The sequence below is a fragment of the Crenothrix sp. genome (genome assembly GCF_043729335.1).
Lineage (GTDB): Bacteria > Pseudomonadota > Gammaproteobacteria > Methylococcales > Methylomonadaceae > Crenothrix.
In genome coordinates, this window is sequence record NZ_JAYTLQ010000054.1 from 1 (window position 1) to 115,343 (window position 115,343).

The following is a 115,343-nucleotide window of genomic DNA, read 5'->3' on the forward strand; positions in this document are numbered from 1 at the left end:
ACGCTCGCCTTCTTTTTTAGCGACATCTTTTGATTCTTCAATCAGTTCATTAGCACGTTTCTGAGCCAGGGTAACAATCTCTGAAGATTGTTCTTTAGCTTCTTTCAAAACACCCTTGGCTCTTTTCTCAGCCAAAAGAATTTCTTCCTGACCTTTTTCAGCGGCAGCTAAACCATCGGCAATTTTCTTTTTACGTTCTTCTAAAGAGTCAAATAAAGGAGGCCAAATGTACTTCATGGTAAACCATACCAGAAGTGCAAAGGTAATCATTTGCCCAATCAGGGTAGCATTGATACTCACGACGCGTTCCTTTTGTTGCTATTAAAGATAAACAGCTCTTAGCCTGCTGTTGCAGCGGTGACAGCTGACAAGAACGGGTTTGCAAAGGTGAAGAACAACGCCAAACCCACACCGATCATGGTGACCGCGTCTAACAGACCTGCAACAACGAACATTTTGACTTGCAACATAGGCACCATTTCAGGTTGACGCGCCGCGCCTTCCAAAAACTTGCCACCTAACAGACCGAAACCGATAGCGGTTCCTAAAGCGCCCATACCCAAAATCAAACCGACTGCGATAGCGGTCATACCTTGCACATCAGCGATTAAAGCTGCGATTTCCATGATACCTCCAAAGGTACTCTAAATTAAAAAAAAGTTGTGTTAATGATGCTCGTGCGCCATGCTCAGGTAAACAACTGTCAATACCATAAAGATGAACGCTTGCAGCGTAATAATCAAAATATGAAAAATTGCCCAGGGGAAACTCAGCAACGGCTGAAGATAACTTGGCAATAAGGCGATCAAAATAAAAATCAATTCGCCCGCATACAGGTTACCAAATAACCGCAATGCCAGTGAAATAGGTTTGGCAATTTCTTCAACCAATTTTAACAGCAGGTTGAAAGGCATAAACCACGGGCCAAAAGGCTGTAACAGCAACTCTTTAGCAAAACCGATAGGGCCTTTTATTTTGATACTGTAGAAAATAATTAACGCAAATACCGAGATAGACATGGCGAAAGTCGCGTTCAAATCGGTGCTGGGTACAGAGCGTAAATACGGAATACCCATGACGGCGCCAATACTCGGCAAAATATCCACAGGGAACAAATCCATAAAATTCCACAGGAATACCCAGCAAAATATGGTCAAGGCCAGCGGTGCAATTAACTTGCTGGTACCATGAAAACTGTCTTTTACCTGAGTGTCGACGAATTCAATCATCATTTCGACAAAATTTTGTGCCAAGCCTGGTACACCAGCGGTGGCCTTATCGGCGGCTGACTTAAAAAACCAGATGAACAATCCACCTAATAACGCTGAAAAAAACAGGGTATCCAGATGTAAAGTCCAAAAACCACTACCTACGCTGAGCGGCGTTAAATGGTGAATTATATAACCGGTTGCCCCTTCTGCGGCATGAGCTTCGGTAGCCATCGTTCCTCTCAAAAAAATAATTACTGTGTTAGCGCATTAATAGCGCAAACCAAAAAACTGACAAAGCTGCTGCATAAGCTGCAAACAGCGGTAAAAGTTGTATGTCTGGAATCTGAAAAATCATTGCAAAAAGTGCGCCGGTCAATAACAGCTTGCCGGACTCCCCTGCATAAAAAGATCTGACGATTTTTCTTGCCTCTTGCCCTGCCGATTTGTAAATACGCAGCGCAAAATATAAGTTTGGGATTATTGCTGCAAGGCCTCCACATAAGGGAGATAACGCCTTTTGCCACCCACCTGCAACGGCAAACCCAAGAGTGATTATTAGTGTTATCAAAACCTGATAACTTAATATTTTAACGACAGTAGAGAATTTTCTATCTGTCACAAACTACTCCAAACACAATAGCTGGCAAATTATAACGAGCAAGCACTATTAAATCAAGGCTGATTACAGAGGAATGCGCCTTGAAATATTGAGCACTAGTCAAGTCACCTTGATATTTCGTGTTTTTAGACGCTAAGTATAAAATAGTTAATTATCCAATATAATACATTACGGCAATTTTTTCACTTCTGCTACCTTGTTAAAGTCCACCCCCACACTGACGATCAGGCTGGTAACTTCTTCAATATTCATTGCCGATTTCACCACTTTTTCTTTATCGACAATCACAGTAAAACCAGAAGTTGGATTGGGCGATGTCGGAATAAACAGCACGTATTTATCTTCAAAACGATTAGTCACGTAAGCGGCCATCCAAACGCCATCTTTTGGATATTCAACGTAAACAATATCTTTAGCAATCTCTTGGTCGCGGGAAGAAAACATGGCGATAACTTTTTTAAGCACACGGTAAATGGTGTTTAAAAATGGAATTCTGTCGATGATATGATCGAATATTGTAATAATCCAAGGCTTGCCTTTTTCAACAATCGTTCGGCCAATAGACACCAAAATAAAAAAACTAACCGTAAAAAACAGCATGGTATAAAGATAGCTGTCCGCATAGCCGTAAACCACACTAAATAAATCAGAGACCATACCTTTTATAAAAATAATAATCTTTAGGATAATAACGATTGGAATAACCGCAAAAATGCCAATCAAAAAATAATTCAGCAGCCTTTTGGTGAATGCGTTCATCTTTTCCTCATATTTTTATTAAAATTTTCATGTATCTGACACAAAATATTGTCGGGCAATTTACATTACTTTACAACCTATTACTTTGTAACTAAACAACTTAAAAACTTATATTTTTATCACTTGCAAAATTTTCAAATGAATAAATTTAAGGCTTTATTAAACCTTAAAATACGTTCAATTTATAGGCAGGATGCTGGCTAACAAAGCTCATAAGTTAACTTGAAGCCGTTTAAACAACGCCTTTTTCACTCTGAACTTAGCGCAGTTGGAACTTATTCAAATTCATTTATATGATTGCAATTTAAATTAACACCATATTGTCGCGATGTATAAGCTCCCTATCATCTAAATAACCCAAAATGCTTTCAAATTCCGAGCTATTTTTACCCGCTATCAACTGAGCCTCTACTTTACTGTAGTTAATTAATCCACGAGCAATTTCTACCCCGGCCTCATCTACACAAGCCACCAATTCGCCGCGTTCAAATTGTCCTAATACGACTTTAACACCTACGGACAACAAACTTTTACCTTCGTTTTTAAGTGCTCGCGCAGCACCACTATCCAGTGTTAATTGGCCTTTAAGTTGTAATTGCCCTGCAAGCCAGCGTTTTCTGGAGACTAAAGGCTCTGCATCCGGTAAAAAATGTGTGCCTAGATTTTCACCAGCGAGCACTTTTTTGATAACATCATCGACAATACCGGCCGCAACAATGGTCGCTGCGCCTGATCGAGAAGCGAGACGCGCCGCCCGCACCTTGGTGTACATGCCGCCACGCCCAAGTCCGCTACGACTTTCTCCTGCCATACTTTCTAAACGGGTATCGTTAACACTAATTTCAGAAATTAAAGTAGCATCGGGGTTTACACTGGGATCACTGGTAAATAAGCCTTTTTGGTCGGTCAGGATAATCAGTAAATCCGCTTCAATTAAATTGGCGACCAACGCTGCGAGGGTATCATTATCACCGAAACGAATTTCTTCGGTAGCAACCGTATCATTTTCATTAATAATTGGTACTGCACCAAAATTAATCAGTGTTAACAAGGTACTGCGGGCGTTTAAATAACGTTTCCGGTTGGATAAGTCATCGTGGGTAAGCAAAATTTGCGCGGCGTGCAGATCATGTTGCTGAAAATTATCATCAAAAACCCGCACCAAACCCATTTGACCAATAGCAGCGGCAGCTTGCAATTCGTGGAGAGTTTTGGGCCTGACTTTTAAGTTTAATCGGCACATGCCTTCTGCCACTGCACCCGACGACACCAAAACCACATCAATGCCTTGCAGTTTTAACCCAGCCATTTGCTTAACCCAAGCGGCGATAGCAATTTTGTCCAGCCCTTGACCCCCACAAGTAAGTAAGGAGCTGCCTATTTTTATGACGACACGTTTAGTGTTTACAAATTCAGACCGGCTCATGGACTTTTTGTCGTTGTTGCTCTAAAAACTCCATAATGGCATAGCTTAATTCTTTGGTGCCTTCACCGTTGATAGCAGAAATTCTAAATACCGGCTGTTGCCAATTCAACGCGTCGATAATTTCTTGGCATTGCTCATCGGCTTCGTCTTCCAAAAGCTGATCTATTTTGTTGAGCACCAACCAGCGTGGCTTGGTGGCCAGATCAACACTCCATTTTTCCACTTCGCAAATGATTTTTTGCGCAGCTTGCACCGGCGTTACATCGCTGCCATACGGCGCAATGTCGATAACATGCAGCAACAAGCCGGTGCGTGCCAGATGCTTAAGGAACTGCAAGCCAAGGCCAGCACCTTCTGCAGCGCCTTCTATGACCCCTGGAATGTCGGCAATCACAAAGCTGCGCATATCGTCGACACGTACCACCCCTAAATTAGGATACAAGGTAGTAAACGGGTAGTCGGCAACTTTGGGGGTAGCTGAGGACACCGCTCTAATCAAGCTGGATTTGCCTGCATTAGGCATACCCAGCAGACCGACATCGGCAATCAAGGTCAGCTCGAGATTAAGCATCCGATGTTCGCCAGGTGAGCCTTTGCTGGCCTGCTGTGGCGCACGGTTGATGCTGCTTTTAAAACGGGTGTTGCCAAGGCCATGAAAACCGCCTTGCGCAACCAATAAAGTCTGGCCTGTTTCGGTCAAATCACCAATAATTTCCTGGGTTTCGGCATCGGAAACTTGTGTGCCCAAAGGGACGGGAACAAAGCAATCATCGCCTTTTCTGCCGGTGCAATTGCGCCCCATGCCTTTTTGCCCAGGTTGGGCGCGGTGTACGGTATGGTAACGAAAATCGACCAAGGTATTGATATTTTCAACAGCAATCAAATAAACACTGCCGCCGTCCCCACCATCACCACCGTCCGGACCACCCATAGGGATATATTTTTCGCGCCGAAAACCTACTGCGCCATTGCCGCCATTGCCGGCTTCGACGCGTACTTCTGTTTCGTCAACAAATTTCATAGTTTACACGCTGAGTTAATACGAGATAAGACTGGATCGATAATAACAAAAAAGCCCCGCCGTTTACAACAAGGCGAGGCTTTTGGATGCGGCTAGCTTTGCGCTGTAGGCAAAGCCAAGCCAGTTGCTTTAGGCTGCGGCAACTATACTGACATACTTACGACTATTGGGGCCTTTAACTTCAAAGACCACTTTGCCATGCGCTGTTGCAAACAAAGTATGATCCTTGCCGATACCTACGTTAGTGCCGGGGTGAAAATGCGTACCACGTTGGCGAACAATAATGTTGCCCGCAATGACATTTTCACCGCCAAAACGCTTAACACCCAATCGCTTAGCATTGGAGTCGCGCCCGTTACGGGTACTACCACCAGCTTTTTTATGAGCCATCTGTCACTCCTAATTGGTTAAGCAGAAATGCCAGTAATCTGGATTTCTGTGTAAGATTGACGATGCCCCATTTGTTTCATGTGGTGCTTACGCCGTCTAAATTTAATAATTTTGATTTTCTTATGTCTGCCTTGCGAAAGCACGGTAGCTGTTACCTTGCCGCCCTCAAGAAAAGGCATGCCGATTTTGACTGCGTCGTCTGTTTGAATCATCAGCACTTTGTCAAATTCAACGCTAGCGCCCTCTTCGAGCTCCAGCTTTTCTATTTTTAAATAAGTACCTTCTTCGACGCGGTACTGTTTACCACCTGTTTGAATTACCGCATACATCCGAGCAAGCTCCATCAAGCATTAATCTGTGAAATAACTGAACAGACGATTATATTTTTAAAGACCGCACAAGTCAAACATAAGTTTTGTTCCATTTAAAAGGCTGGATTGTAATAATAAAAACGCACTACTCACACTACCCATAGATTAGCGAATAGCATCACCGATTAAGCCTCTGTTCAGGTATAATAGCGTAGTCACTTTATATTTCATAGATTATTATCATGAAAACAACACAAATTCACTTACTTAGCCTCAAATGATGGTATCGCAACTACATTCCACATCCGTATCTATCATCAATTTTGATTCTATAAAGAACCTAACAAGCATTGAAACCAAAGCAGTCGATCAGCTGATTATTGATGAATTAAGTTCAGATGTCGTACTCATTAACCAGATGGGGCATTATATTGTAGGCAACGGTGGCAAACGTTTGCGGCCTATGCTGTTATTACTGGCGGCTAAGGCATTAGGGGGCACAACTCCCAGCCACTTAATATTAGCAGCCGTTATCGAATTTATTCACACAGCAACCTTGCTACATGATGACGTTGTCGATGAGTCTGATTTAAGGCGCGGCAAAGAATCGGCTAACGCAGTTTGGGGCAATGCCGCCAGTGTTTTAGTCGGCGATTACCTGTATTCCAGGGCCTTTGAAATGATGGTGCGCACCGGCAATATGCGGGTAATGGAGATTTTATCCAAGACCACGACTGCTATTGCCGAGGGTGAAGTGTTACAGCTACTGAACTGCAATAACCCAGAAACTACCGAAGAAAAATATCTGGAAGTGATTGCCAGAAAAACGGCGATTTTATTTAGCGCGGCAACACGGTTAAGTGCAATTATCTCGGGCGCTTCGGCACAAGTGGAAGCAGGTTTAGCGGAATATGGCCAGCATTTAGGTATTGCATTCCAATTGATTGACGATGCGCTGGACTATAAAGCAAGCCAGGAAGATTTAGGTAAAAACTTGGGTGATGACTTGTCCGAAGGCAAGCCAACGCTACCTTTAATCCGCGCCATCCAAAAGGGCAGCGCTAGCGAAGCCAAAGTTATTATTGATGCCATTAAAAACGGTGACCGTAATGCGTTTAATGCAGTTTATGCCATAGTACAAAGTACACATGCCATTACCTACACCGAGCAACGCGCCGACCAAGAGGCTGAAAAGGCTATTAAGGCGCTTGATGTGCTAGAGGATTCCGAATTTAAAGCCGCATTGATTATGTTAGCCAAGTTTTCTGTGCAGCGTAATTACTGAGCCCTGAAAACCGCCCAATGTAAAATAAAACACTGATTTAAATGGGTTTAAAAATTTATTACCCATCACATTTGTGTTTTATCTCTCCAAATGGCTTCTTTAAATTTATCAATCAAGCCAGTTACACGTTCAATTTTTTGCGTTACTGTGGCTGCAAAAATAACGTTGCTTGTCGCAAGCTTAATAGTTTCTTTCGCACGGGTTATGCCTGTGTACAGCAGTTCTTTAGTCAGCACTGGGTTTATAGTATCGGGCAGCACCAGCAATACGTTTTCAAATTCAGAACCTTGGCTTTTATGAATCGTCATCGCAAACACGGTCTCACACTGCGGTAAACGTGACGGCAAATGTTTTTTGATTTGGCCATTGGCATCCTGAAAAAACACCATCAGCTTATTATGCTGTTCTTTATCGGGCAAGCACAAACCAATATCCCCGTTATAAAGATGCAGTGCAGCATTGTTCTGCGTAACCATCACTGGACGGCCTGCATACCATTGCCCCGCTAAATAGATGTGTTTTTGGGCAAATAATTTTTGCTCAACCCGATAATTAATATCGCTAACACCTTTTTTACCTTGATGGTTTGAGCACAGCACCTGAAAGCGATTAAAGGCATGATAAATATCCGTAAAATTCGCCCCACGTTTAACCAGCGATAAATACGGTATTTGCTGTTCTGCAATGTAACTGATTAAATCCGACGATAATAGCGAAACTATTGCATTCTCCGTGTGCAGACATTGCCACGCAATTTCCGGTTGCTGCTGATTAACGGCGACGGCAAATTCTTTAATAATGCCGCCAAAACGGTGGGATTTTTTCAGCTCAAGTGTATGCAATGGCAAAGCGGCGGTTAAATCAGTCAGCACTGCACCCGACTCTACCGATGCCAGTTGATCTTGGTCACCCAGTAAAATCAACCGCGCCCCCACTTTTAAAGCATCCAGTAGCTTGCTCATTAAGGCCAAATCAACCATGGATGCTTCGTCTACAACAACCAAATCATGCGCCAAAGGATTATCCGCATCATGACGAAAATACGGTGAGGGTGGTTTTGCACCTAGTAAGCGATGTAGTGTGGTGACGGTTTCTGGAATCAGCTGCCTTATTGCATCCGTGCAAGGCAAAGCGGTTTTATTTGCCCCAATAGATTCTTGCAGGCGCATGGCGGCTTTGCCAGTAGGTGCTGCAAGGGCAATATACAGCGGGCGGTCGGCCAGCTCTTGTAACAGGGCAAGAATTTTAACCACAGTAGTGGTTTTACCGGTGCCAGGCCCGCCAGTAATAATGCTAAACGATTGCGTTACGGCTATTTTTGCGGCTTCCCGTTGCCAATCCGCTTCTTCTGACGGTGTAAAGTAACGATTAAGTGCCGCCTCTAATTGCAAAGGCGGCTGACTTGTATGCGTCATGCCCTGGATTTTTTGCACTAACCGGTTTTCATAATTCCAATACCGGTGTAAATACAGCCGATCTTGCTCAACAATCAAAGGTAATGTGTTTGACTGATCGGCTAATCCGGCCAGTCCAGACGCTAATGCTAAAGCCTTAAGCTCGTCATTGATACGAATGCAGTTATGGCCTTGAGTTTGATGGCAAGAAACAAGCTTAAGCAATTCTTCAAAGGCAAATTGCTGGCTCCCGATCAAATCTGAACGTTGACTCAGAAAGCGTGCAAAAGCATTATCCAGTCGACTAAAAGACATTACATTTTTCAAGCCATGTGTCATGAATGCAGCTTAATCAGGTGGCCTTTTATTAGGATTCGGTTGCGTTGGATTTAAACGCTCTTTACGCAGCATCGCTTCTTCACGCACATCGTTGATTTCACGCATAATGCTTTTGACATCGGCTTTTTTAGTGCTGCTTTTGAAGATACCTGTCAGCTCAACATCGGGATGCAAACTACCTGATTCATAGAGCTTCCAGATTTCTTTACCGTACTGTGTGGTAAGCAAAGTGGGCGCAAAGCGGCCAAAGTAAGCCGCAAGATTATCAACATCGCGCTCTAACATTCTGGCCGCATTGTTATTAGCGGCCGCATCAACTGCCTGTGGCAAATCAATAATTACCGGCCCGTGCGAGTCAACCAGTATATTATATTCAGAAAGGTCGCCGTGAATAATGCCGGTACACAGCATCTTTACGACTTCGGTAACTAGAATTTTATGATATTCAAGTGCCTGCTCAGGCGTTAATTCCAAATCGTTAAGTCTAGGCGCGGCAGCGCCGTTGGCGTCGGTAATAAGCTCCATTAACAACACGCCTTCAATAAAATTGTAAGGCCGTGGCACACGTACATCGACCGCAGCAAGGCGATAAAGCGCATCTACTTCTGCCGTTTGCCACGCTTCTTCTTGTTGTTTTCGACCATAGCTGGTGCTTTTTTCCATAGCCCGTGCTTGACGGCTGTTGCGTACTTTTCGACCTTCCTGATAAAGCGCTTGTTTATGAAAGCCACGCTTGTTAGCTTCTTTGTAGACTTTAGCGCAGCGGATTTCGCCCTCCGACAAAACCACATAAACTTCGGCTTCTTTGCCGCTCTTCAATGGACGTATCACTTCAGTAATCAGTCCATCTCGCACCAACGGCTCCATTCTTTTTGGTGTTTTCATCGTGCTTTTACCCGCGGTATTAATGTCGCTGAAAGCTGTAAAAGTTTTGCTAGGGGCATTTTTCTTTCCTAGATTGTTAAGTGTTATTGCAATTGTAACCATGACAATGCGCCCAAACCTGCGGCACGTCCGGTAGCAAAACAGGCCGTTAATAAATAACCACCTGTCGGTGCCTCCCAATCCAGCATTTCGCCAGCGCAAAAAACTCCAGGCAGAGCGCGTATCATGAGTTGTTTATCCAAGCCTGCAAAGTTTACACCGCCTGCAGTGCTAATGGCTTCATCGATAGGACGGGTGGCAACCAGTGATATCGGTAGTTTTTTAAGGGTCGTGCAAAGCGTAACGACATCATCAAAATTGACACCGGTTTCGCGTAGCAAAGCGATTTTGATCGTATCTAAGTGTAGGCGTTTGCGCAGATAATTGCTCAGCGATTGTTTACCGCGCGGCTGTGCAAGCCTGTCGATTAGATACTCCAGGCTTCTGTCCGGTGCTAAGTCGGCGTAGAGAGTTGCAAAACCGTGTAACTCAATTTTCTCACGCGCCACAGCAGACAGTGCGTATATTAAACCGCCTTCCACACCATTTTCAGTAATGATGAATTCTCCAAGTTGATTAAACCCCTCGCCTTCTGGGCAATACACCGCTAAGCGCACGTTTTTTATCGGTTGTCCTGCAAAATGCTCACGAAAATACGCACTCCAATTAACGTTAAAGCCGCAATTTGATGGCTTTAACGCCGCGACATCAACCCCGCGCCCAGTCAATAAGCCAACCCATTCGCCGGTAGAACCCAGTTTTTTCCAGCTACCCCCACCCAAAGCTAAAATGACAGCATCTGCCTGAGCTTTTCGTTCGCCGTCGGGTGTTTGAAAGCATAATTGCGTAGGATCATTTTCATCCCAGCCCTGCCATTGATAACGGCTATGAAATTTAACACCTGCCGTACGTAATCGATGCAACCATGCACGTAATAACGGCGCAGCTTTCATATCTCTGGGGAACACACGGCCAGAAGATCCAATAAAGGTTTCTATACCTAGGTTCTGTGTCCATAGTCGTATGGCATCTGAATTAAAATCGTCAAGCGCGGGCTTCAAGTGAGGCGCATGTATCCCATACCGAGACATAAATGAGTTCAAAGGCTCGGAATGGGTAAGATTCATGCCGCCTTTGCCGGCTAGCAAAAATTTTCGTCCCACCGATGGCATGGCATCATAAACGTCAACCTTAACATGGGCATTGCTCAGCACTTCTGCTGCCATTAAACCGGCAGGCCCACCGCCAATAACGGCCACTGTATACGGTGGGCGCGAGATTTTTGTAACGGATGACTGAATGATTATTACTCTCCCTGTAAAATTGTCGAGTGGCTTGTCTAGCGCGGCATTATATAACGACTAGCTGACATATTAATTTAATTATTTACTAAGTATTGATAACTTAACGCTGCCACAATTAATTTAAACTACTGATTTTTATCATATAATCTTCACATCACCTAGCGCAGTTTTATTGGATTAATTTTAACTCTAAACCGGCTTAAGATATCGCTAAGCAATAAACTGAGTTGCCAACAAGCTAACACACTGTATCTTATGAGAAGTGATAAGATACAGAACACTGAATCTATGTAAAATTTCTTGACTAGGGCAAATAATAACGTACATACTCTGGCCTCTCCATGTGGAGAGACATGAAAACTCAACGAGGATTAATTATGAAAAAAACATTCAGAATTTCAGCGTTAACAGGTATGGTTTTAGGTTTAACAGCTTGCGCATCACCTTATCCGATAGGCTCAATAATGACTGATATTAATTTACCTGTGCAAGTCACCTCTAACGAAGGAATACCTTCAAAAGTGGGGGAAGCGACTTGTCATAGCTACCTGTCCATGGTCTCTACCGGTGATTGCAGCATTGATACCGCGAAAAAGAACGCCAGCATTACCAAAGTTCATCATGTTGATTGGCATGCGCATAACATTTTAGGCTTAATTGGCCACTATAAATTAACGGTTTACGGCGACTAACAGCCAGCGCATAAAAATCCCGTTCAACATAGGCTTATTCAAGTGGGGCGGGATTTGTATAACGCGGCATCAGTCATAAGCAAGTTCGTTTACCATTGCCATATTCTGGGATATGCTGATTACGGCATGATGGCGAATATTGTGGCTAAAAGATAATTACAATATTATTTTGAATCCAGCTGGCGACGCAGCAACGGATTTTGGCGATAATATAGCTGTAATTGCTGGTAAACATCGGCAAAGTTAGCCTGGAGAATTTCCGGTGCGCAGAAAAAATATTCACTTATGACCGCAAAAAATTCCCCAGGGTTGGTGGCTGCATAAGGGTTAATATAGGGGCGGTGGCGATGTTCCACTCGTTTAACCAAGCCTTCATAAGCTGCGCTGAGCGCTGTTGACCACTCCGTTATGATCATGCCCGGCTGTAAAGGCGGGAACCCGTCGGCGGCTCCATTCAACATATCCAGCTTATGGGCAATTTCATGGATCACGACATTGTGGCCGGAGTGTTTGTCCTGCATATCGCGCTCAACATCTTCCCACGATACTATAAGTGGCCCCCGCGACCACGATTCGCCGATCAGTGCCTGTTCGCGATGATGTACAACACCTGCCGCATCTTTTTCGTCTCTGCTAACCCGAAACGCCGCCGGATAAACGATGACCTCTATCCAGCCTAATAAACAGTCAATACCAAACCCAAGCGCTGGCAGACAAGCTTGAACGGCAATAATTAAACACATTAAATCAGTGAGCTGAAATTCCTGAGCGCCGAAAAATTTTTTTTCATATAAAAATAGCGTGCTTAATTCGCGTAAATGCGCTTTTTCAACCGAGGTCATTCCCTGCAAAACAGCCAGTTTTTCAGTCGCTTCCACCCACAGGTCATGTGCGATGGCATGACGGTGCAGAATGTAGCGAATACGTGCGCGCTTAAAAAAAGTCATCATTGATCAAACCTTGTTCTTAATAAGCAAGTCACGTCAGACAATTTCAAAAGAGAAAATCACCGTAATCAATGCCATAGAGACTAATCCCAATAAGAAAACTATTTCTCCCCAACGCTCCAAACTTGCTGTGCATCGTTCTAAACGAATCGATGAAAATGACAATAGTGCGCTAATCATAAACAGGATGCTATCAATCGCTAACGCTTTATCAATTAAATAGTTAACCAACCCTGGCGGTGAAGTTTTAACAATACTGATAACCATGATACAAACCCCAACCATCGTCGCAGAATTGGGCAAAATAGATGGGAAAGATCATTGGAATTACGGTCTCTCATTTAAGGTTTTTCAAATAAATAAGCTTACGCATTCGGTTTTATTTGGTTCTTTGCCATAATAAAGTCAGCATGAGGCACATATAAAAGGTCAGCGATTTTTCGCACCAAGTATTCTTCATTCATATCTAATACACCATCAATAAAAGCAATTTTCCACAGTGATTCAATTAGTTTAATTTTTTGTTCCAAACTGTATTCCTTATTAATTAAGGAGGTAAATTGAAAATAATCAGTCGCTTGCTTTCTTTGCTGTTCAGCTAAGGCCATTAATGAGCTGGCTTGTTCGGCCGTTAAAGAAAAATTTTTCTGAATCAGAGAGAAAATAAGTGCCTGTTCTTTAGGATCAACTTTATCGTCTATGATCATCATTTCCAGAAACAAAGCGACCGCTGCAAGTTGCAACTTTTCTTCTGTAATCTCCGCCGGTTCTGAAAGCGCCAGATGTTGATCAAAAAAAAGTTTGATTTGGTTAAACATTTTGTAACTCCGATTTAGCACTGTTGCTTATGTGGCCTTAAAAACTCGATAAGATTGTCGGTGGCTATATTAATCACCTTCTGTATACCTTGATTATATCCGTTTCCACAATATAATTGATAACCTAAACCAGTCTAACTGAACGTGTCACTTAGATTAATATCTGCTCAACTATTTAGAAAAATCTGAATTTATTAAGCACTAAAGAGCCAATCAATGATGGCCGCCGCCTCTATTTCCCCGCCCATGTCCATCATGGTTTTGATGGCCATTACCATAGTTTCCACGCTGCCTGCCGCGATTATCACCATATCCCCTATAGTTACCGTGATGGCCGTCATTTCCATAATTCCGATTACCATAATGGCCATAGCCATAATCTCTATATCCACCCTGCCCAGGATACCCATAACCATTTTGATATCCTGGTGAACCAGAATATCCCCCATATTGAGCTGAGCGGTGAATACAACCATTCATTAACATAAGGATAAAGATTGCAGCTAGTAAACGAATTTTAATCATCTTCATGTTTTTCTCCAAAATTCAATGCAAAAGGCAGCGGCGTTAAACGCAGTAAAAACATTAGTTTTAAGGCATTATCGCCACTGATGAGCTTATCTAATATCGCAAGTTTCTGGTATTTGGCTGTAAAGGCCAACACTCTGTCGCGCAACCAATAGCGTCCAAGAAAAAATATTATTATCGCCGACAAGTACGTAGCGACAATAACAGCCAGCTCGCCAACCACAATTGAAAACAATAATCCCGCAGCAAAGCACAACACATCAATGGAGACAAAAAGCGGTGATAGCCCCACAAATAAGACTACAAAGCCAAGTGGCGCAAAAAAACCCAACTCTGCAAGCCAAACTTCCAAATCAGGAAGATAAACTTTAAATTCGTGTCCAACCCATAAAACCACCACGGCAAAAACTAACGCGATTAATAATTTTTCTACAAGGCTTAAGTTTTGTAATGCCATGATGGATTTATCCTTAAAAATAAAGCCTTACACTGGATCGCTTTTATGGCTGAGACTCATTTTAACAATCGACCATCCCAAAATGATCATATTAATGCCCACAAATAGGCCTAACAGCCAATGTGCAGTTTCAGACCAGAACGCCAAGATAATAAAGGCAAACAGCAATGCGGTTACGCCGCTAAAAAGTACAAAATTCCAATTCGGCAAAGGCCGCAGCATGAAGGCCCAATAAATTTTAATAGCGCCTTCAAGGGCAAAAAATAAAGTCATCATCATGGTAATGGTCATTACCCCGGCAATAGGGTCAACAATGAGCAAATAACCGACAATAATTTGTAAAATACCCAACACTAACCATAAACCAAACCCTGGCATTTCCGAGAAAAACAAAGCCCGACCGACGTGAATTGCCCCTCCCATAACAAGAATCCAGCCTAAGAAAAGTACGCTAACTACGCTAAAAAATTGCGGAATGACCACAGCAGCAATACCAAGAACAATAAAAATACTGCCTTCCAGTAAAAATAATCGCCAATGTTTTTGCATATACTCTTGCATTTTTTGTTGTACATTTGCCAGTTCAGTTGCTATATCGTCTGCGTTTTTCATGACTTGTTTCCTTTTGTAATAATGATAAAAAAGAACTTAACACGGCTAAGGCTTGTCGTTATTGTGGATAAATCACGGATGCTGACTGGGCGGAGGCGGCGGTGTACCTGGCGGTGGAGGTGGAATATTAGAGGTGGGTGCTACCGAGGGCTGGCTGGTTGCGCCTGAGAACTGCCCTGATACTGGAACTTGATGGCCTTTGGAATACATACACTGAATATAGGCGATATCAAAACGTTGCTGCAAATCGTATATGGAATCGCTAGCCATACCTGTGCCCACTAAACTACCACCCACCAAACCGGTACCGGCTCCAATCGCAGCACCACTGCCGCCGCCTATCGCAGCACCCGCTGCTGCACCTAGTCCCGTACCAATAACCGCGCTGGTAACTCCACTAGTGGTGGCCGCTTGATTAGGCGTTTTACCGCCCACCTGAAACGTCGCGAATTGCTGACAGATAACATCGTCGTTGCGGAATCGATCAAAAGACATGCCACTGCCAGGTAGTACCATAACACTAGGCCCCGTGGGTAAGCTAACACAACCGGTTATTATTACTGCAAAGGCGACTGAAACTATTTTGGGTGAATATGACATACTTTAACTCCTTAACGAGGTACGGATGGTCTGGGCTCAACTTGCTGCCAACTGGTTAAGCATTCTTTGATATAAGGATAATAACCTTCTGGATTGCTACAGTAATACCAGTAACCCGCTTGATAGTTTTGAGCAACAGGTCGGGATTGCTGGATATAAACCGGAGGAGTTTCCGGCACTGTTATTACCGTAGAGGGATAACCATAATAACCGCCATATCTACCATAGCCTCCGTAGCCTCCATACGGGTAAAACCCGCCATAACTGCCTAGACCATAGCCCAGCCCAAAACCATAAAAACCACGGCCAAAGCCCCCGCCATGATGATGGCCGCCAAAGTGTCCGCCTCCGAAGTGCCCTCCCCCGCCGCCATGTCCACCGCCTCCAAAGTGCCCTCCCCCGCCACCATGCCCACCGCCCCCTCTGGCCCATGCCGAGTTACTGGCTACGCTTGCTATCAAGATGGCAATCAAACCAGCCCTTGAAATCTTTCTCATTTTAAACTCCATCCCGCGCACTCGCGAGAATGTTAATTTACTGCGATCTTCATTACCTTTTTGTATGCGCTCATCCCCCCTTTTAAAAGGGGAATGCTTACCAGACCGTCAAAGACGATTGCAGTTCCAAGCCATATCATTATCTAACTTATCAACGCAGCCGCCAAATATAGCCCGTAAAGTAATAAGCATATTTATACTGCACACCTCCCACCGCAGACTGGGCAAAGTCGAAGTCTGCGGTATTTCGTGTCCGCTTCCAATCCGTTCAGTGAACCCTGGATGCAGTGGGAAGTATGTATTGCAAGCTGCCTGACCACACTTTATTTAGCGGGATGACCTGCCCTGATCGCCGCTTCGCCAAGCGCCTTTAATCTATCTTTAAATTCTGAAAATTTATCCTTAATTTTTTGCCATGCAGCGGCGGATTGATCAGAGAATAACTCTTTATCAATACCATTAATCCCATCATAAAGCACCTTGTAATCTTTTTTATCACCGTAGCCAAGCAGTTGAGCCAACTCCAATTTGTCTTTGGCGGCATCGGTTAATGCTCTAATTTCCTTGCGGTTTTGTTCTTTTGACAAGTCATCCCTGTGTTCCAGCTCAGCCGCTAAAGTCAGTAACTCTTCAGCGCGAAGTACCGGCAATGGCATAATTTCAGTGGTGACATCCAAAGTATCCAACACATTGTCTAAATCAACAACAGCTTGGTCTATTTTTCCAGATTCAATCAATGTGATGGCTTGTTTAATGGCCGCAGGAAATGTCCCTAAAGGAATACTCGTTGTGCTGATACGAATTTCACTCGCCAGACCCGCTACAATCTGTCTAGCACCTTGCAGTTTTCCATGTCTGAGTAAGCTATCAGCATCATCAATGGCTTGGGCAACCGTTTTTTTATTACCTTTAAAATCGAAAACATCCGCTTCAATATTGGCTGGCACTAAAGCCAAACCGGGGTTTTTGGCTAAAAGGCCATCTAACTTACTGGAAACACCTTGTAAAATTGTTATAGCGCCTTTTGAGTCCTTATTTTCCAACGCTACTATTGCTTTTTGTGTGTCAGATTCTATCTCGACGGCCTCACCCACAATGGGCTGCACTTTTTCTTTAAGAATTTTATGTTTTGTTGCCGCTGTTATTCTGTCGCTACCCGCTACAGGAAGCGCTTGATGAATTTCAGTTTTTGCAACACTGTTACCAACCCAAACAAAAGTAGATGCCCTACTTATTAAAACGCAGAGGGTCAGCTTTTTAATAGTGTTTTTCATGATTTTTCTCCGGCTGATTAAGTTATTTTTTACCCGCCAGTACCTATTAATAAAGTATTGCACTGGGCTCATCAATAGACTCAGCTTATATCGTGCCAACACATGAAAAATAAAAAAAATAATAATAAAATCAATCAGTAAAGAATAAAATAGCCTACCAAAACAACTGAGTATAAACAATATTGGTTGAAATAAACCACATTAAAATGGTGGATTTAAATCAGTGGTTTATTCAACTCATCTTGTCGAAGTGTTCGTGCTCAGTAAACATAACAGCGCACTACCCTAAATTACAGAAAATCACGGCCTCTCATGCGGGACAGCGCTGAACCAATGAAGATAAAATCAACACTTTGTTGTCGATTTTGGGGGCGCTTGTTACTTACTTGCTTGTTGCCAAGTAATAAGCGGTTTAAGCAGTTGCTGCTTTGCTTTATCATCCGCACCGGAAGGAAGTTTACCTGTGCCGTTTGCGCTAATCCAGGCGGCAATGTCTTGCCATAAGGTATAAGCGTGCAGATCACGTAACAATAAATGATACCCCTCAGGATAAAAGCCCACCGTTTTCTCATCTGTTCCGCTGGCGAAAAACCGTTGTAAAAAGGCATAAATAGCTACTTTAGGGATAATGTCGTCCCTGTCTCCATAAAGCAGTAATATCTTGCCTTGAAGCAATCTCGCATTATTGAAAGCGGCATCCATTAGATTTGTTAACCCGTATAAAGCATCCATTCGCGTTTTTCTGAGCACCAGTGGATCATTATCCAATTCGCGCAATACTTCACGATTATCCGTTAGCTTTACCTTAACACTTTGGCCGCTTAAAGTCAGCCAAGGCGCTGCGTGCGCCAAAATCCACAGCATGCTTGTTTGATACCATGGCATGATTTCTCTTGGCCATAATGCAGGGGCGGCTAAAATAATCCCATCAACAAACGGCATATCAACATCTCTGGTAGCTGCGATAACGATGGCGCCGCCCATGCTTTCGCCGAGTAAATACACTGGGATTTTTGGATAACGCTGCTTTATTAAGCTAACAAAATTTTGTAAATCGGTGGCATAAACTTGTCTTCCTGCCCACAAACCCCTTTGCGGTGCGCCGCCAAATCCGCGCTGATCATAAGCAAAGCTCGCGATACCTTGCTTGCAAAAATATTCCGCCGGTTGCTTAAAAAAATAACTGTAATCGTTAAAACCATGCACAGCAATAATGACTGCTCGCGGTGGACTTGTATGGGGTAACCAGCGATGCAAGGGAAGTTGCAGGCCATCATCGGTAAGAAAGTATTGATCGTGTAATTCTGGCGCGTGTTTTTTCATACTAGCCGGATAATTTCCTGGCTTGCAGCCAACCAATAAAATAAATAATAGTGTGAGCAGTGTTCTCATGCTTATAGACTCCCTCGTATAAACACATTGGCAGCAAATTGATTATGCAAAGTCCGACTTCAGGTTGATTTTAATTTTGGATTAAAGTTTAACTTAAAAATAAAACCAATAATATAGTCTGCGTGGGTGGTGGACTTAGGAGAAATCAGACATATATTTAAAGACAACAGAAGTAAGCCGAAGGCTGTTTTTTACAGAAGGCAGCATGAGTACTAGGATTGTATGCGGAGTTGAATCCACCTGATTCTGGACAGGTGTAATTCAAAAAATAGCGTGTCCTTTGTATCTTAAAACCCCATTTTTTGCCGTTATAGCTGAAGGCTTGGTACGGAAAGCTTATGAAATGGTATCATTGCTAGGATCTTTGCGTGTTATTACGATTGATGTTAAATCGTAGATAATTAAATTCCAATATTTATAAGCACCCCACCCATATAATCATTTTGATGCCTAAGTTATCCAAGGGGCTATATGATCGTCTTATTTATAATCACGAGTTGACGGAAATAGATCAGTTGATTCTTGAAGGTAAAGCGATTGCGAAACAACCTACTTCAGCCGAAAACAGAGAATATTTATTAGCTGAATTAATGGATAGATTACCTGAGTTATTGGATGAAATATCATATTCACAAGCTAACAGCCCAGATAAAGCGAATGCGGAACTCCAGCTTATTTCGACTTTGCTAAAAAACGCAAGGCTTACGACAAAATCGGAAATTGAAACTGGTTATATCGCAGCCCCACCACGAATATTACGCTCTATTCACGAACCGAATATGCCAGGAATTTTTCCGGTTACTGGCTTAAGGACACCCTGGTTATTTAGTTCTTCACGCAACGAACCCTCTCTGTTACATGAACTCATTGCCGAATTACAAGCTGTTGATACCGTCGATATTCTGGTCAGTTTTATTACATGGAGTGGCGTAAGAAAAATAATCGATGTATTAAAGCAAGCTACTGCGATTGATGCAGATGGAAATTCACGTACAAAATTTCGCATATTAACAACTACTTATATTGGCGCAACTGATGCTAAAGCGGTGAACGCTTTGGCTGAGCTTCCTAATGTTGAAGTAAGAATATCATTGGATGGGAGACGCACGCGTTTACACGCTAAGGCTTGGATTTTTAATCGAAATAGCGGTTTCGGCACGGCATTTATTGGAAGTGCCAATTTATCTGAATCGGCGCTGATTAGTGGCATTGAATGGACGGTTAAATTAACACAAATCTCAAATGAGCCTATTTTCAAAAATGCTCAAGCCCATTTTGAAACACTTTGGAACGATGGTGAATTTCTACACTATGATCCCAATAATCAAGACCACCGCACTGCTTTAGAAAAAGCTTTGCGTGAAGAATCGAGACACGGAAGTACTAGCCATAACAGCTCTGAACTTATTGCAATTCAGACTTGGTTTGATTTAAGCCCCAAACCCTATCAACAAGAAATGCTTGATCGATTAGCCGCTGAAAGAGTGCATCAGCGTTTCCGCAATTTGGTTGTGGCTGCAACAGGAACCGGTAAAACAGTTGTTGCTGCTTTTGATTATAAACGTCTGGCAAAAGAACAAGGCGGACAGCCACGATTGTTATTTGTTGCCCATAGAATTCAAATTTTAAAGCAAGCTATTAATACGTTTCGTCATGTATTGCGTGATTCAAATTTTGGTGAATTATTAGATGGTAATAATGAAGCCAGCCAGCATGACCATTTATTTGCAACTATTAACACCGTTCATAACCGTGACTTAGTTAGTCAACATGGTGCGAAATTCTGGAATATGGTCATCATTGATGAAGCACATCATTCCCCGGCCAGTTCTTTTGACAAATTCATTACTTCAGTTAACCCAGCCATTCTTTTGGGGTTAACTGCAACTCCAGAGCGGGCAGATGGTAAAAGTTTAAATCAATACTTTGATGCAAGGCCTGATGGCTCACCTGCCGTAACGTTAAGGCTATGGGATGCTTTAGATCAAGAATTGTTGGCACCTTTTGAGTATTATGCAACGCATGACACGGTTGACTTAACGAGCATTAAATGGAAACAAATAAATGTTGATACCCAGTTAGATAATATTATTTCAGCCAGTAATATTCGCGCCCATTCTGCACTTCAAGCTATTGAAACTTACGTCAGTAATTTACAAAGGCTCAGGGCGATTGGATTTTGCATTAGCGTCCGTCACGCGGAATTTATGGCTGAATACTTTAATTCTCGCAGCATACCTTCAAAATCAATTACTGGACAACATAATCAGACAGAACGGGACCATGCGATAAAGGAACTAACGCAAGGAAAATTAAAAGTAATTTTTACCTGTGATCTGTTCAATGAAGGCGTCGATATTCCAGAAATAAACACTTTGCTATTACTTCGTCCTACGCAAAGTCCAGTGGTATTTCAACAGCAAATTGGCCGAGGTTTACGACTTTCCCCAGATAAAGATAGCTGTTTAGTCCTGGATTTTATAGGTACCTATTCACAAGACTTCCGTTTTGATGTGTTATTGAGATCTTTAACGGGACAAAGTAGGGTTGCAATTAAAGACTCTGTTGATAAAGGCTTTGGATTATTGCCGACGGGTTGTCATATTCAATTTGATAGAGTGGCTCGGGAGCGTATTTTAGAGAGTCTTAAATTTGCACTTAATTTAAATGTAAAAAGACTCACTGCTGAATTAATTGCTTGGGCTAATAGCAAAGATAAAACACAAATAAAGCTCAAAGATTTTTTGATTGAGAATGAAATTGAAATTTCTGATATTTACACGGCTAAACATTATTGGGGTGAATATAAACGATTAGCACAGATTCCAGCCCTTAGCAAAGGCCCAAGAGACGATGAGCTTTCTCGCAGGTTTGAAAGTATATTGTATATCGATGATGTCGAAATGTTGAAGGCCTGGCAACAAGGCTTAACACATAAAACAATTAATGAAACCAGGGTTCAGGTTCTTGCGTATAAAATTATAGCAAACTCGTCTGAATTAATTAATCCAGTGCAATTCATATCTTTAATGTATGCGCATCCTGCCATTAAAGAAGAATTGCTTGAAGTCATTGATTGGCAATTAGAACAAGCAATCTTGCCCTATTCACAACTTCAAGGCACACCATCCAACTGGTTGCTTTCTCTTCATAATCGTTACTCAAGATCCGATATCATCACAGCAATTGGTTATGCAAATGCCGCAAAACGTCCAGCCTTTAGAGAAGGTTGTTTACCAATCGCAGAACATAAAATAGAACTAATGCTTGTAACTTTGGACAAAACCGAAGGTTTTGCCGAACGTGTTCAATACCATGACTATGCTATTAGCCCTAATTTATTTCATTGGCAAACACAAAATGCTGCTAGTGAAACCAATAAAATAGGACAGCGCTACTTAGACAGTATTCCAGGATCAAACAGAAACAATTGGCGCTTTTACTTGTTCGTTCGTGAAAATAAATACTCTGCTTATGCTGCACTTGGAGAAGCTTTACTCATCAAAGCTGAAAGACAGCGTCCTATTTCAATTACATGGGAACTAAAAAACGCAATGCCTATTGAATTATTTAGGCATTTTTCGATATTGAGAACAGCCTGATAACAAATATATTTGTCTAAACTAATGAATCCTAATCGTTAAATAAAGCACACAAAAATGATCAAAAACATCCTAACCGTATTCACCGGCGGCACCATAGGCTCAACCGCCACCGAAGGCACCCTAAAAACCAACGCAACCACAGCCTACCAACTCATTCAACTGTAGCAAAAACATTCCCCCCATCACCGTTCTCGAAATAAGATTTTTTCACAAACAATATGGTTTTTAATACTAAGCGAATTTGAAGGTTATCGCGCCCGCCCTTAAATAAGCAGAATGATTTTCATAGCAAATACAAAGATTGACAAACTATGTATTTTTAGCAATTATGGAAATTGGAGGACTAAACTTTATGCACATTTCACTTACACCAGAACTTGAAGGCATCATTAAGGAAAAGGTTGCATCCGGTCTTTACAACAATGCTAGCGAAGTTGTACGGGAAGCGTTGCGGTTTATGAGGACAAATGAGGAGCTGATTGACCAGATGAAGCTGAATAACTTACGGGCGAAACTGGCTGAGGGCGAAGGAGATCTGGAAGCAGGGCGCTATACGGAATTAGAGCAAGAAAATATGAGTGCCTTTTTTCAGACTATAAAAACTCAGGCACAGGCCAAAGCAGGAAAATCAGTGAATGTTAAAGATTAGACTTGCTCATGCGGCAGAGAATGATCTTGAAGCAATCTGGACTTATTCTCTGGCTGAATGGAGTGAAGGACAAGCCGATAAATATGTTGGGCTGATTGAACAGGGATTTTATGATTTGCTCGAGAATCCCTATCTTGGAAAAGCCCGACCCGATGTTAAAACACACTACAGGGCGCTACAGGTGCAAAAACATCTGATTTTTTACCGCGTAGGTGAGAAATATATAGACATTATAGGGATTCCACACATACGCATGGATGCAAAGCAATATCATTTTTGATTGTCAGTTTCAGGATAAAGAAACACAAGGCGATTCACCTGCTCAGCAGTAGACTTCCTAATCGTTAGACAGCCACCCCACCATGACCAAACAAATATTAATCGTATTCACTGGCGGCACCATAGGCTCCACCGCCACCGAAGGCACCATAAACACCAATCCAGCCACAGCCTACAAACTCATCCAGCTGTTCCAGCAACATTACCCAAACCATCAGCACATCAGCTTTACCAGTATCCAACCCCTGCAACTGTTAAGCGAAAACCTTGCTCCGCCCGCCTGGACAACCCTGATCACCGCCATAGAATCAGCACATCCCGAAAACTACGACGGCATCATCATCACCCACGGCACAGATACCTTAAGCTTTACCGCTTGCGCGTTAAGCTATTATTTCTATGCACTCAAAAAACCCATACTACTGGTAGCCAGCAATTACCCACTGGACAACCCCAAAGCCAAAGGTCTGGAAAATTTTATCTGTGCCGTAGAGTTTATATTGCAGATTAATGAGCCCGGCGTTTTTGTACCCTATCGCAATCCCCATCAAATCATGCACATCCACAGAGGCACACATCTGGCTGCATCTTTACAATTAAGCGGCGATTTCATCAGCGTTCAGAACAAACATCACCTGACTTTCGATAATGGCCAATTCTCAGAACCAAACCCAATAACAGATACGCCTATTAAAGCCGTGCTGCTAAAGCCGGTTTTTTCCGACAACATTTTACTCATAAAACCCTATCCAGGACTTAATTACACTCATCTGTGCTTAAACAACGTTGTCGCCGTCCTGCATGACTTGTACCATTCCGGCACAGCCTGCGCTACCCAACAATGGGGCAATGATTATTCGCTATCTGAATTCATCAAACGCTGCGCTAAGCAAGGCATACCTGTCTATATGGCTCCGGCTATTAAAAATGAAAACGCCTATCAAAGTACCCGTGCTTTACTTGATCTTGGCGCAACCATGTTGTGGAACATGTCACTGGAAGCTGCGTATGTGAAGCTATCTCTAGCTTACGGTAACTTTACCGATGTTACAAAGATAGCCGAATTTCTGTCTAAAAACATTGCATCGGAACTTATTAATAGTGCAGATTCCCCCGATTAGCAACGTCATTCCCTATCTGAATGCCCTACTCCCCCTAAATAAGCTTGGTGAAAACTAACCAACAAAAGGCAAAAACAGTTAAAATGGGCAGATTAACCACATAATTCTGCAACAAAATTACGGGGTGGTAACCCTTACATGCACACAAAATATAAAACTGACGACCTTAGAATCTGTGAAATCCGCGAAGTCATTGCACCTGTTCAAGTTCATGATGAATTGCCGATTAGCGATAAAGCGGCGCAAACCACTTTGGAAGCGCGTCAAGCCGTACACAAAATTCTTGTGGGTGAAGATGACCGACTTTTAGTGGTGGTAGGCCCCTGCTCTATCCATTGCACCCAAGCCGCCAAAGAGTACGCACAATTGTTAAAGCAGGCCAAAGATGATCTGGCCGACGACTTGCTTATTATCATGCGGGTGTATTTTGAAAAACCACGGACTACCGTAGGTTGGAAAGGTTTAATTAACGACCCTGATATTGATTCAAGCTTTAACATCAACAAAGGTTTGCGCGTCGCCAGACAACTATTACAAGATGTCAATGAAATGGGCATGCCCGCCGCAACCGAATACCTGGACTTAATTACCCCACAATATATTTCTGATTTAATCGCCTGGGGCGCTATCGGTGCCAGAACGACAGAAAGCCAAGGCCACCGCGAATTAGCTTCGGGCGTGTCTTGTCCAATTGGTTTTAAAAATTCTACCGACGGCACGGTAAAAATTGCCATTGATGCCATCGGCTCGGCGATGAGTCCACATCATTTTCTATCGCTGACCAAAGCGGGCCATTCAGCCATTTTTTCCACCACTGGCAATCAAGATGTGCACATTATTTTACGCGGTGGTAATGATGGCCCCAATTACGATGCAGTCAACGTAGAAAAGGTAGGGGAGAGCTTAACTAAAGCCAGCTTAAGACCCAACATTATGATTGATTTTAGCCATGCTAACAGCCTTAAACAATGTCATAGGCAGCTTATTGTCGGCGAAGATGTGGCTGAACAAATTGCCGGTGGCGATACACGCATTATGGGCGCAATGATTGAGAGCCATCTTAAATCAGGTAGCCAAAAAGTGATAGAAGGCCAACCGCTAACGTATGGCCAAAGCATTACCGATGCCTGTTTAAGCTGGGAAGATACGTTGCCGCTGTTACAGACATTATCTACGGCAGTCCAGCGCCGTCGGAGTTTTATACCATGAAAATTTATATCAATGGTGAAGCGCATGAGTTAACCGGTACTAAATCAGTGGCCGATATTGTTGCCGCACAAGGTTTAACTGGCAAAAAAATAGCGGTCGAATTAAACCTTGAAATATTGCCATTTCAACAATACAGCACGCAACAATTAGTCGACGGTGATCGATTGGAAATTGTTCATGCTATTGGCGGCGGACAAAATGATTCGTTTGTCATTGCGGGAAAAGCTTATCAGTCACGCTTACTGGTCGGTACAGGCAAATACAAAGACATGGAAGAAACCCGTTTGGCCATTGAAGCCAGCGGCGCACAAATTGTCACGGTTGCCATACGCCGTACCAACATTGGCCAAAATCCAGGCGAACCTAATTTGCTGGATGTTATTTCACCGGACAAATATACCATTTTGCCTAATACCGCAGGCTGCTATACCGCTGAAGATGCCCTCAGAACCTGTCGATTAGGCAGAGAATTGCTCGGTGGCCATAAACTGGTAAAACTGGAAGTGTTAGCTGATCAAAAAACTTTATTTCCGGATGTGGAGCAAACTTTTATTGCCGCCAAAATGCTGGTTAAAGAAGGCTTTGACGTTATGGTCTATACCAACGATGATCCGATTGCGGCAAAAAAACTGGAAGAAATCGGCTGCATCGCTGTTATGCCGCTGGCCGCACCCATTGGATCAGGACTGGGGATACGCAATCCGTATAATATTTTAACCATCGTTGAAAATGCTAGCGTACCTATTTTGGTCGATGCCGGTGTCGGCACGGCTTCTGATGCTGCGATGGCAATGGAACTGGGCTGTGCAGGAGTGTTGATGAATACCGCTATCGCCGCCGCGCAAAACCCAATACTGATGGCTTCTGCTATGAGAAAAGGTATTGAAGCGGGCCGTGAAGCCTTTCTGGCCGGACGTATGCCCAAACGACGCTTTGCTTCTGCCTCATCGCCTCTCGACGGTTTGTTTTTTTAATACACCCCTATTCCAACGATTACTGTGAAGCGTTACGTCCCATGAACTCTACCGCCCCAACTTTTACGCAAAAAATCCGAAGTTTTATGCCCAGACAAGGCCGTATAACGGCTGGCCAAGAATTTGCCTTGGAAAATTATTGGCATGAATATGGTCTTGATACCCAGTTAAAATACAATTTTGCGGAAGTTTTTGGTCGTGATGCGCCTTTAATCGTAGAAATAGGCTTTGGCAATGGTGAAAGCTTAGCTGAAATGGCCGCTGCTAACCCTGATAAAAACTATATTGGCATCGAGGTTCATCGGCCGGGTGTAGGCCATTTATTGATGAAAATTAAACAGGAAAATATTACCAACCTCAGAATCTATAATCACGATGCCATAGATATTTTGGAAAACCACATTGCTGATGAGAGCGTAACTGGCGTGCATTTGTTTTTTCCGGATCCTTGGCCGAAAAAAAGACACTATAAAAGACGTATCGTGCGTACTAGCTTTATTGAACTGCTGCTTAAAAAACTTAAACCCAGCGGTTATTTTCATGCCGCTACCGACTGGGAAAACTACGCCGAACACATACTTGAGATGTTGTCTAACGAGCAAGCTCTAAAAAACAGGAGCGCCACACACAATTACTGTGAACGTCCCGATTATAGGCCGCTTACGAAGTTTGAACAACGAGGACTGAGTTTAGGACACGGTGTGTGGGATTTGATTTTTACTAAACTGTAACGCTGCTCATCACAGCGTTACTGGGTTTATGTTTACGACTTGACTGTGCTATCTAATTGCATTGCCCTAATCATCATAGCCAGCTCATCACGTTGCCTTCTGAGCGGTTCTATTTCCGCTTCAAGCAATGCGATCTTTTCTGCTACCGAGCCTTTTGAATCATTGATTTTTCTCAGCAACTGCATGCGGCTTTCAATTTGCTTTTTATGATCTTTAATTTGGTGCATTAACGGCGTTAGTACACCGTTGCTCCAGGCAATAGAATCAGCATGGGCTTGACGAAGTACATTTCTCGCCTTGGCAATCAAGGTACTGTAAAGTTTGTGTATCACCAAACTTTGTTCGGTCATTGTGGTTTTTGCGCTCAATCGAAACGCTTCGCCTTCTGAAAATATCTGTTCCAACTCAACTTGATAAGGTTTTATTGAAAATAACGGCGGCTCAATCTCTTTAAAGCCGTATTCGTCTTTAAATTTTTTGTGTATAGCTTTAACCAAACGCCGTGTCTCGTTAGTGATATCGATAGAATCCTGTAACAAATCACGTAAATCATCAAATAACTTACGCATGTTTTGTTTCATGCCAAACGTCGTCAAACTTTTAGACATGTCACTACGGGTACCTCTAATGACCGGATCGATTTTTTCTTTCGAAAATGAGTCAATTAACATCTTGGCTTGCACAGAGAACACGCGACGGCTGGCCTGAAAGTTCTCAATATTTGCCATATACAGCTGCTGTCTATCACGGGTTTCAGCCATCAATTTGGCAGTCATATCGTGATTTTCAAAATCGATTTTTTTAAATTCTTCAAGCTGCTTAGCTGCATTGGTCATTGCCAAATCAGTAATGCTTGATGATTCATTCACTAAAAAACCGATATCTCGCGTCAATGAACCCATTAATATCGAGCGCCGCTGTAATAAAATATCGTTAGCCAGGTATTTTTCCAGCCCCTCTAAACGACTTTTTTCCAGCAATGCGTTATCGCCTTTCACTTTACCTAATAGCGCCTGTTTAGCCGAGACCGGGAAAATAGCACTTTCATCAAGCTTTAGCGTAGCCGCTGCGGTTTTAATTTGCGAATTGATGGCATCCTGGTAACCTCGATCACCGGCAAGATCATCCCACATAGCATCAATTTTATTCATGACGACAGCAAGACCTTGCTTATTACCACCACGGGTAATGCACACATGGTTCATCCACATATCCATATCACTTTTGGTGACACCGGTATCGGCAGCCAGCACAAACACAATAGCCTGTGCACTGGGCAACATGTTTAAGGTCAGCTCAGGTTCAGTCCCCAAGGCATTTAAGCCTGGCGTGTCTAAAATACATAAACCTTGCTGTAATAAAGGATGAGGAAAACTGATTAAGGCATGGCGCCAACAGGGAATTTCCACTTTTTCCGGATTGACAACACCTTGTTCTGCGGCCAATCTTTCATTCCACAAACCCAGTTTGTCGGCAACTTGCCGATCAACCATTTTTGTAGCACACAATTCTTTAAAAGCTTCTTGCATTTGCCCTGGCGAATTACTGTCCAGCTTAAACTGCGTCCATCTTTGCGGTTGCTGCTTCAATTCTGCCAGCGAAATATCTTCAAGCCGACTTTCTATATTCAGCAAGCGAATATAACTGCCGCCCTCTTCATCGTAAAACAGCTCTGTCGGCGACATGGTCGTGCGACCTGCCGTAGATGGCAGTAACCGAACGCCTGTTTCAGCAAAAAACAGCGAGTTAATTAATTCGGTTTTACCGCGTGAAAATTCCGCGACAAAAGCCAAAGTAATACGATCAGTTTGCAGATTACTAATTGCATTTAGAATCGTATTAGTGCTGTGCGGATCATTCATTCCATAACGAATGCGCCATTGATGATACATTTCTATAGCCTGCACCACTTTGGCACGCCAGAGCGCATACTCGTGCATTTGATCTTTAAATTCCAGATTCCTCATGGCAAGCCTTTTATTGCTAACACAATTCTATAATGTAAGTCGAACTAGTTAATTAGATAGTTGTTTCTCGTTAATTGTAGCCTATATCTCAGTAACTGTTAGCTTAAGATGTTTTTATTTTTAAAATTTGAAAAATTAAATTTAATTCTAAATTCCATAACGATGTTGATACGCTAATATCTCATCAACTGGGTAGCTAGGATTAAGTTTAGTGTATTCTATAATATCTGCCAGCGTAATGATTGAAACCACTGGCATCTGAAATAGCATGCTGACTTCCTGAATGGCAGAAACGTCATTATTGCCTTTTTCCTGCCTGTCCAATGCAATTAAAACCCCGACTGGCGTGGCTCCTGCGTTTTTTATGATATCCACAGACTCTTTAACGGATGTGCCGGCAGTAATCACGTCATCTAAAATAAGCACACGCCCTTGCAAAGCAGAACCGACTAAAGCCCCCCCTTCGCCGTGATCTTTAGCTTCTTTGCGATTGAACACAAAAGGAATATCTTTAGACGTTAAGTGACTGTAGGCAATGGACGTCGCACACACCAAAGGAATGCCTTTGTAGGCTGGCCCATACAAAATATCCGGATTAATATCGGATTGCACCAGCGCTTGGGCGTAAAACTGCCCAAGTTTTGCCAATTTCATCCCAGTATCAAATAAACCGGTGTTAAAAAAATAAGGACTGGTTCGACCCGATTTAAGCTGAAATTGGCCAAATTTAAGTACACCACAATCAAGTGCGTAGGCAATGAAATTTTTTTGATAATCGAGCATAGTTAATGTGTCTGTTGATTCTGGGCAGGTTTATTAAGGCATGAATTTTTCTAGGATATTATCCAGAAAATTCCAGCCTTTTGCGGAGCAATAATAGTGATCATTTTGTTTAATAAGCAAATTTTCTTGAACACATTCAGTTAAAGCCGGCTCCAATGTCTCTATATTAAGCCCTGTAGCGGATTGATAGGCTGCCAAATTAAAGCCTTGTCGTAAGCGCAGGCGGTTCATAACAAATTCTAAAGGCACATCATGGAGGGCAATTACTTTAGCTTCAGCAGGTTTAAAGGATGCCGCCAAATAGTGCGCCGGACTTTTCGGTTTAACGGTGCGCACAATTTGGTTGGGTAACCTTTGCGTTATCTTGCCATGCGCTCCAGCACCAATACCTAAATAATCTCCAAATTGCCAATAATTGACATTATGTTGGCTTTGTTTTCCAAAACGGCTATAGGCTGAGATTTCATATTGCTGGTACTGTTGTGCCGCCAATAACGCTTGGCAACGCTGTTGAATATCATAAACCAAGTCATCATGAGGCAAAGACGGGGGAAAACGGTAAAAATAAGTATTCGGCTCCAGCGTCATCTGGTAAAAAGAAATATGTGTAGGCGCAAGGTTAATGGCCGTTGTCATATCGCTGATACTGGTTTCCAGAGTAGCGCCGGGTACGGCGTACATTAAGTCTAGATTGAAATTATCAAATCCCGCCTGATGGGCAATACCTGCGGCTTTAATGGCTTCTATTCCAGAATGCACGCGTCCTAAATTAGCCAGCAGATCATCATTAAATGATTGCACGCCTATCGATAAGCGATTTATTCCGATAGCCCTAAACTCTTTAAACTTATCACTCTCGAAAGTACCCGGATTGGCTTCCAGGGTAATTTCTATATCGTCCGCTAACGTTAACTGTTGTTTGATACCACGCAGTAACCGATCCAGAGCCTCAGGTGAGAACAAACTAGGAGTTCCTCCCCCCATAAAAATGCTGCTAATCGGTCGTTGCACTGCATAGCGATTAATATCTACCGCCAAATCTTCTAGTAATTTATTGATGTATTCCGCTTCTGGTATAGCCGACTTCACGGCATGTGAATTAAAATCACAATAAGGGCATTTTTTTATGCACCAAGGAAAATGGACATACAAACTAAGTGGCAACAAGATTATCTAAAATGTTTAGTTAAAAGTCCTTTCAGTTTATCATTAGACTGACTGTGAAAAAGGTAATTTTCCACATTTAAATTTTTTAATTTATGCTATGGGCATCCAATGCAATGAATGCTCTGCACTAAAAATGACAGATTATCTTTAATTTGAAGGGTAGAAATAAAATCTGTTTTTTGCCCTGCATTATTTACGATTTTTCCTGCTTTTCGTGGACAATAACTCACATCACTCACTAACAACCCAATAAATTCAAAGCTCATGAGACTACTGCTTGTTGAAGATGACGAAATACTGGGCGATGGCCTGGTTGCTGGTTTAAAAATGGAAGGTTACGCCGTAGATTGGCTAACCAATGGCAAACTGGCTGACGAAGCCCTGAAAATTAACAGCTATGAGCTGATTGTGCTTGACCTTAATCTGCCTGACATGGACGGCATGGATATTTTACGTGCGTTGCGAGCCCGTAAAGACGAAACACCCGTCATGGTACTCACCGCCAAAGATACCGTGCCCGACCGCGTACTGGGGCTTGATAGCGGCGCGGATGATTTTGTCATCAAACCCTTTGAGCTGGATGAAGTTTGCGCGCGATTACGTGCACTGGCACGCCGTAATGAAGGCCGCAGCGTGCCCCATATTGAGCACAAAGGCGTTATTTTGGAGCCAGCCTCCCACCAAATCACCTATATGGGCGAAAAAGTAGAGCTATCGCAAAAAGAATTCGAAATACTGAGTTTTTTAATGAGCAACATAGGCCGCGTGGTATCTCGCGCAAGATTGGAGGAAAGCCTGTATTCGTGGAATTCCGATATAGAAAGCAATACCGTTGAAGTCCACATCCATTATTTACGCAAAAAACTGGATGCTGCTCTGATTCGTACCGTCAGAGGCGTAGGCTATATTATTGATAGCGATGACGACGCATGAACTATTCACTCAGGCAACGCCTGCTGATTAGCTTACTTTCTGCGTCCATGCTGATCTGGGGCATTACCGCCTATATCAGCTATAAAACCACGCGCAGCGAAGTGGGTGAATTATTTGATGCCGAGCTCGCGCAATCGGGCAAAGTGTTGCTGGCATTCTTGGAAACCTTACCCAAAGATGAGCCATTAGAAGAAAATTGGAAACAAAATCAAGCCGAAGCACTCAATCGCTATTTTCCAAAAAAATTTCCTTATCAGCTTGATAATGAAAATCAGGATTTATTTTTAGACGAAGAAAATGATCCCCGATTTCATCTGCACAATTTCAATGAAATCGATACCAGTGATCCTTTATCACATGCCTTTGACGAACTGCTACAAGCCAAAGATTTTGACCGTAAATACAAATACGAACGTAAAATTGTTTTTCAATTGTGGAGTGAAGATGGCCGCTTACTACGGCATTCCAAAAACGCGCCAGAACAGCCCTTTGCCAAAGGCACAGAAGGCCTGAGTAAAACCACGATTGATGGGGATTTATGGCACGTTTTTAGCTTAGCTAATACCAGCGGCGAATATATTATTCAGGTTGGGCAAAAACAAGCCATTCGTACCGAGTTAACGGAAGAAATTTCATCCCAGTTGGTCACGCAATTTTTATATGGCATGCCATTTTTAGGTGTGGTCATCTGGTTAATTGTCGGTCATGCGTTAAGGCCATTTAACCGCCTGGAAAAGCAACTGGCCAAACGCGAAGCCAGTTACCTTAAGCCTTTGTCAACACAAAAACTCCCCAGCGAAATAGTGCCCGTTGTTAATGAAATGAATAATCTGTTTGTACAACTGGAAGAAGCCTTGGAACATGAGCGGCAATTTACCGCCGATGCGTCTCACGAGCTAAGAACGCCTTTGGCGGGATTATTGACCCAAGCGCAAGTGGCCTTAAGAACTAACGATGAAACCGTACGCACCCAAGCCTTGGAACGGATAAAGCAAGGCGTTAACCGCATGACCTACATGGTGCAACAGTTACTGACTTTTTCACGGATTGAATCCTCCAGCTCGGCATTTTTGGCTAAGACGACGTTGTGTTTGCACGATGAAATCATTCAGGTGATTACCGAGCTTGAACCTCATGCCCATAAAAAACGCTTACAACTAGAAGTCGTTGCCGATGAGCATAAGCCATCAATAATCGCCAATGGTCAACTTATCAATATTCTGGTCAAAAATATTATTGATAACGCCATTAAATATACCCCTAATAAAGGCACTGTTATGGTGACTCTGACCCACAATAACAGCCATCTGACCTTTTGTGTGGAAGACTCCGGCCCAGGAATAGCACCGGATCAGTACGAACTCTCGTTAAAACGCTTCCACCGCTGTGTTGAAACTGCCGGTACGGCACAAGGCACCGGACTGGGGTTTTCTATTGTGCAACGCATAGCCAGTATTCATGGCGCAACACTTACACTAGGAAAATCCGAGCTAGGTGGCCTTAAAGTAACTGTATTATTTTCTCTGCCTAAAAAACTCAATGAGTTAACATTACAAAGTAAATTAAGTTTTTTCAGCCGTAAAAAATCTGACACGCTATTAAAACCGCCGTTTACACAATAGTTTTTTATGAGGTACTTCGTCGCGGAAAGGCACGAAAGAAAAAGTGTACGATTCTAAAAGAGTCATGGATAAAAACAAAATATCCGTTATGGTCAGTTTCATCTGCGCTCTATGTTTTTTCGTACCTTTCTATCGTTTCAAGAATCCATCTTTAGTTTTAGTGGGTAATGAATAACCTCAGAAAATAACCATATCATCCGGCTCATCAACCACCGAATTACTTAACGTGCCAATCCCCTCAATTTCAATCCTAACTGTCTGCCCAACCTTTAAATAGCCACGCGGCTGCATTTTTACCCCAACCCCACTCGGTGTACCCGTAGTAATCACATCCCCAGGCTCCAAGGTCATGGCTTGCGACAAATACGCCACCATCTCGTAACAATTAAAAATCATGTGCTGGGTGTTAGAATTTTGCCGTAGCTCATCATCCACCCAGGTTTTAAGATTCAGGTTATGCGGATCGGTGATTTCATCGCTGGTCACCAACCAAGGACCGAGCGGGCCGCAAGTATCAAACGACTTACCAAGCATCATGGTCGGCGAACGTGCCTGAAAATCCCGTACCGACACATCGTTGGCCACGGTAAAACCGGCAATTACTTGGTGCGCTATATCTACCGGCACATGACGACAACGTTTGCCGATGACAAACGCCAGTTCACCTTCATAATCCAGCTTATCAGATACTTTGGGCATGTGGATAGCATCACCATCCCCGATCACACAAGTACTTTGTTTGGTAAAAAAGCTCGGATATTCCGGTTTGTCTTTGCCGGTCTCGGCAATATGGTCGGCATAATTCAACGCAACCGCCAAATACTTGCCAGGTCTTGCTACAGGTGCTGCCAATTTAACCTCGGATAATAAAAATTGGGGCTGTGCAGACTCAACCAGCCGTCGCATACGCTCCATAGCACTATCACCTGCTGCCAAAAAATCGATCATAGTGGCCGGGATTTTCGGATCATCTTGGCTATCAACCACGCTATCGCCACACACAGCCCCGACTCGCGCTAGGCCATTATGGATAAATGTCACCAGTTTCATTGTTAGTTTCCTGTTTGATTCTCAATGGCGTTATTGTATAGAAGAGCGCAAGGCAAAAAAAAGATATAATGGCTTATTTATACCGCTAAGGAGAATAAGATGAACGAAAACTGGATTGCCCCTTCCATACTTTCTGCAAATTTTGCCAAATTGGGCGAAGAAGTGGACAACGTGTTGGCGGCTGGCGCTGACATTGTGCATTTTGATGTCATGGACAACCATTTTGTGCCTAATTTAACGATTGGGCCTTTGGTGTGTGAAGCGCTGAGAAAACACGGCGTTACCGCGCCTATCGATGTGCATTTAATGGTAGAACCTGTTGATCGCATTGTGCCGGATTTCGCTAAAGCCGGTGCCAGCATTATCACCTTCCATCCTGAGGGTTCTGTGCATATCGATAGAACCTTACAATTAATCAAAGATAACGGCTGCAAGGCTGGCTTGGTTTTTAATCCCGGTACGCCGTTAAACCATCTGGATTATGTCATGGACAAGATTGACATGATTTTGTTGATGTCGGTTAACCCTGGTTTTGGTGGCCAGTCGTTTATTAATTCTGCGCTGGACAAATTGCGTGAAGTGCGTAAACGTATTGATGACAGCGGTTTTAATATCCGTCTGGAAATTGATGGCGGCGTTAATGCGTCTAATATCCGTGCGATAAAAGCCGCAGGGGCCGATACCTTTGTGGCGGGTTCTGCTATTTTTGGCAAGCCGGATTACAAAAAGATTATTGATGAGCTGCGTGCAGAAATGGCGTTGGCGGTTTAGTATCTTGCAATAGGTAGGGTGGTTTCGCGCAAGCAAACCACCCAGCTTTTTGAATGAAACTTGATTAGGATAGCGTATGAATTGGGCAAGTTTGTGTAAAAACCCTGATTTAGCCAATTTACCCTATAAAATTCAAACTGATAAATGGGGCAATATTGTCATGAGTCCGGCGACTAACACGCACGGTATTTATCAGGCAAAAATTATTGCCTTGTTAAGCCGATTGATGACTACTGGCACAGTGATCAGCGAGTGCTCGGTACAAACCAGTGAAGGCACAAAAGTAGCCGATGTGGCCTGGGCTTCCAAGCCGTTTATGCTGGCTAACAAGAGTTCGACACCGTTTGTGGAAGCGCCGGAAATTTGCGTGGAGATTTTATCGCCGTCAAATACCAAGGCGGAGATGACTGAAAAAAAGGAATTGTATTTTGCCAGAGGCTGTCAGGAGTTTTGGTTGTGTGGTTCAGATGGCACTGTGCAGTTTTTCAAAAACACCGGTGAATTAGCGCACAGTTTTATCTTTGCGGAGTTTCCAACTGTTGTTGAAATGTATTAATTATCACTTGGGGACGGCGCTATGATTTTTTTTAAAAGTGTCAGTTTAGCGTTATTGATTGCAATGTCTACCGGTACTTTTTCCACGGTGGCACTGGCTGAAGTTGATGAAGGTCGTATAGCTTACGGCCCTGTTGAGGCTTTAGAGTTAATTATCTACAAAATAAAACTTGCTGTCGTAGCCATTGATAAGGGTTCTACCTGTGAAGAAGTTGCCACTTTAATTTTAGAAGCATTACATGCCAGCAAAGAAATTAATGCAAGTGACTTAGTTGATAAAGATCGCATGCAAGCGAATACAGTATTAAAGGTGGCTAAAAAACACGCTAAACAGTGTCGTTTAGTCGTTGCTAAAAATGAACTGGTTCAGGTAGTAAAAATGTTTGAAGCCATGAAAATACGTGATTTGAAGTTACAAGTTATTCAGTAGCTTAAATAAGACGCTCAACCAATGAGTGTTTCTGCATAAAGAGAGAATCCAGCGACATGAAAATAAAAGTTATCGTACATCCTGCAGAAGAAGGCGGCTTTTGGGCAGAAGTGCCCGCCATACAAGGCTGTGCTAGCCAAGGCGACACGATGGAAGAGTTGATGATTAACTTACATGAAGCAGTCGAGGCCTGTCTTTCTGTCGATTTGGAACACGTTGAAATTTCCGAAAATGATCAGGTAGTGGAATTGGCCGTGTGAAATCGGTTTCTGGAAAATATTTTGCAAGTCTTTTAGAAAGCCAAGGCTGGTATTTGGTTCGGATAAAGGGCAGCCATCATGTTTATATGAAGCCTGAAAACCCGTCGCGTATTTCAATACCCATACATGGAAGTCAAGATTTAAAACTTGGTCTACTTAAGCATTTTATGAAAATCGCCGACATATCAGAAAATGATTTGTAATGTCAGCCAGTAGAAAAGTTGGATATTTTTCGTTTATTAAATCCAGTTATTGCCATAATTATTAAAATAACACCATGACCCCAGAACAATTCAACCAATACGCCGAACAAGGCTATAACCGCATCCCGATTAGCCGAGAAGTATTGGCAGACTTGGATACGCCGCTCAGCGCGTACTTAAAGCTCGCCGATGGCGCGTATTCCTATTTGTTTGAATCTGTCCACGGCGGCGAACAATGGGGACGTTATTCAATTATCGGTTTGCCGTGCAAAACCTTGATAAAAATCACCGGCAACACCATCCGCGTGGAGCAAGATGGCGAGCTGCTGGAAACGCTGACTCACGACAATCCACTGGTTTGGATAGAAGCATTCAAGTCCCGCTACAACGTACCGGATATAGAAGAACTGCCACGCTTTAACGGCGGCTTGGTCGGTTATTTTGGCTATGAAACCATTGCCTACATCGAACCGCGCCTGCGTGCCACCGATAAGCCTGATCAACTGGGTTGTCCTGATATATTGCTGATGGTGTCGGAAGAAATCCTGGTGTTCGACAACCTGTCCGGCAAAATGCTGTTGCTTACCCATGCCAATCCCGCACAAGATAAGGCTTATTGTAACGCCATAGACCGCTTAAACAAGCTGGCCAAACAACTGCGTGAACTGAAAGCCGAACCCACCAAACACAGCAATCCGGTACACGTTCAAGAATCCGATTTTATCTCCGGTTTTACCGAACAGGGCTTTAAAGATGCCGTGCTCAAAGCCAAGGACTACATCACCGATGGCGACATTATGCAGGTGGTGTTATCCCAGCGCATGACCATACCCTACACCGCCGCGCCGCTTAACCTTTACCGCGCATTGCGTTGCCTGAACCCATCGCCGTACATGTTCTATCTCAATCTGGATGATTTCCATATCGTCGGCTCATCGCCAGAAATTCTGGTTCGGTTGGAAGACAACCAAGTCACCGTGCGCCCAATAGCCGGTACACGGCGACGCGGCACCACGCCCGAACACGATATGGAACTGGAACAAGATTTGTTGGCTGATCCCAAAGAGCTCGCCGAACATTTAATGCTGATCGACTTAGGCCGCAACGATACCGGTCGGGTGGCGGAAATCGGTACGGTGCAGTTGACCGACAAGATGATTGTCGAGCGTTATTCGCATGTCATGCACATCGTGTCCAATGTGACGGGCCAATTGCAGGCAGGCAAGAATGCTTTTGATGTGTTGGCGGCGACGTTTCCGGCTGGAACCGTCAGCGGTGCGCCTAAAATACGCGCCATGGAAATCATCAACGAACTGGAGCCGGTCAAGCGCGGCATTTATTCCGGCGCGGTGGGTTATATCGCCTGGTCGGGCAATCTGGACACCGCGATTGCCATCCGCACCGCCGTCATTAAAGATGGCCTTTTACACATACAAGCGGGGGCGGGTATCGTCTACGACTCTATTCCACAAAGCGAATGGGATGAAACCATGAACAAAGGCCGTGCCATTTTCCGTGCCGTTACTATGGCGGAAGCCGGTATTGATGGCGACCAGCACTGCGAACAACAAGGAGGTCTGCTATGAGCGCGGTTAAAGTGGTGATGATTGACAACTATGATTCGTTCACCTACAACCTGGTGCAATATTTTGGTGAATTGGGCGCGGATGTCACCGTGGTGCGTAATGACCAAATTACTGTGGATGAGATAGCGGCGCTGTCACCGGATAAAATCGTCATTTCACCAGGACCTTGTACACCGAAAGAGGCCGGTGTATCGGTTGAAACCATCACAAAGTTTGCTGGGATCTACCCGATTTTGGGCGTGTGTTTGGGGCATCAAAGCATTGGCTATGCGTTCGGCGGCAATATCATTCATGCCAAAAGCATCATGCACGGCAAGACCTCGCAGGTGTATCATAAAAATTTGGGTGTGTTTAAGGGCTTGAATAATCCATTTACCGCCACGCGCTATCATTCTTTGGTTATAGAACAAGCCAGTTTACCGGATTGTCTGGAAGTGACGGCGTGGACACTGGATGACAATGGCAGCATGGATGAGATCATGGGAGTGCGCCATAAAACCCTGGATATTGAGGGAGTGCAGTTTCATCCTGAATCGATATTGACTGAGCATGGGCATGATTTGCTTAGGAATTTTTTGGTAAGGTGAGAAATTGGTGCAATATAACTTTGAATGGGATCCCAATAAGGCACAAAGTAACATTGAAAAACATGGCGTAACATTTGAAGAAGCTGCTGAAGTTTTTTTAGATGCCCTACATATCCCTGTTTTTGACTTTGAACATAACGGGATTGAAGAACGCTGGATTACATTAGGTAAAAACACCAACGAACGCATTCTCGTTGTGGTGCATACTTTTCAAGAACATAACGAACAAATGGCAACTGTACGCCTTATTTCAGCACGAAAAGCCACCAAGTACGAACAGCAACAATACGAGGAAAACCCATGAAAGAAGAATATGATTTTTCCAAAGGCATACGCGGTAAATTTTATCGTCCGAATACCACGTTAAATCTACCCGTTTATCTGGACAATGAAGTAAGAATTTATTTACAGGCATGCGCTCAAGCTAAGGGGGTTGATGTAAGTCAGCTGGTTAATGAGATGCTTAAGCAAGATATTAAGTTGATTGAAACTGTGAAGTCTTGAGCACTCAGTTTTCTGCGTTCTTTCAATTTGGAATGGGTGGTGGGTTCAAGTTATACTAACCAGTCAATATTAATCCCAGGAAACACTCATGGCACAAATTGAAGACATCGAAGGCATTGGCCCACAATACGCTGAAAAGCTCAGAGCAGCGGAGATAGCATCTACAGACAAATTGCTGGAAATGGGCGCTACCGCCAAAGGCCGCGAAGAAATTGCCACTAAAACTGGAATCAGTGCCAAGAATATTCTAGGCTGGGTAAATCATGCGGATTTATTCCGTATTAAAGGCATTGGCAGCCAATTTTCCGAACTTTTAGAAGCCGCCGGTGTAGATACCGTACCTGAATTAGCGCAAAGAAATGCCGAAAATTTACAACTGGCATTGGCAAAAACCAACGATGAAAAAAAGCTGGCTAAATCCACGCCGTCAGTTACTCAAGTCACCAACTGGATTGCAGAAGCCAAAACCTTACCCAAAGCTGTTCAGCATTAAATCCATATAGCATACCGAACGAAGCAAAACGTATCACCCAGTTAAAGATAAGTTTTGCTTCGTTCACTCCCTTCACTTGCTTTCATCACCAATAACCCAGATTTCACGTTAAAAATTGCCGCATTGGTCAAGCGTCTATAGCATCGAGATTAGTTTGTGAGGATAATCTGAAGCTTAAAGACACCAACAAGGTTCAGATCATGACAGCCCCATCGCACCACCACCCGCAAAAACCCAATCGCCAAACCTTGTATGTGAGTATCGCCTTGATACTCGGCATTATGGTGGGTGAACTACTCTACTTAACGCTAGGTAATACCGCAACAGGTAACGCACATCCGGCATTAGCACATATTATCGAAGTTTTTACTGTCATAACTCAGGTGTTTTTACGCCTGGTAAAAATGATTATTGCCCCGTTGGTGATTTCTACATTGGTAGTGGGTATGGCCAAAATGGGCGATACCCAAACTGTTGGACGCATCGGCACTAAAGCTATTTTCTGGTTTTTTTCCGCATCCATTTTCAGTTTATTACTGGGCATGTTTTTAGTGAATATGCTGGAACCTGGCGCGTCATTGCATATACCACTACCTCCTGCGGGTGCTGAAACGGGACTACCGCAAGTTTCCCCATCTTTAAAAAGCTTTGCCGAACACATGTTTCCGAGCAGTATTATTGATGCTATGGCCAATAATGAAATCTTACAGATTGTAGTGTTTTCGATGTTTTTTGGCGTTGCCTGTGCATCACTCGGTGATCTGGCGCTGCCTATTGTCAAGACACTGGATTCCCTGTCCCATATCATGCTGAAAGTCACCAGCTATATCATGCACTCAGCACCGTTTGCGGTATTTGCAGCGATGGCATCGGTGATTGCCCAGCAAGGTATCGGCGTATTATTAACCTATGGCAAATTTATCGGCGAATTCTACTTTGGCTTGTTACTGCTGTGTACGCTGTTGGGTTGTATTAGTAGCTTGTTTATTGGCCGGAGAATTTTTTCGCTGCTGCGCCACATTCGTGAGCCGATGTTATTGGCTTTCGGTACTGCCAGTAGCGAAAGTGCTTATCCTAAGTTATTGCAACAACTGGAACGTTTCGGTTGCGATGAGAAAGTCTGCGGGCTAGTATTGCCGCTGGGATATTCGTTTAATCTAGATGGCAGCATGATGTATATGACCTTTGCCGTGCTGTTTATTGCACAGGCTTACGGTATCGATATGGCACTTACAGACCAATTGACCATGTTGCTGGTGCTGTTATTTACCAGTAAAGGCGTGGCCGGTGTGCCTAGAGCATCACTGATTGTCATCTCGGCAACCTTATCCATGTTCAATATTCCAGAAGCCGGTTTGTTGCTGTTGCTGGGAATAGACCAGATTCTCGACATGGGCCGCAGCGCCACCAACGTATTCGGCAACAGTATTGCTGCCGCTGTCATCAGTCGCTGGGAAAAAGCCTTGCGCTAAAATAACGGATTATTTATGACCCTTAAAACCCTGCACCACCAGCTTTACCTACACGTTTTATGTGCCATCAGTTTAGGCGTTTTATTGGGACAGTTTTATCCAGATTTAGCGACTCAGATGAAACCACTGGGCGACGGTTTTATCAAGCTGATAAAAATGATTATTGCCCCGATTATCTTCTGTACAGTGGTAACCGGTATTGCCGGTATGCAAGATATGGGCAAGGCCGGTCGTATTGGCGCTAAAGCTTTATTGTATTTTGAAATGGTTAGCACTTTGGCGCTAATTATCGGCTTAATCGTAGTACATACGCTAAAGCCCGGTGTCGGAATGAATATCGATGTCAATACCTTGGATATCAGCGGCATTCATGACTACAGCGAAAAGGCTAAAAGCCACAGTACCGTTGAATTCTTGCTAAATATTATTCCTAATACTATCTTTGATGCCTTTGCCAAAGGCGAGATTTTACAGGTGTTATTGTTTTCACTGTTGTTTGGTTTTTCATTGGCTGCGATGAAAGAAACCGGCACCGAAGTGGTGATTTTTATAAGCAAAATGTCGCATGTACTGTTTGGTATTGTCGAAACCATCATGAAGCTTGCACCTATTGGGGCATTTGGTGCAATGTCGTTTACTATCGGCAAATACGGTGTTGCATCCTTATTGCCGCTGGCTAAATTAATGGGCAGTTTTTACCTGACCTGCCTGCTGTTTATTTTTATAGTATTAGGGCTGATAGCCAAACTGACTGGTTTTAGCATTATTAGATTCATTATCTACATCAAGGAAGAGCTGTTGATTGTCCTGGGTACGTCGTCGTCAGAATCAGTATTGCCGCGCATGATGCTTAAAATGGAAAAACTGGGCTGCACCAAATCCGTGGTAGGTTTGGTGATTCCCACCGGTTATTCTTTCAATTTGGATGGCACCTCGATCTATCTGGCAATGGCGGCTATTTTTATCGCCCAAGCGACCAATACACCGATGTCATTCACGCAAGAATTGACCTTGCTGGGCGTATTGCTGTTGACCTCGAAAGGGGCGGCGGGCGTAACCGGCAGTGGTTTTATCACCTTAGCCGCAACACTGGCCAGTGTCCCCACCATACCTGTCGCAGGGTTAGCCTTGATTCTGGGTATTGACCGGTTTATGTCTGAAGCCAGAGCTTTAACTAATTTGATAGGCAATGGCGTTGCCACGGTGGTGGCGGCCAAATGGGAAAATGAATTGGATGTTAGTCAGTTAAATTCAGTGTTGAACTCCGAGCCAATCTACAACAAACTGAGCGACAATTAGCAGGACTTTATCGCGTAACAGTCAGAACTTATATTACGCCGACTGTTGCGACACCCAAGGCATCGCAACAAACGAGCTAAGTTACAATGTTTTATACAGCTTTAAGGCTTCATTCAATAAATCAGTTGCTTCTTTAACTTCACCTTTTTTAGAAGCAATTTGCCCTTGAATAACAATAATGTTGGCCTTTTTTACTATTTCATCATTACCGGTAATTTGCGCTCCAATTTCACGCGCTGATTTTAGATGTAAATAAGACGCGGCAAAATCGCTTTTATTAATTTCGACGATAGCGCTTTCAACATGCGCAATAGTTTCGTTGATAGTTGCAGCTGAAGGGTTAACGGTTTCTTCTGCAAAGGCTAGCGTACTACTGGCAATTAAAGAAATAGCCATAAAGCACGTTAATGCTGTTTTTTTAATGAGATTCATAATTTTATAAAACCTGTGGGGTAGGATTGCCAGAAATTCTGGAAATAAATCATTGAAAAGCTTATAGCTTCTAATCTTCATCATACAGGATTAATTAATAGCCCATACGACTACATTTGACAGGGTAAATTTCTCAAAAGGCAGATTAATTCAATAGAAATGTGCAAATAAGACGTTCCCATATCCCTAAAGTTCCTCGGCATCGTTAGAAAAACCTATAATACAGCCACGGCGACATGCCCACTTTTAAATTCAGGTACTATTATTCAAATTATCATGCCAATTTTCTTAAAAGCATTATTACTGTTCATACTGTCATTAAGCCAAAGTTATGCAAACGATGAACTAGCGAAAATCACTGCGCAGTTAGTAAAAACACCCATAGCTCAGGGCCAATTTCAACAACAAAAACGCTTAAAAATCTTACGAAAACCCTTGCTGTCTACCGGCACATTCACCTACCATCACAGCCAAGGTGTAATCTGGAAAACACTAACGCCAATGCCATCGTTACTGTTAATCAATGAAACGCATTTATTGACTGGACAAGGCGAGCAAGCCGTACCACCTGCTTTTGGCAGCGTGTTTAAGGCATTATTAGGCGGCGAATTAAACCGCTTGACCGAAAGCTTTGACATAACAGGAAAAGACCAAAAAAACTCCTGGCAGTTACAGCTCACACCCAAAGATGCGTTATTGAAGAAAGTTATCAGCAGCATTACCTTAACCGGAGATACTGAGCTGCGCCAATTGGAACTCCAGGAAGCCAGTGGCAATCTGACGCAGATTAACTTCACACAAATCACCCATCCCGACCAATTAAGCCAAGAACAACAAGCCGATTTTGAACGTTTATCACCCTAAAATAACAGCGTGGTTATGGCTGACGATGATGTTAATCATCGGCGTACTGGGTAGCCAAGCATTAAGCAAAGACTGGCTGGAAACCGGTTTTTTAGCCTTGTTACCTGCTAGCGAACAACAACCGGAAATCGCTAAAGCCATACAGCAACATAACGAACTGCTTAACCGGAAAGTGATCTGGTTAACCGGTGCAGCAAGTTCTAAGGATGCAATTAGCCATGCGCGACAGCTTAAACAGCAGCTAGAACAAAGTAAGCTGTTTGCCAGCATTGTGCTGGAGATGCCGCAACAAAACATGGTTAAACAGTATCAGCAATTATTTCCCTACCGCTACCAATTGCTGGATGCCCAGACGCAACTCACGCTGAACAGTAACCCCAAAGACTTGCTGGGCCAAAATCTGCAAACTCTCTACAGCCCAATGGCTCAGATGACGTCGGCTGATCTTGAGCACGATCCGTTGTTAATATTCAGTCGCTATTTTAATGCCCAAAATCCCATCAAATTAACCCTGGAACAAGGCATTGTTGTCTTGCATGATGCTGACAAATATTGGGCATTATTACTCACCGATCTGGAAGATGCGCATTTACAGTTAGATAAACTGGAAACCTTGCTGGCACTGGTAAAAACCACCACCACGCAAGTGCAAACCGCTGGCGGCGAATTAATGGTGACCGGAATGCCTCTGTTTACAGCGCAAGGCTCAGATTCTGCCAAACAGGAAATTTCCACCGTTGGCGTTGGTTCTAGCGTAGGTATTATTATCTTGCTGATGTTGACGTTTAGAAGTGTAAGACCGTTGCTGCTGTCATTTTTGGCTATAGGCAGCGGTCTGTTTGCGGCTCTCGTTATTAGCGTGCTGGTGTTTGGCAAAATACACATTATTACCCTGGTTTTCGGTGCCAGCTTAATCGGGGTTGCGGATGATTATGCCCTGCATTTTGTTTGCGACAGCTTTGGGGCCAAAAACTGGCAGCCGCGCCAGAGCCTGCGTTATATCTTTCCTGGATTGCTGATTGGTTTATTAACCAATCTGTTGAGTTACGCAGGGCTAGTCTTCTCACCTTTTCCAGGCTTGCAGGAAGTGGCCTTATTTTCAGCCATTGGCTTGTTATTTGCGTGGCTTACGGTGGTTTTGCTGTTTCCATTGTTACTGACCGGTTTTAAGCCCGATCACAAACCGATCATTTTAAAAGTAGCCAACTACTGGCAACAACACTGGCCAGTGTGGCTGTTAAAAAATCGACGCTGGATTTGTCCACTGGCAGTGGTTTTTATAGCTGGTGGACTTTGGCAACTGACACCGCGTGATGATGTGCGCCTATTGCAATCAGCACCTGCTGAATTATTGAAAACCGCCGATAAAATTAAGCAATTACTGCCAGTCAGTCAGGAAAATCAGTTTTTTCTAGTATCAGGCGCTAATCTCAATGATTGGCATCACAATGAACAGCAATTGCTTGAACACTTAAAATCATTAACGCAACAGCATAAGCTCATGGCTTACCAAGGCCTGAGTAATTACTGGCCAGACCAACACAGCCAGCAGCAAAATTACCAGTTGCTGCATAAAACCCTGTATCAATCCGGTCTGCTGAAGTACTATATGACGGAGCTGGGTTTTAGCAAAAATGCCATAACTAGCGAACTCAAACAGTTTAATGATGCCAAAAACAAATCCATTGCACTTCCTGAATGGCTGGCAACAGCTGATGAAGCCAAACAGAATTTATGGCTGGGTTGTGATGCAACGCATTGCCTTAGCTTGGTTTCCTTAACCGGCATCACTGATTTATCGGCGTTATCCTCGTTACAAAACTTGCAAGGTGTTGCCTGGGTAGATCAGGTTGAGCAATTGTCTTCATTGTTTACACGCTATAGAATCCGGGTCAGTTTGCTGCTCATAGCGGCTTATCTATTGGTTTTTACTGGCTTTGCACTAAAATTTGGTTGGCGCAATGCGTTAACCATCATCTCAATTCCCATTATTGCGACGCTGGTGTCATTAGCCATGATGGGCTGGTTTGACCAGTTGTTCAGCCTGTTCAATTTATTCGCACTATTGCTGGTACTGGGTATAGGCGTGGATGATGCCATTTTCTTTTTTATGGCTTACAATTCCGAGCAGTCAAGTCCTAGCGCTACCGATAACGAAGACAAACGCGCGAGTACGTCACTCGCGGTAACACTATCTGCATTAACGACATTGCTGGCTTTTGGTTTATTAGCAGTCAGTTCTACCGAAATTGTGCATGCTTTTGGCTTTACCGTGGCGGCGGGTATTTTTACTGCGCTGGCGTGTTCGCCGCTGGTTGGACATCAGGTTAATCTACACGATAATCGCAAAGTTTAACCTTAAGCGCACTGCCATCGTAGAGACGCAAGTTTTGCGTCTCTACGATAGTCCCCATATTCTTCAGACAACCCTTTCACACTTTTAGATGACCTTTAAATCCACCCGCACAAGCGTTCTCCTTATCATCAGCCTTATAGCCCTATTGCACGTATTTTTCGGTAGCAGTCTAGTTTGGCTGGTACTACCCGCTGTAGTTTTTCTGTTGTTAATCGCCTATGGCTCGATAACTATCCAAGCTAACTTTTTTACGCCTGCCCTTTGTTGTGCTGATATTGTCGATAAATATATCGCGCTGTCGTTTGATGATGGCCCCAATCAGCAATATACCCCAGAGGTGCTATCAACCTTAGCGCAGTACAATGCCCCAGCAACTTTTTTTGTCATCGGCAAAAACATACTCGGTAATGAAAGTATTTTGCAACAAATTGATGTCGCCGGACACAGCATTGGCAACCACAGTTACAGCCATTCTTTTTTTATAGATTTTAAAAGTGTACAAGGCTTTAAACATGAGCTACAACAAACCGAAGACAGCGTGTTCAACGTCATCGGCAAACGAATGACATTATTCCGTCCGCCCTACGGCGTAACCACGCCCCATCTTGCCCAGGCGGCTAAAGCATTGAATTACACTATCGTAGGCTGGAATATACGTTCGTTTGATACCACCACCAAATCCGCACAAGCTATCGCCCAGCGTGTACAATCGCAAATAAAACCCGGTGCTATTATTTTGTTTCATGATACATCGGTTAAAACCATTCAAGCATTAAAACAAACGCTTGATTTTGCGAAACATAATGGCTATAAAGTTATCAGTATAGAGCAGCTTTTGAAGATTAATGTTTATGGTTAACTGAACAAATCCTAATTTTTTGCTAGCATTAGAGTTCTGCTAACTACTTAGCTGATAAAAATACAACGCCATCAATCTTTGCCAGGTAGTTAGATACCGCTATCTTTAGCTTTTCGTACGCTTCACCGTAATATTTACGGAACAAGGTTTAAAACATGACGCTTCGTTACAATCATTCTTTAACATTTAATTTATTAATCGGCATAGTGTTAGCGGGCTGCGCCCAAACACGGCAACTTGCTGTTGATTATCCAACAGGCGAAAGCACTGATCCCAATGCGCCGCAAACCACTAAAGCCCATCATTTTCAGGCGTTACCGGGATTTACGGCTATTGATGGTGATGATTATTACGTCCGCTTGATTTCTGAATTTGATTTTAAAGGCGACAATATCTTAAAAAGCGGCTGCGATACCATAACGCCGTCTTACAAAAAAAGTGATTTGTCGTCGGCGCTGATATTCAACATCCGAAATAGTCCGCTTAAATTTACTAACCAAGCTACGGGATTTTCCTATCAAGCTGCTACCGGCAAATGTAATTTTAAATTTGATGCCAAAAAACTTAATTTAACACCCTGGATGCGTTTGGACACAGGCAAGGAAACTTCGGTGGACTATAGCGTTTATTCCAGTGCCAATAGCGATGTGGATGTAGCCGGTATTGTCGGAAATGTGTCCACTGCCAGCAATTTACTGGCGTTTACCGGTGTGGGGATGGGTGTTGCCGTATTGGGACAGTTTGCAGGGCAATGGTTTAACAACACCCAGCAAGCCAAAGCCGCGCCGGTAAAATCGACTACTGCAAACAGCAGCACAGAATCGCATTCGCTGCCTGCTATTGTGAGTTACTCCGACAAAACCGGCACACTCAAAGAGACCGTTTTTAAAGTCTATGCCGTTGCCGAAGGCGGCATTAATATCCTGAGTTCGGATACCAAGCCTTTAGGTGAATTAAAGATTTATCCAGAGCTTACGCCATCTTTACTGCTTAAAACCAAACCCGATGGCATACCGGATGCACGTGATTTATCCTTAAATGAGATCAGTTATTTACCGGTAAAATCAGCGGCTGGCGAGATTAATTTGCAGCAACTTATTGAACAATCCAAACACCCTGAAAAACCCAATTTAAAACCGGACTGGAATAATTACCAAGACGTGCAAAGCAATTGCCGTAAATTGAAGCTGGTGATGAAAGATTTGGGCTTTAACAAATTTGACCGCAATGCCTATATCTATTACTTTCTGGCCAATAACAACGACTGGAAAAACTACAACATCACTGCCCAAAAAGTTCAGGGTAATAACATCAATGCAAAAACATTACAGGATTATCGCAGTAAGAATTTCGATAACTGTCTGGCGGTGGATGATTATAGCGTTATGAAGGCCATGGGATTGCCCGTCAACACAGAAACGGATTGGGCACAGATGGGCGATTCCAGCCAGAAAAAAGAACAGTTTTTTATGCCGCTTAAATCCATAGAACGACAATTGGTTGCAGTGCTTAAAAACCCTAATAAAACCGAAATGGAAAGCCAGATTTTTCCGTTATTACACACGTCACAAAATGGTGATGGCACGGTGTTACTGCAAAATCATTTAGGAGACTTTGGCCTGGAGAAATTACTGCAACCCGCATCTGCGGTTATGCCAGCGTCTGGAGGACAAGCTACTCCAACTCTATCAGCGCCAGCACCCATGACTATCCCTGGCACAGGCTTAATTATCAGCGCCCGCCAGTTAGTACAAGTCTTTTCTGGGTTGGCCATTAACGAACTAAGCTGCGCACGTATTATTCCTGAACAACGCGATAAACAAACCGGCAATATCGGTATTTTATTATTTACCACGCAACCCACAAGCCTTCGTGCTAAAGGTGGCGCAATGGAATTTGAGTTTTCTGCGGGTAAAATTAACCGTATTGCCTTTCAGTCACCCACCTATCGTGACTTTGAACAAGATGTGCTTGATCATTCCGATGTTGGCGGTTGCCATATTGATCCGGCATTATTGACAAAATTGCACTAATAAAAGTTGTAGGGACGCAAAATTTTGCGTCTCTATTTCAGGCTTCCCACTTAAGGCGGGACAGGTGAGGGTGTGCTGTTCGTACCCATGGTGAGCCATTCGACAAGGCCGAACAGTGTGCCTTATTGCGTGTCCCGTCTTATGTGGATAACCCTACCTTTCAAACATCTTCCGCATCTTGGAACTTTATCTGCTTAATTTCTTTCTAATGTGTTATTAACAATTGGATTAGACATGAAATATAAAGACCTTTTTATTGGCATAGCCATTCTTATCGTTTTTTATGTAACGGGACTTTATTTATTTCAAGGTCAGGAAGAATCTAATGCGTTTTACACAAAAACCAACCAAATTGTAAAACGACATCGCTAACTCAAGAAAAACAAGCTCTTCGCTACATTTTTAACACGTATGAATAAATCAGCTATTCCCTGCACATTAATAAATTTTCATCCTTCAGCCAACAACTATCAGGTGCATCTGCTTTTAAATTAGTTTGGCATGAAATGAATGCAAAATGTCATTGTATAAAGGTAAATAACAGGAGTAAATTACAAGCTGGGTTGACAGTTTCGTAATGACTTTAAAATTTCAGCCTGACGACACCTTGCTTTTATTTGTAGTAGTTTTAAACAGATCAGCCACCTAATCTTGGAGAAACATATTATGAAACCTAATGATGAAGAAATTCAAACAGTGACCATTCAACTTAAAGAATGGGACGTCAAGATAAATTTTCTGCTTGAAAAACAGAAGGCTGCGATAACAACAGCAAAAAGTATTGCTCAAGAGCTTGATGACTTACGCGTAAAACAACGCTTAGCTACTCAAAAACTACGAAAATGGGACATGGATAAAACAGGCTATTACTATATGTGGGAAAATATTGGCGATGGTGGCTAATAAAATCTTATCCTTACAAGCCACATACCACCTACGTTAATGCTAAAATTAAATTACAACTATACTTTTAATTTTACGATATTTTAAAAAATATGACGCTTTTATAATTATTTAGTAGCACAAACCTCTAGGATTGAACTAGAATTGATTGCGAGACCTAAAAATATCACATTTATAATCTTTTCTGGAGAAAATAAAGTGAAAAACAGACAGTCATGTAAAGAAAAATACTTACAGCCTGTATTGAGTGCCTTGCTCTTAAGTACCTTGCTTCTAGCTCAAAGCGTGCATGCAACCGTAGTGGCAAAGTGCAATCAATTTGATATAGTCAACATTACCCCTACCAGTAATACTTATAAAGTTTACAATGATGTTGTATATAGCCTCAACAACTCGCAATGTATTAAAGTTGATGATGCAAATGGCAACTTTAACGTCATAACATCAACAGCTAATTTCCCTACTATCGGCTTACCTGTTAACTTTGTTTATATTGGCAAAGGTTGTCACTGGGGCTATTGCACCACAAAAAGTGGCATGCCTAAACAAGTGAGTGCGTTATTGAATGTGACCAGTAGCTGGAAAACTGTCCAACCTGCTACTACTGCTACTGCTAAAAGCGCTTATGATGTCTCTTACAATATCTGGTTTAACAAAACAGCTACCGCGTCTGCTCAAGCAGATGGTGCACAACTAATGATTTGGCTTGCTTCTAAAGGTGGCGTAGCCCCTATAGGTCTAAAAATCGCCAGCAATCAAACGATTTCAGGGAGTACGTGGAATATATGGAAAGGCTTGAATAACGGCATTGCTATAGTTACTTATGTAAGAACTGCCAACGTGGTTTCGGTGGCCAACCTTAATATAAAAGCATTTATCACAGACGCCACCACCACAAGAAACATTGTTCAAGCCAGCTGGTATTTAATTGGCCTTGAAGCGGGATTTGAAATTTGGAAAACAAGCGAAGGTTTAGCTTCCAGCAGCTTTTCAGCTTTGGTAGAGTAACTGGCCTAAACCGAAAAAACGGCTAGACGAAATTGCTTATACTACAAACAGAGGACAAAAATTACTGCTTCAAGTTATTAGGTGCTAATTTTGTAACTATCTATTATCCAAAACACCGCCCACAGGTGTTTTCTTTAAATTAGCGCCGCCTAAGCTTGCGCCATCGAGTATAGTGACTTTTAAATCAATGCTAAATTATTAGCACTCTCTTTTATGCTCACTTACTCACTCATCCATCGTTAACATCATGCAGCCACACGTAACCCCTATAGATTTTGCAAGCTTAGATTTATCACCTGCATTATTAAAAGCTATCCAGCAACAAGGCTATAGCAGCCCAACCCCGATTCAGTCACAAGCCATTCCCATCATTTTATCGGGCCACGACTTAAGGGCAAAAGCACAAACCGGTTCAGGCAAAACCGCCGCATTTGGTTTACCGCTGCTGCAAAAAATATTGCACAATCGTGAGCAGCCTAAACTTGCCACAACAGGTAATCAAATAGGGACGCTTATTTTGGCTCCTACCAGAGAATTGGCCATACAAATTGCTGAAGCGCTTACCGGTTATGCCAGTGCAATTATGCCCAAGGTTAAAATTCAGAGTGTGCATGGCGGTATCAGCATCAACCCGCAAATGCTGGCATTACGCGGCGGCGCAGATATTCTGGTGGCAACACCAGGACGTTTACTGGATTTAGCACAGCAAAATGCCATCAAATTTACTGATCTCCAATGTTTAGTATTGGACGAGGCTGACCGGTTATTGCAACTGGGTTTTAGCGAAGAACTGAATGAAATCTTAAAGCTATTACCTAAAAGACGCCAAAATCTGCTTTTTTCTGCCACTTTTCCTGATGAGTTGGATCAGTTGATTGCAAAGCTATTAATAAGCCCCGTGCAAATTGACTGCCTAGCGCCGGAAGAAATGCTCATTGAACAGCGCGTAATTACTGTTACGCAGGAACGTAAAAACGCACTTTTGGCTCATTTGATTAACGAGGGCAATTTGCAGCAAGTATTAGTGTTTGCCAATGCGAAGAACACCTGTAACCGTCTGGTTTTAAAACTGGGTAAAGCGGACATTTACGCCATGGCTTTACACGGCGACAAGACTCAGGCGGCGCGTAATTTAGCTCTGAAAAAATTTAAACAAGGCGAATGCCGTGTGTTAATTGCGACCGATTTAGCCGCACGAGGCATTGATATTGAACAACTTGAAGCCGTCATTAACTTTGATTTACCGCGTTCACCCAATGATTATATACACCGCATTGGGCGAACAGGTCGGGCAGGACAAAGCGGATTAGCTATTTCTTTGCTGTGCGAAGAAGATGAAGCGCATTTTCGGGTTATTGAAAAACGCATGAAAAAACGCCTGGAACGCGAACATTTTGAAAACTAAGCGGTTTGGCAGTTGTAAAGTGGTGCGAAGGCAATAATTAACCGACTATCAAAAGGGTAGCTTATTTAAAAATGGCCTTATCAAAATCCTTTCCTGTCGCAATATTCTTAAGCATTGTTTTATCAGACATACTGCTAAAGTGAGTGCCATTTAAATCTGCACCGGTAAATTTGGTATCCACCAGTATAGTGGCTGTTAAATCAGCGCCAGATAAATCGGCATTGGTTAAATCCGCACCAGACAGGTCGACCCCAAACAAATTGGCATTTTGCAGCTGTGCGCCGGTAAGGTCTGCACGGCGCATTAAGGCGCGATCCAAATTGGCATTCTTAATATTAGCGCCCGATAAATTAACGCCATTTAAACTGACCCGCATCACGCCCATCGACTGATTTTTCATATCCACGCCCCAGTTCACTTTTTCTAAATTGGCATGACTGAGATTGGAACGATCTAAGTTGGCAATAAAGCGGCTTTCAGACAAGTTTGCATTAGTCAGATTGGCGCTGTTCATATGCACACCAAATACACTGACTTTGGACAAATTTGAATCGGCGAGATTGATATTGGTCATGACCGTTAAATCAAGATTCAATCCGGAAAGATCGCATTTACTTAAATTAGCGCGACGTAAATCCGAACCCCACAAATTGGCATTTCTAAAATCCAGGCCAGACAAATCCATTTCTGTGAGGTCTTTTCTTTTTAAATCGGCTTTGTGTGTCGCATCCGCTTTAGCGAGCCGCCGCTCTACTTCTGGTCGTTCAAGGTCGGCAGAAAATACAGGTAGCGAGCACAACAGTGTGGCCAGACTTAAACACAAAACAGAGCTTTTCATTGCATTACCTTCAAAGTAGAACGTCCTATTGCACTGATATAAACGCATAAAGATTAATCATCGTGCTCTTCAAAATATTCTAAAGCATTATCAATATCTTCGGGCTTGTTGCCTGGCGTAAACAGCCGTGAACATAATAAACCAATTTCAAATAACATCCACATGGGTATAGCCAATAAGGTTTGAGAAATGGCATCTGGTGGTGTCAACAGCATGCCAACCACGAATGCGCCAACAATCACATAAGGCCGTTTTTCAGCGAGAGATGCCCTACTCACAATACCTGTCCAAATCAGTACAATAGTAAATATGGGAACCTCAAAACACACACCAAAGGCAAAAAACAGTGTTAAGACAAAATCCAGATATTTGCCAATGTCGGTCATCACTGCAACACCCACTGGTGCGGCAGCCGTTAAAAAACCAAAAATCAACGGAAAGACCACAAAATAGGCAAACGCCACACCCAAATAAAATAGTAGGGTACTGGCGATTAATAACGGGAAAATCATCCGGCGTTCGCGTTTGTACAATCCAGGGGCAACGAATGCCCAAAACTGATACAAAATAAACGGGACACAAATAAAAATGGCTAGAACCAGTGCCAATTTAAACGGTATAAAAAACGGCGATGCCACTTCAATAGCAATCATTGTGCTATTTTTGGGCATGTGCCTTAACAACGGGCCCGCTAGGTAGGTGTAGATATCATTGGCGTAAGAAGATAATCCTAAAAACACCACCAGAACACTTAAAACAATGCGTAAAAGCCTGTCGCGCAGCTCAATCAGATGACTGATAAAAGGCTGTTCCGTTGCCTCTTCAAAATTATTTTTCATGCGGAGATTTAATCGATTGTTCTATCTGTTGCGCATGCTTTTCAAGTGTCGTTTTAAGATTATCGGTATTGGTGTTCATTTCTTCAAGCACACCTTGTAAATCTTCCAGACTGCCGGTTTTTTCTTTTAACATCTGACGGATTTCCTCAGCGTGAAACTCTTCTTTAATCTCTTCTTTTACTGAAGCGACAATATTACGAGTTTTCGCTATCCAAAACCCCAAGAGGCGGGCAACTTTCGGCAAACGCTCAGGCCCGATTACCAGTAAGGCAACCAAACCCACCATTAATAACTCCGAAGAACCTATATTCTCAATCATGGTTTATATTTTGTCTTTGTCTTTGGAATTGACTTCTCCGTCAATCACATCTTCACTGGCATCAGCTGTCGGCTCATCACCATCTTTAACCGCTTTGCGAAAGGTTTTGATGGCTCCACCCAAATCGGCGCCTATATTTTTAAGGCGTTTGGTGCCAAATACGATAATAATAATCGCCAGTATGATTAATAACTTAGTAACGCTTATGCCCATTTTATGCTCCCGTCAATCGACTAAAATCTACGCTATCCATGACTATCATGAAGTAAAAGAGTATTTTTAAACTCAACTGATTAGTATAGTACGGCTTGTACGACTATTCACTTAATTGCGCTGAGATTTCTCTTCTAGGCCAGACAATCCAAACCGACGCTGCAACTCCAGCAATACGTCTTGCGAACTTAAGCCTTGCTGCGCCAACATGACCATGCAATGAAACCACAAATCGGCGGTTTCATAAATAATTTTTTGCGGATCGCCATCTTTGGCGGCAATGACGGTTTCGGTGGCTTCCTCGCCAATTTTTTTAAGAATATGATCCAGCCCCTTATTATACAGGCTAGACACGTAAGATTTGTCGGGAGATTCGCTTTTGCGCTGTTCCAGAATTTGGTCAAGCTGCTCTAATGTATCACTCATGTTTTTTGTAAATAGCGTCAGGATTTTTTAATACGGGTTCAACCGCGTGCCATTGCTCATCTATTAACTGCCGATAAAAACAACTTTCTCGACCTGTATGACAGGCAATACCGCCTTCTTGTTCAATTTTAAGCAGCAATACATCTTCATCGCAATCCATAAATAACGCGACAACTTTTTGCCGATGGCCTGACTCTTCACCTTTGCGCCACAGTTTATTGCGTGACCTGGACCAATACACCGCATAGCCTTCCTGCACCGTTAACTGTAATGATTCAGAGTTCATCCAGGCGAACATCAGTATTTTGCCGGTTTCGGCCTGTTGTGCGATGACAGGGATTAAGCCATCTGCTGTCCAGCGTATTTCATTCAACCAGTCTGGATTACTCACAAACGCACCTCAATCCCACGAGAACGCATCTGCTGTTTAGCCTGCTCAATAGTATATTCGCCAAAATGGAAAATACTTGCCGCCAGCACTGCATCGGCTTTGCCTTCAATAACACCATCTGCTAAATGATTTAAATTACCAACCCCACCGGAGGCAATTACAGGAACTGTAACTGCTGTACTAATCGCCCGTGTTAATGGCAAATCAAAACCTTCACGTGTACCGTCCCTATCCATACTGGTAAGAAGGATTTCTCCCGCGCCGTAATCCACCATTTTTATTGCCCAGTCAATAGCATTGATACCGGTACCTTTGCGGCCACCGTGGGTAAAAGTTTCCCAACGATCAGGCTCACCTTTAACGCTGGTCTTTTTAGCGTCAATAGCGACTACAATACATTGCGAACCAAATCGCTGTGCAGCTTCGCGAACAAATTCCGGGTTAAATACAGCGGCGCTATTAATGCCGACTTTATCGGCACCGGCATTGAGCATACGGCGTATGTCGTCCAGCGTTCTGATGCCCCCGCCGACCGTTAACGGTATAAACACCTGGCTGGCGACTTGCTCCACCACATGTACCATCGTATTGCGGTTGTCGTGGGTGGCGGTAATGTCGAGGAAGGTCAGCTCATCTGCACCTTCACGGTCGTACCGCCGAGCAATTTCAACCGGATCGCCGGCATCACGGATATCAACAAACTTAACGCCTTTAACGACGCGGCCATTATCAACATCTAAACAGGGAATAATACGTTTGGCTAAACTCATTTTAGATAAGATTCTGCCAATTTCGCTGCTTCCGCAAAATCCAGCGTACCTTCATAAATAGCGCGGCCAGTAATAGCGCCCATAATGCCATCCTCAGCCACTGCACCCAAGGCAATAATATCATCAATATTAGTGATGCCACCGGAGGCAATGACAGGAATAGTAATGGCTCTTGCCAACCGCGCCGTGGCTTCCACATTAACCCCTTGCATCATGCCATCTCTGGAAATATCCGTGTAAATAATGGCTTCGACACCATCGGCCTCAAAATGTTTCGCCATGTCGATGACATCATGCTTGGACAGCTTGGACCAACCGTCAATCGCCACTTTGCCATCTTTCGCGTCCAGGCCGACAATGATGCGGCGAGGGTATTCCCTCGCCATATCGCGGACAAAATGCGGTTCATTGACGGCTTTCGTGCCAATAATCACGTATTCCACACCGGCTTCCAAATACGCCTGAATCGTGTCTTCATCGCGAATACCGCCGCCAATCTGCACCGGCACATCAGGGAAAGCCGCCACAATGGCATTAATAATGTCAGCATTTCTGGGCTTGCCAGCAAAAGCGCCATCCAGATCAACTAAATGAATTCTTTTCGCACCCTGCGCCACCCATTTACCGGCGACCGCAACCGGATCGTCGGAAAAAATCGTGTCATCTTCCATGCGGCCTTGGCGTAATCTTACGCACTTGCCGTCTTTTAAATCAATTGCGGGTATCAGTATCATAAACAGGGTGTCCTAGGCGACGAATAATCAGGCTTGACCATTCCAGTGCAAAAAGTTCTTTAATAATTGCAGGCCAACGGCCTGACTTTTTTCGGGGTGAAACTGTACGGCAAAGACATTATCTTGCGCCAAGGCACAGGCAAAATCATCGGGATATTGCGTACTTGCCGCGACTATAGACACGTCATCAGGCTTGGCATAGTAACTGTGGACAAAATAAAACCGGCTGTCCTGCGGAATATTTTCCCAAAGCGGATGCGCTTTATAATGCACCTGATTCCAGCCCATGTGCGGAATTTTTAGGGAATTGCCCGCATCGTCTGTTAATTTTTCAGCAAAATGCACGACATGGCCTGGCAGAATGTCCAGCGCAGCCGTGCCGTCATTCTCCTCATGATCCGACAGCAATGCCTGCATACCCAAACAAATGCCTAAAAACGGCTTGGTTTGGGCGACAATTTTAATCACTTCGGATAAACCGGTTCGCTCAAGTGCCTGCATACAATCGCGTATTGCCCCTACACCCGGAAAAACCACCCGATCTGCCGCCAATATGCTGGCCGCATCGGAGACAACGTGTACCTGAGTTTCGGGAGCAACAACTTGAAGCGCCTTGGCGATGGAATGGAGATTACCCATTCCGTAATCGATAACAGCAACTGAAGACATAGTGATGAATAAACTGAGAAAAAGTGAACAAGCGACCAAAGGGTATTTAGGCTTAAAGACTACCTTTGGTAGACGGTACGATACCGGCTATTCTGGGATCAGGAGTAATCGCCATGCGCAATGCACGCCCCAGGGCTTTAAAAATAGTTTCGGCAATATGATGGGCGTTTGTGCCTTTCAAGTTATCAATGTGCAAGGTGACACCGGCATGGTTAACGAAGCCTTGAAAAAATTCGCGGAACAAATCGACATCAAAGCGGCCTATCATGCCACGGGTAAATTTAACCTCGTAAAACAGACCTGGGCGACCGGAAAAATCAACTACCACGCGCGACAAGGCTTCATCCAGCGGCACATAAGCATGACCATAACGTTGCAGGCCTTTTTTATCACCGACTGCCTTGGCAAACGCTTGTCCCAAGGTAATACCGATATCTTCCACGGTGTGGTGGGCATCAATTTCCAAATCGCCATTAGCACGGACATCAATATCGATCAATCCGTGCCTGGCGATTTGATCCATCATGTGATCCAGAAACGGCACACCGGTGGCAAACGATGACTTGCCAGTGCCATCAAGATTGATGCTGACAGTGATTTGAGTTTCGAGCGTGTTGCGCTCAATCTCGGCGGTGCGTTGTTCCATGTTTATAGTAGTGACATCACAATAATTTGGCGATTTTATAGGCACACACTAACGTGCACATATTAAAACAAGTCAATGCCTGATGGGTTAGATCAGGCAAAAATAGCGGTTTAAGGGTAAATAATCTTCGGTTGGAAATTGTAAGCTGGGTATTTGGGATCGACTTCTACCTGCGCAGCCACCGTAGCTGATGATTGAGCCGCGTTTTCATCTATGTAGATGACTGTAGGTTCAAAACTAGCAGCCGGATACTTAGCATCTACTTCTGTTTTAGCAGAATTAGATTGTGCGGCAAGTTGTTCATCCATATAAACCACGCTAGGTTCAAAATTAGACGCAGGGTACTTGTCATCACCCGCAAAGGCTGCATAGGGACTCACGGAAATGATGGCTAATCCCAAGATAAATGCTTTTTTCATACTCAATTAATCTCCAAAGTTTGATAACAAGGCAAGCTTATTGAGAGTATCGAATATTTTAAGGCTTTCCGCAACCGTTTTTACTGAAAAACATGCCATCACAAAAGCTGCCTAATTTTTGGATGATCGTTTAGCAACTGTTGCCGGAAGGTTTCTACCGCCTGTTCGTTATGGCGTTCATTTCGCGGAATAGGTACATTAATTTCACTGATGATCTGCATGGGTGTCGCGGACAGGAAAATAAGCTTATCGGCAAGGGTAATGGCTTCGCGCAAATCATGGGTAACAAACAACACAGTATGCGGGCGTTTTTGCCACAGTTGTAGCAGCAATTCCCTTACCTGCCGTGCGGTAGGCGGGTCTAACGATACAAAAGGTTCATCCATCAATAAAATATCCGGATTAACCGCAAAGGCCCGGATAATCGATACCCTACGGCTCATACCCAATGACAAACGATCCGCGTAAACATGCTGGTGTTGTGCCATTTGCATGGTTTCCAGCAACGCCTCAATCGTACTAGCAGATTGCTTATCTTCTAATACCAACTCAATATTTTCCCTGACGGTGCGCCAAGGTAACAATCGTGGATTCTGAAAAATATAGCCAATCCTGGGCGATTTGTGTTGCTGCCCGACCCAAATAGCACCGTCGTAATCGTGATCTAAATCGGCAATAATATTGAGCAAGGTGGTTTTACCACACCCAGAAGCACCGACCAAACATACAAATTCACCTGAGTTCAGCGACAACTTAAAATCGGCAATCGTCGGCTCTTTGACTGTCGCAAAGGTTTTATTGTTAATAGTGACGTGAATATCGACCATCAGCGCCGCCACTGTTGCGATTTTCTATCCAGCGGCTTGAGTATGGTGAGTTCTATTAGCTGAATAACGGACACGAAAGCCACGGTATAGGCCAAAATACTGGCGACATCAAACATCTGGAAAAACAGATGCAACTGGTAGCCCATGCCATTACTGCGCCCCAGTAATTCAACCACTAAAATGATTTTCCAAATTAACGCCAGCCCAGAACGCGTCGCGCCCATCACAAATGGATGCAGTTGTGGCCAGATGACATGAATCAAGGTCTTGCGGCGACTGAAACGGTAGCAGCGCGCCATGTCCAGCAAATCTTGATCCAGTGTGCGTGTGCCTTCTCTTATCGTGACAATAACGTTGGGCAATTTATTAACCACCACCGCTAAAATCGCCGCCGACTCTACCAGACCGAACCAGACATAACATAAAATAATGGTGACCAGTGCTGGTATATTTAAAAAAATAACCAGCCAATTATCAAAAAAACTATCCAGCTTTTTATGGCGTCCCAGCATTATGCCAATGGCGCAACCTAAGCTCATGGCAATGGCAAAGCTTACGACTAACCGGAGCAAAGTTACGCCCAGATGAAACGGCAATTGCCCAGAACGGCACTCTTTCCAGAAAACAACGGCAACGGTAGCGGGTGTCGGTAGCGTATTTGACTGTAAATAGCTGGATAATCCTTGCCAAACTGCTAAAAAAATCAGCCCTGACAAGATGGGTAATAACTTATTGAACATGCACGATAAATCTAATCAGGGAACCAAAACGTACCAGCAGACAATGTTTCTGTATCACCTGTTAACTGTCCTTTACTTGTGGCGCGCAGCAAACTGTAAATACGCTCTGCCGCTTGCTGTTCTTTATCGCCCCATTGGGTAACATTGCCTACACAATAGCGCTGGCGCAGCTTGCTTTGCGTGGCCACGTTGTCAGTCTTCAACAAAGGAAGCACGGTTTGCCACACAGCATCTGAGCTACATAAGCCATCTCTGGCTTGCTTGCTGGCTTTAAAAAAACCATTAACGGCTTGTTTATGGCTATTCGCCCAACTGTCTTTAAAGACATAGCCCAGCAGCGGCACTTGCTCTTCAACTCCTAAACCTTTCAACAGATCTTTACCATCCATAATCTGACGGTAACCTTCGGCTTCCAGTCCTACCGCAAACTGCCAATAAGTCAGCACCGCATCAACACGATTTTGCTTAAGCTGTTCGTTAATTAACGGTGGCGCACCAAAGACTTTTTCTACCGATTTATCCAGATTAACGTTTTCTTTGGCTGCCAGCGCTTGCAAAAATAACCAGTTTTTATCCAGCTCGCCGCCTGCTATCCCCAAGCGTTTGCCAGCAAGATCCTTAACAGAATGAATAGCACTTTTTTCAGGGACAACTAAACCACCAGAAGTGGTTGAATAAGGATAAAAACTAAAATCAGCACCACTGGCACGCATTTTAGACACCCAAATCCAGTCAGAAACGATCATATCCACCGCACCCGACTGCAAAGCGATTTTACCTGCTTCGGCATTAGCAATAGGAGTGACATCCAATTGAAACTCAGTGGTTTTAAATGACGGGTCGGCTTGCATTACCGATAATTCCCAGCCTAGCGTCCCCGTGGTTTGAGCGCCAATGCGCAGCGTGGCTTTTTCTAGCGCAAAGCACTGCCCTGATAAAAATAAACCAAAACCGAAAACAAGACTAATAAATTTCATAAGCTGCATCACTGTGGTTACAAAACTATTTAATGAAAGAATTAGCTATTAAAATAACCGGTTACGCATAGCGGTCAATCATTTTTTCCACTTGCTTGGAAAACTCTTCCAAATCACCTGATTTAACGGTAGCCACAGGAATAACCAAAGCGGTGGTTAAATCAAGATAGATATACACATAACGCCTACCGTATTCCAATCTGACCATATCCGCCCATGCCATTTTATTATTGCCGCTGGGCGATTTTTCCAGTAAATAGTGTGGATTTTGCGGATCAATGGTGAGCGTATACATGCCAAACATCTGCTTTTTTTCTTTATGCGTGTAATGGCTTAGTATTTTACGGTGTACATCCAGCAATATAATGCGGGGAGAAAACAGGCTCCACAACACAGCAACCACCATAATGTAACCCGCTGATTTCATGTCACCGTAATAGTAATAGTAAAAACAGGCAATTAACGTCATAACCCCTGGCACAATCCAACGATTTTTCTTGATATTACTTTGATATTCGTCCGTCTGCATAAAACGCATTTGGTTAAAATGGACTAAATCTTCTTCTCTAAATTCATATTCAACTTGAAACATGGTTTTTATTTTAATTATTAAGGTTGAAAGGTTAGTGCATTTTTATTTTGGCAAAAGCACTGCGTCTAAACAGATTGGAAAGCGTCAGCATAATAGTTCTAAAATAGCCGTGAATGGCTACCTGGTGCATTTTATACAATGACAAATACACCACACGGGCAATAAAACCGCCAATGCTCACGGTACCCATCAGATTACCCATTAAATTGCCTACGGTAGTGTACTGCCCCAGCGACACTAAAGAACCGTAATCATGGTAAACAAACTCGACCAAAGGCGCATTATTTAAACGGTTAATCAGCGATCTGCTTAAAGTGGCTGCCTGCTGATGCGCGGCTTGGGCACGCGGCGGCACATTGCCCTTATGACCTTGCCAAGCACAGGCTGCACAATCGCCCATCGCAAAAACAGCATCATCACTGGTTTTTAAAGTCCGGTCGACCACTAATTGATTGATTTGATTGGTTTCCAATCCATCCAAATTCTTCAACCAATCTGCGGCTTTAATGCCAGCTGCCCATACTTTAAGATCAGCGGCAATGTAATCGCCATCTTGCGCCACGATGCCTTTTGGGGTAACTTCAACCACCCGCCGACCCAATTTAAGCTCAATACCTAATGCCTCCAGTTGTTTTTGGGTGGCTAAAGCTAGCTTGGCAGGTAATGCCGGTAACAGTTGCGGCGCGGCCTCAATAATACATAGCTTAACGTCATTGGGTTCTTTTAAGCCGTAGGTTGCCAACACGCTGGTGACTTCATGCAATTGCGCGGACAATTCAACGCCCGTTGCCCCAGCACCGATGATGGCAATAGACAGCGGCTTAACCAGTATGCCTTCATTGCCGATATAATTTTTGATGTAAGTTTCCAACATTTGCTTCTGAAACTTAAAAGCCTGTGTAGTGGTATCTAAAAACAAACAATGCTCTGCAACACCGGTGACATTAAAACTATTACTGACACTGCCAACCGCTAATACCAACGTATCGTAACGGATTGTCCGTTTGGGGATAATCTGCTCACCTTCGCTATTTAAGGTAGCACCGACGTAAATTTCTTTGTTGCGCCGATTCAAGCCTTCCATTTTGCCTAATCGAAAACCAAAATGATTACGATAACCTTGCGCCAAATAATCAACCTGCTCGGATTCATCTAACGTACCGGCAGCAACCTCATGCAGCAAGGGCTTCCAGATATGCGTTGCGGTTGCATCCAGCAACGTAATATCGGCCAAACCTTTTTTACCTAATTTTTTACCCAGGCTGGTAGCAAGCTCCAATCCCGCTGCGCCACCTCCTACAATCACGATTTTATGTTTTTGATGGCTATCCGGCATCGCTCCCCCTATTTTTAAAATAATGTATCGTCAACAGGTTACTTTCCAATGGTTGTATAGTAGACGTCATTCCATTTTCTGAGCCATTATATCGAATCAACTTGGGCTTGGCTGAATTAGCTGTGGATGAAGATTAATTAATTACCGAGATAAGAAGCCAATGACTATAAAAGATGACGTGAATCTCACTCACGACAGTGCCTGAACAAGCTTATACCTAGCATCGTCCTACCTTAAGAATTTATTGGGGCGCGTTGAGTGCATTTTAATTTTAATCAACTTCATTAAATATAAGGTAAAATTAATATTTTTAGTTTCAAACTATGCCTGCAAGCAATTCCTCTATCAAACGCATTGCTTTAACCCCTGGCGAACCGGCCGGTATCGGCCCCGATTTGTGTATTCAGTTAGCTCAGCAGGCGTTGCCTTGTGAACTGATTGTTATCGGCAGTCCGGAATTATTGGCGCAACGTGCGCAGCAGCTGGGCTTAGCTGTGCAAATCAACACCTTTAACAATCAGTCAGCGCGAAAATGCCAAACAGCGGGGCATTTAACCGTTATGCCGGTTACTTTGGCAGCGCCTGTACACTGTGGCCAGTTAAATCCCGCCAATAGCCATTACGTGTTACAAACCATTACCAAAGCCACTCAGGGCTGTCTTGACAATACCTTTGATGCCATGGTCACTGCACCGGTTCATAAAGCGGTTATTAATGATGCCGGCTTTGTGTTCAGTGGCCATACTGAATTTATTGCGGATATTGCCGGTGGCAATCCGGTGATGATGCTGGAAACACCCGGTTTGCGAGTGGCTTTGGTCACCATTCATTTGCCCTTGGCACAGGTTCCACAAGCGATTACAGATTTACGTTTACGCACGGTAATTGATGTACTACACCACGATTTGCAAACTCGGTTTAATATCGCCAATCCCGCAATACTGGTATGCGGACTTAATCCTCATGCCGGTGAAGGCGGCCATTTAGGACGGGAAGAAATGGATATTATTGAACCGGTATTAAATGATTTTCGAGGACAAGGCATGGACCTACAAGGCCCCTTACCTGCCGATACCTTATTTACCCCGCATTATTTGCAAGCTGCCGATGCGGTATTAGCCATGTATCATGACCAGGGTTTGCCGGTGCTTAAGCACATGGGTTTTGGCCAAGCGGTAAACATTACCTTAGGGTTACCGATTATTCGCACCTCGGTGGATCACGGTACGGCATTAACACTGGCAGGTACCGGTAAAGCGAATCTTGGAAGCTTACAATATGCCTTACACACCGCCTTAATGATGGCATCCCCTACTTGATAAAAATATGAAACATACCCCGCGTAAACGCTTTGGTCAAAATTTTCTCCATGACCACGCCATTATCTACAATATTATCGCTAGTTTAGAAGCCAAGGCATCCGAACATTGGGTTGAAATAGGCCCCGGCCAAGGTGTATTAACCACACCTTTGCTACAGCAGGTTAAACAGCTTGATATTGTAGAACTGGATCGGGACTTGGTAACATTACTGAGGGAAAAATATAAAGATCACCCTAAGCTGCATATACACAGCGCAGATGCCTTACGTTTTGATTTTTCTGCGCTGGCTGCACCAAATGAAAAACTACGTATTGTTGGCAATCTTCCGTATAACATTTCCACGCCGTTAATGTTTCATTTGTTAAATAATGCCAGCTGTATAGAAGACATGCACTTTATGCTGCAAAAAGAAGTGGTTGATCGCATTTGTGCAGGGCCAGGCAGTAAAAAATACGGCCGATTAAGCGTGATGATGCAGTATTACTGCACGGCTGAAAGCTTATTTGATGTGCCGCCGGAAAGCTTTGACCCTGCGCCGCAAGTGACGTCAGCCATTATCCGGTTAATTCCGCACCAAGTCCCGCCTATTCATGTTGATGATGTGGCGATATTGAATAAAGTGGTTACCCAGGCTTTCTCGCAGCGGCGAAAAACCTTGCGTAATTCCTTAAAAAAGATGATTCCGGAAGCTGCCATTATTGCGCTAAATATTGATGCAAGTTTAAGGGCCGAGGAGATTTCCTTGGCAGATTTTGCAAAATTAAGCATTATTTACCCACAACATGTAACTATTAATGACTAATTATGCGCTGAATTAACAGAAAACCGGCTCTGCGACAATATGCCACATTCCATTTTTTTATTTTATGGTTACACTATAGTTAACTCTTGAGATGCAAATTCCTTAGCAGGAACTAGAGTTTATATCCTTCTTTTAATGCGACTTAATAAAGTCGCATTTTTTTTGCCTGCCGATAACACAATGGCCTGCCTCGCTAGGCCACTTTAAAAACTAGCCAGTGCATTGCTATTATTCTGATTGGCTACCAATTTTGCTCAGCGCCTCAACAATTTCCACCTGAGTCATATCTTCTAAAGGTAGTTCCAGCATTTTAGAAATTCTTACATGCAGCGCATCGTAAGTGGCTTGAAAAGCTTTAGTGATGTCGTCTTCGCTACCGCTAACGTGCGCAGGATCAGGTAAACCCCAATAAGCTCTAATAGTGCCATCCAGATAAGCCGGGCAACTTTCAGCAGCGGCGCGATCACAAACGGTAATGACAATATCAATCCCTTTGCCGTCAAACTCATCCCATGATTTGCTGCTAAGCCCATCTATTGGAATACCATTGCGTTGCAAAGTGGCTAATGCGTTGGGATTAACTGTTCCGGTGGGGTGACTGCCCGCTGAATAAGCATGTAAACGGTTGCTACCTAAATGATTTATCAGTGCCTCAGCTAAAATACTTCTGCAAGAATTTCCCGTACACAAAATCAGAACGTCTAACATTATCAGTCTCTGTAATAGTAATAGATGAGCCATAGCGAGTGCAAAAAGCACGTCTCGAGTCGCTAAGAAGGAATATTTAAACCCAACTTGCAATGGCTTTAAAGGGTTTATCTATGGCTAGCCTTAGTTGATTAGCTTTCCATTGTAAGGTGTTTTTTATAACAAGCAAGCGATTGTTCACTGAATATGCCAGCCCATCAGTAAATTATTACCTGGCTTTTTGGGGTAATAAGTTTTTATTTTCGCCGCATTGCCTCTTTGTTAATAAAAACGCTATTTACGATTCTAAACACCGACGTATAAAACACTATCGCTAATTGCTATAAAACTGATAAAGTCAGCGATGTCCTACAGGCTAGGACTAATTTAATAATTAAAAAAAGTGAGGTGATAAATGGCTAAATATCAATGTGACGTTTGTGGGCATATTTATGATGAAGCAGAAGGCGATCCAGATTCTGATATCGCGCCGGGTACACTATGGGCGGATATTCCCGATGATTGGCGCTGCCCCGAATGTGGCGTGGAAAAAACTGACTATCAACTCTTAGTCGACTAATGGCGTCTGTTTAATTTTTACAGGAGAGCAGTATGCACATTGTTATTATTGGCTCAGGCATTGCCGGTGTTAGTTTCGCCGAAAAATGTCGGGCGTTATCTGCCGACGCACAAGATCTTTGCGGGGCAACCGAGATCACTTTAGTAACGTATGAGCATGATGGTTATTACTCACGGCCACTGCTCTCCCGTGGTTTTACCAAAACGGATATTGAGAGCAGCATTATTTTAAAAAACTTCGATAAAATCCGCGATAATGGCATTAATGTCATCAGTGGCGCTGAAGTCCTAGCGATTGATCGACACGCTAAGTTATTAACACTCAACAGTGTTTCTCAAGAAAAATCGCTAAGCTACGATAAACTCATATTGGCTCAAGGTTCGGAAGCGTTTATCCCACCGCCTTTTAAGGCCTTTGCAGGCCTGTTTTTTTGCTTGAACAGCTTAAGTGATTTAAAAGCGATGCGGGCATTTCGGCAAAAAATGCTGAACCAAAATCATAAACCACATTGGGCCGTTATTGGTGGTGGCTTAATTGGCTGTGAAGTGGCTTCCGATCTTGCCGTTTCCGGCGATAAAGTCACCGTGTTCCATGCTATGGATCGCTTGATGGAACGCCAACTGGCTAGTGAAGACTCTGGTTTATTGATGAATGTCTTGCAAAATTCGGGAGTTACCGTATTGCTAAATCAAAACGTTAGGTCTTTTGCTAAATGTAATGAAAAAGTTAGCGTACAAACAGATCGCAGTACTGAATTTGATGGCGTAATTGTCGCTTGTGGTTTTAAACCCCGCACGGAATTGGCTCAAAAAGCGGGTCTTAATGTCACACGCGGTATTAAGGTTAATTGGTTTTTGCAAACTAATGACGATGCTATTTATGCGCTGGGCGATGTAGCAGAGTTACCGAGCGGTAAGTTGTATGCTTATATTTTACCGATACGCAACCAAGCCAATTGGTTAGCCAGTTTTATGATGGGATTAGAGCAAGCACCGTGGACTGCACCGACGTTTAGTAGCAAAGCCAAAGTACATGGCTTTGAGGCTGTACATCCTTATACGGTATAAAAGGTTTTTACAGAAAAAAGTGTATTAACGTAACTGGCCGTCTTAGCCCAAGTTCTTTGCAAACAAGCAGTCCATAGCCATCTTCGGGACGCGTCGGCTGAATACGCTGGTTAACTTCAACTCTTAAGCTGGCAACCAGGCGTAATACCCAATTGTTTGCCGATATCGATAGGAATAAATGACTTGGCCTTGTTCGGAAACGGTAACAGTGCGCATGGTGACTCCTCAATGCAACAAATAAATAAATTAAAGAATGTCAGGCCATTTCCTGGCGCCATGAAAAACCGCCAAAATTTGAATCCGGTCATCTTTCACACGATAAGGGAGGATGTACTGGGTTCCTGTCACCACCAGCTCCCGCGTACCATCGATGTGACCGGCTCGGCCTATGAGTGGATTGTCTTGAAGCACAGCAGCGCGTTCTTTAATTTTACCCAGCAGGATACGGGCGGCTTTCGGATTTTCTTCGGCGATGTATTTAAAAATATTGCGTAAATCTTGGCGGGCGGGTTCAGTCCAGACTATTTTCACGCGCGGCTTTTGCCTTTGCTGTCGATCAAATCATCCATTTCACGCATCACATCCTCATGGGCGATTAATTCGCCACGGTCAGCGGCGGCAATACCTTGAGTAATCTTCTCAATTTGCCAAGCATGAGTTTCAAGATATTCCTTAAGCGCCAAATTAACTAAATAATTACGCGACCTGTCCAATGAATCGGCCAAAAAGTCGATTTTATGCACAATGTCTGATTCTGCCCTAACGGTAAATGCTTCAGTAGCCATGATTGCCAGTCCTATTTATTGTAGTTCACTTGTAATCATATACCCTACTTCAAATATCCGCCACCAAAGCCCATGCTACGGAAACATAACAAGCGCCCAACATTGTATCAGGCGCTTGTTATCAGCTTGGGTTAATTTCTATGGTGGTGTCTAAGTTTAGCCGCTCTTCTTTCTGGCATTATGGTTAACGCTGTATTGTTAGGCAACTTTTCAAGGGAAAACCCATATTCACCTTTAATGTTAAAGTTAGGGTTACGCTTTACCCCGCCTACGTACGTGTTTACATAGAAATACGCATTATCACGCACACCCGCAGGCACATTAAATTCAAAATTCAAGGTTTTTGTATTACCCAGTTTTGGCAATAAAATATCGTAATCCTGCTGGAGTTGAAATTGTGTACTTTGGCCTAAGATGTTAACACCGTAGCCATTTACAACGCTCCACACCATGGCATCCAGTGCTTTTGCTTTGCCATTTGTGACAGTTACGCTGAATTTACATTTGCCGCCTGTGCCGGGAATGTTATTACACCCTTTAACCGAAACACGTGCAGGGTATGATTTTAGCGGCACATCCACTTGTTTATTCTGATTCTTTGCTACAAAAAATTGCGGCGTTTCTCCAGCTTCATACTGATCGCTATAGCCAATAATTTTGTAATTACCTACCGCTAAGGATGTAAGGTCATCCTCTTGAGTAAATGTAACAATACCTTGGCTGTTAGGAACCTGACTAGCTACCGGGTTCAGATCACTACACGTACTATCGTAACAACGATAAAGAAATGCAATTGCATTGTTGGCAATTGGCTGGCCGGTTATCGCATCAATAACGTTACCGGTAATAGAGCCAATAGCGTTTGTTGGTGTTATCGTCAGGGTATAATTTTGCGATCCACTCGCCCATGTATATACAATGAACTTGCCATTCTGGGGTACAGTCAATATTAATGGACTGGAACCTGTATACTTAATAGATTGATTACAGCTTTCATCAAACACATATAAATAGGGATTTAGAGTGGTTGGATCGGCAGATTTCACGTCGATTTTGACTAATGCGCCAGACGTTCCTTCAAACTTAAAGTAGTCCTCTTCAGTACCCACACCTGGAATTGGAGTTATTTGCCCTGATAATGAAAACGGCAAGCTTGCGCCCGTAAAATCCTGTGCAGTTTGGCAGGTATCGTTAGGCTCTACTTCTGTGCTGGCTTGCACTGAGATTGGCGTTATCAGCCACATTAGGGACAATAAAAATAATAAAGCAAATAAACGCTTAAGCCCTTCGGCAAAAAGATGGGGTAAATAATGGGCTTGGTGTTTCATTTTTTTCTCCATATTAAAATAATTGCGACATACCTTTAAGGCTGGTAGCCGTGGGATGGGATTTGTGCTTTAGCCTAGGTTGTACAACCCAATATTTAGGTATTAAATGTTGGGTTGTACAGTAATACGGCTAATTCAACTTAGGCCACTTAAATTAATCATCATATTTAAGAGTTCTGGGATCGGTCTCTCCAAAAGTTAAATACCACGGATTTAGTAAAGCTCCACCTTTAGCGGTATTACGCACAAATACCTGACATTTTTTGGTTTTTACGTTGCAGCGACGAACTTCTCCTGTGAACGGTGGAGTTGGGGTATTCTGGATAGAAACGAAGAGATCACCATTAGGCCCGAAAACGATTGCCTGTGAAAAAGCGCGTGTCTGACCAACAGCATAAAGATCAATCTGATCAATACATTTCTTTGTTGTTCTGTCGTAAATCAGTATCTTGTCATTATCCTGGGGATACGCTTGAAAACTGGTAATATAAAGTTTGTTATCAGGACCGAACACCAAACCTTCCGGGCGGTGCAAATGTTTAGAGCAATCATTAGCGGTTGGTTGGTATGATGTGAACACATCTTTAAATTTTCCGGTTAACGGATTAAAACGTAGCACGTAACCTGGCAACGGACTTGCAAGACCTCCAAAACCTCTCACAGACACATAAAGTAGACCATCAGGGCCAATAACAACCCCTCGCGGATAAAATTTATCGGTAAAGCCTGTGGTATCCAAATTGCGGATAAATTGCCCAGTCTTAAAGTTGTATTCTTTTACACTGCCTTCTGTTGTAGGATCAAAGCTTGATCCGAATAAATCCGCAACAAATAATTTTTCTCCCGATCCTTTAATGATACCACGAGGTGTAAAAGGCGAATTTGGATCGCAGGGACGACCAAGCGCATCTTGACAAGGAACCAAAGCGCCTGTGAAAATACCACTATTTCGGTTGAATTTCAGCACCTCGCCGTTGTACGGTTGATTCACGTTTTGGTTGGCCACGATGAGCTCATGGTCTGTGCTGAGTAATCCCATCGGCCCGAGCAGTCCATTACTTTTCGACGTAACAATAGCGCCAAGATACCTGCCTGTCTTAGCATCAAATCTCTTAACCGTATCATCCCCACCGTCTCCGACATATAGAATGCTGCCTTTATCAGCATTAGCTGCACTGCTAAAGCCAAGCCCTATTGCAACTGAGACCAAAGCAATACCAACCCCCAAGCCTAAACTTCCTAATTTCATTATATTTTTCATGATATACCACCCTATTATTTTTGTTATCGAAACTACCTGTTTAACAAATCAAGCCGAAAGAGAATAATTCAGCTAAAAAACTTAATTATCAGCATTTTATGATCGACTGTAGCCTTATCCTCATCAACCAAAAGATTATAAGCACAAAACTGTGTCAGCAATACCCTCCTTAGGGAGGGTAGTTGAGCGCTTTTGCTTACTTTTTTTAAAAAATAGAGTATGAAGATGACTAAAAACCACAAACCGAACTGGAATTTGTGTATTTTTGCGCCATTTATTGCACTTTTATCTATAAATACTATAAAATGTCATTTTATTAAAAATAACCTATATTGGTCATATTATGAATGAGATAATAGAAACTGCCACACGTATCGCGACTGGGGGGCGGATCGTCATACCTGTTGAATACCGGCGAGTATTAGGCCTACAAGAAGGCGATGAAGTTATTTTAAGTTTGCAAGAAGGCGAGATGCACTTAACAACCCGACGCCATCAATTGCGTAAGGCGCAAGCCATTGTGGCGCAGTATGCAACAGAGGACCCCTCAATCTGGTCAGAGGAATTAATTACCGAACGTCGGAACGAATCTGATGGTGAGTGAATACGTATTGGATGCCTCAGCCATATTAAGCTATCTCAGACGCGAGCTAGGCTGGGAGAAAGTTGAGTTAATACTGCAAGCTGAAAAACACTGTATCAGTAGTGTCAATTACGCTGAGGTAGTGGGTAAACTCGCTGATAAAAACTTACCTCAAGAAGCAATTTACGCGACACTCGATTGCCTAAAATTGAATATTGTTGACTTTAGCACTGCACAAGCCTTGGCATGTGGTTTATTAAAACCCAGTACCAAATCCATAGGATTATCGTTAGGTGACCTTGCTTGCCTTGCTTTAGCAAAAGAGCGTGCCGGACATGTACTCACCACCGACCGTATCTGGTCGCAGCTTGATATTGGGATTATGATTAGCTTAGTGCGTTAAAAACCAACAACAATTTGAATTTCACCTACGGGACACTGAATCACCTTGCGGCCTTCAAAAATATGAACTATTTCACCCTATTTATGTGAAATAGTTCACAGACAATCTATTTAAAATGTTGTAGGCTGAATACGATTTCATAGAAGCTCTGTGTCAGGGCTCAATATAATACGGAGGCCAGTATGAAACACACCAAAGCTTTCGCCCATTTGCGTCAGTTATGCTGTTCTGGGCTGAATAAAGAAATTGTAATGTCAGAGTTTCTGCGTGACGTGCAAAGTGTTATTCCATCGGGCAGTAATGTGTTTACGGAAATTAATGAAAAATCCAACTTTTCTTATTTCATACTGGAATACGGCCTTGATGATTTGATTGGTTTAGAGGACTTAGTCCCTCTTCTGTTAGCGGATTTTTTTACCCGGGATCGTATTTCCCGCTTTATGTATTGGTTGACCCACTATCCTGCATTAACAGATGCTACCGCAATCGATACCTCATTTTATAAAAGTGATGTGTATAACCTGATTTATCGCCCTTATAACCAACACCACGGTCTTTGAGCGCTCGTAATGCAGCAAGGCAAACCGGCCGCAATTATGAACCTTTTTCGACCCTCTCATAAAAAACCTTTTAACAATAAGGATGTATATATTATGAGCTGTTTACTGCCTTATATCAGCCATGCGCTGCAAGCTCCAGATGACCATAATATTCAATACAGCAAAACTGGAGCATCCGGGCTAATACTGATGAATACCCAAGGAAAGATTGAATTTATGTGCCCTGAAGCCAAAAATTTATTGGCGTTAGCGTGTCATCCTGTCTTAACAGTAAAAGCGCCTACTGGAGAGGCTGCGGTGTTACAAAAACTCACGCAATTGTGCACTAATCTGGATGCCATATTTCAAGGAAAAGTTGCTGCGCCGCCGTGTTGGAGTTACAACAATGGCCGTGGGCGGTTTATATTTCGCGCCTACTGGCTAAACAGACAGAACAATGAACCCGGCCATCTAATTGGCATGACCATTGAACATCACGAGCCTGTAGAATTAAAAGTATTACGCGCCTTGCAGCCCATGTCGCTGTCGCCTACCCAAAATCAAGTGGCTGTATTGCTGGCACAAGGGCTATCCAATGAGCAAATTGGCACAGACATGCATATCAAACTCACTACCGTTAAAGATCATGTCGGCAAAATCTTTAAAAAACTGGATATACACAGCCGTGAAGAGTTATTGCCTAAGTTATTTAAACATAGACTGGAAATAAATTGAATAACTTGGCTTCCAACTTAAGGCCGGACAAGTGAAGCTGTGCCGCTCATGGTTCAACAAGGCTCTCATGAGCTTGTCGAATGGCTCACCACGAACGGCTTTTTAAAACTGTCCCGTCTTACGTGGGTAGCCCGTTTATCGGTTAACCCATTGCCGCAACAATAGCATCACCCATTTCCTTAGTACCGCAATTAGACTGTGGATTCAAATCCGGCGTAACATACTTGCCTTCCCTCACGACTTTTTCGATAGCTGTTTTTATGCGCTTGGCGGCTTCAAACTCGCCCAAATGATTCAACATCATTACCCCGGCCATAATCACCGCCGCAGGATTAGCCAAATTTTTGCCGGTAATATCTGGCGCACTACCATGTACTGCTTCAAATAAAGCGGCATCATCACCGATATTAGCGCCTGGAATCAATCCCAACCCCCCCACCAAACCGGCGGTTAAATCCGACAAAATATCGCCAAACATATTAGTAGTAACGACAACATCAAATTGCTGAGGATTCATCACCATATGCATACAGGCCGCATCAACAATTTTTTCATCGAACTGAATGTCAGGGTAACGTGCAGCAGTTTCTCTGGCGACATCCAGAAACAATCCTTGGGTAAACTTTAAAATATTGGCCTTATGGCAAACAGTGACTTTTTTGCGATTGTTGTCTCGGGCGTATTTAAAAGCATATTCAATAACGCGCTGCGAACCACTGCGGGTAACTACCGCCAAACTTTCGGCGATGTCTTTTTTGGGGGTTAAATAATGCTCAAGTCCGGAATATAGCCCTTCGGTATTTTCCCTGACAATAACGATATCCACATCATCATAACGGGTTTTAACGCCTTCCCAGTTGCTAGCCGGACGAACATTGGCATACAGCTCATATTTTTGCCGCAACGCCACGTTAATACTTCTAAATCCGCTGCCTACTACGGTGGTCAACGGCCCTTTGAAAGCAACACGAGTTCTGTCGATGGATGCCATAGTGGCATCCGGCAAGGGATTTCCAAACTGCTCAAAAGCACTCAGCCCAGCATAAGCTTCTTCCCACTGAATTTTTGCGCCAGACGCATCAATTATTTTAACCGCTTCATCCATAATGGAAGGCCCTATTCCATCACCTTTAATTAACGTAACCGCGTGCATTCATATCTCCATAGACTAAAAAAACAGATGTTGGCAAAGAGTCTAGCCTTACATCTTCCCGTAAATTATAGTGCTTTAGTGATAGGATTAGCTATACAGGGGGTTAAATAGTCGTGGTGCCAGTATTAAAAAATGACAGGAACGGCCAAAACCGTTCCTGTAAGAGGGACTTAAAAACGATGAACAATCGTAACGTTGAGCCTCCCTCTTTGAAAAAGAGGAGATGAACACATACGAAAAACTTAAGCTTACGGCTTGGGGTTTATCTTTTTTTGCAGATTCCGGAACAATCTGCGCCACCTTTTTTAGGGTCGCAACTATCGCGGATATCATCAACACATACGTGTCCAATAGGACACGCCATACCTGCAATACCACCACACATAGCATATAGCGGCGGAGCTTTAACACACTTTGCGGCGGCTTTAACCTTTATAGTAGTGCCTGCTTTAGGATGGACACTGCGCAAATTTTTGATAAAAGTATTAAATCTTTTTTGCGTTGAATAGTATCCCAACTCCGCACAAGCCGACAACCCCCCTTCTATATAAAGTTGCCCACCGCTTTTGGGTACATCAACAATAAAGATATCAATATCACCTCTCGCTAGCGCAGCGCCGCTTATTTTACGCACTTTATTTACGGCAACTGTATCAAGAGGACGGCCATCGACTTCAATCTTAATATCTATAGCTTTTATAACCACAGCCTTTGCAAAAACCGGTAAGCTAACCACTAAATTAACAGTGAAAAAAATAAAATAAAACCACTTTGACATCATTACACTCCTTGTAAAAAAAGATAGTTCTGCGTCGTACCTAGATAACATATCCGCGCGACCGCCAAGGTTGGCACTATCAAGCAAAGGATTTATACTTTGCGGGGCAGAACTACCAAAAATAAAAACACAACACAGACATCCATAAACTTAATGTAACGCATTGCACGCCAGCACCAACAACAATCTAGAAAAAAAGCTTAAAATCAAGTAATTACAGAAAAATTATACTCATTAAACAACAGCCTTAAAAGGTAATTATCCACACCTTTTTAAGGTAATATTACCTTTACAATGCACTTAAGTTTAGATACCAGCAAAGGAGATAAGATTTTTTTTGCAAAGTAAGGCATACCATGTTTTAGACACAAACACTTCTACGCCACTGAATTTGCCCATGAAAAATTGTGTTATTGTGAAAAACTGAAGAATTGACTGAGCATCCTGCAGATACAGATACAATACCTCAAGCGTAGCTTATTGGAATAAATATCTCCAACATCTACGCTTAGGCGACTTATTGCGTTAGAACTTCAAATTGACCCACCCCATAAGTAGGTCTTTCAGAAAACCCAGGTCATTAACAAAAATTACTTACGCATTTCGTTTTCAAAGATGGTATCCAATCTTCTGTTGGCTTCTTCACGGCTGTACTGATCAGCATCTTCAATAACAGGCAACCGAGGTTTAACAATAGCAACTGGCTGAATAATAGGCGCAGCGGTTTTATAGGACTCATCAAGCCTGAAAACCTTATCGTAAGTATTGGACTTGTCGAAATCATCCCAAACGTATTTAGGATAAACCACCTGTTTAGTCGGCAATGGTGCGGTTAATAGATCAAACGTACCCACTGTCATACGCCCAACGGCATCAATAATACCTTTTACACCGCCACCAATAACACCATACACAATATTACTGTCTTCCTCATTGGTGAGGTTAATCATGTTTTTTGGCACTTCCAAAAAACCAGTGGTGATATTGGCAAAGCCATTTATGGCTTTTTTCTCTACCTGCCTTTTGTATTGTTGCTGACGAAAGTGTTTTTGCCGCTCAATCTCGTGCTTTAAAAGCTGTTCATTTTGTAGCTGTTGCTGGGCATAATCCGCCCAAATTACCGGCGTAAAGACCAGCAACGCGCTAGTGCATGATAAAGAAACGAAAAAACGATGGAATTTGCTCATCTCAAATCCTACTAGTTTAGTGAATAATAAAACCAGTATAGCAGAGCTTTTGAGGTTTTATTTTTTCAGGGCTCTTGCTAACACATCAGCCATTGTGCCTTGTAACGGCGCTGGTTGTTTGGGTTTATAGACTTGTTTTTGCGTGTTTCGTTCCGGCTGATCTTTTCTGTCTTTTTTATCGGCGGCATCAATTTGGCTTTTCATGGTGAGCAAAATACGCTTGCGTTCGACATCAACCTCTAACACCGTTACTTTCACCATATCGCCGGTTTTAACTACATCGCGGGCGACTTTAACAAACGTATCGGATAAATGCGAAATATGCACCAAGCCATCCTGATGCACGCCAATATCGACAAACGCACCAAAATTGGCAACATTAGTCACGATGCCATCCAAACGCATACCGGCTTGTAAATCCGTGATTTTTTCGATACCTGCCTTAAAGGTGATGCTTTTAAAATCCGGCCTGGGATCACGGCCCGGTTTTTCCAGTTCCTGCAAAATGTCGGTAACAGTTGGCAAACCAAAGCGTTCATTAGTATATTTAGCCGCATTTAGACCACGGACAAACTGGCTCTGGCCGATAAGATCACGGATTGATTTACCGGTATCGATGATAATGGCTTCAACCACCGGATAAGCTTCCGGATGCACGGATGATGCATCCAATGGGTTATCGCCGTTCATAATACGCAGAAATCCTGCCGCCTGCTCATAGGCTTTGTCACCAAGCCGAGGCACTTTTTTAAGCTGCTTACGGTTAGTGAATGATCCATTGCTATCACGAAAAGCCACAATATTTTCGCTGATACTGGCAGATAGCCCCGACACCTGCTTAAGCAAGGCAACAGAAGCGGTATTGACATCCACCCCCACAGCATTTACACAATCTTCTACCACGGCATCTAAACCTCTGGCCAAATGTGCTTGATTGACATCATGCTGATACTGCCCCACACCAATGGATTTAGGGTCAATTTTAACCAATTCTGCTAATGGATCTTGCAAGCGCCTGGCAATAGACACCGCGCCACGTAATGATACATCCAGCTGTGGAAATTCTTTGGCCGCCAATTCCGAGGCCGAATATACCGAAGCCCCTGCTTCTGAAACGGTAATCTTGGTAAATTTTAAATCCGGGTAAGCCTTCATAATATCGGCAACCAACTGATCGGTTTCCCGTGATGCCGTGCCATTACCAATGCTAATCAAATCCACGCCGTGCGTTTTTATCAACTTTGCCAAGGTACTCATCGACTCATGCCATTGGTTGCGCGGCTGGTGTGGATAAACCGTATCGGTCGCCAATAATTTGCCCGTGGGATCAACAATAGCCACCTTAACACCGGTACGAATGCCCGGATCCAGTCCCATTGTGGTTTTGGGGCCTGCGGGCGCGGCCAGCAACAAATCCCTTAAATTGCTGGCAAAAACACGGATGGCTTCGAGCTCTGCGGCCTCGCGTAGCGTAAGCTTCAAGTCCAGATCAATACGGGTAAACAGCTTGATTTTCCACGCCAATCGCGCCGCTTCAGCTAACCAGGCATCGGCAGGTTTTGTGGTATCACGGATATTCAGATAACGGCTGACTTGCTGTATGCACACATCATGCTCAAGCCGGTCATCCATACCAGGCTTCAATGTCATGCTTAAAAAACCTTCATTGCGTCCCCGAAATAACGCCAAAGCACGGTGCGAAGGAATTTTGTTGATCGCTTCAAAGTAATCAAAATAATCCTTAAATTTTTCTGCTTCCCGTTCTTTACCCTCAACAACTCCGGCATGAATAACACCTTTTTGCCAGACATGCTCGCGCAATGTTGCCAGCAATTCTGCGGCCTCGGAAATGCGTTCCATGATAATTTGCCGCGCACCTTCCAATGCCGCTGCAACATCGGGTATGCCTTTTTCTGCATCAATATACGTTGTGGCCATTACATTAGGGATGAGTGTTCGGTCAGCCAGTAACCCATCAGCCAAGGGCTCCAGACCTGCTTCGCGGGCTATCTGGGCTTTAGTGCGCCGCTTAGGTTTATACGGTAAATACAAATCTTCCAGCAGTGTCTTGGTATCTGCCGCATTAATGGCTTGTTCCAGCTCAGGGGTTAGTTTTTCCTGTGAGCGAATGCTATGCAAAATAGTGTCGCGCCGATCATTGAGTTCGCGCAAATAACCGAGGCGATCTTCAAGCATGCGCAATTGGGTATCATCCAAACCACCGGTAACTTCCTTACGGTATCGGGAAATAAACGGTACGGTCGCGCCTTCGTCCAATAAGGTAACAGCGGCGCTCACTTGTTTAATATGAACAGATAACTCTTGGGCAATGCGTTGAATGACGTCCATTTTTTCCAGTGCTGTCAGTTAAAATAAACGTATTGTAGCAGTAAGCCATGAATCTATTAGATTTGTGGGGGTAAAACTTACAGGAATAACCAAATTTAAACAAATAGACCTAATCTTTGCTGGGATTAGGTCATGGGAAATAGAGATTGTTAACGTAGAAACGCAAGATTTTGCGTCTCTACCAGGGTGATGAGCTACGAGGGCTTATTTAAATGAAATTTGAAAGATAAAAAACTGATTACTACTGGCGTATTTTGCCTAAAAAAGTCCGTGCATTCTGTGCAACTTTCCATAAAGCAGGTGTTTGTTTGATTTTGCGTTTGAGCAGACGACTGGTTTTAAAAGCCCAGGCATAAGACAACCCCAATAACGTTTTGCCTTCATAATAGTCGTATAACTTTAATTCCTGATCACACCACTGATCTTTATACGGTTCGTCACCAATAGTAAAGTCATAGATTTCAATGCCATTATCGATGCACCATTCAAACAAATGCCACATCAACAAACCGCCCGGAGCGTATTTGGTTAATTCAGACTGTTCGTAAGTAGGGTATAAATGGTAGAAACGTTTTTTGTAAACCAGACCCCAATGCGTTGCAATAATTCTGTCATCCAGCATTAAAGCGCTTAAATGTACAAAGCCAAGCGGAATAGCTTGCGCCGACAGGATATTAAAAAAATCACACACTTCCTTGCTATCAAACAAATTACCCACGCCCATTTCCAGGTAACTGCGTACTTTTTGAGCAATCATTTCCGCAAGAAAACGTTGTATTTGCGTAGAATCGCTTGCAATAACAAACCCAACTTTTCCGTATTCTTGCAAGCGCCGGTGTTTTCTTTTTTCAGTGGACAGCGATTTACTGCTGCGCTTAGCTTTTAAGAAACCATCAAACTGCGTACCCAAATAGGTAAAATGGGCATTGCTGGCGGTAGGAATACACGCAAGCGACACAAATGGATTGAGCTGTGTGCCGATATCTTTGGGCATTTTTTCAAACACAATAGCATCATACGCAGGTAAAACAGCTTGAATATCTTGCCAAACTCGGTGGAAAAAATCCGGTGTAAAATTTTCTGATAAATGAGGGTTCAATAAAGGACCATGATAGTCAGAAACCGTACCACCCAGCCAAACAAGACAATTTACGCCCTGGCGTTTTTCAATACCCAAAGGTAAAAGCATAACAGGCTGGCCAACAGGAAACTCAATAACGACAAGACACGCTTGACAGCTTGATGCGACACCAACAGTGTTATGCCACTGTTTTAACCAGTCAAAATTTTGAAAAGCGGTGTTTTCACTGTACTCTTCAAAGGATCGCCATACGGCTTCTATTTCATCAAACGAATTATAAATTAAGGTATTGATATTTTCAGTAGATAACAACGTTCCCTGCCAATTTTATGTTATTGATTAATATTTGTTATTACTGAACTTATACTATTACTTGGCTATTTTCTGACAATTCCGTAGGAAAAGACAATAATTCATTATAAAAGCCAACAATATGTCCAACCATCGTAGAAAACCTAAAATGAGTATACACATGATCATGTAATGAGTCTGCTAAACTTTCAGCACTGTCATGGTCATCAAGTACCCGCTGCATGGCTTTTGCCAACTCATTAGCATCGCCCGCCGGCAGTAGCTGATAAGCATGGGGACCAAATATTTCCGGAATGCCGCCTACATTGGTAGTCAACAACGGCACTCTCGCCGCAGCAGTTTCCAAGACAATATAAGGGAATGACTCTGCCAAAGACGGCACCACCACACAACGCGCATTAACAAAAGCTTTGGTCGCGGGAAAAATGGGTGAATGAAAAGTGACTTTATTTGTCAGCCCTAGCACTTGCACACGATTCCTAAAAAACTCCTCGTCTGGCCCCGACCCAAAAACCGACAAACTGACATCAGGCTCTTTAATCAGCGCAAGGGCTTGCAATAAAACATCCAAACCCTTCAGCTTTCTTATTTCACCCACAAACACAAATTTATTTTCGGGTGTGGTACGAGAAACACCATCAAACTCATGGTCGCGCAGACCGTTGTGAACCACACGGTGCGCACAAGAAAAGCCGCCTACTTTACCGCGATAAGTTTCAGCACTGGTTTTACTATCAAAAATAATGCCATCAGTAAATTTTTTTAAAACGCGTTCTAAGGTCAGATAAAACATCCCGGTCGGGGTAGTAATGGAATAATGCATGGAGCCACCGTGTGGCGTGTAAATCGCCTTGGAACTCAACATTTTTGCCAGAATACGTCCATAAGCACCACCTTTAGCACCATGTCCATGAACGACATCAATATTTTCTCCGGCACACAGTTTTGGAATATCGCGTAAAACCTTAACATCCGAAAAGCCAATATGTCGGCTCATGGGAATGCGATGCACCCCTAAAGTACAAATTGATTGCAGTGCCTCTAGCTTGCTTGCAGCGCTGTCTCCACCGGTTGACGCATCGCAGATTATGCCTACCTTATAACCTAACCTTGCCTGTTCTTCGGCAAGATCACAAACGTGACGAAACAAACCACCAACAGGCGAACGAAACACATGTAAAATATTCATCTAATTACAGTCCTTATTAAGTGGCTATGGTAAAAAAAAATTTAAACTTATAACAATTAATACATTAAAAAACATATTCTTGCAAAATAAAAATCACTTTAAGTAAATTATAGTAAGTGCATGTTATAAAATAATTATGACATCATCATTACTTAAATATTGAATTCATAAAAACCTAAAGTCCTTAATAGGCATTTTTTTGGTTAAGAACCACAAAGACAGTACGGAAAATAATGAAGAAATCTAAAAAAAGTGACCAATTTTTAATGTAGTCAATATCATATTCAACGCGCTTCAGTATTTTTTCTTCCGTATCGGTTTCACCGCGCCAACCGTTAACCTGAGCCCACCCTGTTACCCCGGGTTTAACTTTATGTCTTTCAGCGTAACCCGCCACTGCCACTTCATACAATTTACCTTCTGCACTGGCCGAAAGCGCATGAGGACGAGGCCCTACAATGGACATTTCTCCTTTGAGTACATTGAAAAATTGTGGTATTTCATCAAGACTGGAACGCCGTAAAAAAGCCCCTAGTCTGGTAACTCTAGGATCATCACGGGTCACTAATTTTTTGGCATCAATGTCTGCTTGGTTAACATACATTGAACGAAATTTATAAACTTCAATTAGCCTGTTGTTGTAGCCGTAACGTTTTTGCTTGAAAAAAACAGGCCCCGGACTATCGATTTTAATCATGATGCTAATCAATAAATACACAGGTAAAAGCAATACACAGAAAAACAGCCCTAACAACCGGTCTTCAGCGAATTTAATCAAATATTCCCAATCAGACAATGGTTTATTTAAAATTTCTAGTGTTGGGATACCATTAAAATATTCAACTTTGTTATTAACATAGCTACTCATAGAAACACTGGGGATCAACCTGACAGGTACCGGCAACAGTTTAAGTTTCATACTGATTTCTTCTATGCGTGCACGAGCATCCAGAGGCAAGATAACAAAAACTTCATAGCAGCGGTTATCACGGACATAACGCACCAGCTCATCAATATTACCCACAACAGGGCTACCATTCACTGTAGCGGGTGTACGTCCCAATCGATCATCGAAGAGACCGGTCACTTTCACCCAAGGGCTTTTATCATTTTGCACGGCATCCATAAATTCGCCGGTAAAACCATTTACACCAAAAATCACAATCTGGCGAATTAAATGCCCATTAACCGCCAGTAATTTAAGAAAATAGTAAATACTGGCTCTTTCCACACAAAGTGCAATTACCGTAACAATTCCCCAGACCAGCAACCACTGCTGAGAGAAAGCCGACACATTAAACGAACACAACATAACCACGAAAAAGATCAGGGTTGTGCTTCTAAGTATGCCAACCATTTTTTTGTCTTTTTCGATCGCATCAGCAGTCGAATTAAAATCGTACAAGTTTGAAATATAAAACAAACCAATCAATGACAACGACACCAACATAATTAACAACTGGTGTGTTAAATAATTGTCAATATCACCATGAAAAACAAATACGCAGGTAAACATGCCGCTTAACCATACAATTATTCCTTCCATTGCCATTAAACAACTTATCGCTACTTTGCCAGAAACTGTATTGCAGTTAAAGTATTTGATAATATTAAAATAAGACAAAAATTTTTTTAACATCCTTTGATTTACCCACGGCAAACTTAGTGCGCTTGTTGTCAGCTAAGTATGAAACATAACTATTTAGTATGTAAGCGTCATCGGTTATCAAATCGCCACCGCTTATTACCAGCCGGAACCGCCTTAATTAACAACACACTCGATTCAAAATGTAAAATTACTGAACAAAAATTACTCTCTATATTACAATCTATCGACTTTGAATTGCGTCAAATAACGTTTCTTACTATTAATATTCAATTTACCGCAAAATATATATACAGAAGCTGAGTTAGACGAAATACTGATTTTGATAAATTTTTATACATCACTTTTAAAGCGATTAATAGATCAAGAAGAACAGCAACACAATTAACTACAAGCACTTTTCAAGCCAATTTCTTTAAAAAAATTATTTTTTATAAAAAACCATTGATAATTAAGATTTTTTTTAGTGGCATCGGTAGGTTTCCTAATAAATAGATGAGCCGCCGTTTAAATGAATGTAAAGTAAATCAACATTATAAAAAATAAGCCTGTAACGCGTTTACCGATAGCGATGTAAAAAACAGCTAAATTTCTTATAAGACATAATTAAAAAAAATCACGTATTTTTTACATTATTATTCTAAAAAGCCTTCTACATCAAGGTAAAAAAGCACTGTTTTATGCCAGCTTAGCATAATAGTTGTAAAATAATTAATCAAACCAACCTTATAAACCACCACACCACCCATTGAGAGGCAAGCATCTGCACTTGTAAGCTTTTTCCTATGCTATTAAGTGCTTAAAGCATTCGCCTAATCATTAAAAATAGTGTCTGTTAACCTGACACCTATGGCCGCGTACATGGCTTAAACTTCTTAACCATTGCATTTATCTAGCCCTTAACATTCCAGCCCCTCGCGTGACACGCATGAAATCCTTTTTTCTAAGTACCCTACAAATCCAAATACCTAGTACTCCAGTGTAAACTTTATAGACACTAGCACAATACGTAAAAATAATACCGCACCAGTAAGCTATACTCATCATAAATGTGAAATATTACCTTTCTAATTTTAATAGCCAACTATAAAATGACTGGTATACAACTTGCTTCCCAGTAAAGTTAGCGTAATCATTCAGCCCCCCTCTTTGAAAAAGAGGGGTTAGGGGAGATTTTTAAATAGCCCTCGATCCCCCCTTTTTCAAAGGGGAGGTGAATACTTACAAGTTAGCTTTTTCTGTTCGGTAGCGAAGCCACCCTAATTGCTATAAATTCCAGCCAGAGGTAACAATCTCATGAGCGCAAAAACTTTAATAGCCCGTACCTTATTGGATGGACTGTATTACACTAATGCCTATCGCCTCTTAGAGGACAAATATAAAGGAGTCGGTGTTATCCTCACTTTGCACCATGTTGTAAAGGCCGAGAATTCCAGCCCTTTTAACATTAATCGACTGTTAGAAATTACCCCTGAATTTTTAGAGCAAACCATACAGCAGGTCATTGCTCTAGGCTACGATATTGTTTCGCTTGATGAAATGCGCCAACGATTGATTAACCAACAATTTAGCCGGCGCTTTATTTGCTTTACGCTAGATGATGGCTACATTGACAACTATCAATATGCCTTTCCTATCTTTAAAAAATATAATATCCCTTTCACCATCTACGTCACCACCGGCATTACCGAAGGAACAGCCATACTTTGGTGGCGCTGTTTAGAAAAGATCATTCTTCAAGAAAATCAGATTGATCTGGAAATGAACGGTAGGAACGAGTGTTTTGAAAGCAAATCTTTGTCGCAAAAGAAAATTGTTTTTGACAAGCTCTACTGGTATCTACGCAACATGCCACTTAAGCAGCAGCACACTGTTATATTGGCTTTAGCGACAAAATATCGATTATCCGTTGAAGAGTTGTGCTTGAATTGTGCAATGTCGTGGGACATGCTTAAAGAGATTTCACAAAATCCGTTAGCGACTATTGGTACACACACGGCAAACCATTTAGCTCTGGCTAAACTGCCCGTTGAAGACGTAAAAAATGAAGTGACTGTGTGCCGCGATAAACTCAGCCAACACCTACAAATTGATGCTGACCATTTTTGCTATCCTTACGGCGACGGATCATCCGCCGATACGCGGGAGTTTAAAATTATTGAAGACCTGGGATTTAAAACCGCGACTACAACCCGCAAGCAAGTCATTCGTGCAGACCACAACAACCATCTGTTCGCGCTACCCAGAATTCCTTTAAATGGCCATTACCAACAGCAACGTTATGTACAACTGCTTTTAAGCGGTGTCCCTACCGGCTTATGGGAAAGTGCCAAGCAATTTATTAAGCGCTAAAATTAAGTTTTGACATTAATTTAGCGTAGCCCTTAAAACCAGATTCAACCAGCTTCGGCATCGGGTCTTTAGCTATAAAATTCAATGCCGAATTATCATAATACATAGCTTTTGTTTTATGACCGATAAACCGCTGATATAAAATAGCCGCCGCTGCCTCGCCAGTCACATACCGTATAGGTTTGAAATCGGTTTTTGGAATAGTCTGCCCCAAACCCGCCAGACAGCTTAAATAAGGAAAGTTAACACCCGCACAAAAAGAACCCAACAAGCTTCCCCAAAACCGTGGATTTATTTCCAGCACTTTTACCTGCTGATCTTCTTCGTCGTAACGCAAGTCAAAATTTGCGACACCGGTCCAGTTCATTTTAGCGACTAGGCTTTTTATAACATCATAAGCATCAGCATTATCAATAAAATCAGTACCTACATCAGGCTTAAAGCGCACATGGCTAGCCATAAAACCTTTTTGAATCGTATAGGCTTCTATTTTTCCTTCGCGACATAAAACACTGCAACACATGTCATAGCCCTTAATAAAGGCTTGCACTATATATTCTATCATTATGTTTTCATTGCAAAACTCCAGTAGCTCGGATGGAGTATCAAAAATCTTTATGCCTCTGCCACCAATACCAAGATCACCTATTTGTTGCGTCGGTTTTAACAAAACAGGAAAATTAAGCGTAGAAAGCTCTTGCTCAAATGCTGGCCCGGGCCGATATAAAATCGTTACTGGGCAAGCAATCTGATGCTTTTTCAACCATTCAGCCAATAGCCATTTATTAGCGGCAATATCAATAGCTTCAACCGTGGGCACTAGTGCAAGTGCAGTAATGCTTTGCAAAGATGCACTATGTGCCGATAGCAAACGAATAGTCTGGGTATCCACGGGCAATACAATATCGGCTTGGGTTTTTTTTACTGCATCATAAATCGCAGTCAACTTGGTCTCGTCATCATTGCCTTTACAGGAATAACTTAAAAACTGGCGGGTATATCGCGAAAAACGCATGGGATCTTTTGCATTACTGGAAAGCACGTTCAGTTCAATGCCAGGAACTTGGGCTAAACAGCTTTGAACTGAATAAGCTAACCAGCTTTCCCCATCCGGTATCAGCACCGAAAAAATTTTCTTTTTTGAATTTTTCATTCTTTTTAATTACCACTAAACAGCCAGAAATACCGGCGTTAGTCATAACGCATTAACTTGATTAAATGATGTGAAGCAAGTTTTTAATGCGTTAAAACAGTGCATCCCGCTTTATTTTTAAAATTATTATATTGGCTACTTTTCGCTTTGGCCCTTAAAAACTTACCACACAGTAAGCATTCACTTTTCCCTTGAAAAAGGGCGGCTGAAACAAGTACACCCGACAATCTATTTTCCTCACAAAATTAATTAAGAAATTATCACAAGTTTATCTAAAAATTTCAGAATTAGCTTGCGCTACCTAACAGTAAGTGTGCTTTCAGAAAGTTAGCGGCTAAAGAAAGGGGCATTAAAGCATGCCACGCCCAACAAAAGAATTGCCGTAATGTAATAGACGGGGAGTGTAAAGTAAAGGAGACTTTTACAACGTATGGGACATCTTCTAAGCAGTCTACGCTATAGAGATTAAAAATAAGGTGTAAATAGTTAAGCTGATTAGCTTTTATTTTTTAAATAATGCTGCAATGTATATGTGTTGCTGATATTTAATAAGGACGCGGCCTTACTCAGTGTTTTAGAATAATAAGAAACCACCTTTGGCAGTGGATCTTTTATCATAAAATCGAGAGCCGAATTATCAAAATACACCTCTGCTGATTTTTTTCCTATACACTGCTGATACCATATCTTTGCCGCCGCACGTCCATTTACATAACGCAAAGGTTGAAACTTGGTTTTTGGCATAACGCGCTCCAAACCGGCAAGACAGGTTAAATGAGGAAAATTAACACCCGCGTAAAAAGAACCCAATAAACTTCCCCAAAAACGGGCATTTATTTCGATTACTTTTACCTGTTGATCGTGCTCATCGTAGCGCAAATCAAAATGTGCAATCCCTGTCCAATTCATTTTTGCCACCAGGGTTTTAACGACCTCATAAGCATTATCATCGTGAAACAGATCAATGCCTGCCGGGGGAGAAAATTGTCCCTGTCCATCCATAAAACCTTTTTGGATCGTGTAAGCTTCAATTTTTCCGTCTCGACACAAAACACTGCAATCTATATCGTAGCCATTGATAAACGATTGCACCACGTAATCAACTGTTGCATTATCTTTACAAAATTCAAGCACTTCCGACGGCTGTTCAAAAATATGTATTCCTCGTCCGCCACTGCCTAAATCTTCAACTTGTTCAGTAGGTTTTAATAAAATCGGAAAAGTTAACGCTTGCAATGCTTGTTCAAACTTTTTGTTAGCGCGATACAAAATGGTTTCAGGACAAGGCACGTGATGTTTTTGCAACCATTTCGCTAATAGCCATTTATTTGATGCAATATCAATGGCTTCAACATCAGGAATTGGCGCAAGAGCCGTTAGCGCCTGTAAAGCTGTTTGATGTGTTGACAATAAACGCATGGTTTGCGTATCAATCGGCAACACGACATCCACCTTTGCCCTGTCTAACGTCTCGTATATAGCGGCTAGTTTTGCCTCATCGTCATCTTCATCTTCATTTTGAACATAACTATAAAATTGTCCGGTATTTCTGGAAAATCGCATGGGATCTAAGTTGTTGTTTGAAAGTACAATCACTTCAACACCCGGTATTTGCGCCAAACAACTTTGTACTGAATAGCTCAGCCAGCTTTCCCCATCCGGTATAAGCACCGAAAAAGTGTCTTTTGCTTTTGAATTTTTCATTGCCTTATCATCAATAAATGAACACCAATAACTGATGGCATCTGGTGTCGCTAATTAAATAGTTAGCCCCAACAAACTGATTTTTAGTATCTTTTAAACCTGACCCGAACAGAAACAACATAACTTTTTGTAATTATTCAGTAGGCGGACTTTTAAAATTAAAGATCGCAATCATAATGCGCTCTATTTTAACTACTGTTTATTTACAGTTTTGAAATAGCACGAAGATCTGCGCGGCCACAGTTCTGATAAAAAATTTAACACATAAAGCTTTATATCTACTTAAATGAACGTCATTTTTGCAAAACCTTAAGTTTCGCTACAGCATTATCAGCAGCAATTTATTCAACACCATTTTTAACAGTGGCGACTGACTCATTAACACCCTGCTTAATCTCGTCGGACACAAAATGCTGCGCGGGCAAAGTCTTATCCAAATAATCAATAAAGTCAGGGGTTGTATTCATGGCTTTTTCATACAAGTCTTTAACCAGATCAACGCGTCCGGCATCCGCTTGAGTTGACCATTTAAAAATCGCCTTAGCAGCCTCGATTTCTCCCATGCTGGCCAAGGCTTCACCACCGGCCAACTGCATATCTTCTTGGGCAGAGTTTTGCAACAAGTCATTCAACTTTGGAATCAATGCCGGATTAACCAAATTTGTCATGGCTTGCTTAACAATTTCCACGCGCTCAGGATCGTTATTCTCAGTTAAAGTTTGAACGAACATATCCAGCGTTGTCGGCGTACCTATACTGGCCATAACATTAGCAATAGCCGATAAAAACTCAGTATCCTGGATTTTCCAAGCCGCTTCAAATACAGGCGCTAACTCGGTATTAGGATGTTCGCGCCAGGATTCCGGCGCAAATTTACTGATGGCATGAAACGCCGATAATTTAACATCCGGCTCTTGCAGTAAGCCTTCGCTCACTAAGCGCATTAATATCTCGGCAGCTTTATAGTTACCCACTTCACCGAGTATGCTTACCAACACTTGCTGCGCCGTGGTATCGAGTATGCCTTGTCTAAAACGGGACAACAAATCCTCATAAATAGCACTGCCCGGCTCTTTATGCAAACGCATAATCAAAGCATTTTCTAGGCCTATCTGTGTTTTTTCACCCCGCTGAAAGCCCGCTAACAGGTTTTGCCATATAGCTTGCGTGGTCAAGTTAGCAAAACTAGCAGCCTGGTCTGCAACTTGGCTGTCAGATTCGATAAACTCTTCCGGCACAACCTGCTTGGCCTTAACGGGTGACTTTACAACACTATGATTAACATCGCTGGTTGCGTTTTGCAATGCAGGCAAACCCCAACGGTTAGCGACGAAGACGCCCACAGCACCTATCAACAACGTTACAATCAAACCGGTGAGGTATTTTGGATTTATCACAGTGTTATCACCCCTCATCAAAAGCTTTAAAGCCAGTGTCAGAAAAAATAGCTTATCAGGATTATTGCCAGATTATTTTAATTACCAGCCTAATCGCTTGTACATATTTCTCAATGCTATCGCCAAATCGAGTGTTTGCTCTGTTTCAGCAATATGAACACGATTTGCTCTTGCATAAGGCACCACTGCATTATTCCAGCCTTTCAACAAGCTCATTTTTTGGCTATTAACCGGCACAATGCCATCGCCTCTTAAAAGATCGCGAGCACGTCCATTTAACACTGCATTTAAGCCGTCGCCAGAAGGTTTACCTCTTATACGACTACCAAATATATCGTAGCCACAGCCACTTTCTTCATCAATAGGATCGCCACCTAAACAGCCAAACTTAATACGGTCATAAGACAATTGCGAAAACTTAATTTTGGGTAACGCAGTAACCTTAGCATTCAGGACGTTAAGAACCGGTGATATTTCCGATAAAAAGCTAATGGTAGGGGCTTTTAAATCCAGGCCTCCGATATCTTTAATTGCAAAAGAGTTAATAAAACGCCAATCATCTGCGCAGTCGCTGGTATCAAACAGACCATCATGATCTGATTCCGGTAAGCATTTCTTGGCCATATAGGTGTAATAGCGACCTAATGGCGAACCCGCATGAGGCGTTCCGGTAGTAATAAGACCCACCACGTTAACTTTAAGCGCACTCGTGCTGCTTTGCAAAAAGGCTCTGGCCGCAATACCGCCGCGACTATGCCCCAAAAACACAATTTGCGCCGTTGTGCCTAACCGGGTTCTTATGCGGCGAATCACGCCTTCAATTTCTTTGCCTAATGTGTCATACGTTGAATAGTCACCGGAACATCCTCCCGCTTCCGAACAGATTTTTTTATCCAGGCCTTTAGGGGCTGTGCTTAGCCGATCATAAGCGCCAAAATTAAAACGCATGCAATAAACGCCTTCACTATTGGGTTTTATAACGATGGTCGGAAACTTAGGATCCCGAACATTGGTACATTGCCCATCAAACCCAGCGCTATTATCAACCAGCTTATTCCATGTTGAGCCATTGGAATTCATGCCATGTAACAGCAAAACAACTTGTTTAGGTTTTACAGCAGCAATGGCATCATTAGCCACACTCAAACTACCTAGCGTCGTTAGCGTTAATATCAATAGCGCATAAACGCCATAACTGCGCTTAAAGCCGCGCCAAAAATCGAACGAAATCACCATAAATTTTCCTTGATAAAACAATAATAAGGGATAGCCCAATAGTTAGACTAATAGAATTGATTCTCCACCACATGCACGCAAGCTGTCAAGGCGACTGTTTTAAGCTTCTGCACAAAGTTACCCACAATTTGTGTGGATAACTCTGTGCATAACTTGTTTTTTACAGCGCTTAACACCCGTTTTTATTACAGTTTTATTACATTGCACATAAATAATACAGTTTTACAAATTTATTGACAATCAACAACTTAACATTTCCATAGGATATTTCTTACGTTAATGTAAGCAATTTACGCGGCAAATTTTTATTTGTGCATAATCCTTGACAAACCCCCATCTGTAAACTAGCGGTCATTGTTCATCCCAAGCCTTATCCAAACGTTTGGCAGAAATGGGATACGCTGTTTTAAGTTGCTGAGCAAACAGCGAAACTCTAAGCTCTTCCAATGCCCAGCGAAAAAACTCCTGCTCAGGAATGACGCGCTCCTTCTTCATTCTTTTCTCAACATCTTTCCAATAACGTATGGCGTAACGATTAATCTCCTGCACTTTTTGCGGATCGTTAATGCGCTTGTCCAATCGGTACTGAATGGCCTTTAAATAACGCGGCATAGCTTTAAGTTGCTGATAAGGCGTATTGTGGATAAAACCGCCATAGACCAGAAGACTTAACTGCTCGGCAGTATCTTTTGCCAGTGGATCGTTACTATTAAATGATTGCAGTTGGGTTTTAATAGTTCCATAACACTGCATTATTTCCAGCGCTACTTTACCCACCTCATTGGCAATGCCAACAAAGTGAGCTTTATTTTCCTGCAAACTGCGCTCAAACTCCTGCTGGGTACGGATAGTTTTACCTTCAATAAAGACACTGTGCAAAATCAGATACAACAGATCGTTCTTATAAGATACGTCAGCATTGTCCTGAATAATCGGATGTTTCGGCAAACGATGGTAAATCAATTCCACCGCCGCTGATTGCGGTACATTCTTCAATACATAAGTGCATTCTTTGCGTAACTGCAACTGAAACAGCCGCATGAGTCCTATTTGATGTTGATGTGCCGCTTTTTTCTGGGTGTCAAAAATACGCACGCCCACCGCGTCACCTTCATCAATAATGGCCGGAAAGCCAATAAAACGCTGACCTTTCTGAATAAATTCATAGGTCTCCGGCAAATCATCAAAACCCCATTGTATAAAGCCGGTGTATTGCAATTCGTCCGAGGCGATCTGATCAAAACTATCGCCTGCTTCAATGGCATATTTGGCTTGAAATTTTTTTAAATCCCGGCCGTAATCCAGTAGTTTGTCCTGATCATCAATCACCCGGAAATTCATTTTCAAATGCTCAGCCACAGCGTCCATCGCCCAGGCATTGATTGGAATGGCTTCACCGGTTAACTTGCGCAGCCGATTACCTAACCATTCCTGCATTGCACCTTTAAAATCCGGCTCAATCTCCAAACAGTGTTTAACGGTTTCTGGCACGGGCACAAAATTTTTGCGGATTTGTTTAGGCAGTGCTTTAATTAAGGCAATACATTTTTCTTCCAGTAACCCTGGCACCAACCAATCAAACGGCGCTTGCGAAATTTGATTGAGCTGATGCACGGGAATCAACGCAGTCACTCCATCTTCATTATGGCCGGGTTCAAAACGGTATTGCAGGGTAAACGTCAGATTACCGACTTTTTTGCTGTCAGGGTAATCCCATTCGTTAATGACATCTTCCTGTTCGCGGGTTAAATCTTCCTTGGTTAAAAACAGGATTTTTGGGTTAGCCCGTTCGGCGGTTTTACGCCAGGTATCCAGGTTAACGCCACTGAAAACTTCCGCAGGCAATTTGCTGTCATAAAATTGATACAACCATTGCTCATCCTCTACCAAATCCACACGCCGGCCTTTGTGCTGGATAATACCAACTTCTTCCAGTAACTTCTGGTTAGCGCTATAAAAGGGGGCGTTGCTGTGGTAATCATGATCCACCAGCGCAGAACGGATAAAAATCTCCCGTGCAGCTTTGGCATCAACGTGGTCGTAAGGAATCTTGCGCCCGGCCTGCAAGGTCAGCCCATATAACAAAGTACGCGCAGATACCATGCAGCGTGCGCCTTTCTTTTCCCAGTGCGGGTCAAAATAGTTGTGCTTTACCAAATGCGGCGCACAAGCTTCTATCCATTCCGGCTCGACACGTGCGACGGTACGTGCGTACACTTTACTGGTTTCCACTTGCTCGGCGGCCATAATCCATTTGGGCTTAACCTTATGCAAGCCAGAACCCGGGAAAATAAAAAACTTCAGCGCCCTTGCGCCCAGATATTCGTACGGGTCATGCCTAAAACCAATGTTGGACAGCAACCCCGTCAACAAGGCACGGTGGATTTTTTCATAACTGGCAGGGTCGGTGTTGGGATGAAATTTTAAATCACCCTTCACCACCTGCATAATTTGGGCGTGGATGTCGAACCATTCCCGCATCCGTATGTAAGACAGAAAATTTTCCGTGCAATATTTACGCAACTTGCTGTTAGACAGATGCTTTTTTTGTTCCTCAAAGGTATTCCAGACATTGAGCAGCGTCAAAAAATCGGACTCAGGATGCCGGAATGCCAGATGTTTGGCATCGGCTTGCTGCATTTTATCGGCAGGCTTTTCGCGTGGGTCTTGCACGCTTAAGGCTGCAACAATAATAGCCACTTCGGTTAAGCAATGTTCTTCAGCAGCGGCGAGTAACATCCGCGCCAGTTTAGGGTCGGTAGGAAATTTGGCCAGTTGCTTACCAATATCAGTGAGCTTACCGGCCTTATCCAGCGCATTGACTTCGGCCAGCATGGTTTTGCCGTCACGGATCATCTTGTCATCGGGCGGCTCCAGAAATGGAAAATCGCCAATATCGCCCAAATTGAGCGCGGCCATCTGCAAAATCACCGCCGACAAATTGGTGCGCATGATTTCCGGTTCGGTAAATTCCGGTCTGGCCAGATAATCATCATGCGAATACAGCCGTATACAAATACCTTCCGCTACACGCCCACAGCGCCCTGCCCGTTGATTGGCGCTAGATTGGGATATCCGCTCTATCGGCAAACGCTGAATTTTACTGCGGTGGCTGTAACGGCTGATACGGGCATGACCGGTATCGATCACGCAGCGGATACCGGGCACGGTGAGCGAGGTTTCGGCGACATTGGTGGACAGCACGATGCGTATCTTGCCACCTTTGGGATTAAACACCCGTTCCTGTTCGCTGACGCTGAGCTTGGAATACAACGGCAAGATGTCATATTTGCTCGGATGGTGTTTTTTCAGCGATTCGGTGGTTTCGCGAATTTCGCGCTCGCCACTGAGAAAGATTAAAACATCGCCGCGCAAATCCCGGTACAGCTCATCGACCGCATCAAGAATGGCATTTTGCAAATCATCGCTGGTTTCATCTTCCTCTTCCTCTTTGATCTCAATAGGCCGATAGCGGGTATCAACCGAATAGGTGCGGCCTGATACTTCAATAATCGGTGCATTGTCAAAATGGGTGGAAAATCGCTCGGTATCAATGGTCGCGGAGGTGACGATGAGCTTTAAATCCGGACGCTTAGGCAACAGCCATTTCATGTAACCCAACAGAAAATCGATGTTTAAACTGCGCTCATGGGCTTCATCGATAATAATAGTGTCGTATTGATTGAGGTACGGGTCGTTTTGCGACTCGGCCAGCAAAATGCCGTCGGTCATTAACTTAATCAACGAGTCGGCATGGGTGCGGTCATTAAAACGAATTTTATAACCGACCGATTTGCCCATGGTTTCGCCCAGTTCTTCGGCAATACGGTCGGCGACTGTACGAGCGGCAATGCGCCGTGGCTGGGTGTGGCCAATAAAACCGGAACTACCACGGCCAATCGACAAACAAATTTTGGGCAACTGCGTGGTTTTGCCGGATCCGGTTTCCCCGCACACAATAACCACCTGATTGTCTTGTATCAGCTTGGCGATGTCGTCTTTTTTACCGGTCACTGGTAAATCAGGAAAATTCAGTACTGGAATACTGGCCAGGCGCTTGCTTCTGGCCGCCAGGGATTTTTCCAGTTGCCTGACCAAGCTGTTCAGTTTTTCATCGGAATGTTTGCCTTTTTGATAATCCGTGCGGCAACTGTCTAATCGACGCTTTAAGCCATGCCGATCTTGGCCTAGGCACTGGGGTAATTGGGCGGTGAGTTGTTTGATTAAATCAGAAGTAGACATTAATGGCAGATTAAATATTTGAGAAAGGGGGGATGTTACAAGTGTAAGAGATGTGGGGCTTAGCGGGAATTATAGGTACATCGGATACAACATACTCAATTAAATCCCATAACTCATGCTAGCAACGTGAAGATATAGCTGAGCGAGTAAGCGCGAATTTATTCGTAGTGTACCCAGCTTGTTGGGGTGAGGTAACGAACCCCAACGATACAGTGCATTTTAATGTTGGGGTTCCTATCGTCACCCCAACGCTAGTAACATTACACTTTGTCCCACCTTAAGTGTTGGATAGCCAGCATTTTAATCGATTTACCACGAACCGGATCAATCAAACCACCATCAGCGATATTTAATTTGTACCGCTGCTGCTCCCAGCAAAGCCCTCAACTGCCCAACCAGTGCATCGGTAGGAAATACCCGCCACTGATCACTAAATTGCACATTAGCCTGCTCAGTGCCTGTACTGTAATTAAGAATAATGGGACAAGAACCTCCAGCACAAGGCTGTAAAATGGTGCGTAACTTAGCGGTAAACACCTCGGTAGGCAAGGAGTTTTCTGAGGTATTCCACGTTAAATGAATATGACGTGCAAAAGCAACCCGCGCTTGATCAATACTATAGAGCTTGTTTGCACTCAAGCGCAACGTGCCCAAATAGTCATCTACACCCAATTCGCCTTCGGCCACTAACAAAGTGTCACGGACAAAAATATCACGGTAGCTGTCATAAATTGGCCCAAAAGCGGCAATTTCCAATCGACCCGTTTTATCATCTATTGTGGCAAAGCCCATGGTCTTGCCGTTTTTAGTCTGACGGGTACGTACTTCCACTACCAAACCCGCCACGCGCACATTCATCTTGCCTTTAGAACGCTCCATGCTTTCCAGTAAAGACGCAATACTGCCCTGAGTAAACTGTTGCAATTCCGGCAAGTACTGTTCAATAGGGTGACCGGTTAAAAATAAACCCAAAGTTAACTTTTCCGCCGCCAACCGTTCGTTCTCTGTCCACGGCTGTACAGGTATGGCGTAGGCAGCGTTGTCGGTAGCATCCGCTGACTCCGACATTAAACCGAACAAATCATCCTGCCCGGTTTGTGCCATTTTGCCATGCTGTTCGGCCACTTTTAAGGCCATGGGCAATTCTGCCAAATGTGCGGCGCGGTTATCATCAAACACATCAAACGCACCGGCACGAATCAAAGCTTCCAGCACGCGGCGATTAAACTTACGTAAATCCACGCGCTGACATAAATCATACAAGCCAGTAAAATCACCTTGTGCAGTGCGATTTTCGAGCATATCTTCAATAGCCGCTTGCCCCACGCCTTTTAACGCGCCCAAGCCATAAACAATATGGCCTTTAGCATCAACGGTAAAACGGTAATTAGATACATTAATATGCGGCGGACAAATCACCAGCTTCATTTGCCGACATTCTTCGATCAGCACCACCACCTTATCGGTATTATCCATATCGGATGACAACACCGCCGCCATAAATTCTGCCGGATAATGGGTTTTTAGCCACGCAGTTTGATAAGCCACCAGCGCATACGCAGCCGAGTGTGATTTATTAAAACCGTAACCGGCAAATTTTTCCATTAAATCGAACACATAGGTAGCGATTTTTTCATCAATCTGGTTAGCAACCGCACCGGTAGTGAACTTTTCACGTTCCTTGGCCATTTCCTCCGGCTTTTTCTTTCCCATAGCGCGGCGCAGCATATCCGCACCACCCAGCGTGTAGCTCGCCAGCTCGCGGGCAATCTGCATCACCTGCTCCTGATACAAAATAACACCGTTGGTAGGTTTTAAAATAGATTCCAGCAAAGTGTGTGCATAGACCGCCTTGGTGCCATGCTTTACATTAATGTAATCATCTACCATCCCCGATTCCAATGGCCCCGGCCTGAACAAAGCCACCAAGGCGATAATGTCATCAAAGCAATCGGGTTTAAGCTTTTTAATCAACTCTTTCATGCCGCGCGATTCCAGCTGAAACACGGCAGTAGTTAAGCCATATTTCAATAGCTCATAAGTTGCAGCATCATCGCGTGGAATCAGGGTAATATCGACTAAAACAGCGTTGGTTTGCTGTTTTTTAAGGTTAATGGTTTGCAGCGCCCAATCGATAATCGTTAGTGTACGCAGCCCTAAAAAGTCAAACTTAACCAAGCCGACCGCTTCAACGTCGTCTTTATCAAATTGCGTGACCAAATTACCGCCGCCCTGCTCACAATACAGCGGGGTAAAATCGGTAAGTTTGGTCGGTGAAATCACCACACCACCCGCGTGTTTACCGGCGTTTCTGACCGTACCTTCTAAAATCAAACACATATCAATCAGCGCTTTGACTTCTTCTTCACTGTCGTAAAGTTGTTTTAAATCTGGACTGTCCTTTAAAGCTTTGGTTAGCGTCATGCCAATTTCAAACGGCACCAGTTTGGCTAACCGGTCAACAAAACCGTAAGCATGACCCAATACACGCCCGACATCACGGATCACCGCTTTGGCCGCCATCGAGCCGTAAGTGATAATTTGCGCAACATGATCTCGGCCATAATGCCGTGCCACATAGTCTATAACTTCATCGCGCCGATCCATGCAAAAATCAATATCAAAGTCGGGCATGGAAACACGTTCAGGATTTAAAAACCGCTCAAACAATAAATCGAACTCAATCGGATCCAGATCGGTAATTTTAAGCGCATACGCTACCAGTGAACCCGCACCGGAACCACGCCCCGGCCCTACCGGAATTAGCTCATTTTTTGCCCACTGGATAAAATCGGCGACAATCATAAAATAACCTGGAAAACCCATTTGAGTAATCATTTTTAACTCAAAATCCAGGCGCTCGTAATACACAAGGCGATTTTCCGCATCCGTGCCTTTACCCACCGCAGGCGAATGCGCTAAACGCTGTTCCAAACCTTGCAGCGCAGCTTGAGCCATAAATTCACTGAGCGTCATCCCTTGCGGCACCGGAAAATCAGGCAGAAAGTTTTTACCCAGCGTTAAGGTTAAATTGCAGCGTTTGGCGATTTCTACGGTGTTTTCCAAAGCTTCGGGAATATCAGCAAACAGCGCCTGCATTTCCTCGCTAGTGCGCAGGTATTGCTGGTTGGTATAGTCTTTCGGCCGGCGGTTATCATCCAGCACACGGCTCTGGTTAATACACACGCGTATTTCATGGGCAGCAAAATCTTTGGCGTGAATGAAGCGCACATCGTTAGTGGCAACTACGGGCAGACCCATCGCTAACGCCAATTCAACCGCTGCGGTTATATAACGTTCTTCATCAGGCTTGCCGATGCGTTGTAGCTCAAGGTAAAAGCTGTCTTTAAACAGGCTTTGCCAATAACTTGCCAAGCGCTTGGCGGCATCGATATTTTCAGCCAATAAGGCACGGCCTATATCGCCGCTCATAGCACCTGACAAGGCAATCAAGCCGCCATGATTTTCCTCCAACCATTCATACCGTAGCATCGGTACGCCTTGATGCTGGCCTTCCTGGTAGGCTTTGGAAATCAGTTCCGTTAAGGTGATATAGCCTTGATGATTATTGACCAACAAGGTTAATCGATAAGGGGTAGCCGGATCTTCGCTGTTGAAAATTAACACATCAGCGCCAGCTATCGGTTTAACGCCTTGCCCTAAAGAAGCTTTGTAAAATTTAACCAGCCCAAACAGATTAGTGTGATCAGTCATGGCAACCGCAGGCATGTTTAACTCAGCTAAGCGTTTAACCAAAGGTTTAATTTTAACGATGCCGTCAACAAGCGAAAATTCGCTATGAAGCCGTAAATGGATAAAAGTGGGTTGCATGATGGGCGAGACGAGAAACCAAGTAGAAACGAACGATACTATACATCAAAAGAGACGGTAACTAGCGAGCCTGTGTGTCGTCAAATGATACCCGTTACAGTAATTAGTTGAATCAACCTTGTTATTAATACTCTATTTTAGGATGGGCATAGTTAATTATATGCGATCGACCAAGGCAATAATTTGCATTATTTTGGTAAAAATTACAGAAATACAGACTTATAGTTTACATGGCACAAAAACTTACATACTATGAGCATGAGCTTACATTACTAGATTACTATCGCGGAAAAAGGAAGCCAACCCATGCTTGTAAAACATCGTAAACTATTTATTATTTTTTTGGTTTTGGCGGTAGCGAGCATAGCCAGTAGTTGTATGACGTTAGCGCTACTCAGTATATTCGGGTAATTATTACCGAGTACATTTGCATTGCAAGAATGATGTAGGCAGCTGATTGTGTTAAATTAATGCTACGAAAACCCCGTAAAATTACGGATTGACGACTACTATTATAGTTTGAGCTATGGATGGCATAAATAGTTATAAAAACTGAAGTTTGCCCACTCCCAAAAAAGAAGTGGGCAATTTTAAATACATTGCATCCACAAGCCGACATAAACCGCTTAAACGCAATCGTCAACACTTACCAGACTGACCAAACCCAGTCTTTAAAATGCCTAAGCAACGATTTGCAAGCATGGCATACTCAAGATACTCCGTTTTTTGTCGGTTTCTAATACCGATTTGTTACTTGTCTTCTTTCAAAAACAACTTCCAAACGTGTTCATACTAATTTTCAGCCTCAGCATTAACGTAGTTTTTTTTGGATGTACTTTACCAAGTACATAATAAATTAAGCACGTAATATGCCATAACTACCAAGCAATTGATATTTAGATAAATCCATGTATTTTCTGGCAGAATATTAAAGGGGAAGCAAGCTAGAGAGTGTCCAAAATGGGCAGATACTGACAATTTTTTACTGACCCTTAATCAACTTGAAACGCGCAAATAGCTCTTTTTCATGATAACTATTCAAGGCTCGCGCTGACCGCGAATCAATATCCAGCATAGTTTTTGCTCACAAGAAGCCACTTTATCTTGAACTGCGGCGGGTCAATGGTTATTTTTATAGCTGTAATTTATACTGTGCATAGCTTACAGTCTATTTTCACTGTTATTTCTTCATTGCAAAAACCGATATCACCATGAATTATCCTATTTTAACCAGTATTTCTCTGTTATTGTGCAGCAATGTCTTTATGACCTTTGCATGGTATGCGCATTTAAAAGAATTGGGTCATAAGCCTTGGCTGATTGCCGCACTAGTGAGCTGGGGTATTGCTTTATTTGAATATTTACTGCAAGTTCCAGCCAATCGTATCGGGTATACTGTGCTGTCTATTGGGCAATTGAAAATTATTCAGGAGATTATTACCTTATCCGTTTTTGTGCCCTTTTCCGTTTTTTATATGCGCGAACCTTTAAAGCTGGATTACTTATGGGCTGGACTGTGTTTAATGGCTGCGGTTTATTTTATGTTCAGAGAAAAACTGTAAGCATTATCATAAGTTTTGATAAGGCTATTTATTTAAATACAACAAGACATCCAATCAATTTCTCAGTCACCATGACGCGTATTTTTAATTATTTTCCCTTTTAATGTCGTTGCCTAAACAACTGGTTACCGCTTTACCGTATTTTGCAAACAGCGCCGAGCTGTTTTCTATTATTGCCGAAAAACCGTGGTCGGTATTTTTAGACAGCGGCTATCCTTACAGTAACCAAGGACGTTATGACATCCTGGCCAGCGATCCTGTCTGTACCTTGCTTACCCATGGCGATGTTACCGAGATTACCCAAAATGGCCAATCCATCCAATCTACCGCCAATCCGTTTGACTTGGTCAAACAATATCTCTTGCCGACATGTCTGGAGAACAATGTTGATTTGCCATTTAACGGTGGCGCTATCGGTTATTTTTCCTATGATTTAGCGCGTAGATTAGAGAAATTGCCGACTATTGCCGAAGATGCAGAGCATATCGCCGAAATGGCAGTGGGCATTTATGCGTGGGCGTTGATTGTCGATCACCATCAGCAAAAAACCTATCTGGTTGGGCAGGCTATTGACAGCCAAGCCTGGCAAAGCCTTATTGATCAATTTAGTTTTGTGTCCCCACAGCCAGCCGCAGATGACTTTAACGTTATTGGCGACATCGTTTGTAATATGGATAAATCGGCGTATAGCTACGCTTACAACCGGATCAAGGCCTATTTAAAAGAAGGCGATTGTTATCAGGTAAATTTGTCGCAGCGTTTTGTAGCGCCTTGCCAAGGCAACCCTTGGACGGCTTATCAACGTCTCCGGGCGATAAATTCCGCGCCCTTCAGTTGTTATTTAAATTTACCCGAAGTGCAAATTTTAAGCTCATCGCCAGAATGTTTTTTAAAAGTAAGCCAAGGTATGGTGGAAACCAAACCCATTAAAGGCACACGCTCTAGAAAACAGGATTCGGTTGACGATGCCAGGCAAATCAACGGGCTAATTCATAGCAGCAAAGATCAGGCAGAAAATGTGATGATTGTTGATTTATTGCGTAATGACATCAGCAAAACCTGTAAAAAAGGTTCAGTACAAGTCCCAAAATTATTTGCTGTGGAAAGCTACGCTACCGTGCATCATTTAGTCAGTACCGTAACGGGCGTACTGGCCGAAGGGCAACAGGCAGTGGATTTATTAAAAAGCTGTTTTCCAGGTGGCTCAGTTACCGGTGCACCTAAAATTCGCGCCATGGAAGTCATTGAAGAATTAGAACCTAACCGGCGTGGCATTTATTGCGGCACTATCGGTTACATTGGCTTCAACGGCAATATGGACAGCAATATTGCTATCAGAACCTTAGTCCATTCAGACGGTACGATACGTTTTTGGGCTGGCGGAGGTATTGTTAACGATTCGGTGCTGGAAGAAGAATATCAGGAATGTTTTGACAAGGCCGCTGCCATGCTGGATTTATTGCGGCAATTGACTGCAAAACAATAAAGCGTAATTTACCCTCCCGATGCCAACTTTAGCTTGGTTTTTGCAGATGATTCCAACGCAACAAGCTTGAGCATGGACAATTTTTTGGCTCAACAATTAACACCCGCGTTGATGAAGCCTTAAAATATCTCGCTCTCAGCCCCGCGTATATCTCTTTTCGCATTTTGGAGCTGGGTTTCTCCGTAAGCTTTCGGCATCTGCGTATGGGGGAAATCGTCATTACCAGTCGGTTTTAGTAAGGACAATTTAGGTAACTTTTGCATTTTTATTTGAAAAATTCCCGCATAATTGTCTTTCTTATCCAGTTGACTCAGCTGGCTATTCAACCGAAACATAGCATAAGTTTGTATTCCCAGTATTACCACTAATACAGCCGGTATAGTAACAGTCATTTTATTATTCATTAGGTTTCTCCGAAGCAATTTAACGCCACTTTTAACAATTTTTTACACGATAGCGAAAAAAATTTTCCCTATTACAGTGAGTTTCTGCAATGGTTTTTACGGCTACCACTTAATAAGGGACATCCGTCCGCCCTTGTCGAAGGGCTTGTTGCTCATGGTTCGACAAACTCACCACGAACGGCTTTTTTTAAACGGTCACGTCTTCAGCTGGTAGCCGTTTTTGCTAGGTTCTGCTGGCATTTTATTTTCAGTGGATTTAACGAATAAGAGCTGAAACCAAACAAACAGCCAACAGAACCTAGTGTTTTTTACTTATATCTGACTTCTTCTGTTTCGCGCCAATCATTAAATGTGTGGCTCGGTAAAAAATCGTTACTCTCTGCTTTGTAATGGCTAATGTCGACAGCCTTGTCATCCCAATCTGGTATATATGTGGGTTTATTGGTTTTTTTAGCATTTACAACACCTGTATTTTTAATTTTCCTAATAGTTCTGCTCATTTTTTCCTCCATTTTTTAACTGCCCACAAAACCGACAATTAATAAAAATCAATCATTATTTGAGCGGATCCAAAGCCGTAAGATTTGACCATGACATCATGCTCTTCACAAACAGCTTGTTTTAATTTTTATGGCTTAAGGGATAGCTCAAAAATGACTTAAGCTTGGAATGAATCATAAACGCCACAAGGCATTTAAGTCGGTACGTTGACGCACATAAAGTGACTAAATTTGCTTAAAAAATACGGTGCTTCTGCACAGTAATCTAGACACTTACAGGCTCAATTGAAAAGGACGTAGGGAAGGTATTTGGTGGGATTAAAGTGAAAAAAGTGCATATTTCAAGGCATTTTTAAGCAATCTGCGTTTGCGCTGGTGATGCTTACCAGGAAGAAGGCGGAGTTTTAGTAATAATCAATGCCTTATTGACAACTTTTACATAGCCACCCTTAGTGAGATCGCGCATAATTTTGCTGACCATTTCTCTTGAGGCTCCGACCATGAAGGCTAAATCTTGCTGGGAGGGTCGATTGTAAATCACCTTAAGATTATCTTTGTCGTCAGCCATAGCCATTAATACGATGACAGTACGCTCATAGACATTTAATAAAGCCATTTGTGTAAATTTATCAGTTAGCTGCCTAATTGTTAAAGACAAGCAACTGAGCAAATGCGTTGCCTCACTGGGATAACTCATTAGCCAATTTATAAAATTTATTTTTGAAATCACTATACAGATTGTGGCTTCTAATGTTTTTATAGAAACCAAACTCGGATTATCGGTAAGTAAAGCTGATTCACCAAAGAATGCACCTGAATTTAGGATATTGAACGTCACTTCCCTACCTTTATCATCACAACTAAATATCCGCACTTTGCCCGAAATAATAATAAAAAACGCGCTTGCCACATCACCTTCTGAGATGATAAGTTCACGCCTTGAATACACTACCGTTTTTGCATTCCCCAAAAAATCCTCCAACGCTTCTTTAGACAATCGGGACAAAAAGGTAATATTTTTTATTTGGGCAGTGGAGCCCGTCTTCTTTTGGGATAGAAACACATGTAATTCAGAAGCAATAACGCTCTGATACTCGAGAACATCAGTATTTTTCATGATTCAGTTCATTTTAAAAATCAGTATAATGACAATAAATATCCGTTATCCATCGTTAATGGCGATGGATCAAAAACAAACTGGCCAAGCCTAAAAAAATAAAAAACCCCATTGAATCCGTAATAGATGTCAGCATTACGCTCGTCCCTATCGCAGGATCTTTACCCAATTTATAGCGCAGCAACGGAATTGCCAAACCCACCATAACAGCAACGATAAGATTGATAAACATGGCTAATGCCATTACGCCAGCAAGCGCAATGTCTTTATAGAGCAACCACACCAAAAATCCCACTAAAAGGCCAATCAGCGTGCCGTTTAAAGCGGCTAGCGTCAATTCTTTTTTAAAGAGGCGGCGTCTATTGCCGGGTGTAATTTGGCCAAGTGCCAACGAGCGTATGATCAAGATACTGGTTTGGTTGCCGGTATTGCCGCCTGTTGCAGCAATAATGGGCATCAATGAAGCTAAAGCGACCAACTGCAAAATAACATCTTCAAACAATCCGATAATACGGGTAGATACAAACGCCGTAGCTATATTAATCAGTAGCCAACCCCACCGGTTTTTGGCGCTTTTCCACACGCTGGAAAATAAATCCTCTTCTTCGGCAACACCTACCGCAGACAGTATATCTTCATCGGTTTTATCGCGAATAAAATCGACAATACTGTCCACGCACAACCGTCCTTGTAAACGACCTTTACTATCCACAATGGGTGCCGAAATCAAGTCATAACGCTCGAACGCGCGCGAGGCTTCGGCAATGTCTTGGGCGGCCTGGAAGTTTACAAAATCAGATATCATGACATCTGCAACATGTTGCATGGGCAGATGGGTGAGTAAGCGGTGTAACGGCAAGATGCCTTTAACAACATTGTACTGATCGACTACAAACAGTTTGTCGGTATGGCGCGGTAGTTTACCGAGTTTGCGAATATAGGCAGTAACCGCTTTTAAAGTAAGGTCTTCCCTAACCGCAATCATGCCAAAATCCATGCGAGAACCGATTTGGTTTTCTTGGTAGGCCAGAATGTCGGTTAAATGCTTGCGATCCTTATTATTTAAAGAACGTAGAATTTTTAGCATAGCGCGCTTAGGGAGATCGGCGGCTAAGTCAGCTATTTCATCAGTATTTAATTTACCGGCAACGGTAACAATCTCTTCCGCTTCCATGCTGGAAATAAGGGTTTGTCGCACAGCATCAGATACTTCCAGTAATACGTGGCCATCATCGTCGGCTTTAATGGCATCCCAAACACTTTTACGGTGATCAAGCGGCAAAGACTCCAAAATGTAAGCAATATCGGCCGGATGCAGTTGGGCAAATTTTTCCTGCAACCGGTTTTGTTGCTGTTTGTTTAAGACCGCCTCGACCAAGTCATGGTTAATAACAGGCCCACGTTCCACAATCGATTTTTCTAGCTGCTGCTTGTCAAGCAGCGTCACAATGTCTTGTAATTGCTGTTGTAAAAACTGTGTAGGACTAAATTTATCGAAGGATTCCATATCGTAGGGTCTAATTAAGGTGAATCGGTACCATAATTTACTGTGAAGTTACCTAAACAAACAATGGACTTACGTTGTTATTGTAATATCGATTTTAAATAAAACTAACCCATCCACAGAAAATAGGTGCAGATAAATGTTTTTATGGGGAAGGCGGACGTAACCAAAAATCTGCAAGCTATTGATTACAGAGGTTACACAGGTCTTGATATTTTACTTAATAAATTTTGATATAAATATTAATGCGGGGAACTTAGGGTAGCAATCACTGTCCTAATTGCAACAAAAGCTAAAGCCAGCTTAAGTTTAAGATCAGTAATGACTCCTCTATAATCCCTCCAAAGCAATCTCTTGGAGGGTTTTTTATCCGCATAAGGGGATACAAAATGCGCAATATTTCAACTTATGCAGTACAAGGTGTTAACGCTGTTATTGACGCTAATTTTTATCTCTCCCTTATCATCATGATTTTTGGGAGTGCTTTTTCTCTTTCTGAGCAATACAGCATTTTTCAATTTAACGTCGATGTTTACGGCGAACTGGCCAATAACTTACGGGCTATTATGGGTTATTTGGCTTTTACAGAAACGCTTATTTTCTTTTTTTGTTTCTTCACCAAACAATATCAGCATTTTATTTTAGTGGGTTTTTTTCTATTGATCATGATAGGTTCGCTGCAATTTTATGGCCAGATAAACAGCGTGGAAATTGATGCTAATCTTTATTGGTGTCTTTTATACGCAGGCTTATCACATATTTTATTTGGCACTATGGCGGTTAATAAAAACAAACGTAGCCTGGGTATGCATAACAAATAAATCCGCAACTATCTTTACAAAGCCTCCGTTAAAACATCACAGCGTTCGAAAACTCCGGTGTCAACTAAATATTTATTCCATATTGTGGGCAAGCCATTAATCCATCGGGTTGCTAGCCTGATAAGCTATAGCTGAGAATCAATAGTTAATTGTTTCTCCAATTCATCCAAACTTATTGCGTAACTGTCTCCTTGTTCCAAACGAGTCAGGGCATCATTCGCCAAGCGCATATCTTCTATATCCTCAAGGTAATAGGTAACCAGTTCGCGCACCAAATCCAGGGAACTTTTACCTAAAGTAGCCGCGGTTCGGTTAAGCAATTGAAAAATTGAATCATCTAAATCTACATTTAAAGTTGTCATGGGTTATTCTCAACACATTTTATTGGTCTACCGACAACCATTGTCGGTTCTAATAAAGACAAAGCAATAATTGATCCATATTTAAAATATTTCTTATAACCATGAGCTTATAGATTTTACTCTGTAGCTGAGTTTCATAAAGTGTAGTAAATCAAGACACTATTATCTTGCAAGCTACCCTTGCTGCACATAAACGGTTCAAGGTCGCTAAATTTCAACTGAAGTTGAGTATTTTATTTAAAGGTAAGATGACAATAATAGGCTCTAAATGACCTAACTTGGCATAATGTTGTGTTTGCATGTAATACAGAACTACATAAGTTATCTTAGCGCCAACCCATCAGCCAACAAGACGAGTTTTTTAATTCCCGCCAATCTGTTTCATAGACATTTTTAGTTATCACTGCTTCCAACTCGCAAGTCATTATCTCTTCATTTTCTGAACGGGTAAGTTTGGTCACGATAAAGTGGCGTTCTTTTTGCTTGGGTGCAATAGCTGTCCATTTTGATAGCAGCAGTTTGTTGGGGTTTATTTTATTCATAAGCTTTAAGCGTAAGGAAGGTGACGACCTTTGGATATATTGCGGGCAATTTATTGGTTGTTAGGATAGGCGATCAATCCAATATCCCGGCCAACGCAACTGATGGCTATGCTGGCACTATTACAACAGGATCTAAGCGTAGCCGTACAGCACGTTTAGCGAATTTTTTATCATCAAAAGAAGCTATACTGTCACAAGCTTTATAGCTCGCATGATGCAAAGCATCGGCAAAATCAAAACCGAGTGCTAAGTTGGCAACCGCTTGTTCAATACTGGCTCTGTCTTCTAAATTTACATGCTCAAGTGATAGCAAATGTTGGAAAACGCTGATAATTTCAGCAACTGTGAACGAATAATAACCGCGCATGACCCATTCCAATTCTAACAGTACCGTTTTACAAATCATCAAAGGCTGTTCTAATTCAATCAGTTTTTTCGCTAGTTCATGCTGTTTTTGTGCTTCGCCGTCAGCTTCGTCCTGAATGTAATAACGTGCCAGGATATTGGTATCAAGTCTTATCATGATTTTAATAAACTTGCAGGGTCAAAATCGGCAGGGATGGCGGTGCGCTTGCTTTTTAACATGGCAAAACCTTGCGCTGATTTAGCGGGGTGGGCCATTGTTAAGGGAGTTTTCGCAACTGTTTTATTTTTTGCTTGTTTTTCAAGTAAGAATTCATAAAAATCAATTAGTTCTTGTTGTAATTGTGAAGATAAAGGCGATAAGTCAAGTTTGTGTGGTTGCATGATTTTCCTCGTGTTAATCAGATACTGATTTAGCTTACTGATTAATGCATCAACATCTTGCACTTGTAGTCAGGCAGGATCTGTGGTCTGTTCTGTTTTCGGTGAACAACCGGTGCAGAGATGTTGAGATTGTTGATTATCATTAGGAAATTATTATAACTAAACTTGATTCCGTAAGATAAAAATCTAGCCGCGAGTTTTTGCGTACATACCTTATATTAAAGTGGTTTTAAACTATGCTTTATAAGCAGAAAAAAGTTTTATTAAAGTCATATTTTTAAAGGATAAGTGTATATGCCATATAGAAAAATTTCAGATAGAGAATGTGTGATCCAAGCCATAAATGAATTCACTGAGCTTGGTCAAGTGGCCTTTCTAGGCAAATATAAAGGCGGTCGAGCACTAAGGTATTTTCTGCTTTACGAGGGTCAGCAATATAATTGCAGATCCATACTTTGTGCGGCTTATGCGCACCAATTCAAACATCCAATTCCTCGCCGTCAAATGAATGATCCAAAGAACAGTATTAGCGATGTGCTTAAAAGGCTGGGTTTCGATGTTTTAGATAACAGAGCTGATAATGTAACTTCAGGCGTATTCAAGGATATGCCACATTAATGGGAAAAAGTTCGTAGGATGTTGCTAAACGAAGTGAAGCGTATCAATAGCGAGCAATGCACCCCTGCTGAATAGGCACATCCTACGGCCTTTGTTACCTAAAGGCCAGCCCCTTAACAAAACGTTAGCCAATGAGATTACAAATGGAAAAATATTTTAGCCCGTGGTTCTACTGGAATGATAGAAACCAGTATTGTGGAATTAAATTCCCTGGAGTTTATGTGGTAGCCGAATCAAAAGACGACATTTCCGAAACAGAATTCTCCTTTCGCGAAGAAATAATCTATGTAGGAATGAGCAATGCAGTAAAAGGACTGGAGGGGCGACTCAAAAGTTTCGACAACACTATCCAATTCCTAGATAAACCACCTCAGCATGGCGGTGCAGACCGTGTTCGATACAAGCACCAATGTTACAAGAATCTTGTTAAAAATTTATACGTTTCTCTTCGCCATTTTCGATGTTTTCCTGCAAATGAAACAGCTAAAGATCTCCGCACAATGGGCAAGGTTGTAAACGCCGAGTATCAATGCATGGCGCAGTGCGTAGAAGAACTCGGTGCTTTGCCAGAATTCAATCGTAAAAAAGAATCCGCAAAGTACAGTCGTAGTTATAAGCAAGGCTAACCCGGCATTCGAGCGGGACGCCGCGAAAGCGCGGCGCCTCAACTTCACGTTAGTTTAATAATTTATTAAAATCAGGGAAAAATAATGGAACACCACGAAAAGAGGGCAATTCTAGTTTTGGAATCGCCATGGGAAATGTATAAAAGTGATGCGAATAGATCTAGCGTCCTTCCGTTTATTGAAGGAATTGCTAAAATGACTGGCGACACGGAGGTTTACCATGCAAATTTCTACGACAAAAATAGCTTTAAACAAGCTTTAAATTGTCTTTGTAGGACAAGGTTCAACAGTACAACGATCTATATTGCTGCTCATGGCAACAAGAACACAGTTGGAGGGGTCAAAATAGTTGATGTTTTGCACCTTATCGGAATGAAGTCAAGAGAGTACAACATTACCGGTATCATGTTTGGAACCTGTTTGGTAGGGGGGAACACCACAGCTATGGAGGTTTTTGTGGAAGGTACAAATCTTAAATGGTGTGCAGGTTACTCCTCTACATCAACGTGGTTCGAAGGGACTCTAATTGACTGTGCTATTCTTGCAAGCATGTCAAAACTAGACTCAGAAGATTTTTCAGATGAATCGATACTAATTGATAGATTTGTACAGGCTCTCGCGCCTTTTTCAAACACATTTGAAATTGGAAAAGATTGCAAAAAATATTTAGTTTGCCTTGAAGATTCGATGCAATTTGTAATTCAGCCTAGCGGGCAAGGTAAACATGCTAAAACTGTCAGTAGCGACGTATTTGAGACGAAAAAAGAGTATGAAATGTGCATTTAGAAAAATATTCTATTAAGAGCAGCAAACCTTTATTTTCAAAAATTAATCTAAAGTAATCAGAGAAATACTATGTATGGGGATCATTGGGATAATTTTATGGATAGCCTGAATCGGGAAAGCAATATTCCGATAAGCACATTATCTTGGCATGACTTTTTAAATAGCTTAGAGCCCGAAAGTAATCATCAAAGCAATACATTGTTACAGCGGCTCGCAAGCATTGAAAATACGCCCGATATTTATTGGTATCCCGGAAGCTCTAATGACTTAACGCCTTTACTGCTTGATGTACCCAATAGTCCACTTCAGAGAAGATTGTTCAGAATGAACGGGGAATCTGAAGAGCCCCCGCTCTTGCTGTGGATGAGCACAAACTACGATGGGCTAGAATTTTTTCCAGATTACAGCCAGCTGGGCAAACCTTTAAAGCTTCACTTTGATGAGATATGGAAAGAATATCGTGGAACAGCTACTTTAGGTAGACGCAAAGAACGCTATAAGTTACCTGGAAACGGAAAGCTGACTCTATTTACAGCAATTATAAAAAACCAATGGCAAGGAATACATGATCGAGAAGAAGAAGGTGATGAATATTTGGTATGCTTTTCGCCATGCGATTCACTATTTTTGCTGAAAAAAATATTTTCTAAATATAACTTTCATTTGTTTTTTGTAGCGCTTATTTCACAAGATGGTTTTGCACTTCATAAAGAAGGTTTTAATCAATATAAACTGCCAGATTATATCAAGTGTATTAATGGAGTTGGCCCCGTAGATTTCTGGGCTATAGATATATATGGTCAACGTGAAGATCATCCGGGCGAATATATTGGAGGGCCTATAAATTGGGGTTGGCCACCATCAAGACTGTTTGGAAGACCGGGTGTATCTTATTTACGTGAACCGCGACCTTATCGGATTGGAAGTAACTGGTCAAAAATAGTTTGGGATATCGACTATTCTGACCCAACTCGAGCATATTTCGAAGAACTCTCGTATTCCGAATGGCTATATACTAAACATAAAGCCACTGTAAGAGCCAAAAGAAACGTTCCAAAAACCAAGGCTGAACTAATTGCCTTGGAGATTGATGAAATTTTTGCCAATAGACTCATTAAAAGAGTAAGGGGGAGCGGCTTATGAACTTATGCAACAATCTGGCTTTATTGGAGAGACTCAGTCTCAGTAATCACATATGGCTTTTCAAACTTAGGGGTTCTTAATAATGACAATCAAAATTTCCTGTGTAACGTGTGGCGTCCTGATTCTTCCCTATACTGCGGAGAAAACTGGAGGGGTTTGCATGTCGTGCAAAGATGGCTGGAAGGGAGTATTAGTGGAGTCAAAGATTCGGCAAGATCGAGAAAAGAATACACCCCAGAAGTTTCAGGAAAATATCACAGGATTTATTGTTGAGGTCATAACAAAAAATCAGGCTCCCATCGATTATGTGTACGACAATAAATGGAAAATACTACAGGCAAATGAATCATTCATAGGCTATTTTTGGCAGATGACGGAGCGACAAGATGATGGAACTTTCCAAAAAGCGCATATTCGCGAAACCCGACTTCGTGATATAGACAAGAAAATTTTTTCGTATGGTGGAGAAGCAGTTTTCTCCTATGATGAGGTTTTAATTACTATTCGGGCATTACGAGGGCCTGACTCTAATAACCGCTTTCTTTCAAAAGAATTCAAGAAATACGAAACATGGAATGATGGGTAAAAGAGCCTTACATTACTATTTCTAGGAGCAAAACCAATAATCGAGAACAAACACGTTTTGGCCAGCGACTTGACCAGGATTGATGCTCATGTGATAAAGCCTGATGAATACGAAGAAATTCCTGAATTTACGGACGAATTTTTTGAGCAAGCTGATCTGCGCTTAGACAGCAAACTAATCCGATCCAGTCGACCAAAAGCTTAAAGCCGTAAAGCGAAACCCAAACCACCGATTTCACCGACAGCTAACCTATAAATATTCCATCGTCTGCTCTGTTTGCTATTTTATTTTTCTTCCGCTCAGTTTTGATGTAAAATTACATCAATAATGCACCTTTAGAGGAGGATTAATGATACGACAAAGCATTTCTTTTACTGCACCTAACGATAAATGGCTAAACAATCTGGTTGAGCGCGAGGAATATTCCAGCAAAAGCGAGATTGTAAACGACTTGATAAGAAAAGCGCGGACACAACAACGCGAGATTGAACTGATACGCGCCAAACTCATTGCTTCAGAAAAAAGTGGCTTTGTTAACCAGACCGTCGAGGAAATCCGAGCAGAGTTCAAGACAGAGTTACGGCGTAATGGCGAGCTATAAAATCACAGAGGCTGCAAAAGAAGACCTCAGACGCATCAACAGTAATCGGCTTGGCACATTGCGATTGTTTTATGATTTCAATCATATTTTAGGGCGCTAAACGGCCTCAATAACATCCCCAACACTAACCACACCGCCCGAAATAACTTTAGCCCGCAACCCTGCTTTGTGCATCATGTGCAGCAACACTTCAGGGCCTAAGATTTTGGCCAGATGCCCACATGGCTCACATAGACGTATGCCTTTTAATTCAGTATCGCCGACTTTAAAATGCACACCCACCAACGCGTTTAAATCTACATTTTGGGTAACCAGGTTTCGCCTGAAATCGCCATAGCCGTAGCTGAACAAAAAATCATTCTCGGTGTTGAAGCGGTCAATCTGTTCCGATTCAATCAAGGTAACTTCTTTATCAGCTTTACCCTTGAGTATTTCCGAAAATGTACCATTTTCCTGATAATAACGATCTCCAACAATACCTTGGCCCACCTGCAACTCTGCATGTTCTAGAGAGATCGTTTGGGCTTTAGCATTCGGGGCAATATAAATGGCTAGAAGACTACCGTGCATTAGCGCCCCTTGTTGATTTTTACTGGTTACAAAATATCCAAAATTGCCCGCTTAACCGCGTCCAAATCTGCATCAATGGTAATCGGCTTGGCATCTGCACATTGCTTGATAGCAATATCCGGATCCTTAATGCCATTGCCTGTTAGTGTACAAACAATCGTGCTGCCTTCCGGTATCTTGCCAGACTTAATATCCCGCAAAGCCCCCGCTATAGACGTTGCCGAAGCCGGTTCACAGAAAATACCTTCGTATTGCGAGAGCATTTTTTGTGCAGCCAAAATCTCATCATCGGTAAACTTATCAAACCAGCCACCGGATTCCTGTTGCGCGGCCATGGCAAAATCCCATGACTGCGGACGGCCAATACGAATGGCCGTTGCCACGGTTTCAGGGTTATCAATCGGATGACCTGCCACAAACGGCGCAGCGCCTGCCGCTTGATATCCGCACATCACTGGGCGTTTGTTAGTGACAGCTTTGTGAGTGGCGCTATCGGTAGAGTATTCTTTATAACCTTTCCAGTAGGCACTAATATTACCGGCATTGCCCACCGGCAAACAGTGGTAATCGGGCGCTCTGCCTAAATCGTCGACAATCTCAAAAGCGGCGGTTTTCTGGCCTTCCAATCTAAACGGATTGATGGAATTAACAATCGTTACCGGCGCTAACTCAGCCACTTCTTTTACCAAACGCATGCCGTCATCAAAGTTGCCGTTAATTTGGATGATGGTGGCGTTGTACATTAATGTTTGCGCCAGTTTGCCTAAGGCAATCTTACCATCAGGAATTAATACAAACGCTTTAATGCCTGCGCGTGCCGCATACGCCGCAGCGGATGCCGAAGTATTACCGGTAGATGCACAAATTACCGCCTTGCTGCCTTCTTCCACCGCTTTGGTAATCGCCATGGTCATGCCGCGATCTTTAAACGATCCGGTCGGATTCAAGCCTTCAAACTTGACGTATATCTTTACGTCTTTACCGATCATTCTAGGAATATTCTGTAGCTCAATCATCGGCGTATTGCCTTCCACCAAGCTGATAACGCGGGTGGTAGGGCTTACGGGTAAACGATCTCGGTAGCGGTCAATCAGACCTGTGTAGCGTGTGTGGTTAGACATGGATTATCCTAAGGTTTCCAAACGGATGCGGTTAACTTTTCCGGTAACGGTTTGCAAGGCTTCGATTTTGGCAATCGCAGCGTTCATTTCTTGTTCGCGGGTGATTTGTGTGAGCAGAATAATCGGCACCACGGTTTCACCTGTCAACGGTTGTTTCTGAATCAGGGCTTCAATACTGATTTGATGGTCGGCCAAAATCTTGGTGACATCGGCCAATACGCCTGGCTTGTCTTCAGCGCTTAAACGTAAATAATAGGCGGTCTTAAAATTATCGGCAGACAACACCGGAATATCCACCAGGGCATCGGCCTGAAACGCCAAATGCGGCACACGGTTTTCAGGGTCGCTGGTTAAAGCGCGCACTACATCAATGATATCAGCTACCACAGATGAGGCCGTGGGTTCAGCGCCAGCACCCGCACCGTAATACAAAGACGGGCCTGCCGCATCACCTTTAACCACTATCGCATTCATCACCCCATCAACATTGGCAATCAAGCGGCGTTCAGGGATAAGAGTTGGATGCACACGCAGCTCTATGCCCTCAAGTGTTTTGCGAGCAATCGCCAAATGCTTGATACGATAGCCTAATTGCTCGGCGTATTCGACATCCGCACGGGTAATCTGAGTGATGCCTTCGGTATAAATTTTTTCAAACTGCAATGGCATGCCAAACGCTATGGAAGCCAGAATAGTCAACTTGTGGCCTGCATCAATACCTTCAACATCAAAAGTCGGATCAGCTTCGGCATAACCCAACGCCTGGGCTTCGGCTAATACATCGTTGAAATCACGGCCTTTGTCGCGCATTTCAGTGAGGATGAAATTGCCGGTGCCGTTAATGATACCGGCCAGCCATTCAATATGATTAGCGCTTAATCCTTCACGTATAGCCTTAATAATCGGAATGCTACCAGCAACAGCAGCCTCAAATGCTAC

At 42.9% G+C, this 115,343-nt stretch carries 122 protein-coding genes (1 of these 122 running past the window's edge); 49 read left to right on the forward strand and 73 right to left on the reverse strand.

Going from position 1 to position 115,343, the window contains the following annotated elements:
* The 9 genes from ACHZC4_RS11730 to rplU form a co-directional block, all read right to left on the reverse strand.
* Positions 1-300, reverse strand: a 300-nt coding sequence (locus ACHZC4_RS11730; protein WP_394754041.1) for a F0F1 ATP synthase subunit B, incomplete at its 3' end; no start/stop codon positions are given.
* A 38-nt stretch (positions 301-338) separates the two neighbouring features.
* Entirely contained in the window at positions 339-626 is a 288-nt protein-coding gene (gene atpE / locus ACHZC4_RS11735) for a F0F1 ATP synthase subunit C (protein ID WP_394754042.1), read from the reverse strand.
* Between the two features lie 39 nt (positions 627-665).
* Complete coding sequence (gene atpB / locus ACHZC4_RS11740; protein ID WP_394754043.1) at positions 666-1,442, reverse strand: F0F1 ATP synthase subunit A; 777 nt, start codon at positions 1,440-1,442, stop codon at positions 666-668.
* A 28-nt stretch (positions 1,443-1,470) separates the two neighbouring features.
* On the reverse strand, positions 1,471-1,830 hold the full coding sequence (locus tag ACHZC4_RS11745) for an ATP synthase subunit I (protein WP_394754044.1): 360 nt from the start codon (positions 1,828-1,830) through the stop codon (positions 1,471-1,473).
* 168 nt (positions 1,831-1,998) lie between these two features.
* Entirely contained in the window at positions 1,999-2,589 is a 591-nt protein-coding gene (locus ACHZC4_RS11750; protein ID WP_394754045.1) for a DUF502 domain-containing protein, read from the reverse strand.
* Between the two features lie 304 nt (positions 2,590-2,893).
* Positions 2,894-4,015, reverse strand: a complete 1,122-nt coding sequence (gene proB, locus ACHZC4_RS11755; protein ID WP_394754046.1) for a glutamate 5-kinase — start codon at positions 4,013-4,015, stop codon at positions 2,894-2,896.
* Complete coding sequence (cgtA, locus tag ACHZC4_RS11760) at positions 4,002-5,036, reverse strand: Obg family GTPase CgtA (RefSeq protein ID WP_394754047.1); 1,035 nt, start codon at positions 5,034-5,036, stop codon at positions 4,002-4,004. Before cgtA ends, proB begins: the two co-directional genes overlap by 14 nt.
* A gap of 129 nt (positions 5,037-5,165) precedes the next feature.
* Complete coding sequence (gene rpmA, locus ACHZC4_RS11765; protein ID WP_394754048.1) at positions 5,166-5,426, reverse strand: 50S ribosomal protein L27; 261 nt, start codon at positions 5,424-5,426, stop codon at positions 5,166-5,168.
* A 17-nt stretch (positions 5,427-5,443) separates the two neighbouring features.
* The gene (gene rplU / locus ACHZC4_RS11770) at positions 5,444-5,755 is read right to left on the reverse strand and encodes a 50S ribosomal protein L21 (protein WP_394754049.1); all 312 of its coding nucleotides are present in this window, start codon (positions 5,753-5,755) and stop codon (positions 5,444-5,446) included.
* Between the two features lie 259 nt (positions 5,756-6,014).
* On the opposite strand from rplU, the gene ispB reads away from it, so the two are divergent.
* Positions 6,015-7,022: an octaprenyl diphosphate synthase gene (gene ispB / locus ACHZC4_RS11775; RefSeq protein WP_394754050.1), complete on the forward strand. Its 1,008-nt coding sequence runs from the start codon at positions 6,015-6,017 to the stop codon at positions 7,020-7,022.
* A 65-nt stretch (positions 7,023-7,087) separates the two neighbouring features.
* Here the strand turns inward: ispB and recD are convergent, their stop codons facing one another.
* From recD to ACHZC4_RS11790, 3 genes are all read right to left on the reverse strand, one after another.
* Positions 7,088-8,731 (reverse strand): exodeoxyribonuclease V subunit alpha, encoded by a 1,644-nt coding sequence (gene recD / locus ACHZC4_RS11780; protein ID WP_394754051.1) that lies wholly within the window; start codon positions 8,729-8,731, stop codon positions 7,088-7,090.
* Positions 8,732-8,764: 33 nt separating this feature from the next.
* Complete coding sequence (locus ACHZC4_RS11785; RefSeq protein ID WP_394754052.1) at positions 8,765-9,640, reverse strand: PA4780 family RIO1-like protein kinase; 876 nt, start codon at positions 9,638-9,640, stop codon at positions 8,765-8,767.
* A gap of 83 nt (positions 9,641-9,723) precedes the next feature.
* Positions 9,724-10,938: a TIGR03862 family flavoprotein gene (locus ACHZC4_RS11790; RefSeq protein WP_394754053.1), complete on the reverse strand. Its 1,215-nt coding sequence runs from the start codon at positions 10,936-10,938 to the stop codon at positions 9,724-9,726.
* A gap of 422 nt (positions 10,939-11,360) precedes the next feature.
* Here ACHZC4_RS11790 and ACHZC4_RS11795 point away from each other — a divergent pair, with 422 nt between their 5' ends.
* Both ACHZC4_RS11795 and ACHZC4_RS11800 read left to right on the forward strand, forming a co-directional pair.
* The gene (locus tag ACHZC4_RS11795) at positions 11,361-11,675 is read left to right on the forward strand and encodes a TRL-like family protein (RefSeq protein ID WP_394754054.1); all 315 of its coding nucleotides are present in this window, start codon (positions 11,361-11,363) and stop codon (positions 11,673-11,675) included.
* 42 nt (positions 11,676-11,717) lie between these two features.
* The gene (locus tag ACHZC4_RS11800) at positions 11,718-11,831 is read left to right on the forward strand and encodes a multicopper oxidase domain-containing protein (protein WP_394754055.1); all 114 of its coding nucleotides are present in this window, start codon (positions 11,718-11,720) and stop codon (positions 11,829-11,831) included.
* A gap of 8 nt (positions 11,832-11,839) precedes the next feature.
* On the opposite strand, the gene ACHZC4_RS11805 is transcribed toward ACHZC4_RS11800, so the two are convergent.
* The 10 genes from ACHZC4_RS11805 to ACHZC4_RS11850 all read right to left on the reverse strand — a co-directional run bounded on the left by ACHZC4_RS11805 (position 11,840) and on the right by ACHZC4_RS11850 (position 18,800).
* Positions 11,840-12,625: a zinc-dependent peptidase gene (locus ACHZC4_RS11805; protein ID WP_394754056.1), complete on the reverse strand. Its 786-nt coding sequence runs from the start codon at positions 12,623-12,625 to the stop codon at positions 11,840-11,842.
* A gap of 33 nt (positions 12,626-12,658) precedes the next feature.
* Positions 12,659-12,889, reverse strand: coding sequence for a hypothetical protein (locus ACHZC4_RS11810; RefSeq protein ID WP_394754057.1), 231 nt, complete (start codon positions 12,887-12,889; stop codon positions 12,659-12,661).
* Positions 12,890-12,987: 98 nt separating this feature from the next.
* Entirely contained in the window at positions 12,988-13,440 is a 453-nt protein-coding gene (locus ACHZC4_RS11815) for a TerB family tellurite resistance protein (RefSeq protein ID WP_394754058.1), read from the reverse strand.
* 194 nt (positions 13,441-13,634) lie between these two features.
* A complete protein-coding gene (locus ACHZC4_RS11820) occupies positions 13,635-13,856 on the reverse strand; it encodes a hypothetical protein (protein ID WP_394754059.1) in 222 nt (73 codons plus the stop codon).
* Positions 13,857-13,957: 101 nt separating this feature from the next.
* Entirely contained in the window at positions 13,958-14,425 is a 468-nt protein-coding gene (locus ACHZC4_RS11825; RefSeq protein WP_394754060.1) for a TVP38/TMEM64 family protein, read from the reverse strand.
* 27 nt (positions 14,426-14,452) lie between these two features.
* Positions 14,453-15,037, reverse strand: a complete 585-nt coding sequence (locus ACHZC4_RS11830) for an HdeD family acid-resistance protein (RefSeq protein WP_394754061.1) — start codon at positions 15,035-15,037, stop codon at positions 14,453-14,455.
* Between the two features lie 72 nt (positions 15,038-15,109).
* Positions 15,110-15,637 carry a glycine zipper family protein gene (locus ACHZC4_RS11835; protein WP_394754062.1) on the reverse strand — a complete coding sequence of 176 codons (528 nt, stop codon included), beginning with the start codon at positions 15,635-15,637 and terminating at the stop codon, positions 15,110-15,112.
* Between the two features lie 11 nt (positions 15,638-15,648).
* On the reverse strand, positions 15,649-16,134 hold the full coding sequence (locus tag ACHZC4_RS11840; protein WP_394754063.1) for a hypothetical protein: 486 nt from the start codon (positions 16,132-16,134) through the stop codon (positions 15,649-15,651).
* 323 nt (positions 16,135-16,457) lie between these two features.
* Positions 16,458-17,408: a YfdX family protein gene (locus ACHZC4_RS11845; protein WP_394754064.1), complete on the reverse strand. Its 951-nt coding sequence runs from the start codon at positions 17,406-17,408 to the stop codon at positions 16,458-16,460.
* Between the two features lie 378 nt (positions 17,409-17,786).
* Entirely contained in the window at positions 17,787-18,800 is a 1,014-nt protein-coding gene (locus ACHZC4_RS11850) for an alpha/beta hydrolase (RefSeq protein WP_394754065.1), read from the reverse strand.
* Positions 18,801-19,246: 446 nt separating this feature from the next.
* On the opposite strand from ACHZC4_RS11850, the gene ACHZC4_RS11855 reads away from it, so the two are divergent.
* The 7 genes from ACHZC4_RS11855 (at position 19,247) to trmB (ending at position 27,368) form a co-directional block, all read left to right on the forward strand.
* Positions 19,247-22,402, forward strand: a complete 3,156-nt coding sequence (locus ACHZC4_RS11855; protein WP_394754066.1) for a DUF3427 domain-containing protein — start codon at positions 19,247-19,249, stop codon at positions 22,400-22,402.
* Between the two features lie 304 nt (positions 22,403-22,706).
* Positions 22,707-23,054: a type II toxin-antitoxin system ParD family antitoxin gene (locus ACHZC4_RS11860; RefSeq protein WP_394754067.1), complete on the forward strand. Its 348-nt coding sequence runs from the start codon at positions 22,707-22,709 to the stop codon at positions 23,052-23,054.
* A complete protein-coding gene (locus tag ACHZC4_RS11865; protein WP_394754068.1) occupies positions 23,041-23,334 on the forward strand; it encodes a type II toxin-antitoxin system RelE/ParE family toxin in 294 nt (97 codons plus the stop codon). The genes ACHZC4_RS11860 and ACHZC4_RS11865 overlap by 14 nt, the downstream gene beginning before the upstream one ends.
* 82 nt (positions 23,335-23,416) lie before the next feature.
* Positions 23,417-24,454 (forward strand): asparaginase, encoded by a 1,038-nt coding sequence (locus ACHZC4_RS11870; RefSeq protein ID WP_394754069.1) that lies wholly within the window; start codon positions 23,417-23,419, stop codon positions 24,452-24,454.
* Between the two features lie 138 nt (positions 24,455-24,592).
* Positions 24,593-25,663: a 3-deoxy-7-phosphoheptulonate synthase gene (locus ACHZC4_RS11875; protein ID WP_394754070.1), complete on the forward strand. Its 1,071-nt coding sequence runs from the start codon at positions 24,593-24,595 to the stop codon at positions 25,661-25,663.
* A complete protein-coding gene (thiS, locus tag ACHZC4_RS11880; RefSeq protein WP_394754071.1) occupies positions 25,660-26,637 on the forward strand; it encodes a sulfur carrier protein ThiS in 978 nt (325 codons plus the stop codon). The genes ACHZC4_RS11875 and thiS overlap by 4 nt, the downstream gene beginning before the upstream one ends.
* A gap of 41 nt (positions 26,638-26,678) precedes the next feature.
* Positions 26,679-27,368: a tRNA (guanosine(46)-N7)-methyltransferase TrmB gene (gene trmB / locus ACHZC4_RS11885; protein ID WP_394754072.1), complete on the forward strand. Its 690-nt coding sequence runs from the start codon at positions 26,679-26,681 to the stop codon at positions 27,366-27,368.
* A gap of 32 nt (positions 27,369-27,400) precedes the next feature.
* Here the strand turns inward: trmB and ACHZC4_RS11890 are convergent, their stop codons facing one another.
* The 4 genes from ACHZC4_RS11890 to ACHZC4_RS11905 form a co-directional block, all read right to left on the reverse strand.
* Entirely contained in the window at positions 27,401-29,335 is a 1,935-nt protein-coding gene (locus ACHZC4_RS11890) for a dynamin family protein (protein WP_394754073.1), read from the reverse strand.
* Between the two features lie 147 nt (positions 29,336-29,482).
* The gene (gene pyrE, locus ACHZC4_RS11895) at positions 29,483-30,118 is read right to left on the reverse strand and encodes an orotate phosphoribosyltransferase (RefSeq protein WP_394754074.1); all 636 of its coding nucleotides are present in this window, start codon (positions 30,116-30,118) and stop codon (positions 29,483-29,485) included.
* Positions 30,119-30,151: 33 nt separating this feature from the next.
* On the reverse strand, positions 30,152-31,285 hold the full coding sequence (hemW, locus tag ACHZC4_RS11900; protein ID WP_394754075.1) for a radical SAM family heme chaperone HemW: 1,134 nt from the start codon (positions 31,283-31,285) through the stop codon (positions 30,152-30,154).
* A 95-nt stretch (positions 31,286-31,380) separates the two neighbouring features.
* Positions 31,381-31,551 carry a hypothetical protein gene (locus tag ACHZC4_RS11905; RefSeq protein WP_394754076.1) on the reverse strand — a complete coding sequence of 57 codons (171 nt, stop codon included), beginning with the start codon at positions 31,549-31,551 and terminating at the stop codon, positions 31,381-31,383.
* Between ACHZC4_RS11905 and ACHZC4_RS11910 the strand changes: the two genes are divergently transcribed.
* Together ACHZC4_RS11910 and ACHZC4_RS11915 are read left to right on the forward strand one after the other, a co-directional pair.
* Complete coding sequence (locus tag ACHZC4_RS11910) at positions 31,550-32,218, forward strand: response regulator (protein ID WP_394754077.1); 669 nt, start codon at positions 31,550-31,552, stop codon at positions 32,216-32,218. The genes ACHZC4_RS11905 and ACHZC4_RS11910 overlap by 2 nt on opposite strands.
* The gene (locus ACHZC4_RS11915; protein WP_394754078.1) at positions 32,215-33,840 is read left to right on the forward strand and encodes an ATP-binding protein; all 1,626 of its coding nucleotides are present in this window, start codon (positions 32,215-32,217) and stop codon (positions 33,838-33,840) included. Before ACHZC4_RS11910 ends, ACHZC4_RS11915 begins: the two co-directional genes overlap by 4 nt.
* A gap of 177 nt (positions 33,841-34,017) precedes the next feature.
* On the opposite strand, the gene ACHZC4_RS11920 is transcribed toward ACHZC4_RS11915, so the two are convergent.
* On the reverse strand, positions 34,018-34,890 hold the full coding sequence (locus ACHZC4_RS11920; RefSeq protein WP_394754079.1) for a fumarylacetoacetate hydrolase family protein: 873 nt from the start codon (positions 34,888-34,890) through the stop codon (positions 34,018-34,020).
* Positions 34,891-34,989: 99 nt separating this feature from the next.
* Here ACHZC4_RS11920 and rpe point away from each other — a divergent pair, with 99 nt between their 5' ends.
* From rpe to ACHZC4_RS11980, 12 genes are all read left to right on the forward strand, one after another.
* Entirely contained in the window at positions 34,990-35,661 is a 672-nt protein-coding gene (gene rpe, locus ACHZC4_RS11925; protein ID WP_394754080.1) for a ribulose-phosphate 3-epimerase, read from the forward strand.
* Between the two features lie 76 nt (positions 35,662-35,737).
* On the forward strand, positions 35,738-36,217 hold the full coding sequence (locus ACHZC4_RS11930) for a Uma2 family endonuclease (protein ID WP_394754081.1): 480 nt from the start codon (positions 35,738-35,740) through the stop codon (positions 36,215-36,217).
* 21 nt (positions 36,218-36,238) lie between these two features.
* Positions 36,239-36,646, forward strand: coding sequence for a hypothetical protein (locus tag ACHZC4_RS11935; protein WP_394754082.1), 408 nt, complete (start codon positions 36,239-36,241; stop codon positions 36,644-36,646).
* A 56-nt stretch (positions 36,647-36,702) separates the two neighbouring features.
* Complete coding sequence (locus ACHZC4_RS11940) at positions 36,703-36,906, forward strand: type II toxin-antitoxin system HicB family antitoxin (protein ID WP_394754083.1); 204 nt, start codon at positions 36,703-36,705, stop codon at positions 36,904-36,906.
* Positions 36,903-37,109, forward strand: a complete 207-nt coding sequence (locus ACHZC4_RS11945; RefSeq protein WP_394754084.1) for a type II toxin-antitoxin system HicA family toxin — start codon at positions 36,903-36,905, stop codon at positions 37,107-37,109. The genes ACHZC4_RS11940 and ACHZC4_RS11945 overlap by 4 nt, the downstream gene beginning before the upstream one ends.
* A 74-nt stretch (positions 37,110-37,183) precedes the next feature.
* Positions 37,184-38,695, forward strand: a complete 1,512-nt coding sequence (gene trpE / locus ACHZC4_RS11950; protein ID WP_394754085.1) for an anthranilate synthase component I — start codon at positions 37,184-37,186, stop codon at positions 38,693-38,695.
* Positions 38,692-39,282 carry an anthranilate synthase component II gene (locus tag ACHZC4_RS11955; protein ID WP_394754086.1) on the forward strand — a complete coding sequence of 197 codons (591 nt, stop codon included), beginning with the start codon at positions 38,692-38,694 and terminating at the stop codon, positions 39,280-39,282. Before trpE ends, ACHZC4_RS11955 begins: the two co-directional genes overlap by 4 nt.
* A 7-nt stretch (positions 39,283-39,289) precedes the next feature.
* On the forward strand, positions 39,290-39,586 hold the full coding sequence (locus ACHZC4_RS11960) for a BrnT family toxin (protein WP_394754087.1): 297 nt from the start codon (positions 39,290-39,292) through the stop codon (positions 39,584-39,586).
* The gene (locus ACHZC4_RS11965) at positions 39,583-39,786 is read left to right on the forward strand and encodes a hypothetical protein (protein WP_394754088.1); all 204 of its coding nucleotides are present in this window, start codon (positions 39,583-39,585) and stop codon (positions 39,784-39,786) included. Before ACHZC4_RS11960 ends, ACHZC4_RS11965 begins: the two co-directional genes overlap by 4 nt.
* Positions 39,787-39,874: 88 nt before the next feature.
* Positions 39,875-40,279, forward strand: a complete 405-nt coding sequence (locus tag ACHZC4_RS11970) for a DUF4332 domain-containing protein (RefSeq protein WP_394754089.1) — start codon at positions 39,875-39,877, stop codon at positions 40,277-40,279.
* Between the two features lie 200 nt (positions 40,280-40,479).
* The gene (locus ACHZC4_RS11975) at positions 40,480-41,751 is read left to right on the forward strand and encodes a dicarboxylate/amino acid:cation symporter (RefSeq protein ID WP_394754090.1); all 1,272 of its coding nucleotides are present in this window, start codon (positions 40,480-40,482) and stop codon (positions 41,749-41,751) included.
* Between the two features lie 15 nt (positions 41,752-41,766).
* Positions 41,767-43,050: a dicarboxylate/amino acid:cation symporter gene (locus tag ACHZC4_RS11980; protein WP_394754091.1), complete on the forward strand. Its 1,284-nt coding sequence runs from the start codon at positions 41,767-41,769 to the stop codon at positions 43,048-43,050.
* Between the two features lie 81 nt (positions 43,051-43,131).
* Here the strand turns inward: ACHZC4_RS11980 and ACHZC4_RS11985 are convergent, their stop codons facing one another.
* Entirely contained in the window at positions 43,132-43,482 is a 351-nt protein-coding gene (locus tag ACHZC4_RS11985; protein ID WP_394754092.1) for a hypothetical protein, read from the reverse strand.
* A gap of 276 nt (positions 43,483-43,758) precedes the next feature.
* On the opposite strand from ACHZC4_RS11985, the gene ACHZC4_RS11990 reads away from it, so the two are divergent.
* The 7 genes from ACHZC4_RS11990 (at position 43,759) to ACHZC4_RS12020 (ending at position 52,910) form a co-directional block, all read left to right on the forward strand.
* Positions 43,759-44,346, forward strand: a complete 588-nt coding sequence (locus ACHZC4_RS11990; protein ID WP_394754093.1) for an outer membrane lipoprotein carrier protein LolA — start codon at positions 43,759-43,761, stop codon at positions 44,344-44,346.
* Positions 44,327-46,702, forward strand: coding sequence for an MMPL family transporter (locus ACHZC4_RS11995; RefSeq protein ID WP_394754094.1), 2,376 nt, complete (start codon positions 44,327-44,329; stop codon positions 46,700-46,702). The genes ACHZC4_RS11990 and ACHZC4_RS11995 overlap by 20 nt, the downstream gene beginning before the upstream one ends.
* Before the next feature lie 88 nt (positions 46,703-46,790).
* Positions 46,791-47,561 (forward strand): polysaccharide deacetylase family protein, encoded by a 771-nt coding sequence (locus ACHZC4_RS12000; RefSeq protein ID WP_394754095.1) that lies wholly within the window; start codon positions 46,791-46,793, stop codon positions 47,559-47,561.
* A gap of 155 nt (positions 47,562-47,716) precedes the next feature.
* Entirely contained in the window at positions 47,717-49,594 is a 1,878-nt protein-coding gene (locus ACHZC4_RS12005; protein ID WP_394754096.1) for a hypothetical protein, read from the forward strand.
* 666 nt (positions 49,595-50,260) lie between these two features.
* Positions 50,261-50,497 (forward strand): hypothetical protein, encoded by a 237-nt coding sequence (locus tag ACHZC4_RS12010; RefSeq protein ID WP_394754097.1) that lies wholly within the window; start codon positions 50,261-50,263, stop codon positions 50,495-50,497.
* A 198-nt stretch (positions 50,498-50,695) separates the two neighbouring features.
* Positions 50,696-51,505, forward strand: a complete 810-nt coding sequence (locus ACHZC4_RS12015; protein WP_394754098.1) for a hypothetical protein — start codon at positions 50,696-50,698, stop codon at positions 51,503-51,505.
* A gap of 247 nt (positions 51,506-51,752) precedes the next feature.
* Complete coding sequence (locus ACHZC4_RS12020) at positions 51,753-52,910, forward strand: DEAD/DEAH box helicase (RefSeq protein ID WP_394754099.1); 1,158 nt, start codon at positions 51,753-51,755, stop codon at positions 52,908-52,910.
* A 61-nt stretch (positions 52,911-52,971) separates the two neighbouring features.
* Here the strand turns inward: ACHZC4_RS12020 and ACHZC4_RS12025 are convergent, their stop codons facing one another.
* The 16 genes from ACHZC4_RS12025 to ACHZC4_RS12100 form a co-directional block, all read right to left on the reverse strand.
* A complete protein-coding gene (locus ACHZC4_RS12025; RefSeq protein ID WP_394754100.1) occupies positions 52,972-53,748 on the reverse strand; it encodes a pentapeptide repeat-containing protein in 777 nt (258 codons plus the stop codon).
* Between the two features lie 53 nt (positions 53,749-53,801).
* Entirely contained in the window at positions 53,802-54,587 is a 786-nt protein-coding gene (tatC, locus tag ACHZC4_RS12030; RefSeq protein ID WP_394754101.1) for a twin-arginine translocase subunit TatC, read from the reverse strand.
* A complete protein-coding gene (gene tatB / locus ACHZC4_RS12035) occupies positions 54,577-54,906 on the reverse strand; it encodes a Sec-independent protein translocase protein TatB (protein WP_394754102.1) in 330 nt (109 codons plus the stop codon). Before tatB ends, tatC begins: the two co-directional genes overlap by 11 nt.
* Positions 54,907-54,909: 3 nt before the next feature.
* Positions 54,910-55,119 (reverse strand): twin-arginine translocase TatA/TatE family subunit, encoded by a 210-nt coding sequence (tatA, locus tag ACHZC4_RS12040; protein WP_394754103.1) that lies wholly within the window; start codon positions 55,117-55,119, stop codon positions 54,910-54,912.
* A 111-nt stretch (positions 55,120-55,230) separates the two neighbouring features.
* A complete protein-coding gene (locus tag ACHZC4_RS12045) occupies positions 55,231-55,545 on the reverse strand; it encodes a phosphoribosyl-ATP diphosphatase (protein ID WP_394754104.1) in 315 nt (104 codons plus the stop codon).
* Positions 55,538-55,936, reverse strand: coding sequence for a phosphoribosyl-AMP cyclohydrolase (gene hisI, locus ACHZC4_RS12050; RefSeq protein ID WP_394754105.1), 399 nt, complete (start codon positions 55,934-55,936; stop codon positions 55,538-55,540). Before hisI ends, ACHZC4_RS12045 begins: the two co-directional genes overlap by 8 nt.
* The gene (hisF, locus tag ACHZC4_RS12055; protein WP_394754106.1) at positions 55,933-56,706 is read right to left on the reverse strand and encodes an imidazole glycerol phosphate synthase subunit HisF; all 774 of its coding nucleotides are present in this window, start codon (positions 56,704-56,706) and stop codon (positions 55,933-55,935) included. The genes hisI and hisF overlap by 4 nt, the downstream gene beginning before the upstream one ends.
* Positions 56,703-57,440 (reverse strand): 1-(5-phosphoribosyl)-5-[(5-phosphoribosylamino)methylideneamino]imidazole-4-carboxamide isomerase, encoded by a 738-nt coding sequence (gene hisA, locus ACHZC4_RS12060; RefSeq protein WP_394754107.1) that lies wholly within the window; start codon positions 57,438-57,440, stop codon positions 56,703-56,705. The genes hisF and hisA overlap by 4 nt, the downstream gene beginning before the upstream one ends.
* A gap of 27 nt (positions 57,441-57,467) precedes the next feature.
* The gene (gene hisH / locus ACHZC4_RS12065) at positions 57,468-58,109 is read right to left on the reverse strand and encodes an imidazole glycerol phosphate synthase subunit HisH (RefSeq protein ID WP_394754108.1); all 642 of its coding nucleotides are present in this window, start codon (positions 58,107-58,109) and stop codon (positions 57,468-57,470) included.
* A gap of 52 nt (positions 58,110-58,161) precedes the next feature.
* Positions 58,162-58,755, reverse strand: coding sequence for an imidazoleglycerol-phosphate dehydratase HisB (hisB, locus tag ACHZC4_RS12070; protein WP_394754109.1), 594 nt, complete (start codon positions 58,753-58,755; stop codon positions 58,162-58,164).
* A gap of 110 nt (positions 58,756-58,865) precedes the next feature.
* Entirely contained in the window at positions 58,866-59,174 is a 309-nt protein-coding gene (locus ACHZC4_RS12075; protein ID WP_394754110.1) for a hypothetical protein, read from the reverse strand.
* A gap of 98 nt (positions 59,175-59,272) precedes the next feature.
* Entirely contained in the window at positions 59,273-60,001 is a 729-nt protein-coding gene (locus ACHZC4_RS12080) for an ABC transporter ATP-binding protein (RefSeq protein ID WP_394754111.1), read from the reverse strand.
* On the reverse strand, positions 60,001-60,741 hold the full coding sequence (locus ACHZC4_RS12085; protein WP_394754112.1) for an ABC transporter permease: 741 nt from the start codon (positions 60,739-60,741) through the stop codon (positions 60,001-60,003). The genes ACHZC4_RS12080 and ACHZC4_RS12085 overlap by 1 nt, the downstream gene beginning before the upstream one ends.
* 11 nt (positions 60,742-60,752) lie before the next feature.
* Positions 60,753-61,718, reverse strand: a complete 966-nt coding sequence (locus ACHZC4_RS12090) for an ABC transporter substrate-binding protein (RefSeq protein WP_394754113.1) — start codon at positions 61,716-61,718, stop codon at positions 60,753-60,755.
* Between the two features lie 61 nt (positions 61,719-61,779).
* The gene (locus tag ACHZC4_RS12095; protein ID WP_394754114.1) at positions 61,780-62,310 is read right to left on the reverse strand and encodes a YcxB family protein; all 531 of its coding nucleotides are present in this window, start codon (positions 62,308-62,310) and stop codon (positions 61,780-61,782) included.
* A gap of 31 nt (positions 62,311-62,341) precedes the next feature.
* Positions 62,342-63,646 (reverse strand): NAD(P)/FAD-dependent oxidoreductase, encoded by a 1,305-nt coding sequence (locus ACHZC4_RS12100; RefSeq protein ID WP_394754115.1) that lies wholly within the window; start codon positions 63,644-63,646, stop codon positions 62,342-62,344.
* Positions 63,647-63,969: 323 nt separating this feature from the next.
* Here ACHZC4_RS12100 and pdxA point away from each other — a divergent pair, with 323 nt between their 5' ends.
* A complete protein-coding gene (pdxA, locus tag ACHZC4_RS12105) occupies positions 63,970-64,965 on the forward strand; it encodes a 4-hydroxythreonine-4-phosphate dehydrogenase PdxA (protein ID WP_394754116.1) in 996 nt (331 codons plus the stop codon).
* 7 nt (positions 64,966-64,972) lie between these two features.
* The gene (gene rsmA, locus ACHZC4_RS12110) at positions 64,973-65,770 is read left to right on the forward strand and encodes a 16S rRNA (adenine(1518)-N(6)/adenine(1519)-N(6))-dimethyltransferase RsmA (protein WP_394754117.1); all 798 of its coding nucleotides are present in this window, start codon (positions 64,973-64,975) and stop codon (positions 65,768-65,770) included.
* Between the two features lie 228 nt (positions 65,771-65,998).
* Here rsmA and ACHZC4_RS12115 read toward each other — a convergent pair whose 3' ends face one another.
* The gene (locus ACHZC4_RS12115; protein ID WP_394754118.1) at positions 65,999-66,478 is read right to left on the reverse strand and encodes an arsenate reductase ArsC; all 480 of its coding nucleotides are present in this window, start codon (positions 66,476-66,478) and stop codon (positions 65,999-66,001) included.
* A gap of 394 nt (positions 66,479-66,872) precedes the next feature.
* Between ACHZC4_RS12115 and ACHZC4_RS12120 the strand changes: the two genes are divergently transcribed.
* Both ACHZC4_RS12120 and ACHZC4_RS12125 read left to right on the forward strand, forming a co-directional pair.
* The gene (locus ACHZC4_RS12120; protein ID WP_394754119.1) at positions 66,873-67,037 is read left to right on the forward strand and encodes a rubredoxin; all 165 of its coding nucleotides are present in this window, start codon (positions 66,873-66,875) and stop codon (positions 67,035-67,037) included.
* Positions 67,038-67,069: 32 nt separating this feature from the next.
* Entirely contained in the window at positions 67,070-68,104 is a 1,035-nt protein-coding gene (locus ACHZC4_RS12125) for an NAD(P)/FAD-dependent oxidoreductase (RefSeq protein WP_394754120.1), read from the forward strand.
* 246 nt (positions 68,105-68,350) lie between these two features.
* Here the strand turns inward: ACHZC4_RS12125 and ACHZC4_RS12130 are convergent, their stop codons facing one another.
* From ACHZC4_RS12130 to ACHZC4_RS12145, 4 genes are all read right to left on the reverse strand, one after another.
* Entirely contained in the window at positions 68,351-68,635 is a 285-nt protein-coding gene (locus tag ACHZC4_RS12130) for a type II toxin-antitoxin system RelE/ParE family toxin (RefSeq protein ID WP_394754121.1), read from the reverse strand.
* Positions 68,632-68,889: a CopG family ribbon-helix-helix protein gene (locus tag ACHZC4_RS12135; protein ID WP_394754122.1), complete on the reverse strand. Its 258-nt coding sequence runs from the start codon at positions 68,887-68,889 to the stop codon at positions 68,632-68,634. Before ACHZC4_RS12135 ends, ACHZC4_RS12130 begins: the two co-directional genes overlap by 4 nt.
* Positions 68,890-69,020: 131 nt before the next feature.
* Positions 69,021-70,217, reverse strand: a complete 1,197-nt coding sequence (locus ACHZC4_RS12140) for a carboxypeptidase-like regulatory domain-containing protein (protein ID WP_394754123.1) — start codon at positions 70,215-70,217, stop codon at positions 69,021-69,023.
* Between the two features lie 154 nt (positions 70,218-70,371).
* On the reverse strand, positions 70,372-71,478 hold the full coding sequence (locus ACHZC4_RS12145; protein WP_394754124.1) for a hypothetical protein: 1,107 nt from the start codon (positions 71,476-71,478) through the stop codon (positions 70,372-70,374).
* A gap of 343 nt (positions 71,479-71,821) precedes the next feature.
* On the opposite strand from ACHZC4_RS12145, the gene ACHZC4_RS12150 reads away from it, so the two are divergent.
* From ACHZC4_RS12150 to ACHZC4_RS12165, 4 genes are all read left to right on the forward strand, one after another.
* Complete coding sequence (locus ACHZC4_RS12150; protein ID WP_394754125.1) at positions 71,822-72,082, forward strand: AbrB/MazE/SpoVT family DNA-binding domain-containing protein; 261 nt, start codon at positions 71,822-71,824, stop codon at positions 72,080-72,082.
* A complete protein-coding gene (locus ACHZC4_RS12155) occupies positions 72,072-72,464 on the forward strand; it encodes a type II toxin-antitoxin system VapC family toxin (RefSeq protein WP_394754126.1) in 393 nt (130 codons plus the stop codon). Before ACHZC4_RS12150 ends, ACHZC4_RS12155 begins: the two co-directional genes overlap by 11 nt.
* Positions 72,465-72,646: 182 nt before the next feature.
* Positions 72,647-73,024 (forward strand): hypothetical protein, encoded by a 378-nt coding sequence (locus tag ACHZC4_RS12160; protein WP_394754127.1) that lies wholly within the window; start codon positions 72,647-72,649, stop codon positions 73,022-73,024.
* 93 nt (positions 73,025-73,117) lie between these two features.
* The gene (locus tag ACHZC4_RS12165; protein WP_394754128.1) at positions 73,118-73,738 is read left to right on the forward strand and encodes a helix-turn-helix transcriptional regulator; all 621 of its coding nucleotides are present in this window, start codon (positions 73,118-73,120) and stop codon (positions 73,736-73,738) included.
* Positions 73,739-73,880: 142 nt separating this feature from the next.
* On the opposite strand, the gene ACHZC4_RS12170 is transcribed toward ACHZC4_RS12165, so the two are convergent.
* From ACHZC4_RS12170 to ACHZC4_RS12200, 7 genes are all read right to left on the reverse strand, one after another.
* Positions 73,881-74,891, reverse strand: coding sequence for an isocitrate/isopropylmalate dehydrogenase family protein (locus ACHZC4_RS12170; protein WP_394754129.1), 1,011 nt, complete (start codon positions 74,889-74,891; stop codon positions 73,881-73,883).
* Positions 74,892-75,153: 262 nt separating this feature from the next.
* Positions 75,154-75,756, reverse strand: a complete 603-nt coding sequence (locus ACHZC4_RS12175; RefSeq protein WP_394754130.1) for a hypothetical protein — start codon at positions 75,754-75,756, stop codon at positions 75,154-75,156.
* Between the two features lie 503 nt (positions 75,757-76,259).
* The gene (locus ACHZC4_RS12180) at positions 76,260-76,856 is read right to left on the reverse strand and encodes an exosortase system-associated protein, TIGR04073 family (RefSeq protein ID WP_394754131.1); all 597 of its coding nucleotides are present in this window, start codon (positions 76,854-76,856) and stop codon (positions 76,260-76,262) included.
* Positions 76,857-76,913: 57 nt separating this feature from the next.
* Positions 76,914-79,205, reverse strand: coding sequence for a Tex family protein (locus ACHZC4_RS12185; protein WP_394754132.1), 2,292 nt, complete (start codon positions 79,203-79,205; stop codon positions 76,914-76,916).
* A 241-nt stretch (positions 79,206-79,446) separates the two neighbouring features.
* The gene (locus ACHZC4_RS12190) at positions 79,447-80,598 is read right to left on the reverse strand and encodes a GNAT family N-acetyltransferase (RefSeq protein WP_394754133.1); all 1,152 of its coding nucleotides are present in this window, start codon (positions 80,596-80,598) and stop codon (positions 79,447-79,449) included.
* A gap of 49 nt (positions 80,599-80,647) precedes the next feature.
* Complete coding sequence (locus ACHZC4_RS12195) at positions 80,648-81,787, reverse strand: glycosyltransferase family 4 protein (RefSeq protein WP_394754134.1); 1,140 nt, start codon at positions 81,785-81,787, stop codon at positions 80,648-80,650.
* A 184-nt stretch (positions 81,788-81,971) separates the two neighbouring features.
* Positions 81,972-83,426, reverse strand: coding sequence for an undecaprenyl-phosphate glucose phosphotransferase (locus tag ACHZC4_RS12200; protein ID WP_394754135.1), 1,455 nt, complete (start codon positions 83,424-83,426; stop codon positions 81,972-81,974).
* A 1,263-nt stretch (positions 83,427-84,689) separates the two neighbouring features.
* Here ACHZC4_RS12200 and ACHZC4_RS12205 point away from each other — a divergent pair.
* A complete protein-coding gene (locus ACHZC4_RS12205) occupies positions 84,690-85,745 on the forward strand; it encodes a polysaccharide deacetylase family protein (protein WP_394754136.1) in 1,056 nt (351 codons plus the stop codon).
* Here the strand turns inward: ACHZC4_RS12205 and ACHZC4_RS12210 are convergent.
* The 6 genes from ACHZC4_RS12210 to dnaE all read right to left on the reverse strand — a co-directional run bounded on the left by ACHZC4_RS12210 (position 85,735) and on the right by dnaE (position 99,308).
* Entirely contained in the window at positions 85,735-86,898 is a 1,164-nt protein-coding gene (locus ACHZC4_RS12210) for an ATP-grasp domain-containing protein (protein ID WP_394754137.1), read from the reverse strand. The genes ACHZC4_RS12205 and ACHZC4_RS12210 overlap by 11 nt on opposite strands.
* Before the next feature lie 495 nt (positions 86,899-87,393).
* A complete protein-coding gene (locus ACHZC4_RS12215; protein WP_394754138.1) occupies positions 87,394-88,602 on the reverse strand; it encodes an ATP-grasp domain-containing protein in 1,209 nt (402 codons plus the stop codon).
* Between the two features lie 341 nt (positions 88,603-88,943).
* Positions 88,944-89,999 carry a hypothetical protein gene (locus tag ACHZC4_RS12220; RefSeq protein ID WP_394754139.1) on the reverse strand — a complete coding sequence of 352 codons (1,056 nt, stop codon included), beginning with the start codon at positions 89,997-89,999 and terminating at the stop codon, positions 88,944-88,946.
* Positions 90,000-90,080: 81 nt separating this feature from the next.
* A complete protein-coding gene (locus ACHZC4_RS12225) occupies positions 90,081-91,235 on the reverse strand; it encodes an esterase/lipase family protein (protein ID WP_394754140.1) in 1,155 nt (384 codons plus the stop codon).
* A gap of 351 nt (positions 91,236-91,586) precedes the next feature.
* Positions 91,587-95,477, reverse strand: a complete 3,891-nt coding sequence (gene hrpA / locus ACHZC4_RS12230) for an ATP-dependent RNA helicase HrpA (RefSeq protein ID WP_394754141.1) — start codon at positions 95,475-95,477, stop codon at positions 91,587-91,589.
* A 339-nt stretch (positions 95,478-95,816) separates the two neighbouring features.
* Positions 95,817-99,308 (reverse strand): DNA polymerase III subunit alpha, encoded by a 3,492-nt coding sequence (gene dnaE / locus ACHZC4_RS12235; protein WP_394754142.1) that lies wholly within the window; start codon positions 99,306-99,308, stop codon positions 95,817-95,819.
* A gap of 1,211 nt (positions 99,309-100,519) precedes the next feature.
* On the opposite strand from dnaE, the gene ACHZC4_RS12240 reads away from it, so the two are divergent.
* Both ACHZC4_RS12240 and pabB read left to right on the forward strand, forming a co-directional pair.
* Positions 100,520-100,870 (forward strand): DMT family protein, encoded by a 351-nt coding sequence (locus ACHZC4_RS12240; protein ID WP_394754143.1) that lies wholly within the window; start codon positions 100,520-100,522, stop codon positions 100,868-100,870.
* 103 nt (positions 100,871-100,973) lie between these two features.
* A complete protein-coding gene (pabB, locus tag ACHZC4_RS12245) occupies positions 100,974-102,356 on the forward strand; it encodes an aminodeoxychorismate synthase component I (RefSeq protein WP_394754144.1) in 1,383 nt (460 codons plus the stop codon).
* 119 nt (positions 102,357-102,475) lie between these two features.
* Here the strand turns inward: pabB and ACHZC4_RS12250 are convergent, their stop codons facing one another.
* The 4 genes from ACHZC4_RS12250 to mgtE all read right to left on the reverse strand — a co-directional run bounded on the left by ACHZC4_RS12250 (position 102,476) and on the right by mgtE (position 105,884).
* A complete protein-coding gene (locus tag ACHZC4_RS12250) occupies positions 102,476-102,760 on the reverse strand; it encodes a hypothetical protein (RefSeq protein ID WP_394754145.1) in 285 nt (94 codons plus the stop codon).
* 308 nt (positions 102,761-103,068) lie between these two features.
* A complete protein-coding gene (locus ACHZC4_RS12255; protein ID WP_394754146.1) occupies positions 103,069-103,260 on the reverse strand; it encodes a hypothetical protein in 192 nt (63 codons plus the stop codon).
* A 382-nt stretch (positions 103,261-103,642) separates the two neighbouring features.
* Entirely contained in the window at positions 103,643-104,377 is a 735-nt protein-coding gene (locus ACHZC4_RS12260; RefSeq protein ID WP_394754147.1) for a Crp/Fnr family transcriptional regulator, read from the reverse strand.
* 55 nt (positions 104,378-104,432) lie between these two features.
* A complete protein-coding gene (mgtE, locus tag ACHZC4_RS12265; RefSeq protein ID WP_394754148.1) occupies positions 104,433-105,884 on the reverse strand; it encodes a magnesium transporter in 1,452 nt (483 codons plus the stop codon).
* 386 nt (positions 105,885-106,270) lie between these two features.
* Here mgtE and ACHZC4_RS12270 point away from each other — a divergent pair, with 386 nt between their 5' ends.
* Positions 106,271-106,702: a hypothetical protein gene (locus tag ACHZC4_RS12270; protein ID WP_394754149.1), complete on the forward strand. Its 432-nt coding sequence runs from the start codon at positions 106,271-106,273 to the stop codon at positions 106,700-106,702.
* A gap of 125 nt (positions 106,703-106,827) precedes the next feature.
* On the opposite strand, the gene ACHZC4_RS12275 is transcribed toward ACHZC4_RS12270, so the two are convergent.
* The 4 genes from ACHZC4_RS12275 to ACHZC4_RS12290 form a co-directional block, all read right to left on the reverse strand.
* Entirely contained in the window at positions 106,828-107,064 is a 237-nt protein-coding gene (locus tag ACHZC4_RS12275) for a DUF6290 family protein (RefSeq protein WP_394754150.1), read from the reverse strand.
* A gap of 326 nt (positions 107,065-107,390) precedes the next feature.
* The gene (locus tag ACHZC4_RS12280) at positions 107,391-107,606 is read right to left on the reverse strand and encodes a TIGR02450 family Trp-rich protein (protein ID WP_394754151.1); all 216 of its coding nucleotides are present in this window, start codon (positions 107,604-107,606) and stop codon (positions 107,391-107,393) included.
* Between the two features lie 106 nt (positions 107,607-107,712).
* A complete protein-coding gene (locus ACHZC4_RS12285; protein ID WP_394754152.1) occupies positions 107,713-108,129 on the reverse strand; it encodes a type II toxin-antitoxin system VapC family toxin in 417 nt (138 codons plus the stop codon).
* Entirely contained in the window at positions 108,126-108,353 is a 228-nt protein-coding gene (locus ACHZC4_RS12290; RefSeq protein WP_394754153.1) for a hypothetical protein, read from the reverse strand. Before ACHZC4_RS12290 ends, ACHZC4_RS12285 begins: the two co-directional genes overlap by 4 nt.
* 294 nt (positions 108,354-108,647) lie before the next feature.
* On the opposite strand from ACHZC4_RS12290, the gene ACHZC4_RS12295 reads away from it, so the two are divergent.
* The 6 genes from ACHZC4_RS12295 to ACHZC4_RS12320 all read left to right on the forward strand — a co-directional run bounded on the left by ACHZC4_RS12295 (position 108,648) and on the right by ACHZC4_RS12320 (position 112,713).
* On the forward strand, positions 108,648-108,971 hold the full coding sequence (locus ACHZC4_RS12295) for a hypothetical protein (protein ID WP_394754154.1): 324 nt from the start codon (positions 108,648-108,650) through the stop codon (positions 108,969-108,971).
* Positions 108,972-109,114: 143 nt separating this feature from the next.
* Positions 109,115-109,597 (forward strand): hypothetical protein, encoded by a 483-nt coding sequence (locus ACHZC4_RS12300; RefSeq protein ID WP_394754156.1) that lies wholly within the window; start codon positions 109,115-109,117, stop codon positions 109,595-109,597.
* A gap of 84 nt (positions 109,598-109,681) precedes the next feature.
* Complete coding sequence (locus tag ACHZC4_RS12305; protein ID WP_394754157.1) at positions 109,682-110,383, forward strand: hypothetical protein; 702 nt, start codon at positions 109,682-109,684, stop codon at positions 110,381-110,383.
* Between the two features lie 69 nt (positions 110,384-110,452).
* On the forward strand, positions 110,453-111,526 hold the full coding sequence (locus ACHZC4_RS12310; RefSeq protein WP_394754158.1) for a hypothetical protein: 1,074 nt from the start codon (positions 110,453-110,455) through the stop codon (positions 111,524-111,526).
* 160 nt (positions 111,527-111,686) lie between these two features.
* The gene (locus ACHZC4_RS12315) at positions 111,687-112,112 is read left to right on the forward strand and encodes a hypothetical protein (protein ID WP_394754159.1); all 426 of its coding nucleotides are present in this window, start codon (positions 111,687-111,689) and stop codon (positions 112,110-112,112) included.
* A 349-nt stretch (positions 112,113-112,461) separates the two neighbouring features.
* On the forward strand, positions 112,462-112,713 hold the full coding sequence (locus tag ACHZC4_RS12320; RefSeq protein WP_394754160.1) for a type II toxin-antitoxin system ParD family antitoxin: 252 nt from the start codon (positions 112,462-112,464) through the stop codon (positions 112,711-112,713).
* Between the two features lie 96 nt (positions 112,714-112,809).
* Here the strand turns inward: ACHZC4_RS12320 and ACHZC4_RS12325 are convergent, their stop codons facing one another.
* The 3 genes in view from ACHZC4_RS12325 to ACHZC4_RS12335 are tightly spaced (at most 26 nt apart) and all read right to left on the reverse strand, a layout consistent with a single transcriptional unit that may run on beyond the window.
* Positions 112,810-113,283, reverse strand: a complete 474-nt coding sequence (locus ACHZC4_RS12325) for an MOSC domain-containing protein (RefSeq protein ID WP_394754161.1) — start codon at positions 113,281-113,283, stop codon at positions 112,810-112,812.
* Positions 113,284-113,309: 26 nt separating this feature from the next.
* Positions 113,310-114,404 carry a threonine synthase gene (gene thrC / locus ACHZC4_RS12330; RefSeq protein WP_394754162.1) on the reverse strand — a complete coding sequence of 365 codons (1,095 nt, stop codon included), beginning with the start codon at positions 114,402-114,404 and terminating at the stop codon, positions 113,310-113,312.
* Positions 114,405-114,407: 3 nt separating this feature from the next.
* Positions 114,408-115,343: the 3' portion of a homoserine dehydrogenase gene (locus ACHZC4_RS12335; RefSeq protein ID WP_394754163.1), read on the reverse strand. The gene runs 375 nt beyond the window's last position; the window shows 936 of its 1,311 coding nt (coding positions 376-1,311); its start codon lies off the right edge, out of view; it ends in the stop codon at positions 114,408-114,410.

Bases quoted from the DNA above. Each gene is read 5' to 3' on its own strand.
- atpE (WP_394754042.1), bottom strand. From the start codon at position 626: ATGGAAATCGCAGCTTTAATCGCTGATGTGCAAGGTATGACCGCTATC.
- atpB (WP_394754043.1), bottom strand. From the start codon at position 1,442: ATGGCTACCGAAGCTCATGCCGCAGAAGGGGCAACCGGTTATATAATT.
- ACHZC4_RS11750 (WP_394754045.1), bottom strand. From the start codon at position 2,589: ATGAACGCATTCACCAAAAGGCTGCTGAATTATTTTTTGATTGGCATT.
- proB (WP_394754046.1), bottom strand. From the start codon at position 4,015: ATGAGCCGGTCTGAATTTGTAAACACTAAACGTGTCGTCATAAAAATA.
- cgtA (WP_394754047.1), bottom strand. From the start codon at position 5,036: ATGAAATTTGTTGACGAAACAGAAGTACGCGTCGAAGCCGGCAATGGC.
- rpmA (WP_394754048.1), bottom strand. From the start codon at position 5,426: ATGGCTCATAAAAAAGCTGGTGGTAGTACCCGTAACGGGCGCGACTCC.
- rplU (WP_394754049.1), bottom strand. From the start codon at position 5,755: ATGTATGCGGTAATTCAAACAGGTGGTAAACAGTACCGCGTCGAAGAA.
- ispB (WP_394754050.1), top strand. From the start codon at position 6,015: ATGATGGTATCGCAACTACATTCCACATCCGTATCTATCATCAATTTT.
- recD (WP_394754051.1), bottom strand. From the start codon at position 8,731: ATGTCTTTTAGTCGACTGGATAATGCTTTTGCACGCTTTCTGAGTCAA.
- ACHZC4_RS11785 (WP_394754052.1), bottom strand. From the start codon at position 9,640: ATGAAAACACCAAAAAGAATGGAGCCGTTGGTGCGAGATGGACTGATT.
- ACHZC4_RS11795 (WP_394754054.1), top strand. From the start codon at position 11,361: ATGAAAAAAACATTCAGAATTTCAGCGTTAACAGGTATGGTTTTAGGT.
- ACHZC4_RS11805 (WP_394754056.1), bottom strand. From the start codon at position 12,625: ATGATGACTTTTTTTAAGCGCGCACGTATTCGCTACATTCTGCACCGT.
- ACHZC4_RS11810 (WP_394754057.1), bottom strand. From the start codon at position 12,889: ATGGTTATCAGTATTGTTAAAACTTCACCGCCAGGGTTGGTTAACTAT.
- ACHZC4_RS11815 (WP_394754058.1), bottom strand. From the start codon at position 13,440: ATGTTTAACCAAATCAAACTTTTTTTTGATCAACATCTGGCGCTTTCA.
- ACHZC4_RS11820 (WP_394754059.1), bottom strand. From the start codon at position 13,856: ATGGTTATGGGTATCCTGGGCAGGGTGGATATAGAGATTATGGCTATG.
- ACHZC4_RS11825 (WP_394754060.1), bottom strand. From the start codon at position 14,425: ATGGCATTACAAAACTTAAGCCTTGTAGAAAAATTATTAATCGCGTTA.
- ACHZC4_RS11830 (WP_394754061.1), bottom strand. From the start codon at position 15,037: ATGAAAAACGCAGACGATATAGCAACTGAACTGGCAAATGTACAACAA.
- ACHZC4_RS11835 (WP_394754062.1), bottom strand. From the start codon at position 15,637: ATGTCATATTCACCCAAAATAGTTTCAGTCGCCTTTGCAGTAATAATA.
- ACHZC4_RS11840 (WP_394754063.1), bottom strand. From the start codon at position 16,134: ATGAGAAAGATTTCAAGGGCTGGTTTGATTGCCATCTTGATAGCAAGC.
- ACHZC4_RS11845 (WP_394754064.1), bottom strand. From the start codon at position 17,408: ATGAAAAACACTATTAAAAAGCTGACCCTCTGCGTTTTAATAAGTAGG.
- ACHZC4_RS11850 (WP_394754065.1), bottom strand. From the start codon at position 18,800: ATGAGAACACTGCTCACACTATTATTTATTTTATTGGTTGGCTGCAAG.
- ACHZC4_RS11855 (WP_394754066.1), top strand. From the start codon at position 19,247: ATGCCTAAGTTATCCAAGGGGCTATATGATCGTCTTATTTATAATCAC.
- ACHZC4_RS11865 (WP_394754068.1), top strand. From the start codon at position 23,041: ATGTTAAAGATTAGACTTGCTCATGCGGCAGAGAATGATCTTGAAGCA.
- ACHZC4_RS11870 (WP_394754069.1), top strand. From the start codon at position 23,417: ATGACCAAACAAATATTAATCGTATTCACTGGCGGCACCATAGGCTCC.
- ACHZC4_RS11875 (WP_394754070.1), top strand. From the start codon at position 24,593: ATGCACACAAAATATAAAACTGACGACCTTAGAATCTGTGAAATCCGC.
- thiS (WP_394754071.1), top strand. From the start codon at position 25,660: ATGAAAATTTATATCAATGGTGAAGCGCATGAGTTAACCGGTACTAAA.
- trmB (WP_394754072.1), top strand. From the start codon at position 26,679: ATGAACTCTACCGCCCCAACTTTTACGCAAAAAATCCGAAGTTTTATG.
- ACHZC4_RS11890 (WP_394754073.1), bottom strand. From the start codon at position 29,335: ATGAGGAATCTGGAATTTAAAGATCAAATGCACGAGTATGCGCTCTGG.
- pyrE (WP_394754074.1), bottom strand. From the start codon at position 30,118: ATGCTCGATTATCAAAAAAATTTCATTGCCTACGCACTTGATTGTGGT.
- ACHZC4_RS11910 (WP_394754077.1), top strand. From the start codon at position 31,550: ATGAGACTACTGCTTGTTGAAGATGACGAAATACTGGGCGATGGCCTG.
- ACHZC4_RS11905 (WP_394754076.1), bottom strand. From the start codon at position 31,551: ATGAGCTTTGAATTTATTGGGTTGTTAGTGAGTGATGTGAGTTATTGT.
- ACHZC4_RS11915 (WP_394754078.1), top strand. From the start codon at position 32,215: ATGAACTATTCACTCAGGCAACGCCTGCTGATTAGCTTACTTTCTGCG.
- ACHZC4_RS11920 (WP_394754079.1), bottom strand. From the start codon at position 34,890: ATGAAACTGGTGACATTTATCCATAATGGCCTAGCGCGAGTCGGGGCT.
- rpe (WP_394754080.1), top strand. From the start codon at position 34,990: ATGAACGAAAACTGGATTGCCCCTTCCATACTTTCTGCAAATTTTGCC.
- ACHZC4_RS11930 (WP_394754081.1), top strand. From the start codon at position 35,738: ATGAATTGGGCAAGTTTGTGTAAAAACCCTGATTTAGCCAATTTACCC.
- ACHZC4_RS11935 (WP_394754082.1), top strand. From the start codon at position 36,239: ATGATTTTTTTTAAAAGTGTCAGTTTAGCGTTATTGATTGCAATGTCT.
- ACHZC4_RS11940 (WP_394754083.1), top strand. From the start codon at position 36,703: ATGAAAATAAAAGTTATCGTACATCCTGCAGAAGAAGGCGGCTTTTGG.
- trpE (WP_394754085.1), top strand. From the start codon at position 37,184: ATGACCCCAGAACAATTCAACCAATACGCCGAACAAGGCTATAACCGC.
- ACHZC4_RS11955 (WP_394754086.1), top strand. From the start codon at position 38,692: ATGAGCGCGGTTAAAGTGGTGATGATTGACAACTATGATTCGTTCACC.
- ACHZC4_RS11965 (WP_394754088.1), top strand. From the start codon at position 39,583: ATGAAAGAAGAATATGATTTTTCCAAAGGCATACGCGGTAAATTTTAT.
- ACHZC4_RS11970 (WP_394754089.1), top strand. From the start codon at position 39,875: ATGGCACAAATTGAAGACATCGAAGGCATTGGCCCACAATACGCTGAA.
- ACHZC4_RS11975 (WP_394754090.1), top strand. From the start codon at position 40,480: ATGACAGCCCCATCGCACCACCACCCGCAAAAACCCAATCGCCAAACC.
- ACHZC4_RS11980 (WP_394754091.1), top strand. From the start codon at position 41,767: ATGACCCTTAAAACCCTGCACCACCAGCTTTACCTACACGTTTTATGT.
- ACHZC4_RS11985 (WP_394754092.1), bottom strand. From the start codon at position 43,482: ATGAATCTCATTAAAAAAACAGCATTAACGTGCTTTATGGCTATTTCT.
- ACHZC4_RS11990 (WP_394754093.1), top strand. From the start codon at position 43,759: ATGCCAATTTTCTTAAAAGCATTATTACTGTTCATACTGTCATTAAGC.
- ACHZC4_RS12000 (WP_394754095.1), top strand. From the start codon at position 46,791: ATGACCTTTAAATCCACCCGCACAAGCGTTCTCCTTATCATCAGCCTT.
- ACHZC4_RS12005 (WP_394754096.1), top strand. From the start codon at position 47,717: ATGACGCTTCGTTACAATCATTCTTTAACATTTAATTTATTAATCGGC.
- ACHZC4_RS12010 (WP_394754097.1), top strand. From the start codon at position 50,261: ATGAAACCTAATGATGAAGAAATTCAAACAGTGACCATTCAACTTAAA.
- ACHZC4_RS12020 (WP_394754099.1), top strand. From the start codon at position 51,753: ATGCAGCCACACGTAACCCCTATAGATTTTGCAAGCTTAGATTTATCA.
- ACHZC4_RS12025 (WP_394754100.1), bottom strand. From the start codon at position 53,748: ATGAAAAGCTCTGTTTTGTGTTTAAGTCTGGCCACACTGTTGTGCTCG.
- tatC (WP_394754101.1), bottom strand. From the start codon at position 54,587: ATGAAAAATAATTTTGAAGAGGCAACGGAACAGCCTTTTATCAGTCAT.
- tatB (WP_394754102.1), bottom strand. From the start codon at position 54,906: ATGATTGAGAATATAGGTTCTTCGGAGTTATTAATGGTGGGTTTGGTT.
- tatA (WP_394754103.1), bottom strand. From the start codon at position 55,119: ATGGGCATAAGCGTTACTAAGTTATTAATCATACTGGCGATTATTATT.
- ACHZC4_RS12045 (WP_394754104.1), bottom strand. From the start codon at position 55,545: ATGAGTGATACATTAGAGCAGCTTGACCAAATTCTGGAACAGCGCAAA.
- hisF (WP_394754106.1), bottom strand. From the start codon at position 56,706: ATGAGTTTAGCCAAACGTATTATTCCCTGTTTAGATGTTGATAATGGC.
- hisA (WP_394754107.1), bottom strand. From the start codon at position 57,440: ATGATACTGATACCCGCAATTGATTTAAAAGACGGCAAGTGCGTAAGA.
- hisH (WP_394754108.1), bottom strand. From the start codon at position 58,109: ATGTCTTCAGTTGCTGTTATCGATTACGGAATGGGTAATCTCCATTCC.
- hisB (WP_394754109.1), bottom strand. From the start codon at position 58,755: ATGGAACAACGCACCGCCGAGATTGAGCGCAACACGCTCGAAACTCAA.
- ACHZC4_RS12075 (WP_394754110.1), bottom strand. From the start codon at position 59,174: ATGAAAAAAGCATTTATCTTGGGATTAGCCATCATTTCCGTGAGTCCC.
- ACHZC4_RS12080 (WP_394754111.1), bottom strand. From the start codon at position 60,001: ATGGTCGATATTCACGTCACTATTAACAATAAAACCTTTGCGACAGTC.
- ACHZC4_RS12085 (WP_394754112.1), bottom strand. From the start codon at position 60,741: ATGTTCAATAAGTTATTACCCATCTTGTCAGGGCTGATTTTTTTAGCA.
- ACHZC4_RS12090 (WP_394754113.1), bottom strand. From the start codon at position 61,718: ATGAAATTTATTAGTCTTGTTTTCGGTTTTGGTTTATTTTTATCAGGG.
- ACHZC4_RS12095 (WP_394754114.1), bottom strand. From the start codon at position 62,310: ATGTTTCAAGTTGAATATGAATTTAGAGAAGAAGATTTAGTCCATTTT.
- ACHZC4_RS12100 (WP_394754115.1), bottom strand. From the start codon at position 63,646: ATGCCGGATAGCCATCAAAAACATAAAATCGTGATTGTAGGAGGTGGC.
- pdxA (WP_394754116.1), top strand. From the start codon at position 63,970: ATGCCTGCAAGCAATTCCTCTATCAAACGCATTGCTTTAACCCCTGGC.
- rsmA (WP_394754117.1), top strand. From the start codon at position 64,973: ATGAAACATACCCCGCGTAAACGCTTTGGTCAAAATTTTCTCCATGAC.
- ACHZC4_RS12115 (WP_394754118.1), bottom strand. From the start codon at position 66,478: ATGTTAGACGTTCTGATTTTGTGTACGGGAAATTCTTGCAGAAGTATT.
- ACHZC4_RS12120 (WP_394754119.1), top strand. From the start codon at position 66,873: ATGGCTAAATATCAATGTGACGTTTGTGGGCATATTTATGATGAAGCA.
- ACHZC4_RS12125 (WP_394754120.1), top strand. From the start codon at position 67,070: ATGCACATTGTTATTATTGGCTCAGGCATTGCCGGTGTTAGTTTCGCC.
- ACHZC4_RS12135 (WP_394754122.1), bottom strand. From the start codon at position 68,889: ATGGCTACTGAAGCATTTACCGTTAGGGCAGAATCAGACATTGTGCAT.
- ACHZC4_RS12140 (WP_394754123.1), bottom strand. From the start codon at position 70,217: ATGAAACACCAAGCCCATTATTTACCCCATCTTTTTGCCGAAGGGCTT.
- ACHZC4_RS12145 (WP_394754124.1), bottom strand. From the start codon at position 71,478: ATGAAAAATATAATGAAATTAGGAAGTTTAGGCTTGGGGGTTGGTATT.
- ACHZC4_RS12150 (WP_394754125.1), top strand. From the start codon at position 71,822: ATGAATGAGATAATAGAAACTGCCACACGTATCGCGACTGGGGGGCGG.
- ACHZC4_RS12155 (WP_394754126.1), top strand. From the start codon at position 72,072: ATGGTGAGTGAATACGTATTGGATGCCTCAGCCATATTAAGCTATCTC.
- ACHZC4_RS12160 (WP_394754127.1), top strand. From the start codon at position 72,647: ATGAAACACACCAAAGCTTTCGCCCATTTGCGTCAGTTATGCTGTTCT.
- ACHZC4_RS12165 (WP_394754128.1), top strand. From the start codon at position 73,118: ATGAGCTGTTTACTGCCTTATATCAGCCATGCGCTGCAAGCTCCAGAT.
- ACHZC4_RS12170 (WP_394754129.1), bottom strand. From the start codon at position 74,891: ATGCACGCGGTTACGTTAATTAAAGGTGATGGAATAGGGCCTTCCATT.
- ACHZC4_RS12180 (WP_394754131.1), bottom strand. From the start codon at position 76,856: ATGAGCAAATTCCATCGTTTTTTCGTTTCTTTATCATGCACTAGCGCG.
- ACHZC4_RS12185 (WP_394754132.1), bottom strand. From the start codon at position 79,205: ATGGACGTCATTCAACGCATTGCCCAAGAGTTATCTGTTCATATTAAA.
- ACHZC4_RS12195 (WP_394754134.1), bottom strand. From the start codon at position 81,787: ATGAATATTTTACATGTGTTTCGTTCGCCTGTTGGTGGTTTGTTTCGT.
- ACHZC4_RS12200 (WP_394754135.1), bottom strand. From the start codon at position 83,426: ATGTTAAAAAAATTTTTGTCTTATTTTAATATTATCAAATACTTTAAC.
- ACHZC4_RS12205 (WP_394754136.1), top strand. From the start codon at position 84,690: ATGAGCGCAAAAACTTTAATAGCCCGTACCTTATTGGATGGACTGTAT.
- ACHZC4_RS12210 (WP_394754137.1), bottom strand. From the start codon at position 86,898: ATGAAAAATTCAAAAAAGAAAATTTTTTCGGTGCTGATACCGGATGGG.
- ACHZC4_RS12215 (WP_394754138.1), bottom strand. From the start codon at position 88,602: ATGAAAAATTCAAAAGCAAAAGACACTTTTTCGGTGCTTATACCGGAT.
- ACHZC4_RS12225 (WP_394754140.1), bottom strand. From the start codon at position 91,235: ATGGTGATTTCGTTCGATTTTTGGCGCGGCTTTAAGCGCAGTTATGGC.
- hrpA (WP_394754141.1), bottom strand. From the start codon at position 95,477: ATGTCTACTTCTGATTTAATCAAACAACTCACCGCCCAATTACCCCAG.
- dnaE (WP_394754142.1), bottom strand. From the start codon at position 99,308: ATGCAACCCACTTTTATCCATTTACGGCTTCATAGCGAATTTTCGCTT.
- ACHZC4_RS12240 (WP_394754143.1), top strand. From the start codon at position 100,520: ATGAATTATCCTATTTTAACCAGTATTTCTCTGTTATTGTGCAGCAAT.
- pabB (WP_394754144.1), top strand. From the start codon at position 100,974: ATGTCGTTGCCTAAACAACTGGTTACCGCTTTACCGTATTTTGCAAAC.
- ACHZC4_RS12250 (WP_394754145.1), bottom strand. From the start codon at position 102,760: ATGAATAATAAAATGACTGTTACTATACCGGCTGTATTAGTGGTAATA.
- ACHZC4_RS12255 (WP_394754146.1), bottom strand. From the start codon at position 103,260: ATGAGCAGAACTATTAGGAAAATTAAAAATACAGGTGTTGTAAATGCT.
- ACHZC4_RS12260 (WP_394754147.1), bottom strand. From the start codon at position 104,377: ATGAAAAATACTGATGTTCTCGAGTATCAGAGCGTTATTGCTTCTGAA.
- mgtE (WP_394754148.1), bottom strand. From the start codon at position 105,884: ATGGAATCCTTCGATAAATTTAGTCCTACACAGTTTTTACAACAGCAA.
- ACHZC4_RS12270 (WP_394754149.1), top strand. From the start codon at position 106,271: ATGCGCAATATTTCAACTTATGCAGTACAAGGTGTTAACGCTGTTATT.
- ACHZC4_RS12275 (WP_394754150.1), bottom strand. From the start codon at position 107,064: ATGACAACTTTAAATGTAGATTTAGATGATTCAATTTTTCAATTGCTT.
- ACHZC4_RS12280 (WP_394754151.1), bottom strand. From the start codon at position 107,606: ATGAATAAAATAAACCCCAACAAACTGCTGCTATCAAAATGGACAGCT.
- ACHZC4_RS12285 (WP_394754152.1), bottom strand. From the start codon at position 108,129: ATGATAAGACTTGATACCAATATCCTGGCACGTTATTACATTCAGGAC.
- ACHZC4_RS12290 (WP_394754153.1), bottom strand. From the start codon at position 108,353: ATGCAACCACACAAACTTGACTTATCGCCTTTATCTTCACAATTACAA.
- ACHZC4_RS12295 (WP_394754154.1), top strand. From the start codon at position 108,648: ATGCCATATAGAAAAATTTCAGATAGAGAATGTGTGATCCAAGCCATA.
- ACHZC4_RS12300 (WP_394754156.1), top strand. From the start codon at position 109,115: ATGGAAAAATATTTTAGCCCGTGGTTCTACTGGAATGATAGAAACCAG.
- ACHZC4_RS12305 (WP_394754157.1), top strand. From the start codon at position 109,682: ATGGAACACCACGAAAAGAGGGCAATTCTAGTTTTGGAATCGCCATGG.
- ACHZC4_RS12310 (WP_394754158.1), top strand. From the start codon at position 110,453: ATGTATGGGGATCATTGGGATAATTTTATGGATAGCCTGAATCGGGAA.
- ACHZC4_RS12315 (WP_394754159.1), top strand. From the start codon at position 111,687: ATGTCGTGCAAAGATGGCTGGAAGGGAGTATTAGTGGAGTCAAAGATT.
- ACHZC4_RS12320 (WP_394754160.1), top strand. From the start codon at position 112,462: ATGATACGACAAAGCATTTCTTTTACTGCACCTAACGATAAATGGCTA.
- ACHZC4_RS12325 (WP_394754161.1), bottom strand. From the start codon at position 113,283: ATGCACGGTAGTCTTCTAGCCATTTATATTGCCCCGAATGCTAAAGCC.
- thrC (WP_394754162.1), bottom strand. From the start codon at position 114,404: ATGTCTAACCACACACGCTACACAGGTCTGATTGACCGCTACCGAGAT.